General features: G+C 71.3%; 69 protein-coding genes. 37 read left to right on the top strand and 32 right to left on the bottom strand.

Translation table 11 applies throughout. The features are described from left to right. Positions 1-287 precede the first annotated feature (287 nt). Positions 288-1,289 (bottom strand): AraC family transcriptional regulator, encoded by a 1,002-nt coding sequence (locus AB0K18_RS45860; RefSeq protein ID WP_364928107.1) that lies wholly within the window; start codon positions 1,287-1,289, stop codon positions 288-290. A 137-nt stretch (positions 1,290-1,426) separates the two neighbouring features. On the opposite strand from AB0K18_RS45860, the gene AB0K18_RS45855 reads away from it, so the two are divergent. From AB0K18_RS45855 to AB0K18_RS45815, 9 genes are all read left to right on the top strand, one after another. Then, entirely contained in the window at positions 1,427-1,933 is a 507-nt protein-coding gene (locus AB0K18_RS45855; protein WP_364928104.1) for a hypothetical protein, read from the top strand. After that, a complete protein-coding gene (locus AB0K18_RS45850; RefSeq protein ID WP_364928101.1) occupies positions 1,930-2,337 on the top strand; it encodes a DUF4345 domain-containing protein in 408 nt (135 codons plus the stop codon). Before AB0K18_RS45855 ends, AB0K18_RS45850 begins: the two co-directional genes overlap by 4 nt. A gap of 94 nt (positions 2,338-2,431) precedes the next feature. Then, a complete protein-coding gene (locus AB0K18_RS45845; RefSeq protein WP_364928099.1) occupies positions 2,432-3,385 on the top strand; it encodes a helix-turn-helix transcriptional regulator in 954 nt (317 codons plus the stop codon). Continuing rightward, positions 3,369-4,121, top strand: coding sequence for an SDR family NAD(P)-dependent oxidoreductase (locus AB0K18_RS45840; protein ID WP_364928096.1), 753 nt, complete (start codon positions 3,369-3,371; stop codon positions 4,119-4,121). Before AB0K18_RS45845 ends, AB0K18_RS45840 begins: the two co-directional genes overlap by 17 nt. A gap of 290 nt (positions 4,122-4,411) precedes the next feature. After that, the gene (locus AB0K18_RS45835) at positions 4,412-4,948 is read left to right on the top strand and encodes a hypothetical protein (RefSeq protein ID WP_364928093.1); all 537 of its coding nucleotides are present in this window, start codon (positions 4,412-4,414) and stop codon (positions 4,946-4,948) included. A gap of 76 nt (positions 4,949-5,024) precedes the next feature. Further along, complete coding sequence (locus tag AB0K18_RS45830; protein WP_364928090.1) at positions 5,025-6,167, top strand: serine hydrolase domain-containing protein; 1,143 nt, start codon at positions 5,025-5,027, stop codon at positions 6,165-6,167. Positions 6,168-6,665: 498 nt separating this feature from the next. Next, positions 6,666-8,168, top strand: a complete 1,503-nt coding sequence (locus tag AB0K18_RS45825; protein ID WP_364928087.1) for an alpha/beta fold hydrolase — start codon at positions 6,666-6,668, stop codon at positions 8,166-8,168. Between the two features lie 200 nt (positions 8,169-8,368). Further along, the gene (locus AB0K18_RS45820; protein WP_364928084.1) at positions 8,369-8,839 is read left to right on the top strand and encodes a phospholipase; all 471 of its coding nucleotides are present in this window, start codon (positions 8,369-8,371) and stop codon (positions 8,837-8,839) included. 556 nt (positions 8,840-9,395) lie between these two features. Next, positions 9,396-10,778, top strand: coding sequence for an alpha/beta fold hydrolase (locus AB0K18_RS45815; protein ID WP_364928081.1), 1,383 nt, complete (start codon positions 9,396-9,398; stop codon positions 10,776-10,778). A gap of 319 nt (positions 10,779-11,097) precedes the next feature. Here the strand turns inward: AB0K18_RS45815 and AB0K18_RS45810 are convergent, their stop codons facing one another. Beyond that, entirely contained in the window at positions 11,098-11,451 is a 354-nt protein-coding gene (locus AB0K18_RS45810) for a DUF4288 domain-containing protein (protein WP_364928078.1), read from the bottom strand. Positions 11,452-11,665: 214 nt separating this feature from the next. Beyond that, positions 11,666-12,835, bottom strand: coding sequence for an FAD-dependent monooxygenase (locus AB0K18_RS45805; RefSeq protein ID WP_364928076.1), 1,170 nt, complete (start codon positions 12,833-12,835; stop codon positions 11,666-11,668). 59 nt (positions 12,836-12,894) lie between these two features. Here AB0K18_RS45805 and AB0K18_RS45800 point away from each other — a divergent pair, with 59 nt between their 5' ends. Beyond that, positions 12,895-13,437: a TetR/AcrR family transcriptional regulator gene (locus AB0K18_RS45800; protein WP_364928073.1), complete on the top strand. Its 543-nt coding sequence runs from the start codon at positions 12,895-12,897 to the stop codon at positions 13,435-13,437. A gap of 661 nt (positions 13,438-14,098) precedes the next feature. On the opposite strand, the gene AB0K18_RS45795 is transcribed toward AB0K18_RS45800, so the two are convergent. The 3 genes from AB0K18_RS45795 to AB0K18_RS45785 form a co-directional block, all read right to left on the bottom strand. Further along, on the bottom strand, positions 14,099-14,395 hold the full coding sequence (locus AB0K18_RS45795; protein ID WP_364928070.1) for a hypothetical protein: 297 nt from the start codon (positions 14,393-14,395) through the stop codon (positions 14,099-14,101). 14 nt (positions 14,396-14,409) lie between these two features. Then, positions 14,410-15,510, bottom strand: coding sequence for a hypothetical protein (locus AB0K18_RS45790; RefSeq protein WP_364928068.1), 1,101 nt, complete (start codon positions 15,508-15,510; stop codon positions 14,410-14,412). A gap of 385 nt (positions 15,511-15,895) precedes the next feature. Continuing rightward, on the bottom strand, positions 15,896-17,128 hold the full coding sequence (locus AB0K18_RS45785) for a LuxR C-terminal-related transcriptional regulator (protein ID WP_364928065.1): 1,233 nt from the start codon (positions 17,126-17,128) through the stop codon (positions 15,896-15,898). Positions 17,129-17,261: 133 nt separating this feature from the next. Between AB0K18_RS45785 and AB0K18_RS45780 the strand changes: the two genes are divergently transcribed. Further along, positions 17,262-17,858 (top strand): flavodoxin family protein, encoded by a 597-nt coding sequence (locus tag AB0K18_RS45780; protein ID WP_364928062.1) that lies wholly within the window; start codon positions 17,262-17,264, stop codon positions 17,856-17,858. Between the two features lie 273 nt (positions 17,859-18,131). Continuing rightward, positions 18,132-19,112 carry a hypothetical protein gene (locus AB0K18_RS45775; protein WP_364928059.1) on the top strand — a complete coding sequence of 327 codons (981 nt, stop codon included), beginning with the start codon at positions 18,132-18,134 and terminating at the stop codon, positions 19,110-19,112. 53 nt (positions 19,113-19,165) lie between these two features. Here the strand turns inward: AB0K18_RS45775 and AB0K18_RS45770 are convergent, their stop codons facing one another. From AB0K18_RS45770 to AB0K18_RS45730, 9 genes are all read right to left on the bottom strand, one after another. Then, a complete protein-coding gene (locus tag AB0K18_RS45770; protein WP_364928057.1) occupies positions 19,166-20,044 on the bottom strand; it encodes a 2-hydroxy-3-oxopropionate reductase in 879 nt (292 codons plus the stop codon). Between the two features lie 115 nt (positions 20,045-20,159). Further along, positions 20,160-20,969: a TIM barrel protein gene (locus AB0K18_RS45765; protein WP_364928054.1), complete on the bottom strand. Its 810-nt coding sequence runs from the start codon at positions 20,967-20,969 to the stop codon at positions 20,160-20,162. After that, positions 20,966-21,688: a GntR family transcriptional regulator gene (locus AB0K18_RS45760; RefSeq protein ID WP_364928052.1), complete on the bottom strand. Its 723-nt coding sequence runs from the start codon at positions 21,686-21,688 to the stop codon at positions 20,966-20,968. The genes AB0K18_RS45765 and AB0K18_RS45760 overlap by 4 nt, the downstream gene beginning before the upstream one ends. A gap of 50 nt (positions 21,689-21,738) precedes the next feature. Next, the gene (locus AB0K18_RS45755) at positions 21,739-22,665 is read right to left on the bottom strand and encodes a D-2-hydroxyacid dehydrogenase (protein ID WP_364928049.1); all 927 of its coding nucleotides are present in this window, start codon (positions 22,663-22,665) and stop codon (positions 21,739-21,741) included. Next, complete coding sequence (locus AB0K18_RS45750; RefSeq protein WP_364928046.1) at positions 22,662-23,549, bottom strand: carbohydrate ABC transporter permease; 888 nt, start codon at positions 23,547-23,549, stop codon at positions 22,662-22,664. Before AB0K18_RS45750 ends, AB0K18_RS45755 begins: the two co-directional genes overlap by 4 nt. Next, positions 23,549-24,433 (bottom strand): sugar ABC transporter permease, encoded by an 885-nt coding sequence (locus AB0K18_RS45745; RefSeq protein WP_364928044.1) that lies wholly within the window; start codon positions 24,431-24,433, stop codon positions 23,549-23,551. Before AB0K18_RS45745 ends, AB0K18_RS45750 begins: the two co-directional genes overlap by 1 nt. An 8-nt stretch (positions 24,434-24,441) precedes the next feature. Beyond that, the gene (locus AB0K18_RS45740; protein ID WP_364928041.1) at positions 24,442-25,731 is read right to left on the bottom strand and encodes an ABC transporter substrate-binding protein; all 1,290 of its coding nucleotides are present in this window, start codon (positions 25,729-25,731) and stop codon (positions 24,442-24,444) included. 86 nt (positions 25,732-25,817) lie between these two features. Next, entirely contained in the window at positions 25,818-27,701 is a 1,884-nt protein-coding gene (locus tag AB0K18_RS45735) for an alpha-amylase family protein (protein ID WP_364928039.1), read from the bottom strand. After that, positions 27,698-29,776: an alpha-amylase family protein gene (locus AB0K18_RS45730; RefSeq protein ID WP_364928037.1), complete on the bottom strand. Its 2,079-nt coding sequence runs from the start codon at positions 29,774-29,776 to the stop codon at positions 27,698-27,700. The genes AB0K18_RS45735 and AB0K18_RS45730 overlap by 4 nt, the downstream gene beginning before the upstream one ends. A 247-nt stretch (positions 29,777-30,023) precedes the next feature. Here AB0K18_RS45730 and AB0K18_RS45725 point away from each other — a divergent pair, with 247 nt between their 5' ends. Beyond that, complete coding sequence (locus tag AB0K18_RS45725) at positions 30,024-30,224, top strand: hypothetical protein (protein ID WP_364928034.1); 201 nt, start codon at positions 30,024-30,026, stop codon at positions 30,222-30,224. A gap of 15 nt (positions 30,225-30,239) precedes the next feature. Here AB0K18_RS45725 and AB0K18_RS45720 read toward each other — a convergent pair whose 3' ends face one another. Beyond that, a complete protein-coding gene (locus AB0K18_RS45720) occupies positions 30,240-31,139 on the bottom strand; it encodes a helix-turn-helix transcriptional regulator (protein WP_364928031.1) in 900 nt (299 codons plus the stop codon). A gap of 245 nt (positions 31,140-31,384) precedes the next feature. On the opposite strand from AB0K18_RS45720, the gene AB0K18_RS45715 reads away from it, so the two are divergent. Continuing rightward, positions 31,385-31,636, top strand: a complete 252-nt coding sequence (locus AB0K18_RS45715; protein ID WP_364928028.1) for a hypothetical protein — start codon at positions 31,385-31,387, stop codon at positions 31,634-31,636. Here the strand turns inward: AB0K18_RS45715 and AB0K18_RS45710 are convergent. Then, the gene (locus AB0K18_RS45710) at positions 31,618-31,869 is read right to left on the bottom strand and encodes a hypothetical protein (protein ID WP_364928025.1); all 252 of its coding nucleotides are present in this window, start codon (positions 31,867-31,869) and stop codon (positions 31,618-31,620) included. The two genes, AB0K18_RS45715 and AB0K18_RS45710, sit on opposite strands and share 19 nt — an antisense overlap. On the opposite strand from AB0K18_RS45710, the gene AB0K18_RS45705 reads away from it, so the two are divergent. The 6 genes from AB0K18_RS45705 to AB0K18_RS45680 all read left to right on the top strand — a co-directional run bounded on the left by AB0K18_RS45705 (position 31,868) and on the right by AB0K18_RS45680 (position 38,242). Further along, the gene (locus tag AB0K18_RS45705; RefSeq protein WP_364928022.1) at positions 31,868-32,239 is read left to right on the top strand and encodes a beta/gamma crystallin domain-containing protein; all 372 of its coding nucleotides are present in this window, start codon (positions 31,868-31,870) and stop codon (positions 32,237-32,239) included. The two genes, AB0K18_RS45710 and AB0K18_RS45705, sit on opposite strands and share 2 nt — an antisense overlap. 579 nt (positions 32,240-32,818) lie before the next feature. Further along, on the top strand, positions 32,819-33,916 hold the full coding sequence (locus AB0K18_RS45700; RefSeq protein WP_364928018.1) for an FAD-dependent oxidoreductase: 1,098 nt from the start codon (positions 32,819-32,821) through the stop codon (positions 33,914-33,916). A 39-nt stretch (positions 33,917-33,955) separates the two neighbouring features. Continuing rightward, positions 33,956-35,572 carry a thiamine pyrophosphate-dependent enzyme gene (locus AB0K18_RS45695; protein WP_364928014.1) on the top strand — a complete coding sequence of 539 codons (1,617 nt, stop codon included), beginning with the start codon at positions 33,956-33,958 and terminating at the stop codon, positions 35,570-35,572. Between the two features lie 490 nt (positions 35,573-36,062). Next, entirely contained in the window at positions 36,063-36,266 is a 204-nt protein-coding gene (locus AB0K18_RS45690) for a glycine betaine ABC transporter substrate-binding protein (protein ID WP_364928110.1), read from the top strand. 31 nt (positions 36,267-36,297) lie between these two features. Beyond that, positions 36,298-37,086: a potassium channel family protein gene (locus AB0K18_RS45685; protein WP_364928012.1), complete on the top strand. Its 789-nt coding sequence runs from the start codon at positions 36,298-36,300 to the stop codon at positions 37,084-37,086. A gap of 115 nt (positions 37,087-37,201) precedes the next feature. Beyond that, positions 37,202-38,242, top strand: coding sequence for a PP2C family protein-serine/threonine phosphatase (locus tag AB0K18_RS45680; RefSeq protein WP_364928010.1), 1,041 nt, complete (start codon positions 37,202-37,204; stop codon positions 38,240-38,242). 206 nt (positions 38,243-38,448) lie between these two features. Here AB0K18_RS45680 and AB0K18_RS45675 read toward each other — a convergent pair whose 3' ends face one another. Beyond that, a complete protein-coding gene (locus AB0K18_RS45675; protein WP_364928007.1) occupies positions 38,449-39,030 on the bottom strand; it encodes a TetR/AcrR family transcriptional regulator in 582 nt (193 codons plus the stop codon). A 137-nt stretch (positions 39,031-39,167) separates the two neighbouring features. Between AB0K18_RS45675 and AB0K18_RS45670 the strand changes: the two genes are divergently transcribed. Together AB0K18_RS45670 and AB0K18_RS45665 are read left to right on the top strand one after the other, a co-directional pair. After that, positions 39,168-39,419 (top strand): hypothetical protein, encoded by a 252-nt coding sequence (locus AB0K18_RS45670; protein ID WP_364928004.1) that lies wholly within the window; start codon positions 39,168-39,170, stop codon positions 39,417-39,419. 52 nt (positions 39,420-39,471) lie between these two features. Further along, on the top strand, positions 39,472-40,038 hold the full coding sequence (locus AB0K18_RS45665) for a DoxX family protein (RefSeq protein ID WP_364928001.1): 567 nt from the start codon (positions 39,472-39,474) through the stop codon (positions 40,036-40,038). Between the two features lie 222 nt (positions 40,039-40,260). Here AB0K18_RS45665 and AB0K18_RS45660 read toward each other — a convergent pair whose 3' ends face one another. From AB0K18_RS45660 to AB0K18_RS45635, 6 genes are all read right to left on the bottom strand, one after another. Next, positions 40,261-40,749, bottom strand: coding sequence for a MarR family transcriptional regulator (locus tag AB0K18_RS45660; protein ID WP_364927999.1), 489 nt, complete (start codon positions 40,747-40,749; stop codon positions 40,261-40,263). A 101-nt stretch (positions 40,750-40,850) separates the two neighbouring features. After that, complete coding sequence (locus AB0K18_RS45655) at positions 40,851-40,976, bottom strand: hypothetical protein (protein WP_364927996.1); 126 nt, start codon at positions 40,974-40,976, stop codon at positions 40,851-40,853. Positions 40,977-41,045: 69 nt separating this feature from the next. Next, a complete protein-coding gene (locus AB0K18_RS45650; protein ID WP_364927993.1) occupies positions 41,046-41,651 on the bottom strand; it encodes a response regulator transcription factor in 606 nt (201 codons plus the stop codon). Continuing rightward, the gene (locus tag AB0K18_RS45645; protein WP_364927990.1) at positions 41,648-42,793 is read right to left on the bottom strand and encodes a histidine kinase; all 1,146 of its coding nucleotides are present in this window, start codon (positions 42,791-42,793) and stop codon (positions 41,648-41,650) included. The genes AB0K18_RS45650 and AB0K18_RS45645 overlap by 4 nt, the downstream gene beginning before the upstream one ends. Next, positions 42,790-43,809 carry a hypothetical protein gene (locus tag AB0K18_RS45640; protein ID WP_364927982.1) on the bottom strand — a complete coding sequence of 340 codons (1,020 nt, stop codon included), beginning with the start codon at positions 43,807-43,809 and terminating at the stop codon, positions 42,790-42,792. Before AB0K18_RS45640 ends, AB0K18_RS45645 begins: the two co-directional genes overlap by 4 nt. A 143-nt stretch (positions 43,810-43,952) precedes the next feature. Next, positions 43,953-44,438: an SRPBCC domain-containing protein gene (locus AB0K18_RS45635; protein ID WP_364927974.1), complete on the bottom strand. Its 486-nt coding sequence runs from the start codon at positions 44,436-44,438 to the stop codon at positions 43,953-43,955. A 388-nt stretch (positions 44,439-44,826) separates the two neighbouring features. Here AB0K18_RS45635 and AB0K18_RS45630 point away from each other — a divergent pair, with 388 nt between their 5' ends. Genes AB0K18_RS45630 through AB0K18_RS45610 form a run of 5 tightly spaced genes read left to right on the top strand, consistent with a single transcriptional unit; the run spans position 44,827 to position 49,826 of the window. Continuing rightward, a complete protein-coding gene (locus AB0K18_RS45630) occupies positions 44,827-45,483 on the top strand; it encodes a TetR family transcriptional regulator (protein WP_364927971.1) in 657 nt (218 codons plus the stop codon). Between the two features lie 9 nt (positions 45,484-45,492). Further along, the gene (locus AB0K18_RS45625) at positions 45,493-46,701 is read left to right on the top strand and encodes a cytochrome P450 (RefSeq protein ID WP_364927968.1); all 1,209 of its coding nucleotides are present in this window, start codon (positions 45,493-45,495) and stop codon (positions 46,699-46,701) included. Positions 46,702-46,709: 8 nt separating this feature from the next. Next, the gene (locus tag AB0K18_RS45620) at positions 46,710-47,600 is read left to right on the top strand and encodes an ABC transporter ATP-binding protein (RefSeq protein WP_364927966.1); all 891 of its coding nucleotides are present in this window, start codon (positions 46,710-46,712) and stop codon (positions 47,598-47,600) included. Further along, on the top strand, positions 47,597-49,213 hold the full coding sequence (locus AB0K18_RS45615) for an ABC transporter permease (protein WP_364927962.1): 1,617 nt from the start codon (positions 47,597-47,599) through the stop codon (positions 49,211-49,213). The genes AB0K18_RS45620 and AB0K18_RS45615 overlap by 4 nt, the downstream gene beginning before the upstream one ends. 31 nt (positions 49,214-49,244) lie before the next feature. Further along, positions 49,245-49,826 carry a hypothetical protein gene (locus tag AB0K18_RS45610; protein WP_364927959.1) on the top strand — a complete coding sequence of 194 codons (582 nt, stop codon included), beginning with the start codon at positions 49,245-49,247 and terminating at the stop codon, positions 49,824-49,826. 186 nt (positions 49,827-50,012) lie between these two features. Here AB0K18_RS45610 and AB0K18_RS45605 read toward each other — a convergent pair whose 3' ends face one another. From AB0K18_RS45605 to AB0K18_RS45590, 4 genes are all read right to left on the bottom strand, one after another. Beyond that, entirely contained in the window at positions 50,013-51,212 is a 1,200-nt protein-coding gene (locus tag AB0K18_RS45605) for an FAD-dependent monooxygenase (protein ID WP_364927956.1), read from the bottom strand. A 466-nt stretch (positions 51,213-51,678) separates the two neighbouring features. Then, entirely contained in the window at positions 51,679-53,184 is a 1,506-nt protein-coding gene (locus AB0K18_RS45600) for a multicopper oxidase domain-containing protein (protein WP_364927953.1), read from the bottom strand. Further along, a complete protein-coding gene (locus AB0K18_RS45595; RefSeq protein ID WP_364927949.1) occupies positions 53,181-53,813 on the bottom strand; it encodes a hypothetical protein in 633 nt (210 codons plus the stop codon). The genes AB0K18_RS45600 and AB0K18_RS45595 overlap by 4 nt, the downstream gene beginning before the upstream one ends. A 45-nt stretch (positions 53,814-53,858) precedes the next feature. Next, a complete protein-coding gene (locus AB0K18_RS45590; protein ID WP_364927946.1) occupies positions 53,859-55,292 on the bottom strand; it encodes an MFS transporter in 1,434 nt (477 codons plus the stop codon). A gap of 134 nt (positions 55,293-55,426) precedes the next feature. Between AB0K18_RS45590 and AB0K18_RS45585 the strand changes: the two genes are divergently transcribed. Both AB0K18_RS45585 and AB0K18_RS45580 read left to right on the top strand, forming a co-directional pair. Further along, complete coding sequence (locus tag AB0K18_RS45585) at positions 55,427-58,351, top strand: AAA family ATPase (protein ID WP_364927943.1); 2,925 nt, start codon at positions 55,427-55,429, stop codon at positions 58,349-58,351. Between the two features lie 229 nt (positions 58,352-58,580). Next, a complete protein-coding gene (locus tag AB0K18_RS45580; protein ID WP_364927940.1) occupies positions 58,581-60,086 on the top strand; it encodes an FAD-dependent oxidoreductase in 1,506 nt (501 codons plus the stop codon). A 183-nt stretch (positions 60,087-60,269) separates the two neighbouring features. Here the strand turns inward: AB0K18_RS45580 and AB0K18_RS45575 are convergent, their stop codons facing one another. Further along, a complete protein-coding gene (locus tag AB0K18_RS45575; protein WP_364927939.1) occupies positions 60,270-60,785 on the bottom strand; it encodes a DUF2867 domain-containing protein in 516 nt (171 codons plus the stop codon). Positions 60,786-60,852: 67 nt separating this feature from the next. Between AB0K18_RS45575 and AB0K18_RS45570 the strand changes: the two genes are divergently transcribed. Further along, positions 60,853-61,461: a TetR/AcrR family transcriptional regulator gene (locus AB0K18_RS45570; RefSeq protein ID WP_364927936.1), complete on the top strand. Its 609-nt coding sequence runs from the start codon at positions 60,853-60,855 to the stop codon at positions 61,459-61,461. A gap of 105 nt (positions 61,462-61,566) precedes the next feature. Here the strand turns inward: AB0K18_RS45570 and AB0K18_RS45565 are convergent, their stop codons facing one another. Further along, entirely contained in the window at positions 61,567-62,049 is a 483-nt protein-coding gene (locus AB0K18_RS45565) for a MarR family transcriptional regulator (RefSeq protein WP_364927933.1), read from the bottom strand. Between the two features lie 122 nt (positions 62,050-62,171). Here AB0K18_RS45565 and AB0K18_RS45560 point away from each other — a divergent pair, with 122 nt between their 5' ends. Further along, entirely contained in the window at positions 62,172-62,645 is a 474-nt protein-coding gene (locus AB0K18_RS45560) for a DUF6653 family protein (protein WP_364927930.1), read from the top strand. 786 nt (positions 62,646-63,431) lie between these two features. On the opposite strand, the gene AB0K18_RS45555 is transcribed toward AB0K18_RS45560, so the two are convergent. Together AB0K18_RS45555 and AB0K18_RS45550 are read right to left on the bottom strand one after the other, a co-directional pair. Further along, positions 63,432-63,800: a hypothetical protein gene (locus AB0K18_RS45555; protein WP_364927927.1), complete on the bottom strand. Its 369-nt coding sequence runs from the start codon at positions 63,798-63,800 to the stop codon at positions 63,432-63,434. Between the two features lie 157 nt (positions 63,801-63,957). After that, a complete protein-coding gene (locus AB0K18_RS45550) occupies positions 63,958-64,257 on the bottom strand; it encodes a hypothetical protein (protein WP_364927924.1) in 300 nt (99 codons plus the stop codon). A gap of 370 nt (positions 64,258-64,627) precedes the next feature. Between AB0K18_RS45550 and AB0K18_RS45545 the strand changes: the two genes are divergently transcribed. The 6 genes from AB0K18_RS45545 to AB0K18_RS45520 are packed head-to-tail and all read left to right on the top strand — an operon-like array spanning position 64,628 to position 82,471. Further along, entirely contained in the window at positions 64,628-68,491 is a 3,864-nt protein-coding gene (locus AB0K18_RS45545) for an amino acid adenylation domain-containing protein (protein ID WP_364927921.1), read from the top strand. Next, positions 68,488-75,015, top strand: a complete 6,528-nt coding sequence (locus tag AB0K18_RS45540; RefSeq protein ID WP_364927918.1) for an SDR family NAD(P)-dependent oxidoreductase — start codon at positions 68,488-68,490, stop codon at positions 75,013-75,015. Before AB0K18_RS45545 ends, AB0K18_RS45540 begins: the two co-directional genes overlap by 4 nt. Before the next feature lie 30 nt (positions 75,016-75,045). After that, on the top strand, positions 75,046-76,572 hold the full coding sequence (locus tag AB0K18_RS45535; protein WP_364927916.1) for an ABC transporter substrate-binding protein: 1,527 nt from the start codon (positions 75,046-75,048) through the stop codon (positions 76,570-76,572). Beyond that, complete coding sequence (locus AB0K18_RS45530) at positions 76,572-77,525, top strand: ABC transporter permease (protein WP_364927913.1); 954 nt, start codon at positions 76,572-76,574, stop codon at positions 77,523-77,525. The genes AB0K18_RS45535 and AB0K18_RS45530 overlap by 1 nt, the downstream gene beginning before the upstream one ends. Then, a complete protein-coding gene (locus AB0K18_RS45525) occupies positions 77,512-79,974 on the top strand; it encodes an ATP-binding cassette domain-containing protein (RefSeq protein WP_364927910.1) in 2,463 nt (820 codons plus the stop codon). The genes AB0K18_RS45530 and AB0K18_RS45525 overlap by 14 nt, the downstream gene beginning before the upstream one ends. Next, complete coding sequence (locus tag AB0K18_RS45520; RefSeq protein ID WP_364927907.1) at positions 79,964-82,471, top strand: methyltransferase; 2,508 nt, start codon at positions 79,964-79,966, stop codon at positions 82,469-82,471. The genes AB0K18_RS45525 and AB0K18_RS45520 overlap by 11 nt, the downstream gene beginning before the upstream one ends. Positions 82,472-82,563: the final 92 nt, after the last annotated feature.

Here is an 82,563-nt window from a genome sequence, read left to right as displayed (position 1 = left end):
CGTCGTCATCTGGCACAACTGGAACATCGGCGCACCCGTGAAACGATCCCTGATCGCCTACGATCACTAACCCGAATTTCACATCAACGATCTAGTACCAAGGGTCTGCACGGTCACTGGGGTAACTCCTGATCAAGGAGAATGCACCTGATGAGTACTGTGATCCAGGCATCGACGGAGATCGAGCTGGAGGACGCCGGCGTGGCGCGCAAGCAGCCCAAGGAGGGTAAGGCCAAGGATTCGGATCGGGTTTGAGGAGCTGAGACGAGACGGGGATCCGGAACCGTTCAATCCAGCAGGGCGGGTCCGGGCAGCAGCGAGGCCGCCGCACGCGGCCGGACGCTTCCCGGTGACACGCCGAAGGCGCGTTTGAACGCCCGGCAGAACGCCGTCTCCGACCGGTACCCGAAACGATGAGCGACCGCCGAGAGCGGCTCCGGCGTCCGCCGCAGGTGGGTGCGGGCCAGCTGCAGCCGCCATTGGGCCAGGTATCGCATGGGTGGTTCCCCGACGAGCTCGGTGAAGCGCGCCGAGAAGGCCGACCGCGACATGCCGGCCTCCCTGGCGAGGGAGGCGACGTTCCAGTCCTGCTCGGGTGCCCGGTGGATCGCGGTGAGCGCGCGTCCGATCTGTTGGTCGCGCAGGGCGGCCAGCCAGCCCTGCCGCGCTTCCGGCGCGGCGTCGAGCCAGGATCGGATCGCCTGGATGACCAGGATGTCGGCGAGCCGGGTGAGAACGGTCTCCCCGCCCGGACGCAGCGCCTGCGCCTCCCTCGACACGAGCCGCAGCGTGCTGTGCAGCCAGCCGGCATCGTCGTCGTCCCAGCCGTCGAGGTGGACGATCGGGGGGAGCTGGGCGACGAGCCTGCTCCCCGCGGCATGGTCGAAGCGGACCACGCCGTAGGTGACGTGGGTGCGCTCACCGCCGCCGCCGTGGCGCAGGATCTCGTACCGCTCGCTGATCTGCTCGACCGGGAGGTCGAAGAGATCGTCGGTGGTGGCCCCGGGATCGCTGCGGAACCGGTGCGCGACGCCGTGAGGGAGCAGGGTGAGGCTGCCCGGCTGCAGGAGGCGGGGGCCGGCGCCGTCGATGTCGGCGTCGACGTCCAGCCAGCAGTGCCCGGCGGTGACCACCACCAGCGCCATCAGCTCCGGCAGCGGTGGCACGGCTATGCCCCAGGGCGCGGTCAGCTCGGCCCGGCAGTAGAGCGTGCCGGTCAGCCGCAGCAGGTGCAGCGCCTCGCCGAGGAGGTCGCCGGCAGCGGGAGGGGTACGGACGCGATCGTGCACGCCCGCCACTCTGCCGCATGTCCCCCACGTCCGCCAGTCTGGATGAACGGCTAAGAATCACGGACTTCCTGTGATTGTCCGTCCAAGACGATGCGGCCGAGACTGGGTCTGTCACCACCCCAAGGAGCGCAGGAGCCATGCCATCACGTCCCATCCTCGTCATCGGTTCGACCGGCAAGACCGGCCGGCGCATCGTCAGCCGGCTCTCCGCCGGCGGCCACCGGGTCCATCCGGCCGGGCGGCGCACCGACCCGCCGTTCTCGTGGCAACAGCCGTCGAGCCGGCCCGCAGTGCTCCACGGCGCGGGCTCCGCCTACATCGCCTACGCTCCCGACCTCGCCGTCCCGAGCGCACCCGCCGCGATCGAGGAGCTCGTCTCGTACGCGATCGAGGCCGGTCTCGAACACCTGGTGCTGCTGTCCGGCCGTGGCGAGCACCACGCACAGAGCTGCGAGAAGATCGTCCAGGGCTCCGGGCTGAGCCACACCCTCATCAGGGCCGGCTGGTTCGCCCAGAACTTCAGCGAAGGCGACCTGCTGGAGCAGGTACGGCGCGGCATGATCACCCTGCCCGCCGGCCAGGTGGCCGAACCCTTCGCCGGCTTCTGCCGGTCCGCCGCCGCGTCGGGCGTGTGGCAGCGATGAGCAGGCGCGTGGACCCGCACTCCGTCCTTCTCTTCGTGGCCGGTCTGGTGCTCATCGTCATCGGCGCGGCCACCCTGTTCGCGCCCGTGGCCTTCCACCAGGCCAACGGCATCATGGTCGTCGCCGACGCGGGCCTGTTGAGCGAGACGCGCGCGGCGGGCGGCGTCCTGCTCACAGCCGGGGTGTTCATCATGGTCGGCGCGTTCTCCACCCGGTTCGCGGTGGCCGCCGCGGCCGTCGGCGCCACGGGGTACCTCGCCTACGCGCTGTCGCGCCTTCTCGGCATCGCGCTCGACGGCGTACCGGCCGGCGGGCTGGTGCTCGCCGCGGTGGTGGAACTGGTGCTCGGGCTGGCCTGCGCGTACTCGCTCCTGCGGCGTTCCCGCGAGGGCGCACGAGTCTAGAGCGACGTCACGTGGCCCCTGTCCGGCGGAATGGCGCGATCGTTCACGACATCGTTCCACGCGGGACCTTACGCTCGGCGCGGAGGTGGTCGGGATGGACGAGGGACACTCCTCGGCGGCGATGGTGGCACTGGTCATCGCGTCCCTGCGCCGTCGTGGCCTTCCGGTGCCGGACGGGGCGAGGTGCGAGGGGCCGCGCGTGACGTTGAGCGACAAGCGGCGACTGCTCGCCGCCGTCGCCGCCGCGTACGGCGAGAGCGCGTTGATCCTCGCGGGGCAGGCTGTGGCGGGCGGCCCGTTCGACCCCCTGGGGCACGCGCTGACGTCCGCGCCCACTCCCGTCGAGTGCCTGGCCCGGTGGGGACGGCTTGAGCGCTACGTGCACTCACGGCACCGGACGATCATCACCGCCGAGGGCTCCCGCGGCGTCCACGTGCGGCACTCGGCGCCGGCCGGTGCACCGCCCGTACGGCATGAGAGCCTGCTCGTGGCGGGAGTGCTGGCGGGCCTGCTCTCGGCCCAAGGGTGCGCGAGCGTCCGGCTGAGCCTGACCGACGGGACGGCGCTGCTCGACCACGGTCAGCTGACCACCGGCCACGTACCGCCGGGGCCGGTCGACCGCTTCCGCCTGGCCTGGATTCCCGGAACCGCCCATCCGCCCGGAGAACCGCGGCATCCGGCTCCCCCACCCGAGACCGGACGGGGACCGGTCACCGACGCCGCCCTGCGCCGGGTCCTCACCGACACGACCAGGCGGTGGACGGTCCGCGAGCTCGCGACGGCCGGCGGCATGTCCGCCCGTACGCTGCAACGGCGCCTCCACGAGGAAGGGAACTCGTTCTCCTCGGTGGTCGCCACCGCCCGCGTCATCCACGCGTCGACGCTGCTCGCAAACCCCGACGTGCCGTTGTCAACCGTCGGGTTCCTGGCCGGGTACGCCGACGGCCCCCACTTCGCCCGCGAGTTCGCCCGGCGAACCGGCGCCAGCCCGGGCCGCTACCGGACCGTCATCATCCCTACGGAGACCGATCATGAGCCTTCCCTATGACCGCGCCCTCATCACGGGCGGCAGCACCGGCGTGGGACTCGCCCTCGCCGCCGAACTGCTGCGGCGCGGCTGTGAGCGGGTCGCGCTGTGCGGCCGCGACCCGCACCGGCTGGCCGGTGCCCGGTACGCCCTGGGCGCGGACGTGCTCACGGTGCCCTGCGACCTCACCGAACCGGACGACCGCTCCCGCCTGCTGACCGTGGTCGAGAAGGAATGGGGAGGGCTCGACCTCCTGGTCAACAACGCGGCCGTGCAGATCGAGACCGATCATCTCGCCGGTGCCACACCGGCGGCCCTTCGGTCGGTGTCCGACGAGATCGAGACCAACCTCACCGCTCCGGTGCTGCTCACCTTGCGGGCGCTGCCCGCGCTGCGGGCCTCCGGTCACGCCGCGGTGGTCAACATCGGTTCCGGCCTGGCGCTGGCGCCCAAGCGGGCCGCTCCGGTGTACTGCGCCACCAAATCGGCCCTGTCCACGTACACGCGGGCGCTGCGGTACCAGCTGCAGGACTCCGGCGCCCGGATCCAGGCCGTCGAAGTCGTGCTGCCCCTCGTCGACACCGACATGACGCGGGGACGCGGCAGCGGGAAGATCAGCCCCCAGCGTGCCGCGGAGGCGATCGTCCATGGTCTCGCCGAGAACCGCTCAGAGATCTATGTCGGAAAGGCTCGGCTGTTGCCGTTCCTGATGCGGTTGGCCCCCTCGATACCGCGCCGCATGCTCCGCGCCGGCTGAGCTCGCCGGGTCGGGTGGTTCCGCCCAACCGGCGAGGCGTTCCTCCGAGAGGCGCTCGGTGCACGACGAGCTGGCCGGTCAGGTCCAGCTCCTCGAACAGCGCGTCAGGGGCACCGACCTCGCTCCGGCACACATCGACGCGACGGGGAGATCTGGGCTGAGCTGACGGTCGGATGCGACGGCAGGCACTCCATCCTGCGCCGCGAGGCGGGTCTGGCGCCCATGAAGTTCGGTGTGCCGTTCGACGTCTGGTGGTTCCGCCTGCCGGCCTCGGCCCGAGACGGGCGCACATGACGCCGGCGTGGCGCCGATCGTCCGGGGCCGCGAGGCGCTGGCCCGCGACGACGATCATCAACGTCTACCTCACCGTCAAGGGCTCCGACGCGCGGCTACGGGCCGAGGGGGTTGAGCGCTTCGGGAAGCGCGTCGCTCGTTCGCGCCCCGGCTACGCCGACCGGGTGAGCCGGCTGGAGAGCATGGACGAGGTCCACTTGCTTCACGTCCGGTTCGACCGGCTCAAGCGCTGGCGCCTCGATGGGCTGCTGCTCATCGGCGACGCCGCGCACGCCATCACCCGCGCCGACCTGGCGACCGTACAGCGGCGCAGGCAACGCCCCACCTTGATCATGAAACCGCGCAGCGGGTATGCAACGGCTCCTGTTCGGAGCCCGGTTCTCCGGCAGGCGTCCCGGCCGTGCGACGTTCCTGCTCTTCCTCCGCCACGCGTTTCCCCGGCTGCGGGTGATGCACGCTCTCAGACGTCGCGGGCTGCGCGAGATTTGCAGGCGGCGTCGGCGGAAACGGCCAGGAAACTTCGCCAGGACTAGACACGGAAGCCACCACGCGTCGAGACCGATATGACCACTCCATACCGGCGCGTCTCAACAGAAGGGAACGCTAATCGTGAAGCGTGCGAAAGCGGCCGGCCTGGCCGGTGTGGCATGCGCGATGCTGACGCTCGGCACCACAGCACCCGCCACCGCCGCCACCGGCACGGATCGTCCCGAGTTCGGCGAGGTACAGAAAGCGCTCACCGAGCTGGCCGCCAGCTCCAAGATCGTGGGCGCGATCGGCGCCGTCTACGTCGACGGCAAGCGGGTCGCCCAGGGTACGGGCGGCACCCGCCTGCTGGACGACAAGGGCGGCAAGATCCCGCCCAGTGCCCGCTACCGGATCGGCTCCCAGACCAAGCTCATGACCGGTACCGTGATCCTCCAGCTGGTCAAGGAGAAGAAGCTCGCCCTGGACGACAAGCTGAGCGACCTGCTGCCCATCGTCGTCGAACAGGACCTGGTGAAGCTGGCCGACCAGATCACCCTCCAGCAGCTGCTGCAGCACACCTCCGGCATTCCCAACCTGCCGGCCGCGGACGTCTTCGACATGACCTACCACACGCCGCTGGAGATGGTGAAACAGACCAGCGACCTGAAGCGTACGGGAGAGCCCGGCTCCCAGTTCACCTACTCCAACACCAACTACTTCCTCCTCGGCCTGATCCTCGAGAGGTACACCAAGCACACCGTGTCGGCGGAGTTCGAACGGCGCCTGTTCGACAAGCTCGACATGGACAGGACCTACCTGCCCACCGAACCGCCCGGCGGTATCAAGGGCCCGCACGGCCATGGCTACTACCCTGACAAGGACGGCAAGCTGCGCGACGTCGACCGCCAGAACATGAGCCACGGCTACGCCGCCGCAGGAGTCATCTCCACCACCGAGGACCTCAGCGCCTTCCACCGCGCCCTGGTCAAGAACGAGTTGCTGCCCAAGGAGCTGACCCAGGTACTGCTGGGCCGCCTGCTCCCCAAGGAGCAAGCGGCCAAGAGCGCAGCGAAGCCGGCGGCCAACGGCCGGATCTGCGACGGCCAGGGCGGCTACTTCAGCGTCACGGGCGGTGGACCCGGGGGCAAGTCCATCACCTACAACACCGCGGACGGACGCGTGCAGTTCGCCCTCTCCACCACCCTGGGCGCTTCCAACCTCGATCCCGATCTGGACCCCCTCATGGAGAAGGCCGCCGAGGCCGTCCTCTGCCCCTCGAAGTAGCGCTCTCCTCGCGGCAGGCAGCTCGCTTGCCGCGAAGGAGGAGCGCTCCGCCCACACCTCGCCCCGCTCGTCGGCACTCGGCCCACGGGCTGGGTGGCCGGCGACGGGATCACGTATCCACTGAACGACGGCAGCGTGCTGCAACTGCCGTCCCTCCACCACTTCGGCCCTCATCGGGAACTGATCGACACCATCGGCGTCCCCGCCTACCAGACCCCGACGACCCCGGCGATCTGGCCGCAGGCCGGGATCCGGCCCTGGCCGAAGCGCTCACTCTGCTGCCACAAGTCCACCCCGGATGAGAGGGCGAAAGCCTTCCTTCACGGAAACAGCCACGAAACAACCTCTGGTGGATAAAGAAGTTGATCGCCGGCGACCGACACCGTGGTGGGCGATCTTCTTGTCCGGCCAGGTCGTTCTCTCCGAGGAAAGGCTCGATCAGTGAATGGTGCGACAGCCGTCCGCGCGAGTGGTTGCTTGATCTCGGGAGCTTTGCTGATGAGTTCCCTTACGGTCGGCACCCCCGCCGCCGCAGCCGACTTCCGGGCCAGAACTCCTGCCATCGTGTGGCGGAAATGCCCGGAATTCTCCAACGATGACTTGCGCAAGATGGGTTACAAGGAGGATCAGTTCGCCGCGGTCAGGAAATTGCACGGCCGTATGGACTGCGGGACGATCAGCGTACCCCAGGACTATGAAGACCCAGGCGGAGAGCAGATCATCGTAGCCCTGACCAGATTGAAGGCCGCCGACCAGAAGAACCGCCTGGGCAGCTTGGCGCTCAACCCGGGCGGGCCTGGCGGCTCCGGCTACCTGATGCCTCTCAACCTCGTCATGAGGGGCGCGGCGGGACTCGACGAACGTTACGACCTGATCGGGATCGACCCGCGCGGCGTCGGCCGCAGCACCAAGGTCACCTGCCCCGATGACCCGCGGGGCAAGCCCTCGCCAGGGCCGATCACCGAGGAACAGGCCAAGAAAACCTACGCCGACATGGTCGCGTGGAGCAAGCAGTGCACTCAGCAGGACCTCGCATTCATGGGGCAGCTCACCACCCCGAACGTGGCCCGTGACATCGACCGGATCCGCGCCGCGCTGGGCGATCGGAAAATCAGCTTCTTCGGCGTCTCCTGGGGCACGTGGCTCGGCGCGGTCCTGCGCACCATGTTTCCCGGCGATGTCGACCGGATGTGGCTGGACAGCTCCACCCCGCCCGATATCTGGAAGGGTTTATGGACGGCAACCCACACAGACGCCGTCGACCGCAACTTCCAGCGGATGGCCGCATGGATGGCCGAGCGCGACGACACCTACGGGCTGGGCACGTCGAAGCGGCAGGTGGTCTCGGCGCTGGAGGACATGGTCGCCTCGTACGACGCCGAACCGCTGACCTTCACGGACGTCGGCCTCACCGTGGACGGGGCGCTCATCGCCCAGGCCGCAGGTCGTCCCAGCACTCAATGGCCCATGATGGCCCAAGTACTCAAAGAACTCACCGACGCCAAGGGCCCGGTCGCGCCACCGACGGTCAAGAAGGCGTTCGGCGACCCGCCCGCCGGGGACGAAACGCAGACCGACAAGACAGCGGGCCGCGCGTTCCACTGCAACGAGGATTCCAGCCCGAGCACGTTCGCGTCGAACTGGAAGGACTACCAGCAGCGTCTCAAGGACTATCCGGTGACCGGCCGGACGAGCCCCTTCGTGCACATGTGCGCAGGATGGCTGCTGCCGGCGAAGCCGCCGACGGTGCGGCCCGTCAGCGGCTCGCTGGTGTTGTCCGGCCATCGCTACGAGACCCAGACACCGTACGAATGGACGCCTGCCATGCGCGCGGTCATCGGTGGAACCCTGGTGACCGTCAACGACGACGTCCACGGCTCCGCGGCCCAGGTACCCGGTTGCGCCGCGAAGATCATCGACTACTTCGAGACCGGCAAGCGCACCACCACCTGCCCAGGAAAACCGGTGCCGGCCTCGGCCCAGACTCCCCAACGCGGTTGACATCGCACCGCCCCGCGACCGGGAAGAGCTGCGCGAACCGCTCCGGAGCGACGGCACACAGCGATCTCCGGCGGCACCGGCGAACTGCGTCGGCGCCAATACTCCCGGCATCCCGAGACGGCAGTGCCGCTCATCGAAATGAAGGAAGAGGTGGATTCGACGGCATGTTGAGAGGTTCACTGGCGACCATCGTCGTAACGGTGGTCACCGTCACAGGTGTCGGGACGGCGGCCCCGACGTCCGCCGCCGCAATACAGGCGCCGGACCAGCAGTCGAGCGCGTCACTCAAACTGACGGCGAAGCAGAAGCGGAAGTTCACCGACATGTGGCTCTACGAGATCTCGATGTCGGCATTCCAGAAGCTCCGCGTTGAGCGGCCGTACGCCGGCCAGGGCATCGACTGGAGCAGTGACGCCTGCTCCAAGTCGCCCGACAGGCCCAGCGGGTTCAACTTCAAGCCTTCGTGCCAGCGGCACGACTTCGGCTACCGCAACTACAAGAAGCAGAACCGCTTCACCGAAGACAACCGCCACAGGATCGACAAGAAGTTCAGGCGCGATATGTACGACGTCTGCGACAAGTTCGACGGATGGCAGTCCGCAGCCGGTGTTTTATGCCGGCGTGAAGCAGACGCTTACTACAACATCGTTCGAGCCACCGGGAATCTGTGACGAACAGATCTCGGAGAAATAATTCGGATGATTGGGGATTTCTGACGTCCGCAGTCACGTACCGGAATTTCGGAAGAAGTCGCCGAAGGCCGGAGACAGGCGTGGAGCCTCCGGTAGATGAGCTCCCACCACAGGATCCTCATCAGCCGAAAGGCTCCACGTAATTGCTCATCGAGCCATGCTCGACGTCTCCCGCGCGCTGGTTCACCACGTTGCCCGATCGCTGCGGGACGAACGGCACCGACTCGGCACTCCCAAGGGCAGTCGCGCTCCGACTCCGTCCTGGCAGGGGGTGCTGGTGCTGCGGTGGTTCCGGGGCGAACGCGCGACGTCCCCAAGCGAGCAGCACGAAGCCGGCTCGGCACTCGCATGCTGGGCGACATCGATGAGACACGCGTCTACCAGCGACCGCTGAGCGCACAGGATGTCGCTGATCTGCACGCGTCAGCCGACGCCATCATGTCCGAGATGCCGGCCCCCGGAACAGACCGGCACAACCGAAAGAACCAAAGCAGGCAGCGAAGTTCCCCAACCAGCCGCTGGGCACGAAGGCCACGTGGTGGAGTACCGGAGGGTGCACACCTACTGCACCAGCCGGCACCACCATTGGCAGATCTACTCCGGCAGTAGGAAGACAAAGGTCGGTGCCGTCATCATCTCCGCGACCGCGGTGATGCTGCTGCTCGGGCTGGGACTGACCGCCCCGGTGGCGGTACTCGGGTACGGCTTCGACGACCTGCAGGCCGCCGGCCGCGCGGTCGGCAGGATCGAAGAATTGCTCGCGGTCCGGCCACTGCCCGAGCCCGCCCACCCGAATCCGCCGCGGGAACATCGGGTGGAGCTGCGTGACTTCTGCTTCGCGTACGACGCCGTCCATGAAAGACGGCGGCTCGCGATCGTCGGACCGTCCGGCGCAGGCAAGAGCACTCTGCTGCAGTTGCCGGCGCGCTTCTACGACGTGGACGCCGGCGCGGCGCGCGTGGGAGGCGTGGACCCATGTTCCGGCTTTGGGAGGTACGGCCGTTATGGTGACGGCCGCCGGTCTTCGACCGCTCGGGAACATTCGTCCAAGACCCGCGGCCGGCCGCGCGTGCATGGTCTCCGCATGGATGAAGACGACATCGAACGTTCGCATGGGATGCACGTGGTCCATGACGGCCCGCGGCAGGCGCCGCCGTCGGTGCTCATCCACGGGTCGGGGGCCTCGAGCGGTTTCTGGGGTCCGGTGGTCCCGGCGCTGGCCGGTCACCATCACGTCATCCGGGTCGACCTCCCGGGCTGCGGCCAGTCCCCGCCCGCGCCGTCGTATGAGGTGCCCGCGCAGGCGGGTCAGGTGGCGGCGCTGCTGGACGACCTCGGGCTTCGTCACGTCGCCGTGGCCGGGCACTCCAGCGGCGGCTACGTCGCCACCGCGCTGGCCGAGCGACGTCCCGACCTCGTGGGTGCGCTTGCGTTGATCAGTAGTGGCCCGAGTCCGGATGCGCTGCTCCGGCAGCCGTTCATCCTTCGAGTACTGCTGGCCCCGCCCCTGGGCCCGCTGATATGGCCGAGGCGTTCGGATGCGATGATCCGCAAGGGTATCAGCGCGACGGCCGTTCGCCCCGTGGACCTCTCGGATGACGTGGTCGCCGATGTACGGGGCATCACCTACCGCGCGATGAGGACGGTGCTGCGTCGGAACACCGCCTACATCGCCGAATGCAGCGTGCCCGAGCGGCTCGCCGCCGTCGGGGTCCCCGTGCAGGTGATCTTCGGTGCTGCCGACCCTCGTTGGGAGCCGTCGGCGCACCGATACGAGGCGGTGCCGAACGCCCGGGTCGAGCTACTGCCCGGCGTCGGGCACCTGCCCATGCTGGAAGCGCCCGAGGCGATCGGCGAACTGCTGCTGGGCTTCACGGCGGCGGAGCCGAACCGACGACCCGTGATCCCTGATGCCTGAACCGGCCATGTGCCGCCTGCCGAAATGCCATCTGACCAAGCGTGAGTGGACGTCGCAGCCCTACGCCCGTCGGTTCGGCTGCCGGGGTCGGCATGGCTGGATTCTGCCATCATGCCGCGGCCGATCGCCTACCCGTCCGTCACCCTGCTCGTCGATCTGGGTCGGCCTCGGGGACAGGGACCACTTGATCGACGCGGAATCGGCCGATGTGGCCCTCGACGCCGCCCTTGTCATGCGCGCCGGTCAGGCCGGGCCGAACCGCCTCCTGCCCGCCGGTGACGGACAACCGATGGACCGCCTCGCCCCGTGGAAGGGACCCTTACAGAGGGTTCTGAGGATCTTCCGGCAGGTCATCGACCTCGAAGAGGTCCCGGTAGCGGTCCAGGCTGTCGAATGATCGTGACAGCAGCGTGGCTCCTGCTTCAGGCTCGTCGATCTGGAGCAGTTGCAGCGAGGCTATTCCGAGAAACCGCCACGTCACCTCTTCGTCGAAGGTGTTGCCGTACCTGACCTCGTCCTCCCGTCCCAGAACCATGGCCACGTCCTGGGCGGCGTCCTCCGAATCGGCTCGTACCACCCTCACATCCTCACTGAAACGTGGAGGTGCGTAACCGCCGCTTATGTCCGTCCGGTAGATCAGCACCACGCTCCAAAGGAACTGCGTCTCGCCCATCGGCCCTCCCTCTGACCGGAGGTACGCCTACGGGGCGCCCGCCGCGAATCGTACGGCCGCAGCCTAGCGACCGGCCGGGCTCGCGCCCGAGCCTTCGCGAGCGTGGCCTCTCCCCTGCGGAGGCGGTCGAGCGGGCGGAAGTACGCGAAGCGCTGGATCCCTGGGGCGACGACGATGAGGAGGGCGGCGGTGTGGTCGTACGAGCGGCGGGGTGTCACCAGGCGGGCAGGTCGATGGCGGTGGCGGCGCGGTGGATGGGCTCGACGACCTTGGCCATGATGCGGTCCTTGCCGGGCAGCAGGTCGGCCAGCCGCAGCATCAGCATCGACATGCGCACCTGGGACCGGCTCGACAGCACCATGCGCTTGATGTTGGCGGGGCCGAGCGCCTGGTTGGTCTCGGCGAAGGGGCGCATGCGGGCCTCGTAGGCGGGAAAGGCGATCGTGTGGTCGCCGCCGGCCTGCTTGAGCTCGCCGGCCAGCACGTACGCGCCGACCAGCGCCAGGCTGGTGCCCTGGCCGGAGGCGGGAGAGGCGCAGTGGGCGGCGTCGCCGATCAGCGCGACCGGGCCGGCGTGCCAGCGGTCCATGTGCACCTGGCTCATGGAGTCGTAGTAGAAGTCGGGCGCGCCGGTCATGGCCTCCAGCAGGCGCGGCACCTCCCAGCCCGATCCGCGGTAGGCGTCGGCGAGGGCGCGTTGCTGCGCGTCGCGACCGGTGGCCTTGTCCGCGGACCGCCACAGGAACATGGCCTTCATGCCGGTGTCCTGCCGGGTGCTGTAGACCAGCGCGGTGCGGCCGGGGCCGACGTAGGTGAGCTCCTCGCGGTCGAGGCCGAGGTGGTTGGGGACGCTGAAGACCGAGACGTTGTAGCCCATGTCGTGGACGAAGCGCTCCTCGGGGCCGAAGGCCAGCGCGCGGGTGGCGGAGTGCAGCCCGTCGGCGCCGACGATCAGGTCGAAGTGGCGTACGAGCCCGCTGGCGAAGGTCACGCGGGTGCCGTCGACGGCGGCGATGGAGTCGCCGAAGAGGTGTTCGACGCCGTCGGTCGCCTGGTGCAGGAGCCGGGCGAGGTCGCCGCGGTGCAGTTCGGCGTCCTGGTGGACGCGCCCGCCGAAGCTGTCGCCGTCCATGCTCGCGACCTGCCGTCCGGCGCCGTCGACGACGCTTCCGGTGCGTACGTCGGTGCGGAGCGCGCGGATGTCGTCGAGCAGTCCCATCCTCTCGACGACGTCCAGGGCGGCGCCCCGGATGTCGACCTTGTAGCCACCGTCGCGTACGCCGGTGGCGCGCTCGACGACGGTGGGAGCGAAGCCGTGCCGGCGCAGCCAGTAGGCGAGGGCGGTGCCAGCGATGCCCGCGCCGGAGATGAGGATGTTTGTCATGCCCCGGATAGTACGCATGTCTAAGACAGTTGTGCAATACGTATGTGTAACATACGGACATGGGAAACCGAGAGGATCTTCTGGAAGGCGCGAAGCGCTGCCTCTACGACAAGGGCTACTTCCGCACCACCGCACGTGACATCGCCACCGAGGCCGGCGTGAGCCTGGCCGCGATCGGCTACCACTACGGCACCAAGGACGCGCTGCTGAACGAGGCCGTGGTGGTGGCGATGCAGGAGTGGGCCGAAGATCTGCGCCGCGTGCTGGCCGAGCCAGGAGACTTCGCGACGACCTGGGGCAAGGTCATCGACTCCTTCGCCACGGCCAGGCCGCTCTGGGTGATCCAGTTCGAGCTGGTCGCGCACATGGCCCGCACTCCCGAGATGCGCGAGGCGTTCGCGAAGGCGGGAGAGCAGGCCAGGCTCGGACTGGCGGAGCTGTTCGGCTCCGACTCCGAGAGAGTGGGGGCGGTGGTCCAGACGCTGGTGGCCGGCCTGGCGTCGCAGTGGCTGGTGGACCCGGACGCCGCGCCGTCCTCGGAGGACCTGCTGGAGGGCCTGCGCTTCCTGACCGGGCCCGCGTCCGAGACGCCAGGGGCGTAGCCCACGTTCTCCGGAGCATGCCGGAGCCCGCCGGCATCGCGGCGGGCTCCGGGATGAATCTGTAGGCGGGCGGTGCAGCCTGAAGGAGGATCTCCTGCAGTGGAAACAGCCGTGCCTTTGGAGTGCCGCTCATCCCGCGAAGGGATCGAGGAATAAGCGGCTTCCAGCGAGCAGAAAGGCGCTTTCTGACGCGTTCAGCGCTTTCAGGTTCGTCAGCCTGATCACTCAGCCTGAAGATTGAGCCCAGGATCAGCGCTCCGGGTCGCGTTGGCGCAGAGGGGATCGGTGGACCGCAAGGCCCTCACGTCGTAACTACCCGATCCGAACCAGACGTGCCTGTTCCCTGTGAGGACGACGGGATCCGTCAGACCCTCCGGAGGCGGGGGGTTTTGCTCAGTCCCCCAGAGCCAGCCGCGGATTCTTACGCAGTACCCCGGCCCGACCCAGATGCCCGCAGTGCTTGGGTAGCCCGAAAAGCGCCCTCCTGGGATCAGGGCATCGTATCTATCGTCAACTGCGTAATCACCGTCCCTGTACCGGACGGCGCCGATGTCGACCGTGCCGGTATTGCGAATCTCTGTTGCATCGGCGTGCGCCGCGTACGGGGCCAGGGTCAGGAGCCCGGCGGTCAGGGCGATCGCGGATGCCCAGGTCGTTTTCTTCATTGTCCCTCTCTCGCGATTTCCCACTGGTCTACGACTTTTCTTCTGTCGAGCAGCGGCTGTTGCGAGAAAGGTAACCTCGTCGCTCCTGCGGCAGCCAGGGCAATAACCGGACGTTTTGAGGACCTTCCGCCCATTGGGATCGGACGAGGAACAGTCACACAAAGCGGGTGGGCGGTCGCTGCGTGTGCGGCCATCATGGCAAGCACCACCTGGATCGGCACCTTGGCCGAAGCACGACGGTCGGGCATCTCAGTACGGCGCATGAAGGCGGCGAAACCGAGCTCTGACTCCACGGCTGCAAGATCCCTTACTGAACCAGCTCGTATATCAGCGAGGTCTTCTCGTGGCCGGGCTGGTCGCCGATGAGATCGTGGCGCTCGATGTGGACCCAGAGCCGAGCCGTGCCCGGCGCCGGAGCGATGCCGATGATGCGGTCGGCCGGACCGCCCCCGGGCAAGGTTGATCTGGTCCATCTGCCGTTGCGAAGGTTGAGCACATAGGGGGCGCCAGAGGCAGGGTTGGCGGCGATCCACAGACCACTCGCCGGGTCGGTGCGCACCGCGGTCAAAGCCGTCTGCACCACGTTCAGACTCACCTGCTTCCATTGGGTGCGGTCCCAGCGCAGCACGACCGGGCTGCCACCGTCCGCCCATGCGGGGCCGACCGCCCACGCACGGCCATCTGGCTGTGCGGCCAGGCTCATCTGCCCGAGGTAACGCCGCCCGCGACACAGCGACCGAGCCGACCCCGCTTCGCACGGGTGATCGACCTTCTTCCAATCTGTGCCGTTCCAGTGCAGCGTGATGGCCACCTCGTTGCTCATCTGCTGGTCGGTCACCACCCAGACATCGTCAGGGCGAGCCGCGGCGACCCCGGCCAGGGAACGCACCGGGGGCGTGTCGTCCCGCCATGTCTTCCCCCTGCGATGCAGAACCTTCGAGGAGTCGCCGTCGGGATCCATGCCGGTGACGAGCCACGCGTTGTCTTGGGAGTCCACGGCCATGCCGACGACCTGGTTCCACTCCGCGCTTCGGGAAAGGTGTCGCGTCCAGCGCCCCTCGGACCATCGCCAAAGATGCTCTGTCACGCTGTCGTACGCGCCGTAGACAGCCGCAACCGCCCAGATCGTCTTCCCAGATGCGGAACCGGCCACATCAAGGCGCCCGGCCTTGCCAAACTGTTCGGGCAGCCTGGCACGCTTCCAGGAGCCTCCGTCCCAGCGCAGCATCGACCAGCCACGCCGCCGACCCTCCGCGGCGAACAGCAATGCCCCGCCGTCCGCCGTCGCTACCATCTGCACCCCGCCTTGGGCGGTATATCTCACCGCCCAGCGCGACGCCGACTCGACGGCGTCGTCGACCGTCCGCCCGGAACCGCTCAGGGCCGTGTCAGCGGCCAGCACATACATACCGGCAAGGACCAGGACAGCGAGCGCACTCGGAGCCTTTCGCATCCGGCTAAGGATCACACAACGTGCGCAACACGGCGAGCAGCATGACGCCGGCAGCGGGACGAGCCGTAGCGGCGTTCCCAGCGGCGTCCCCGGCGGCGCCCTCAACTGCCGGAGCCCGTGCGTGTCCCGTCAGACGAGAACGCCTGGCCCTCCTGCTGAGATGCTGGGCAGGCAGGCCGGTATGACTCGCCAGGGATGTATCGCCGCCATTCCTGTGGGGTGAATCCCTCAGGTTCAGGGGGTCGTCGCAACACTGCTGGTCAGCGACCAGTTGAGATGATGACCAGCGGCACCTGATCGACCTGCTCACGCGCCTCATCGATCGTCACAGCTGAGGGAGTCAGGCCCCGCGCGCGCCCGTCAGGCCGTGGGCCAGCGCGGCGGCCTCCCCTCGCGAGCTCACGCCGAGCTTGCCGAGGATGTTGGCGACGTGGAACTTGACCGTGTTCTCACTGATGTTCAGCCGGGCGGCGATCGCGCGGTTGCGGTGGCCGAGCGCCAGGTGTCCGAGGACGTCGCGCTCGCGGGGATTGAGCGCGCCCAGCGGGCCATGGGGGCGGGGGCGTACCGGGCCGAACGGCAGGTCGGCGGTGATGGTCGTGCCCCAGCCCTGGACCGCGTCCACGCCGAGCGTGCCGCCCAGCGCCGCCACCCGGTCACGCAGCCGGTGCACCGCCAGGGCGTCGGCCGCGAGCGAACCGGCTCCGTCGTCGCGCACGCTCACCCGCAGCAGCGAGTCCTCCACCTCCCAGGCGAGCCTGACCCTGCTCAGCCCGCCCTGCTGGAGCATCGCCAGCACCGCGCCCCGAACCACGGCCCTGGCCGCCCTGGCCACCTCGTGGGGCAGCGGCCTGTCGCGCCGGTCCGGGCCGGCCAGTTCGAGGGTGAGATCGTGGTAGCGGGTGAGCAGGGAGAGCTTCTCCGCGAGCGCGTCGAACGCCTGGCCCGCCTCCTCCTGTCCCAGGTCACGCTCGCCGCCCGCCCTGGTCTCGAGCAGCGCGGGCACGGCCAGTTCGATCGCCACGCGCCGGGCGGCGGCGTCGTCGAGCCGCCGTGATCGCAGGACGCCGAGCAGCGAGGTCAGCGTGGTGGCGTAGGCGTCGGCGAGGTCCTCCACGGCCGTGACGGGCGGATCCGCCAGGGCGTGCGGCTCGGTGCGCGCCACCCGGTGGGCCAGGTGCACGACCGTCAGCTCGGCGAGCCCGGCGATGATCTGCCGGGTCTCCGGGGCGGGCGGCCGGGTCATCGCGACGGCCAGGATGCCGCCCGGACTCCTCTGCGGCTTGACGGCCACGGCCAGCACCTGCCGTTCGGCCCCCGCCAGCGTGAACGGGCCGAACCAGGGACGGTCGACGGCCACCAGCGGGAGCAGCCGGTTCACCTCGTCGGCGCTCACCTCCATCCCGTGGGTGAGCAGCGGGGACATCAGCAGGCAGTCCCCGGTGAACAGCACCAGCCCGTCATGGGGCACCAGATCGGACAGCACGGCCGACAACGCCGGCAGGACGCCGTCGAGCGGCGCGTGCATCACCCTCAGCGCCGCCGTCAGGGCGGCCGACCACGACTCAGCCATGGCCTCGATGGTAGTGAGCCCCCTCACCCGCTCCGCCCGCTCGTCCGGGTGGGCGGGCCCACCCGGACGGGTGGTCAGCGGACGGCGCGTGGCGGCCACCCTGGAGGCGTACCTCCTGAAGAAGGGAATCGTGATGAGGGACGAATCGACGCTGGTGGTGGTCTACCACAGCGGGTACGGGCACACGGCGCGGTTGGCCGAGTCGGTCCGCACCGGGGCGGCGTCCGTGGACGGCGTCAAGGTGGAGCTGGTCTCGGTGGACGGCATCACCGAGCAGGAGTGGTCGCTGCTGGACGCGGCCGACGCCATCGTGTTCGGGTCGCCGACGTACATGGGATCGGCCAGCCCCGAGTTCCACACCTTCGCCAGAAACTCGGTCGAGCGCTGGACGGAGCAGGCTTGGACGGGCAAGCTGGCCGCCGGGTTCACGAACTCGGGGTCCAAGAGCGGCGACAAGCTGCACACGCTGCAGTACATGGCGCTGCTGGCGGCCCAGCACGGCATGCTCTGGGTCAGCCTGGGGCTGCTGTCCGGCTGGAACTCCAGCACCTCCGGCCAGAACGCGCTCAACCGGCTGGGCGTCTGGCTGGGGGCGGCAGCCGCCTCGAACATCGACGAGGGCCCCGACCTGATGCACGGCTCCGACCTGCGCACGGCCGAGCACCTGGGCCGCCGGGTCGCCGAGCAGGCCCGCCGCCTCCATCAGGCCACGACGCGCCCCGTGGGGTAGCAAGCCCGGCAAACGCAGCCGACGCATCGCGCGGACTCGCCACCATCGCCGACCCGCGCGATCGTGAACTGACCGCCGAACAGCCTCGGCGTCAGCACGGAACCGTCTCTCAGATTCGGCAGTCATGATCAAAAGAGACGGCCTCTCAACGGCCCTGCCACGGGCCGTCCCCATATCAATTCGAGGTCCCCTTGATGGGCGGCTGGGAGGCTGCGCTCGATCCGGCAGCTCGTCCTGAAAGCCGGTGATCGACCCGCGAGGAGTTCCATGCGTATGCACGTGCGCACAATCCTGGCGAGCGCGTTGGCCGCCGCCGGGCTCATGGTGCCGGCGAGCCCCGCGTCCGCCGCCACGGCCTGCACCTACCTGGGCAACCTCCCGGACCAGAACGGCGACAACTACGCCTCGATCGCGGGCGCGAGCGCCAGCGGCGAGTACGCGGTAGGCGCCAGCGAGGACAACGGCCGCTTCTTATGGCGCAACGGCCAGACCGTGGCGAAGTGGCCCACCATGGACGGCAAGAAACGCGACACCCCGCAGGACGTCAACAGCAGTGGCACGGTGATCGGCAGCCTCACCCCGTGGGGAGGGCCGTCGGAGCCGTACGTCTGGCGGCCCGGCTCGGGGTCCAAGGTGAAGCTGGCCGAGGTGTCCGGCTCCACCTACACCGAAGAGGTCGCGATCAACGACAAGGGGGACGTCGTCGGCCTGGCCGGCGTCGGCTCCGGGAACTCGGTGGTGGTGTGGCCGGCGTCCAACTACTCGACGTACCGCGTCGTCGGGCAGGGCCGCCCGGTGAGCATCGACAAGGACGGCCGCATCCTGCTCACGTCCAAGAAAATGTTGTACCCGGACGGCACCCTGCACGACCTGCAGACGCCGGCCGGAGTGAGCAGCTTCTCCATCACGGAGAGCGACAACAGCGGCCGGCCGGTGGGCTACGGCACGGCCACGTCGGGCGGCGAGGTCGCCATCGTGTGGAACAGCGACGGCTCGGTGCTGCACACCCGCGCGGGCGCCCGCCCGGTGGCGGCGAACACCGCCGGCGACACCGTCGGCCTGGTCGAACGCACGACCACGACCGGGTACGACGCGGGGTTCTGGGGAGCCACCGGGGCGCCGGTCATCTTCCCGTATCCGGACCCGCTCGCCTGGCCGGGCGACATCTACCTGGGCGACAACGACATCGTCCACGCACTGTGGGTCACGGACGACTACCGGAACACGTACTGGGCTCGGTGGAGCTGCAGCTGACCCCGGACGCCCGGCGGTGACGTCCATGGAGCTCCCCATACCGGGAGCTCCAGCTACGCGGTGCCGGAGAGGCGCTCCACGCCGCGCAGCAGCGCCGAGTGGTCGAGCCCGCCGTCGCCGCTCGCGTTCGCGGAGGCCACGAGCTGGGCCACGAGCGCCCCGAGCGGCAGCACCACGCCGGCCTCGCGGGCCGCAGAGGTGACGATGCCCATGTCCTTGTGGTGCAGCGCGATGCGGAAACCGGGTTCGAAGGAGTGCCCGGTCATGTTGGCCCGCTTCTGCGTCAGTACGGCGGAGCCGGCCAGGCCGCCGCCGAGCACGTCCATCGCGGCCTCCAGGTCCACCCCGTACGCCCGCAGGAACACCACGGCCTCGGCCAGCGCCTCGATGTTGGCCGCCACGATGAGCTGGTTGGCGGCCTTGACCGTCTGGCCGGAGCCGCTCGGCCCGACGTGGACGACGGTCTTGCCGACCGCCTCGAAGATCGGCCGCGCGGCCTCGAAGTCGCCGGCCGCGCCGCCGACCATGATCGACAGGGCGGCGTTCCTGGCGCCGGCCTCGCCGCCGGAGACAGGGGCGTCGAGGTAGCGCAGGCCCCTGCGGTCCGCCTCCTCGGCCAGCTCGCGGGTGACGTCGGGGCGGATGGAGGAGAAGTCGATGATCAGCGTGCCGGGGGCGGCGTGCGCGAACACGCCGTCGTCGCCGGTCAGCACGTCCTGGACGTCGGGCGAGTCGGGCACCATGAGCGCGACGACCTCGGCGCCCGTCACGGCGTCGGCGACCGACCCGGCCACCCGCCCGCCGGCCTCCGCCAGCGGCTTCGCCTTGTCCGGCGACCGGTTGTACCCGGCCACGGCATGTCCGGCCTTGACCAGGTGGACGGCCATGGGCGAGCCCATGATGCCGAGGCCGATGAAGGCGATGGCGCTCACGTGAAAGATCCTTCCGTGTCAGGTACGGCGTCGCGGGTCGCGTTCGGGGCGGCGTCGCGGGCCGTGTGCAGGGTCGCGTTCGGGGCGGCGTCGCGGGCCGTGTGCGGGGTCGCGTTCATGGCCGCGTGCCGGGGGCCGGGTCGGCGGCGCGTTGCTCGCGGGGCAGCCAGGCGAAGGCGCCGGGCCCTTCCGCGCGGTATTCCAGGCCGATATATCCGTCATATCCGGCGGCGTACACGTCGTCGATCCACTGCCGCAGCGGCAACTCACCCGAGCCGGGCGCACCTCGGCCGGGGGCGTCGGCGATCTGCACGTGGGCGATGCGCGCGGCGTGCCGGTCGATGGCGGCGGCCACGTCGTCGCCGTTGACGGCCAGGTGGTAGAAGTCGGCGAGCAGCCCGAGGTTGGGCACGTCGGCCAGCCGGTCGAGCACGGCCACGGCGTCGGCGGCCGTCAGCAGCGGGTAGCGCGGCGCGCCGCTGACCGGCTCAAGCAGCACCGTGCCCGAGACGCCCTTGGCGCAGGCGGTCAGCAGCTCGGCGGCCAGCTCGTCCTGCTCGGCGGCGCCGGCGCCGCCGATCCGGTTGCCGTAGAGGGCGTTGAACGCGCGGCAGCCGAGCCGCTCGCCGATCGCGGCGACTACGGGGATGTTGTCGAGCAGCTCGCGCGAGCGGCCCGGCCACGACACGACGCCGCGGTCACCGCCCGGCATGTCGCCAGCGAAGAAGTTGAGCCCGGTGAGCCGCACGCCCGCGTTCTCGACCGCGGCGACGAACGCGTCCACCTCACGGTCGTCCGGCACCGCCACCGGCCACGGCCACCAGAACTCGACGGCGGTGAACCCGTCGGCCGCCGCCGCGGCGGGCCGCTCCAGCAGCGGCAGATCCGTGTAGAGGAGGGAACAGTTGACGCTCCACCTGGTCACGTGTGGGCCTCTTCCGATCGTTCGCGGCGCAGCTGGCCGAGCAGCCGCCCCTGGGCCTGGTCGAGATGGTGGGCCAGGCACTGCTGCGCCCGCTCGGGGTCGCCGTCGCCGATGGCCTTGAGGATGTCGTCGTGCTCGTGCGCCACGTTCATCGGGTCCGTGGTGCGGTGAGCCTGGAACTGGCCCATGGTCAGGTGCACCTCGCCGAGGATGACCTCGTGCATCCGCGCCAGGCGGCGGCTGCCGACAGCGGCCACCAGCGCGGAGTGGAAGGCGATGTCGGCCTCGACCTGAGTGGCGAACGCCCCGGCATGGGATCCCTGGTCGGAGCCGTGCTGGGCCGCGTCGCCGGCCGCCGCCCTCATCGCCGCCTGGGCGCGCACCGCCTCGGGCGGCACCGTGCCGGCGCGGGCCAGCGCCACGACCGCCGCCCGTTCGACGGTCTCGCGGCTGAAGTAGAGGTCGCGGATCTCCGCCTCGTCCAGCTTGGGGACGACGGCGGTCTTGTGCGTGGTACGGCGCAGCAGCCCGAGCGCGGTCAGCCGTTCGAGGCAGGCCTTTGCGGTGGGGCGTGCGACGCTGTACTCGTTGGCGATCCGGATCTCGGTGAGCTTCTCCCCCGGGGCGATGTCGCCGTTGACGATGCGCTTGCGGACCGACTCGTAGAGCGCTTCCGTCAGTGATGACGGTCCGAGAGGAAAGCTGGGCTTACCGTCCATGGAACTCCTCCCAGAAAAGGCAAAATCGTCAGACAAGTATACTCGGAACCTCAGTAGCCGGCGGCCTTGTCGACGACGTTGCGCAGCGGCTCGCCCCTGACGAAACGGCCCAGGTTGTCCAGCAGGATGTCCAGGCCGCGGCCCGCGGTCTCGCGGGTGGTGGCGCCGTTGTGCGGGGTGACGATGACGTTCGGCAGCGACCAGAACGGGCTGGCCGGCGGCAGCGGCTCCACGCCGTGGGCGTCCAGGCCCGCGCCGGCGATCTGACCCCGGCGCAGCGCGTCCAGCAGGGCGTCGTCGTCGGCGATGCCGCCGCGTGAGACGCAGACGAAGCAGGCCGTGGGCTTCATCGCGGCGAACTCCGCCCGGCCGAACCGTCCCGCGGTGACGGGGGTGAGCGGCGCGGTGACCACCACGTAGTCCGACTCGGCCAGCAAGCGCGGGAACTCGTCCTGGCCGAGCAGCTTGTCCACGCCGGGCGCGGGGGCGTCCTTCCTGCGCACGCCCAGCACCCGCATGTGGAACGCCTTCGCCTTGGCGGCCAGGTCGAGCCCCGCGTGGCCCAGCCCGTACAGGCCGATGGTCTTGCCGGCCAGCTCGCCGTGCGTGTAGCGCTCCCAGCGGCGCTCGGACTGGGCGCGCAGCCAGCGCGGCACGTCCCTGTCGAGCATGAGGAGCAGCAGCATCGCGTGCTCGGCCAGCGGGATCGCGCCGTTGCCGGTGGCGGAGGTGAGCGTGACGTCGCTCGCCAGCAGCCCCTCGGACAGGACGCCGTCCACGCCCGCCGCCGGGCTGTGCACCCAGCGCAGCCGGCCCGCCTTGGCCAGCAGCGGCTCGGGCACCTTCCCGACGACGGCGTCGGCCAGCTCGATGCCGTCGCCCGGGTCGGCGGCGAACTCGACGTGCGCGGCACCGGCCGCCCTGCGGATGCGGCGGCGGGCGAGCTCGTCGTGGTCGCCGGTGATGATGATTCTCATTTGAGCCCCGTGGTGGCGATGCCGCGGATGAGCTGTTTCTGGGCGATGGCGAAGAAGATGAGCACCGGCAGCAGCGACACCAGCGACATCGCGAACAACATGCCCACGCCGCCCTGCGTCTCGGAGTCGACCATGGAGTTCAGCGCCACCGGCACCGTGAACATCTTCGGCGAGGTGAGATAGATCAGCGGGACGAAGAAGTCGTTCCAGGTCCAGATGAAGGTGAAGATCGTGGTGGTGACCAGGGCGGGCCGCATCAGCGGGAGGACCACGTACCAGAAGGTGCGGAACGGGCCCGAGCCGTCGATCCAGGCCGCGCGGTCCAGGTCACGCGGGATCGTCCTGATGAACTGGACCATCAGGTAGATGAAGAACGCGTCGGTGGCCAGGAACTTCGGGATGAGCAGCGGATAGTAGGTGTTCACCAGGTCGAGCTGCGAGAAGAAGATGTACTGCGGGATCACCAGCACGTGCATCGGCAGCATCACCGACAGCAGCGTGATGGCCAGATAGACCCCGCGCATCCTGAACTCCAGCCGGGCCAGCGCGTACGCGGTCAGGGAGCAGGAGAACAGGTTGCCGATGATCGAGCCGACGGTGACCAGCAGCGAGTTGAGGAAGAAGACGGTGAACGGCCGGTTGAGCGCGTTCCAGCCCGCGACGAAGTTGTCGAAGGTGACCTCGCTGGGGATGAGCCCCGGCTCGGTCAGGATGAGGTGGTCGGGCTTGAGCGAGCTGACGATCATCCAGATCAGCGGATAGAGCATCAGCAGCACGAAGACGCCCAGGCCGAGGTGCTTGAGCAGGTCCCGGCGCCCGCGCCGGCGCAGGACCGCCGTGGTGCGGGCGCGCGAGGAGTCGAGCGAGGTCGTCGCGGTCGTCATCAGTCGTCTCCGTAGAAGACCCAGTACCTCGACAGGACGAAGTGCACGGCGGTCACCAGGCCGATGGCCGCCATCAGCACCCAGGCCAGCGCGGAGGCGTAGCCCATGTCGAAGTTCGTGAATCCCTGCTGGTAGATGTAGAGCGTGTAGAACAGCGTCGAGTTGGCGGGGCCTCCGGTGCCGCCGCTGACGACGTGGGCCTGGGTGAAGGTCTGGAACGCGCCGATCGTCTGCAGGATCAGGTTGAAGAAGATGATCGGGGTGAGCAGGGGGATCGTGACCGCGGTGAACTGGCGCACGATTCCGGCGCCGTCCACCTTGACGGCCTCGTACAGCTCCTCGGGGATCTGGCGCAGTCCGGCCAGGAAGATCACCATGGGTGAGCCGAAGGTCCAGACGTTCAGCACGATCAGGGTGGACAGCGACAGGCTGGGGTTCTGCAGCCAGCTCCCGAGTTCGAGGCCGAAGAGTGACAGCGCCCGGTCGACCAGGCCGTTGTCGCCGAAGATCTGCCGCCACAGGATGGCCACGGCGACGCTGGTGCCGAGCAGCGAGGGCAGGTAGAAGGCGCTGCGGTAGAAGGCCAGGCCGCGCAGTCCGCGGTCGAGGATCAGGGCGAGCAGCAGCGCGAAGCCGAGTTGCAGCGGGATGGAGACGACGACGTAGACCGCGGTCACGCGGACGGCGGCCCAGAAGTAGTCGTCCTGGAACATGCGCTGGAAGTTCTCCAGGCCGTTGAACTTCGGCGAGCTGAGGATGTTGTAGTCGGTGAAGGCCAGGTAGAGGGAGGCGATCAGAGGTACGGCCGTGACCAGGACGAGGCCCAGCCACCAGGGGATCAGGAAGACGTGTGCGGCGCCGCCCTGACGATGGAGCTTCGACATGGGGGTTCCTACTTGGCGCGGGCGATGCCGGCCGAGATCTCGTCGAGCAGTCGTTTGGCGCCGTCGGCGGTGCTCAGGCGGCCGAGTGAGATCTCCTCGGCGACCCTGGCCATGGCGGTGCGCCAGGTGCTGGTGCCGGGGGGCGCCTCGAAGCGGGGGCGGCGCTCGGCCTTGCGGCTGACCTGTACGGCGTCGAGCGACTCCTTGTCGTCGCCCTGCGCAGCGGCCAGCGTCTGCTCGAAGACCTTGGAGTTGACCGGCGCGCCCATGGTGAGGCCGACGGTCTTGATCATCGCTGGGTCGTTGGTGTTGTAACTGATGAGCTTGCCCGCGGCCTCCAGCTTGCCGTCGTCGATGCCCTGGTAGATGGCCATCCGGGGGTAGTACAGGAACGGGTGCCCGGCCTGCGCGTCCTTGGCCACGGGAACGCTGCGCAGCTTGAAGGAGTAGTCGGGGAACATCTTGGCGTCGTCGATGATGTGGTTGGAGTTGCCGACCTTGGCCAGCACCTTCTTGCCGACCAGAGCCCAGTCGGGGCCCATGCCCTCCTGCTCGCTCAGCGTCAGCACCGCGCCGGCCTTCTGCATCTTGTCCCACCAGTCGAACCAGGCCCGGACGCTGTCGGCGGTGAAGCCGGGCCTGCCGTCCTCGCTCCAGAGCAGTTCGCCGCGCTGGCGCAGCCAGGCCTCGAACACCATGTCGGCGTCGGCCTCGTACGGCATGCCCTTGCGCTGCTTCGGGTTGTCCTTGGAGTAGTCGATGAGGAACTCCGACCAGGCGTCCCAGTCGGCGTCGGCCGGCGGCAGCTTGACGCCGTCCTCCTCGGCGAACGTCTCGTTGTAGCGGAAGACGGGGACGAAGATGCCGAACGGCATGGTGTTGAGCTGCCCGCCCAGCTTGAACGACTCCAGTTCCTCCTTGGAGTAGTCGGCCAGGTCGACGCTGGGCACCTCGTCGAGGCGCCGGTAGATGTTGCTCTTGTGGTACGTCATGACCTGCGCCGAGGCGACCCAGAAGATGTCGGCCACGTCGCGGGCGGCCATCTGGGTGGTCATGCGCTCCTGGAAGGCGGTGTAGTCGGCGAACTCCGGTTCGACCTGGATGCCCGGGTTCTTGGCCATGAACTCCTTGAGTGCCTTCGTGTAGTTCTGCTGCCGGACGTTGTTGCCCCACCACGCGTACCGCAGCGTGGTGCCGTCACCGCCGCCCGAGCCGCCGGCGCCGCACGCCGTCAGGCCGGCCCCCAGTGCCCCGGCCGCAGCCAGCTTCAGAAACCCCCGCCGATCCAGTCCGCTCATCACGTTGTTCTCCCGTCGTTCTCACAGGGGACCGGCTACCCCGGTGATGGTCCAGTGTTCATTTGTCTTACGAGACCGTCAATAGGTCATGAATACTTGTTTGACAATTTCACGACTTCGAAGAGGCCGATCTCCGGCAGCCGCACCCGGCCGCCGTCCACCTCCAGGGGGCGGTCCGCGCGCAGCGCGTGCGCCTCCCACTCGCCCGGCCAGGGCAGGTCGAGCCACGATTCCGCGATCGGCAGCGGGCGGCGGAAGCGCTGGTCGGCGTCGCCCGAGCGGTTCAGCAGATGGATCACCCGGAGGTCCCCGGCGCGGGCGGGCACGATCTCCGCCTGCTCGGGCAGCCCCGTCCCGACGGCGAGGCCGGCGGGCAGGCGGTCGGCGAACAGGTCGCGATGGGCGCTCAGCCCGGTCTCCCGGTAACCGCGCCCGACCGTCCACGGCATCAGCACGCCCCTCCCCCGGCCGTAGGGGGCGCTCAGCCAGCCGGGATGGCCGGTCTCCAGATGACCGTGACACTTCTCCGGCGGGCCGTACCTGGCCCTGGAGAGCGCGGGCAGGCCCGTCTCCGCTCCCGGCGCGGGCTCGACCACGTGGAAGGCGCCGATCACCGGCACCATCCCGCGGTCACCGCGCAGGTGCAGCGAGCGGACGGACTCCTCCGTCGTGTACGCGGCCAGCCGGCGGGCGACGGGCAGGCAGGCGAGCCCGGGGTCGCTCGACCCGGTCGCCAGCACGGTGCCGCCCGCCTCGGCGTAGGCGTCCAGCACGCCGGGACGGCTCAGCGCGCCGGCGTCGGGCAGCACGACCAGCTCGTACCTGGACAGGTCGCTCGCCGCCAGCTTCTCCTCGGGCAGCACGTCGAAGGGCACGTGCCGCTCCAGCAGCGCCAGGTAGAGCCCCTGGAACTCGGCCCGCTCCCCTTCGGGGCGGACCAGCAGCGTGCGCGCCTCGGAGACCAGGTCCCGGTAGACCTCTGCGTGGTCGCGGTGGAACCGGGTCAGCTCGCCGGCGATCTCCAGGCACTCGTACGGGCTGTCGTCCGGCGTCCCCATGATGTACGTGGACGGGATCGCCCCCCGCGAGATCGCCTGCAGCAGATACTGGGCGAAATGGTGAGGCTCCTCCCCCGCCATCCGGTACGGCATGTCCACGAACCCCACCGAGTTGACCAGCACCGGCACCTCGGGCCGATACGCCTTGGCGGCGCTGACGTGCTCGCTGGTCCTGTGGTGCCAGAGGGGCCGGCCGACGGCGTTGTTCGCCTCGTGGAAGACGATGTCGGCGTGCTCGCCCAGGATGAGCGCCGCCTCGGGCCTGCGCCGGGCGATCTCGGCCCGGATCCTGGCGTGCAGGTCGTCCAGCGTCGCACGCGTGAACGCGCGCCACCGGGAGTCCGCCCGTTCCGGCAGCTCACCGTCGTAGCGGCGGGCGCAGGCCAGGCAGTGGCAGACGCCCCAGTATCTGCGGCTGTAGTCCACTTCGTTGAACGACATCCAGTTGAGGAAGAAGCCGTCGATCTCGTAGCGGTCGAGCACCTCCCCGATCACCTCGAACAGCTTGACCTGGTAGTAGTCGCCGCTCGGGCACACGCTGGTGAGGCCGTTGTAGACCTGCCGCTCGCCGGCGGGCGAGACGAAGCACCACTCGGGATGCCGCTCGGCCCGCCGGTGGTCGATCTTGGAGAAGTCCATCCTGGCCAGCACGCGCACGCCCCTGCGCCGGGCCGCCGCCACCGCGTCGCCGATCAGGTCGCCGGACGGGCGCTCGGCCAGGTGCGGGTTGCGCGTCTGGAAGTCCAGGCCGGTCGGATAGTTCGACAGGATGCCGCCGACGCTGATCAGCCAGGCGTTCGCGCCGAACTCCTCCAGCCGGTCCAGCACCCGCTCGACGTCCAGCCCGGCGTCCACCTCGCGGAGGTTGGTCTGGAACATCCGGAACGGCTCGCGCCACCAGACCCGGCTCACCTCGGCTCCCAGGTCAGGTGCACGACCTCGATGAGCCCGGCACCGGTCAGCTCCACCTCGGCCCGGCCGTCGCGGACGGCGACGGGGACCTCGCTCCCGTCCACCAGCAGCCGGGCCGTGGCCCCCGCCGCGTCCGGCGGCAGCGCGACGGAGACCGTCTGCGGCGGCAGCGGGATGGTCTCCCTGATGGCGCCGCGCATCGCCATGGGGTTGGTCAGGTTGACCACGGTGACCGCGAGGCCGTGCTCGTCGCGGCGCACGGCCAGGTCGACCAGCCCAGGCCCGCGTACGGTGGCCTCGGGCTCGCCGCCGAGCGCCCAGCGCACCGCGTTGGCGATCAGCCGGCCGTGATCGGCCTGGAGCGTCTCCCAGAAGATCGCCCCGAGGTCGAACGGGATGTAGACCACCCGGCCCGGCCCCTCCCTGGTGATCACGGCCGGGGCGTCGGGGTCCTTCCTGGCGTACAGCTCCTCCATCGGCAGATCGGGAAAGTCCGGCACGAACCGGAACGGCACCTGCGTGCCCGGCCTGGCCTCGACGCCGAGCAGCCGGGTGCCGCCGATGATCCGCCGGGCCGGGCCGAAGCCGCCGCTGACCGGGTGCTCGCCGGTCAGGGCGATGTAGTTGTTCTTGATCGGGCCTCTGAGCGGGCTGACCAGGTCCGCGCCGAAGACGTCGGCCAGGCCGAAGTTGGCCCGGGGCTCGCCGTGCTCGTCGTACAGGGAGGACTGGTGCGCGGCGACCAGGCCGCCGCCGGCGGCCACGTAGTCGCGGACGGCCGCGCACTGCTCGTCACTGAGCTGCTCGGCGTTGGCCAGCACCAGCACCTTGTACGGCCGCAGCCGCTCGGCCGACAGCACCTGGTCGGCCAGCAGGTCGAACGGGATCCGCGCCTCGACCAAGGCCTGGTAGAAGCCGTCCTCGTCGGGGAAGGAGTGCGCCGCCCCGCTCCTGATCCGGCCCGCCCTGCTCGGGTCGACCAGCGCCACCTCGGCCGTGACCGGCATCGGCGCCAGCACCGGCTCCAGCTTCGCGTGCAGCCCGAACGCGTCCACCACGGCCGGCACCCAGCGCGGGTCGGAGACGGTGGCGTTGAACTTGGTGAACCAGGGGAACGCGCCTTGCGCGAACCCGTCCACGATCCACGTCCGGACCTCCTCCGGCGGGGCCACCGAGTCCTTCCACCGGTGCTGGTGGTACTCGGGCCCGACCGAGGTGATGAGCCCGACCGGCCGGTCGGGGAACAGGCCTCTGCTGCGCTTGGCCACCCGGCCGGCCGCCCACGGCGCCTCGATGCCCGAGCGTCCCTGCTTGTCCACCACGAACAGCGGGTAGACCCGCTTGACCAGCTCGGGCTCCAGGTCGCGGGCGGCGAAGGCGCCCAGGTTGGGGATGAAGCGGGCGTGCGGCCGCAGGTCCTTGACCGCCGCGTCCCAGATCGAGACCAGCTCGCTGAGCCGGCGCCGTCGCCAGGCCACGTACGCGGTCCAGGCCGGGTCGGTCGTGTCGTGCTCGCGCTTCGGCAGCTCGAACCCCGTGTCGTCGCGGAACGAGCGCCGCGCGGCCTCGCTGTAGGAGATGCCGTAGTAGCCCTCCCACCGGTTGGCGAAGATCGCGTCCACGTCGTACTCGCGCACGATCTCCCTGGCCACCTCGGTGACGAACTCGCGGTGGTAGCCGGTGAAGGCGCAGGTCAGCCAGATGCCGGGATGTGACCAGTGCTCGATCGGCGCCCCCTCCTGGTCGCACGCCAGCCACTCGGGATGGGCCGTGGCCGCGTCGGCGTGCACGGCGTGGGGGTCCACCCTGGCCATGACGTGCATGCCGAGCCCTCTGGCCGCCTCCACGAGCGCGCCGAACGGGTCGGTGTCGCCCATGAAGGTGCTGCGGTGGTGGTACGGGATGCGGGTCGGGTAGTAGGCGATGTAGCCGCCCGCGCTGACGCAGACCGCGTTCGACCTGCTGTCCCGCATGACCGAGGTCCAGAAGTCGACGTCGAGGTGCGCCGGGTCGTCCTCGGCCAGCGTCAGTTGCGTCCAGCGGGTCGCCGTCAGGGGCCAGTCGGGTGTTCGCATGCGGCAGCGCACCTCTCGTCAAGCTCACTTGTTAGACGCGGAATATTGTCATACAAGAATGCAAGACGTACAAGGGGGAGACGTGTCGCGGGGGCAACATGTACCGGCCGCTGTCCGGACGACCAGGTGTCGACGGACCCGCCATCGCCGGCGAACTCGTTGACCTCGCTCAGCTCAGCCCCGAGGGCATGTGCTTGCTGTACGCAGAGCCCGACGACGATCCCGCCCACATGTTCCCCGACGACCCGTGCGCAAGAGCTTGCCCAGCGAGAAGCAGGCACGGGAGTTCGCCGCCCGGCTCGAACGCGAGCTGGTCGACGCCGCAGGGAACCGGCTGGACTTCAACGCCCCGGACTTTCTCACCCGGGCCGAGACCTTCCGCACGCGCGGCGGCTGCCTGCTTGCAGATGGCCCGTGGGTCCTGGGGCGCCCGAGTTGCAGGCCGTGAGCAAGTCGGCGCGCTTCAACGCGGTTGGCTGGTGGGGTGTGCCGGCTGGGTGGCTGCCAGGCTGGTCAGGAGCTTGAGCCGCTCTTCGGAGGTGCTGCCCGGCTCCGCGGTGTAGATGGTGAGGTCGTACACTGTCCGGCTGGAGATGGGCAGGTCAAGGGACTGGTAGGTCAGCTCCAGGTCGCCGACCTGCGGGTGCCACAGCCGCTTGCCGCCGGCGTGGCGGATGCGCACGTCGTGGGCGGCCCACCGGCCGCGAAACGCGGTGCTGAGCGTGGACAGCTCGCCGACGAGGTCGCGTAGCGCCCGGTCGTGGGGCTCGCGTCCGGCCTCGGCGCGCAGCAGCGCGGCGCTGACGGCGGTGGCCGCGTCCCAGTTGACGAAGAACCGCTGGGAACCCGGGTCGAGGAAGATGTAGCGGGCGAGGTTGGCGCGGCCGTGACGTGTGGTGGCAGGGCTGTCGAAGACCGGCGCGAGCAGGGCGCGAGCCAGCGCATTGTGGGCGACGATGTCCTGGCGGCCGTTGCGTACGAACGCCGCCGATATCGTCATGGAGTCCAGCAGCCACTGGACGCGCGGCGGGACCTGGACGTCCTTGCGGCGCGAAGGCGCGCGGCGGGCGGGCCGGGCGGCCTGAGCCAGGTCGAACAAGTAGGTGCGTTCGTCCTGGTCCAGGCGAAGGGCCTGGGCGACCGCGTCGAGTACCTCTTCCGATACGCCGCTGATGTGGCCCTTCTCCAGCCGGGTGTACCACTCGGTGCTCACCCCGGCCAGCACCGCGACCTCCTCGCGGCGCAGCCCGGGGACCCGGCGCCGGCCGCCGGTGGGCAGCCCGACCTGCTCCGGAGTGAGCTTCGCGCGCCGGATGGTGAGGAAGTCCCGGATCTGGTCGCGGTTGTCGGACCGGTCGTCCATGCTCCCACGGTAACCGCAGGGTTCGCGCAGGCGCCGACGATAAGGGGGTTGAGCTTATCCCCCCATAAATGCGCTCTGTCTCGCTCCCGGCCAGGCGGGTTTCCTGGGTTCAGCGAATCGAACGCGACCTGCGACACGGAGATGGACCCTGTCCGACCAGCTTTTGTAGTGGTGATCGGGCCGCCCATCACCGTCGACGCCCTCCTGTGACGCACCACCAGGACCTCCAGCACCCGGGAGTGACCATGACGGGCAAGACCGTACTGATCACCGGCGCGACCAGCGGCATCGGCGCCCACACCGCACGGCTGCTCCTCGACCGCGGCCACCGCGTGCCGTCACCGGCCGCGACGAGACCGAACTCAAGTCCTTCCTCGACGAGACCGGCCAACGCCGCCCTGCCTCACCTCGAGACCACGGGCGGACGGCTGGTGCTCATCGGCAGCGTCACCGGCCTGAAGAACAGCCCCGCCAACCTCTACTCCGCCACCAAGTGAGCCGTCACCGGCATTGCCGAGAACCTGCGGATGTAGGCCACCAGCCGCGGCGTCGGCGTCACGCTCGTCAACCCCGGCATGACCGACACCGCCTTCTGGCCGGCCGGCGTCCCACCCTTCGCCCTGTCCCCCGAGCCCGTCGCCAAGGCCATCTGCTTCGCCCTCGGCCAAGTCTGCGGATAGTCCGGCTCCATTTCCACCGCATGAATCTCACCCGCAAAGGAGAAGTCCATGAAACGCATCACCTCACGCGCGGCCCTGGCCACTCTGGCGTCCGTCGCGGTGACGGCCTCACTTGCCGTCGCCTTCCCGACGGCGGCGTACGCGATCAATGAGGTCCCGTGCGGCGACCGGACCGACCTCGTACGCGTCACCATCCACACAAGCATCAGCTCGTCGCGCGACTACTGTTACGCCAACGCCGGAGAGGACAGGTACGACCTGAACGTCTGGTGGGTCACCCGGATCTCCACCGGTAACAACCGCGTCCAGTGGTACGGGGACGGAAGATGGCAGCCGGCTCAGCCGATCCCGAAGTGGACCGTGTTCACCTGGCCGAACCATCCCGGTGGGGTCCGCATCCAGGGGATCAGGATCCTCTGAACTGCCGGCGATATCGGGGCGGCGGTCCTGCCCGATCGCCGCTCCGGCCGGCAAGGCCCCGGAGCGCAGCCCCGGGAAAGCCACATTGAGCCGTCGGCCGCGGCAGTCGCGGCTACGACGCGGGCAAGAAGGTCAACGGCCGCAAGCGGTTCATCATCACCGACACCACCGGCCCGAGCTCGACAGCGACCCGAAGCTCAGCCGTCGCGAATCGCGGCTCCACGTTCGCCGCCGAGTACGCGAAACTCGTCCGCGCGGAGGAGGGCCGGTCACTCACCGCCCAGCAGGCCCGGCCGCATCTGAACAGGGAGATCAAGACCGCGCTCGACGACCTGGAGTGCGGCAGGGGCTTCTACCCGGAGTTCGAGCCACGGAAGCAGAGATCATCCAGCTGGTGGCGCAGAAGTTCGGCAGAAGCGACCTCTGGGGTCCGGGCCCGCTTCGCGGGTGGCCGCAGAAAACAACGTCCCTGGGCCGGGTCAAACCTTGGCTGCGGTGGGCTGGTGGTCTCCGACTCCGGGTACGAGAGCCGGCAGGCCCCCGATCGCATGTGGACACGATCTCTCAGGGGCTGGCGCGATGGACGTGCGGGAGCTCACCAACCTGCCGACACCGGACTTCACCTACGATCCCAGCGTGCCCGGGGCGTGCGTCACCGGGGTGCGGCCGTATCGTGAGGGAACCTTCCGGCTGAACTCCGAGCAGACGTCCGGCCGGTTCGTCGTGCACAACTACGGCCACGGCGGCGCCGGCATCTCGTTGAGCTGGGGTTGCGCGGCCAAAGTGAAGGCCATGGTCAGCCAGTTCCTTGCCGGCTCGCCTCAGACGGAGGTCGCGGTGCTCGGCGCGGGCGTCATGGGCCTGACCGCCGCCACGATGCTGCTCGACCTGGGGCTCAAGGTCACGATCTACGCGGATCGCAAGCCGGTGCACACCACGTCGTTCAAGGCAGGCGGCCAGTGGGCCGTCTCCGTCGTCGAGACCGCCATGAACCAGCAGGACCTGAAGGCGATCATCAAGACGTCCTACACGACCTTCAAGGACAGCATCGGCAAGGGGTTCGGCGTCTCCGAGCGGCCCAACTACTGTCCCAAGCCGGTTGAGGGCCTGGACATGGTGCTGGAACTCCTGCCCGGCCTGCTGCCGGCCCGGCAGAGACTGAGCCGCCTGCCGTTCCAGAACCACACCCAGCCGGGTTTCCTGTATCAGACGCTGCTGGTCGAGCCGCCCATCTTCCTCCCGCGGCTGGAGCGCGACCTGCGGGCGCGCGACGTCACGTTCGTGGACAAGAATTTCACCAGCAAGGCCGACGTCTTCGCGACGGCGCCGCAGAAGATCATCATCAACTGCACCGGGATGGGCGCGAAGAAGCTGTGGAACGACACGAAGATGGTCGGGGTCAGAGGCTACCTCGCGATGTTGCCGGCGCAGCCGGACCTGGAATACCTCTACAGCCGTAACGGCTACATGTTCCCGCGCTCCGACCACGTCGTCATGGGCACCACGCCCGACTGGGACAAGGAGGACGAGGACCTCAACCCGGCCGAGTGCAAGAAGCTGGTGAACATCATCGCCGCCGCATTCGGTCGAGCGGCGCCCGTGCCGATGCCCATGAACCACATCGACCATCCCTGCAACAGGCGGCTGGTCGACCCCAGGCTCTCTGTCTCCGACTGACCGATCCCCGCCCCGGCGGGCCTGCACTGGAGCGCCATCGTGGCTTTCACCGTCGCCGACTACGTGCTCAAGAGGCTGACCCAGCAGCGCGTCGACACGCTGTTCGGCGTGCCCGCCGCCTACGGCGCGGGCCTGTTCGACGCGGCCGGCCGCAACGGCGTCACGTCGATCGTCACCGCGAGCGACCTCGAGGCCGGGTACGCGGCCGACGGCTACGCCCGGGCCAAGGGGCTGGGCGTGGTCGCGGTCGCCAACGGCGTCGGCACGCTCAGCATGGTCAACGCCATCGCCGGCGCCTTCGTCGAGCGCAGCCCGGTCGTCGTCGTCAACGGCGGCCCCAACGCGGCCAACCTCGCCAACCTCAAGGACTTCGACGTCCTGTTCTCGCACTCGACCGGGCAGCCCGACCACGACCTGAGCACGTACCGGCTGGTCACCGCGAGCGCGGCGCGCGCCGGGACGGCCGCCGCGGTGCCGGGCGTGGTCGACGCCGCGATCGCCACCGCCGTCAAGCGCAAGCGGCCGGTCTACATCGAGATCAACAGGGACATCTGGACGGCGTCCTGCCCGGCCCCGTCCGGATCCCTGCCGGTCACCGAGCCGCCGGCGGGCACCGAGGAGCAACTCGCCGGCACGATCGCCGGTATGGTGCGCGCCGCGACGAAGCCGCTGGTCCTGGTCGGCATCGAGGTCCAGCGGTACGGGCTCGCCGACAAGGTCGCCGACCTGATCGCCAAGCTCGGTGTGCGCTGGTCGGTGCAGTTGCCGGCCAAGGGGGTGCTGCCCGAGCAGGGCGCCGGCTGGGTCGGCGTCTACGCCCCGCCGCACTCGCAGCCCGCCGTGAACGCCGTCGCGCAGGCCGACCTGCTCGTGATGCTCGGCTGCGTGTTCCCGAGCAGCTACGCCACGCTCCTCCGTACCGGCACGAACCGCGTCATCACCGCCTACGACGGCAAGGTGAAGATCAAGAACGGCGCCAAGCAGAACGCCCAGCTCGGCGCCCTGATCACCGCACTCGCCGCCGAGGCCGCGACGGAGGCGCCGCGACCGGTGCCGCCCGGCGTCGACCCGGTCACGTCCACGGCCGCGAGCCCGCTGACCTATCGCCGCGTGTTCGAGCGCATCGGCGCCGCGCTGGACCCGTCCTGGCTGGTGATCCCCGACACCTTCCTCGGCATCCACTCGGCCGCCCACCTGCCCATCAAGGGCCGGGACGGCTTCCTGTCCGGGGCCGTGTGGGCCTCGATCGGGCACTCGGTGGCCGCGGCGGTCGGGGCGTCGTTCGGCTCGGCCCGCCGCCCGCTGGTCATCTGCGGCGACGGCGGCTTCCACATGACCGCCCAGGCGCTGTCCACCATGGTCCGTTACGAACGCAACCCGGTCGTGGTCGTGATCGACAACGGCATCTACGCCTTCGAGCAGTTCCTGCTCGACGCCGACTACTTCAGCGACCCCGCCACCCGGCCGAAGCCGTACGTCGTCCTCAACCGCTGGGACTTCGTCGAGTTCGCCAACGGCCTCGGCGTCCAGACCGCCCAGTCCGTCACCACGGCGGCGGCTCTCGACCAGGCGCTCGCCACGGCGAAGGCGTCCAACGCGCCCGCCCTGATCGTCGCGAAGATCGACTCACGCGACCTGCCCGCGGAACTCGACTGACCCGCACATCCCGTCAGCTCAACACGACGGGAAGAGCCGCCGGGCCCGAGGTCGAACGTGACCGGTCGGCCGGACAGCCCGGCCGAGCCGCCCTCGACCTCGACATCGGAGATCGCGTACCCGGCCAGTCGTCGTACTTCGAGGATCTCCATGTCCCGGCGGAGCCCCGCCGACGGCACCGGCGCCTCCTCGCTCGTCCCTGTCCGTCCATAACGAAAGCGTTGCACTCATGTTGCGCTAGCTGCACTCAGTTTTGCGCTGATCGCAACAGGTCGCGTACGTTTGCGGATCGATGTAAACGTAAGCGAAGGTGGTCACTTCATGAGCTTCGGCGAGTACGTGGTCTCAGGCTGGGACACTCTCTCGCCGGCCGCCGCCGAACACGCGCTGGTCGTCGCGATCGCCCTGGCCATCGCCACGGCGATCGGCGTCGGGCTCCTCTCCTGCACTTCGCCGAGAGCACGCGGCAGCTCGACGGAAGTTCTTCCCGATCTACAGCGCCGCGGTGACCGTGCGGCAGGAGACGTTCGAGAAGTACCCGGCGCTGGAGAAGGTGCTCCAGCCGGTCATCGACAAGCTCGACGACGCCACCATGCAGCAGCTCAACGCGCAGGTGGACGTCGAGGGCAAGGAGCCGGACAAGGTCAGCGAGGAGTGGCTGAGCAAGGAGGGCTTCCTGGGCTCGCCCGCCTGACCGTCTGCCTGCCCGCACCCTGAGGACGAGAATGGAACAGCCCCGCACAGCACCAGCACCCCCGCCATCACGGCGCCTGCACGCCTGGGAACGCCGGACCGATCCCGTGCTGCTCGGCGTCGGCCTGCTGTTCCTGGCCGGCTGGGCACTTCCCATCGTGCTGCCCCAGCTGCCGGAGAACGCCGACCGATGGCTGGAACGCGCCCAGCAGACGGCCTGGGCGCTGTTCGCCGCCGACTACGCCATCAGGGTGTGGCTGTCCGACCGGCGCGGGCACTTCATCGCCACCCACATCCCCGCGTTGCTGGTCGTCCTGCTGCCGCTGCTACGGCCGCTGGCCGTGCTGCGCTCGCTGCTGCTGCTCACCGCGCTGATGCGCCGGGTCACGCTGCCGCTACGCATGCGGGTGACCGTGTACGTCAGCGGCTGGGCCTGCTTCCTGGCCCTGGTCGGCGCCATCGCGGTGCTGGACGCCGAACGCCGCTCCGCCGAGCCGACGATCGTCACCCTGTCCGACGCCCTGTGGTGGTCACTGACGACGATGACGACGGTGGGCTACGGAGATCTGTATCCGACGACGCTGGAGGGCCGGCTGATCGCGGCGACGTTGATGCTTTCCGGCATCGCGCTGCTCGGCGTCGTCACCGCCTCGATCGCCGCCTGGTTCGTCGAACGCTTCCAGCAGACCTCGGCCGCTGAGACGCGCAACGAGGCCGACCTCCGGCTCGTCCTGGCCGAGCTGCGGGAAGTGCGCGACCGGCTGGACGAGATCACCCGACGGCAGGACGACGTGAGCGGCGCCACGGCCCCGGACCGGTGAGCCGGGGCGAGGCAGCCGATGGTCTGCGCCGCGACCTCCCACAGTCTGTTGCACTATGCAAGGATGAGAGGCGGCGGCCTACCACGGGAGGGCAGATGGGGTTCGAGGGCGCTGTATGAGATCACAGTGGACGCTGCGCTGGCTGCCGTTCATGGTGATGGCGCCGGTGGCGCTCATCGACCTCATGGCCGGGCCGGCACTTGGCTTTCTTCCCCTGCTCACCCTGGGGCCGAGCTTCGGGTCGGTCTACGGTAGCGTGCGGCGCACCGCCCTGATCGGTGCGGTCGCCCTCGCCATCTGCATACCCCTGGCCTATTACAACGGCTCCCTGCTGAAGTGGCAGAACAACCTCACCATCGCCACCATCGTCAGCGCCACCGGAGCGAGCATGCTCGTCAGCCACCTGAGGCTCAAGCGGGAACGCGAACTCGCCAGCGTCCGCCTCGTCGCCGAGACCGCGCAACGCGTCCTGCTCCGGCCGGTCCCCCGCAAAGCCGCCGACCTGCAGGTGGCCCTGTCCTACACCTCCGCGGCGGCCGAGGCGAGGATCGGCGGCGACCTGTACGAGGTCGTCATCACGCCCCACGGGGTGCGGCTGCTCGTCGGGGACGTCCAGGGCAAGGGGCTCGACGCGGTCGAGACCGCCGCCTGGGTGCTCGGCGCCTTCCGTGAGGCCGCCTACGACGAACCCGCGCTCGACGACGTGAGCGAGCGACTGGAGTCGAGCCTGTCCCGGCACCTGAGCGGCGAGAAGTTCGTGACCGCGATCATCGCCGAAGTGAGACCCGGCGAGATCGTCTTGCTCAACCACGGCCATCCCGCTCCGCTCCTCCTCACCGCCGAAGGGAAGGCCTGCACCGTCGAGCCCCCGGCGGAAGCTCTCCCGTTGGGGCTCGGCCCGCTCGGCACCGACCGGCCCAAGGCGCACCGTGTGCCTTTCCTGGAGGGTGACCGAATCCTCCTGTTCACCGACGGCGTGGTGGAGGCACGGGATGACAGCGGAACCTTCTACCCCCTGAACGATCGCCTTCACCTGTTGCGGTCGGGCGACCCGCAAGAGGCGCTCGACGCGCTCCGTGCCGACCTGGTGGCCCACACCGGCGGGCCGCTTCCCGATGACGCGGCGATGTTGTTGCTGCGCAGGCACGCCCGTTGACGTATGACCGAACCCGGCGCCGCTTCGCGCTGGTAGTGGGCGCAGATCACGGTCAGCGTCCCTTCGCCGCTCGTGCTGATCGCTATGTGCGACTGCTCTCGGGTTGTTGGTGCGGCGTGTGGAGCGCCGCAGGGAAACCCCTTCGCAGGTGCGGCCGGATGTGACCGGAGGCTCGGCGGCGGCCCCCCGGGGAGTGCCGGAAGGCCTCAATGCCTCGGGCTCATGCCGGCGAAGAGGGCATCGAGGACGCGGTCGACGTAGTCATGGGTCATGGGCTCCTGAGTGATCAGAAATCTGTAGTACAGAGGTCCGGACACTACTGCCATCACCAGGTCGAGATCGAAACCGGGCGCGACCTGCCCCGCGTCCTGGGCCGCCTTGAGCCGGGCGATGGTCTTGTCCGTCTGCGGGCGGATGAAGCGTTCGTTGAGGTCCGCGGCCACCGCGGGGTCGTGCTGTGCCTCACCGATCAACGCCCGGTAGAGCGGGCCGTACGGTGGAGTGGCCAGCAGGTCCACAGCCGCATAGATCTGCTGGCGCAGGTCGGCCAGGACATCACCGGTGTCGGGATAGTCGAGGACGGGCTCGTCCAGCGACAGCAGCGAGTCAAGGAACAGCAGTCCCTTCGAGGGCCATCGGCGGTAGATCGTGTGCTTACCGACACCGGCGCGCGCCGCAACCGCTTCGATGCTCAGCTTGGCGTAGCCGATCTCCTGAGCCAGGGCGAGCGTGGCTTGCATGATCACTGTGGTACGGGCGGCGGCGCGCTCCGGGCGGTTACTGGTCATGCCAGCACTTTAACGGTACGGCACGTGCCGTGTTGACAAGTAGGGCGAGGCACCTCCAGACTGACCACGTCCTGAGCGGCACGGCACGTGCCGTTTTAACGAGGTTCCACCATCGAGATTCCAAGGAGGAATCAGCCATGAGCAACCCAGAAAGCAGCACATACGAGGGGTTCACGGCCGAGGAAGGGGCTGCGATGAAGGAGCACGGCCAGGATCAGAAGAAGGCGGCGCGTCGCAGCTCACACGCGGACAAGGCGGCGCGTCGCAGCTCACACGCGGACAAGGCGGCGCAGGGCCTGCGTCACGCCACGCTCGGGTTCAGCGGCCGGCTGACCCGCGCTCGTCCAGACGGCAGGAGCCGCCAGAGAGGGGCCGCCCCGTACCCGTAGGTCCACCAAGCTCTTCCCCCGGCCAACCCGACCAGAAAGGAAACGACAGGACATGAACCAGCATGGCAGCGAGAACCTGCTCAGCGACACGGACATGGAGCAGCGACGCGGACCGAGGCTCACGCTGAACGGCGCACTCTGGGCACTCCAACTGCTGTTCGGCTTCTTCTTCGCCGGCAGCGGTTTCGGCAAGGTGCTGATGTACGACGCGGCTCTGTATGCGGCAGCGCCCCAGGCCGTGGCCTGGTACGCGGCGGTGCCGCAGCCCCTGATCGTCTTCATCGGGGTCTGCGAGGTGCTGGGCGGCGTCGGCCTGATCCTACCGGCGATGACGAGAGTCCAACCGGTGCTGACGCCGCTCGCCGCCGTTGGCCTGACACTGACGATGATCCTCGCTGCCGGTTTTCACATCATGCGCGGCGAATACGAACTGGTGCCTGCGAATCTCTTGTTGGGAGGCGCCGCGGCGTACATCGCGGTCGGACGATGGAGGCTCAGGCCCATCGCACCCGCGATCATCACCACCTCACGCGTACTCAGGTCGTTGGCGGTCCTCGTGGTGTTGGCCCTGGTGGCTTTCGCTCCGACGTGGTACACGATGACCAACGCCCGGTTCTGATCACTTCCAGGGCAGCCTGGCCGGCCGCTGCCCACGACCGGGTGACGCTTCCCCATATCCACATGCTGGTCGCGAGACCCTGATGCGTCTCACCCCCGAAAGCCGGCGTCTGGTGAACGATGTCACCGAGCGCCGGCCGGAGCAGTGACGGGGCCCGTCACGACTGACCACGCATTTCCGCTGCCCTGGGCTCCGTCATGCCGCGACGATGTACCGTCCGCCTCACAGGTCCGGGATGTCGGCGTGTCGCGTGACCTCGGTCTCGTCGGCGGCCCGCGCGAACGCCGACAGCGCCGCGACGACGGCGGCTCGCTGCTCCTGTCCTAACTGGGCGAGAATGCGGGTCAAATCGGACTTGCGCTTCTGCGTCACGCCATCGACCAGAGCCCGCCCCTCACCGGTCAACGCGATCCGCACCGTCCGTCTGTCGCTGGGCAGGCGACTGCGCCGTACCAGCCGCTTGGCCACCAGGCGATCGCACATGCGGGTGGCCGTCGACCTGTTCACATCCAGCGCCTCCGCCAAGTCGATCAGCCGTTGCGGGCCCCGCGCCGCCACGAGGACGAGCGCACGGTACTGCGGCAGCGTGACATCGCCGCCCGCCGCCGCAATGGAGCGAGCCGCGACCCCCACCAACGCCCTGCTGGCGGTCATGACCGCCTCCACCACCGGGTCGTCCTCGGCAAGCGCTCCAACCAGCCTGTCGTTCACGCTGCGCTCCTCCTCACCGCACACATGGTCATCCAGAGAACTTAGACGTGCGAAGCACCGTCCAGGATTCGCCATGGCGTCCGATGCCATGACCTGCACGATCAGGCGGAGGACCCGATCGGCGTCTCACCGAGGCCGAGGAGGACCTCGCAGCGGCCTGGGCGATCGCGGCGGCCGGCGAGATCGTTGGTGAGGTCGAACAGCCGCCGCCCGATCATCTTGCCCATGGCCTGCGGCTCCCCTCTCGATGGCTGCGTTCACCCGGGGCGTCGGGGCCGCCGCCGCGGTTTCGCCCGCTACAGCCAGCCCGCGTCGCGGCAGATGCGGATCGCGTCGATGCGGTTGCGCCCGCCGACCTTGCCGATGGCGTTGGACAGGTAGTTGCGCACGGTGGTCTGCGATAGCGAGAGCTGGGTGGCGATCTGGGCGACGCGGATACCGCTCGCCGCCGCGCGCAGTACCTCCGTCTCACGAGCGGTCAGCGGGCTGCTGCCCGTCTCGAGCGCGGCGGCGACCAGCTCGGGGTCGATCACCCGCTCCCCTGCCGCTATGCGCCTGATGCCGTCGGTGAGAGTCTGCGCCGGGGCGTCCTTCACGATGAAGCCCTTCACGTGCACCTTCAGCGCGCGCAGCAGGTTGCCCGGCTGGCTGAGCCCGGTGAGGACGAGCGTGCGGCAGCCGGGAAGCCGCGCGGACAGTTGCTCCGCTGCCGACAGCCCGTCCAGCCCCGGCATGTCGATGTCCAGCACCGCGACATCCGGCCGCACGCGCAGGGCGGTGGCCAGGACCTCGTCGCCGCGTTCGATCTCGGCGACGACCTCCATGTCGTCCTCCAGCGACAGCAGGGCGACCAGCGCTGAGCGGATCATGTGCATGTCCTCGGCGATCAGTACGCGGATCATGCGACCTCCTCGGGGACTTCGACCGACAGCAGGAACCGACCGTCGTGCGCGGTGGTGAGCCAGGTGCCGGAGGCGGCGCGGGCCCGCTCGGCCAGCCCGGAGAGCCCGGTGCCGGGCGAGGGCGTCGAGGGCGGCTGGGCGCCGTCGTTGACGATGTCGAGCCGTACCGCGCCCCGGTCGCGGGTCAGGGTGATCGTGCAGGTGCGGGCGTCGCTGTGCCGTAGCAGGTTGGTGGTGCCCTCACGGATCGCCCAGGCCAGCGCGTTCTGGGCGGGACCGGACAGCGGCGGCAGGTCGGCCACATCCAGGCGGGTGTCGACGCCGGCGGCTCCGAGCAGGGCGGCGGCGCCGTCGATCTCGGTGCGCAGCGACACCGAGTGCTCGTCGCGGGTGATCGCGCGTATGTCCCTGAGCGCGTCCCTGGCGACCTCGGTCAGGCTTTCGATCTCGGCACGGGTGGCGGCGGTGTCCTTCGCGAGCAGGCGCAGGGCCAGGTCGCCCTTGAGGGAGATGGCCGACAGGCTCTGGCCGAGCAGGTCGTGCAGGTCGCGGGAGACGCGGATGCGTTCCTCGCCGACGGCGGTGGCGGCCAGCTCGGTGCGGGTGGCCTCCAGCTCGGTCAGCAACCGGACCAGGCGGGCGCCGCCGACCAGCGTGCTGGCGTACAGGATGAGGCCGAACAGGGCGTACGCGCCCAGGAGGAGAGCCCGAGGGGTGGTGTAGGCGCTGTCACCCAGCATGGAGGTCACCTCCTTCACCGGGTTGAGCAGGAGCTGCGACGTGGCTGCGACCAGCATCAGCCGGCCACGCAGCAGCATCACGATGGAGGCGAGGGAGAAGGCGGTGACGGACTGCCAGTTTGAGCCGACCCACCACAGCGGGACGTCGGCCAGCACGACGAGCGCGGCCAGGGTCCAGGGCCAGCCCGCGGGGCGTTCGCCCCTGGCGGCGGCCAGGCTGTGTCGCAGGCTCAGGAAGAGCACCAGGGCCACGGCGACGGTGGCCGCGACGGGGTTCCCGGCCGGGCCGTCCATGCCGAGGGTCGTGTAGACGGGCACCTGTACGGCGAGCAGCACCTGCAGGGCGATCAGCGGCCAGAGGGGATGCCGCGCCACCCACCGCGGCACGATCGGCGGGATCATGGGCGTCCCTCGGTCTGCACGTCGATGGTCTCCGCGACGCCGTCGGCGCGCACCTCAAGGCGTACGCCGTCCGTCGAGACCGCGGCCGTGATCGTGCAGGCGCTCACTCCTTCGGAGCCGAGCAGGCGGGTGACCGTCGCGCGCAGCGCCGCCCGGGGCTCCGGCGCGATCGTGTCGGGGATGCCCGTGCGGGGCAGCCGCAGCCGGGTCTCGATCCCGGCGGCGGACAGCAGCGTGGCGGCCGTGTCGAGCTCGGCCCGCAGGGACGGCCTGCGGTACCCGCGCACCCGCTGCCTGGCCTCGGCGAGCGTGCGCCGCGAATCGTCGGCCAGCCCGGACAGCTCCGCCACCAGCTCGGCCCGCCTGCCGGGCGGGTTCTGCAGCAGGTCGGCGGCGCGGGCGCCGCGCGCCGCGAGGGACTCCAGAGCGGTGCCGAGCGTCCTGCGCAGGTCGTCGTCGATGCGGCGCCGTTCCTGCGCGACCGCCCGCTGGGCGAGCACCTGCCTGGCCGACTGCAGGCGGACGAGCGCGGCCGACAGCCAGACGAGCAGCAGTACGGCGCCGCTACCGGACAGCACCGACAGGGTGAGCCACGGCGCGGCGTTCCACGGCAGGCCGAGCAGGAGGGACGCGGGCGCGGCCGCGATCACCAGCGACAGATGGACCACGAATGACCACGGGCCGGGAAGGACCAGGACCGCCGAGGCGGCCAGGCCCGCGTAGGCGCGCGGCCACGTGTTCCCCGCGAGCGGGGTGGCGGCGAGGATGACGACGGCCATCGCCGCGAACGTCCACCCGCCCGCCGGCAGGCGTACGCCGCGGGCCGCGTACCAGACGTGACGCAGGTGCAGGGGCAGGTACACCACGGTCACCGCGAGGCTCCACAGCCCAGTGCGGACGTCGTTGTCCGGGTAGCTGAAGGCCAGCGTCACCTGCAGCAGGGGCAGCAGGCCCGCGCACGCGACCGCGCCGACCGGCGCGAGCCGGACGGCGCGGTCGGATCGCCACAGTGCCACCAGCCGGATCCCCCGTCCACGTTCCCTGGCCGACCAGGGTAGGCGACCCGGCCACGTGGCGACCACCAGCGGCGGCCGTGCCGGAGAGAGAGGCTCACGGCCGGTCAGCGCGGCCGTCGGGAGGCATGATGGCGCGGTCACTTCTACGAATCGGCGTCGATCACGCGCCCGAGGTTGTCGAGCTCGTTGGCGCGGCCCGCGGCCAGCCGCTGGGTCCACTCCTCGTCGTGCATCGCGTCCGCGGTCATCGTGACGCGGACGCCTTCCTCGACGGCTTCGAGCTCTACCACGGTGAGGAAGTCGTAGGGGTCCATGCCGGGGATGAAGTCGGCGAGCGAGGTGTAAGAGAGCCTGCCCGGCTCCGCCACCTCGACGAACCTCTTGAGGGATCGGGTACTCAGCGGCATCCCGTGACTCTCCATGAACGCGATCTGGTCCGGCGCGGTGGCGGTCATCGTGTAGATCAGCTCGCCACCCGGCCGCAGCTCGAGCTTGTCGACCTCGACGGTGAAACCGTCCGGCGACCACCACCGGGCGATCCCCTCGCCGGTGGTCCACAACTGCCAGACGCGCTCGGGGGTGGCCGGGTAGGTACGCGTGATCCGCACGCTCTTTTGGGCCAGTGTCATGAGGTGCTCCCTAACAAGCGGGGGTGATGAGCCCCAACCCTCCCTTCCCACGCCCGCCGCGAACAGATGCGGATGTCACACAGCCTTCCGTGAATTTCGCCCGGACCAGCGAGAACACCAGGTGATGTGGGCCGAGAGGGCGGCCAGGCGGTCTGAGGCGCTGAAGACCGCTCCCGCGGAGGCGACCCCGGTGGTTCCGGTCCTGCCGGTGAGGACATCGACCCTTGCCACGCCGGGACTTCCGCGGACAGCCCGGCGGATTGCCGCGGCGGGGTCGTCATGAGCGCACCGCAGTCGATGATCTCGGTGGACGAGCACTACACACGTGTGTAGGCTATAGCTCACATGAATAGCTTTGTGTACGTCTGAGTAGGCAGGAGTTCGGGTGATGGCCAGGATCGAGGCGGATCTGGAAGATCTGACTGCTCGCGCGCGCATCAGGGATGCAGCGATGCGGCGCTTCGGTGAGTGCGGGTTCGAGGGAGCGACGATCCGTGGCATCGCCGAGGCGGCGGGCGTCTCCTCAGGACTGGTGCGCCATCACTTCGGGTCCAAGCAGGCGCTGCGCGAGGCGTGCGACGCCTATCTCGTCAAGGAGATCCGCCGGATGAACGACGAGGCACGCGTCGATTCCACGCCTACCGTTGCGAACCCGGTCGGTACCGCGCTGGCCAAGCTGGGCCCGTATCAGCGGTATCTCGCGCGGGCTCTGGCCGAGGGATGGGCCGCGCCGTTGTTCGACGAAATGGTCAGGATGAGCGAGGAGTGGCTGGAGGAGGCCGACAAGGCCCGTCCGGATCCCCCTTTCGCCGGTCGCAAGGCCCGTGCGACGGTCGGCACCGCGATGGGCCTGGCCGTCCCGATCCTGCACCAGCACATCTCCCGCGGACTCGGCGTCGACCTGGCGACCCCGCAAGGCGCGCATCTGCTCGCGGTGACTCTCCTCGACATCTACTCCCACCCCATGCTCACCCCGGAGGCGGCCGCCTCGATGCGAGACGCCCTCGAGAAGCTCCGGGACAGCACGTCCCCATCGCCCTCCTAGGAGTGCCCCATGACACAGGACGGCATCGAGTTGCCCTGGACAGCACGTGTCGGCCGGCCCAACCCCTTCGACCCACCAGAGATCTTCACCAGGCTCAGGAACGAGCGCCCGCTCCGTCCCATGATCTTCGCCGACGGACATCCGGGCTGGCTGGCCACGGGCTACGACGTGGTCCGCGCCATCCTCGCCGGCAGCCGTTTCAGCATCCGGCGCGAGCTGGCCCATCCACCGGTCATGATGCCCAACTCAAACGCACAGGCGGTGTTCACCGCGCCCGCCCCGCCCGGCATGTTCGTCCGCATGGATCCTCCCGAGCACACCCGTTACCGCAAGCTCCTCGCAGGGGAGTTCACCGTGCGCAGGATGCGTGGGCTCGAAGAGAGAATCGCCGAGGCGACTCACGGCTGCCTTGACGACATGGAGGCGTCCGGGCCACCCGCCGACCTCGTCACCGCCCTGTGCGTCCCCGTCCCCGCCCTGCTCATCTGTGAACTGCTGGGCCTGCCCAGCCCCATCATTCCCACGTTCCGCCAGGCCGCGGAGACCGCGCTCGACGCGGACTCCACCCAGGAGCAGATCCAGCAGGCATACGCCACCATGCTGGGCCTCTTCCCGCCCCTTATCGCGAGCAAGCGCGAACATCCCACCGGCGACGTCTACAGCGGCGTGATCAACCGTGGCACCCTGTCGGATGAGGAGCTGGCCTCCATCGGGTTGCTGCTGTTCGCCGCCGGTTATGAGACGACCTCCAGCATGCTCGCGCTGGGCACGTTCGCCTTGCTGGAGCACCCCCATCAGCTTCAGGCGCTGCGCCGCGACCCCAGCCTCATCGACAACACCGTCGAAGAGCTGCTCCGCTACCTCACCGGGCCCAGCGGCATGCTCCGTACGGCGCTCGAGGACGTCGAGGTAGGCGGCGAACTGATCAAGAAGGGCCAGACCGTGGAACTGCTGGTCGGCGCGGCCAACCACGACCCGGCCCGCTTCCGGCGCCCGCAGGAGTTCGACATCACGAGACCGGCACGAGGTCATCTGGCCTTCGGGCACGGCATTCACCAGTGCCTCGGCCAGCAGCTCGCCCGTGTGGAGCTGCGCGTGGTCCTGCAAGCACTCTTCACCCGATTCCCCCGCCTGCGCCTCGCGGCGCCCGCACAGGAGATCCCCATGAAAGACGACTCCCCCTTCTTCGGCCCCAAGTGCCTCCCGGTGCAGTGGTGAGCCCTGCCATGACCGCCATCACCACCCGCGACCTCGTCAAGACGTTCGGGCCCACCCGTGCACTGGACGGGCTCGACCTGACCGTCGGCACAGGAGAGATCCACGGCTTTCTCGGCCCCAACGGGGCGGGCAAGTCCACCACCATCCGGATCCTGCTCGGCCTGGTGCGCGCCGACTCCGGCCGCGCCGAGTTGCTGGGCGGCGACCCGTGGGCGGACGCCACCGAGCTGCACCGGCGGCTGGCGTACGTGCCGGGCGACGTCGAGCTGTGGCCGAACCTCACCGGCGGGGAGGCCATCGACCTGCTCGGCCGCCTGCGCGGCGGCCTCGACGAGACCCGCCGCGCAGAGCTGATCGAGCGCTTCCAACTCGACCCCACCAAGAAGGGCCGCACCTACTCCAAGGGCAACCGGCAGAAGGTGGCGCTCGTGGCCGCCTTCGCCGCCGACGTGGAGCTGCTCATTCTGGACGAGCCGACGTCGGGTCTCGACCCGCTCATGGAGGCCATCTTCCAGGACATCGTCGCGGAGGCCCGCGCGGCCGGGCGTACCGTCCTGTTGTCGAGCCACATCCTTTCCCAGGTGGAGAAGCTGGCCGACCGGGTCAGCATCATCAGGCAGGGCAAGATCGTCCAGGCGGGCACGCTGGCCGAGCTACGCCACCTCACCCGCACCACGGTGGAAGCCGTGACCGCTGCCCCGGTCAGCGGCCTGGCCACGCTCCCGGGCGTCCACGACGCCGAGACCGAGCACGGGCAGGTGCGGTTCAGCGTGGACGCCGAGCACCTGGACGGCGCCATCAAGCATCTGGGCGCCTTCGGCATCCGGGCGCTGACCAGCCATCCCCCCACATTGGAGGAGCTCATGCTGCGCCACTACGGCAACGGAGCAGCCGCATGACCGCCACCACCGTCGGCCGCGTCACGGCCGCCGCTCCCGGCGGCGCCTTCAGAGGCACCGGGGCGATGCTGCGGCTGGCCCTGCGCCGGGACCGCGTCAAGCTGCCCGCGTGGACGCTGGGGATCACCTTGTTCCTCCCATACTTCGCCGGCGTGGCGAACGCGACGAACCCGACGGCCGAAACCCTGCGTGCCAGTGCGGCGATGATGGACGTCCCCATGCTGCGGCTGTTCTCCGGGCCGATGTTCGGCATGGAGAACCCCACGGTCCTGAAATATCTCGTCAACGCCTACTTCCCGGAGTTTCTGCTGGGCGCGGCGCTGATGAGCATGCTGCTGATCGCCCGGCACACCCGCGCCGAGGAGCAGAGCGGCCGGGCCGAGATGGTGCGCGCAGCGGTCGTCGGCCGGCAGGCCGCGCTCACGGCCGCGCTCCTCGTCGCCGTCCTCGCCAACGTGCTGCTGGCCCTGCTGCTGACCGCGGCGGGGGTGGGCGTCGGGATGACGCCAGGCGACGCGCTGCTGTTCGGCGCGGCCACGGCCGCGATGGGGCTCGTCTTCGCCGCCGTCACCTCGGTGAGCGTGCAGCTCACCGAGCACTCCAGAGCCGCGGTCGGAATCGCCGGCGCCGTGCTGGCCGTCGTGTGGCTGCTTCGCGCCGTGGGCGCCGTCCAAGACGTTGAAGGCGGCTGGCTGACGTGGCTCTCCCCGATGGGGTGGGCGCAGCTCACCCGAGTGGCGGATGACGGGCGCTGGTGGCCACTGGCTCTGGCGGTACTGCTCGGCACGGCTCTGGCAGCGGTCGCGTACGCGCTGTCGGCACGGCGGGACCTCGGTGCCGGGCTGATGGCCTCGCGCCCCGGCCGCGCGCGGGCGGCCCGCGGGCTGCGTTCACCCCTCACGCTGGCGTTCCGGCTCCAGCGCGCGTCCATCCTGTGGTGGGGCGGGTCCCTGATCGCGGCCGGCCTGGTGTTCGGCGGGCTCGCCGGGTCCATGCGCGAGGGGGTGGCCGAGGAGATCCTCGGCGGCGACCCGGACGTGGTAGGAGGCTACCTGAGCCTCATGGGAGTCGGGATGTCCTTCCTCGTCGGAATCTTCACAGTCCAGGCGACGACGCGGCTGCGGGCGGAGGAGAACCGTGGGCGGGTGACGCCATTGCTGGCCACCCCGACCGGCCGGTGGGCCTGGCTGGGCTCCTCACTCCTGGCCACCGGTCTCGCCGCAGTCGCGCTGCTGATGGTGTCCGGTCTTTCCATGGCCGCCGGCACCGCCCTGGCGTTCGGTGACGCCGCCCGCGCGGGGGCGGCGGCCGCCGCCGTGATCGCCCGCACCCCGGAGATCCTCTTCCTGCTGGGGGCCGCCGCCACACTGTTCGGGCTCGCGCCCAGGGCCGTCCCGCTGGCATGGGCGGTACTCGCTCTCGGCGTCGTCGTGCGCTTCTGGGGCGCGGACCTGCCGGACTGGGCTCGAGGGCTGTCCCCGTTCGACCACATTCCCCGGATGCCGGTCGAGGACTTCCGCCTCGCCCCGCTGGTGATGCTCACCGCGCTCGCGGCGGGCCTGCTTGTCCTCGGCATGTACGGCTTCCGCAACCGCGATCTGAATGGCACGTAGGCCCCGGCTGCGCCCTCTCCATGTTCGGAGCATGGACAAGGCGGAGCCCGTCTCCGGCACCTGGCGGCCTGGGCAGGCGGCGGTGATCGTGCCGACGGTCGTCACGGCCCTGGCGACCGTCTGGGCCACGAGCGTTCCCGGTGGGTACCTGGTGTGGCTGGCGTTGATCGCCAATGCCTGGATCTTCATCGGTCTCATATGGCTGCTCACGCTGGGCCGCATGCTGTTCAGGCGTGAACCTTCAGCGCGGTTGCGTCGCGAATGGCCGGTGTGGTCACTGCCGCCCCTGATCGTTCTGCTGGTTTGCGGCCTGGTATACGGGGGTGTGCCGTTGAAGGCGCGCTTCGCCCTGTCCCGGCCTGTCCTCGACGGCCGCGCCCAAGCCTTCTCACACGGCGCTCCGCTGCCCGCGGACGACGAATGGATAGGGCTGTTCCCAGTCGAACGGGCGGAGCGGATCCGCGGCGGAGTACGTTTCGCCATCGACGGCGCCGGGTTTCTCAGTACTGCCGGATTCGCCTGGAGCCCCGAGGGCGAGCCGCCCGAGCCTGAGGGCGAGGATCTCTACGAACACTGGCAGGGCCCGTGGTATCTCTGGAGCGAGTCCGACTAGGAGGTTTCCGGTCGCGGACTCGTGGGGTCACCGGCTCTCGTCGGCCGCCGCCTTCGCGCGCCGGTGCAGCTCGATTCGCCCGTCTGCACCGCCGAGCTGACCGCGGTGATCGGCGCCGCCCCGAACTCTTCTTGACCGGCCGCCGGACGTGCCGCACGCGATCCTGTACGGGAATCGGAGCGAGCGCTACGCGACCTCCGTTTCGACAGCGGAGCCGGATGCCTGGCGCATGACGTCGGCGAGCTTGGTTTCCTTGCCTGCGAGGATGGAGCTCAGGTAGCCGGTGACGAAGGGCACTCGGGTCAGGCTGAGCATGATGCGCCGGATGCGCAGGTCGGTCGGTGAGGACGGCAGGAACCAGCGGGCCATCGATCGCGCGTTGCGTTGTTTGTCCTCGACCACGGGACGCCACAGGCGCTCGAACTCGGCGGCGGCCCGCTCGATCGTCGGTGCCTGCGCGAGGCGATCGGCGAGCAGAAAGGCGCCGGCGATGCCGAGTGACGCGCCCTGCCCGGCGATCAGCGACACGGCGTAGGCGGCGTCTCCGAGCAGGATGACCCGGCCGGTGCTCCACTCCGGAAGCTCGATCTGCGCGACCTGGTCGTAGTAGATCTCCTCGGCCGGCGGGCACTGCTCCAGCGCGCGCGGCGTCACCCAGCCCAGACCGCTGTAGGCCCGCTGGACCGCCGCCCGGAGATCGTCCGGAATCGTGGGGTCGGCGCTGCGGTGCACCGCGAACGCGGCGACCCGGCCGTCGCGCAGCGCGTAGAACCCCATCTGCCGGTCGACGGAGTCGGTGAGGCAGAACGCGTGCTCGGCGGCGGCGTGCACGTCCGGCGCGTCGAAGGTGAACGCCGCCGTGTGCAGGCCCAGGTAGCGGAGGTAGCGGTCTTCGGGCCCGAACACCAGCCGGCGGGTGGTCGAATGGATCCCGTCGGCGCCCACGAGCAGATCGGCGTCCAGGACGGTGCCGTCCTCCAGCGTCACCGCCACGCCGTCGGGGCGGTTGGCCACGTCGGTCACCGCCGTGTCATAGCGCAGCTCGACCTCGGCCGGAAGGTTCTCGACCAGTACGGCCTCGATGTCGGGACGCAGGAGGTCCAGTAGCCGGCCGCGAGCGAAGCTCTTGGTCCGGAGCGTGGCGCGGCGGCGGCCGTTCTGGTCGACGAGGCGCCCCTCGTCATAGTGGTAGGCCGCTCGTTCGAACGGGGGCAGCAGCCCCATCGCCTCGACCGCCTCCAGCCCGGGGCCGAAAAAGTCGATCATGTAGCCCTGGGGGCGAGGACCGGGGGCCCGTTCGACCACCACGGCCTCACCGCCCTGGGCGGCGAGCCGATGGGCCAGGGCCAGGCCGCTGATGCCGGCTCCGCAGATCACTGTTCGCACTGTCGCTCCTCCTCGGGGATGGGGAAAGAAGCCTGCGTGGCACCGCCGAGGGATCCTTCCCCTTCAGGCCCAGGCCGCGGTGCGGCAGGAGGCCGTCCACGCAGGCCGCCAAGACAGGGGTCTCGAACGGGGCGGGCACCCCGCGCTGCTCCAGCCACTCGCCGTAGCGCGTGCCCGCGCTCGGCGGCTGGGCATGCCATGACTCGCTCCTGTCTAGGGCAGTCGCCCTGTACGAATGCCCTGATGTTATGGGTGAGCTCCTGCCGATCTCAAGTCGATCCCGGTTCGCGCAGGTCACGGGGTGCTGCTGGAGGTGGAGTCGGGTACGGGTGCAGCCGACGGGGTTCAGCGTCCGCTGCCGCCGGCGGAGGTTCATATACGGCGGCGTCCCGTCGTCGGCGTAGGGCTGTGCGATCCGGGCAACCGCTCCGCGCCACCCCAGCCGGCAGTTCCCGCAGTCCGGCCGTCAATGCTCGTGGTGGGTCGCCGGGGGCCGGTCGGCGGACCGGCCGGGTGCCGTGACGACGAACTGGCCCATGAGGCCCTGATCCTCGTGGTTGAGGATGTGGCAGTGGAACATGTAGGGCGTCGCCGGGTCCGGCTCTCCGCGGAACCGCAGGGCGATGCGTACGGGGACGCCGGGCGGCGTGTGGACGGTGTCCTTCCAGCCGCGCAGTTCCGGGGGCGGGAGCCGGCCGCCGACCGACACCACCTGGAACTGCGCGTCGTGGACGTGGAAGTTGTGCGGGGCGTCGTCGATGGCGGTGACCTCCCACACCTCGGTGCCGCCCTGGGGGACGGCGAAGTCGATGCGGTTCATGTCCATCGACCTGCCGTTGATCGTGAACCCGGAGAGCTCGAAGCGGCGGACCGGCGGCGTCGCGGGATCGGTCACGAGTGCGGGCGCCTCGGCCAGGCGGGGAGGGAGGGGCGATGACGGGGCGAGCCGCGGCGCGGCGCGCAGCTCCATGACGTCCAGGGTGTCGTCGCCGCCGGTCCAGCGCCGGTCCCAGAGGTTCAACCCCGTCTCGGGCGGGAGGCTCCGCAGCACGTCGCGTTCCCCCGGCCGCAGGGTCACCACGATCTCGGCCCGTTCTCCCGGGCTGAGCTGCACGTGTCCGGTCTCGTACGGCGCCGCCAGCAGCCCGCCGTCGGTGCCGACCAGGGCGAACGTCCGCCCGGAGTCGAGCCCGAAGCGGTAGATCCGCGCGTTCGACCCGTTGAGCAGCCGCAGCCGGACCCGCTGGGTGGTGACCGGGAGGTACGGCGCCAGGGTGCCGTTCACGGTGACGAGGTCGCCCACGATGCCGACGCCGCCCTGCTCCCGGTCCCGCTCGTCCAGCTCGTTGTGGCCGGTGAGGTTGAGGTCGCGGACGATGACGGGGATGTCGTCGATCCCGTACCGGTCGGGCAGGCCGTGCGGGTGCGGGTCGTCCAGGATGAACAGCCCCGCCAGCCCCCGGTAGACGTGGAGGGCGGTACGGCCGTGCGGGTGCGGGTGGTACCACAGCGTGGCGGCGGGCTGGTCGACGGTCCAGGTCGGTGACCAGGTGGCGCCCGGTCTTACCGGCTGGTGGGGTCCGCCGTCCATCCGGGCCGGTACGTGCATGCCGTGCCAGTGCAAGGTGGTGGACTCCGGGAGGTCGTTGCGGAAGCGGACCGTCACCGTCTCGCCGCGCGCCGCCCGCAGCGTGGGCGCCAGGTAGGGGCCGTTGATCCCCCAGGTGGGGGTCGGCCGGCCGGCTCGGAACCGGTGCTCGCCCGCGCTCGCCCGCAGGTCGAACACCCGGCCGCCGGCCCCGTCCCGCCGGGAGGGGGCCAGCGGCGGAATGGCCAGCCGGTTGACGAACCGGACCTTTCCTGCGGTGTTCAGCTCCGCTCCGGCCCACCACAACCCGGTACCGCCGATCGCTGCGGTGGCGGCGGCGGGGACGGCGATCAGCCCGGCCTTCAGAAGAGTGCGGCGCTTCACGCGGCGACCACCGTGACGGTGTCGGCGCCGCCGGCCACGACCATCTCGTACCCCGGCGCGTCGCCGCCGTGGGTGGCCTGCGTGAGACCTCCGCCGACGGCGCCGTACCACTGGTCGTCCAGGCTGAGCCTGGTGACGGCCCGCGCGAACTCCACCCGGACCGGCACCCCGGCGGGGCGTTCGACGCGCAGGTCCTCGACCGAGGCCAGCCGGATCACCCGGGTACCGGCGGGGCGGCCCAGCACGAGGCGTACGTGCGCGGCGCCCGAGTGGAACGTCACCGACCGCACGTCGAGGGCGGTGAGGTCGGCGTCCAGGTACGCGGCACCGCCGTGGACGTCCAGCGCCCACGGCACGGCGGGGTTGAGGACGAGGGCGGACGGGCGGGTGCGGCGCAGCAGCCGCGCCCCGGCCGGGTAGGCGATGTGCACGTTGGCGTCGGCGGCCCACACCAGCGGCAGCGGCGGGCCGAACCGCGCCTCCAGCAGGTCCGTGAGGCCGGGCCGCGGGCCCAGGCTGACCCGCTCCAACCCGTTGTCGAAGCTCAGCCGCGCGGCCGAGGGGGCGTCCGGCAGGGGGACGGCGACGTGCTCGTCCCGGACACCTTCGGCGGAGGCGAATGCGGTCATGACGGTTCCTTTCGGTACGGCGCTTTTCCTTACGAGGGATCGGATCTAGGGCGTGCGCGGCCGGGCGGGCAGCGCCCCGGTCAGGCACAGGCCGAGGCCGAAGGCCACGACCGCGTAGCCGAGCGACCACTGCGCGGCGGTGTCGATGTCCCAGCCGGCGGCCAGCGCCGTGGTGTAGAGCGCGCCGACCGCGGCGACGCCGGCGGCGCCGGCCACCTGGATGACGGTGTTGACGACGCCGGAGGCGGCGCCGGCGTCCTGGTGGGGCACGGCCGACAGCACGATGTCGACCAGGATCGGCGCGACCAGCCCGAAGCCGACGCCCCCGGCCAGCAGGCCCGGCACCAGGTGCCAGCCGGTCAGCGCGTCTCCTCCCGCCACGGCGATCCCGGCGATCAGCGCCACCATGGCGGCCGTCAGCACCGCCGCGCCGCAGGCCACCAGCCGGCGCCCGGCCGTCGCGGCGAGCCGTACCGCGAGGCCCGAGGTCACCGCCAGGCCCAGCGGCCAGGCCAGGAACGTCAGCCCGACCTGCAGCGCGGACAGGCCGTGGCCCTGCTGGAGCTGCAGGGTGAGCACCAGGAACAGCGCGGTGACCGAGGAGAACACGGCGAACGCCACGGCCAGCCCGGCCACGAAGGAGCGCTGCCGGAACAACGAGACCGGCACCAGCGGTTGCTCCCACCGGCGCTCCCGCCGCGCCTGAAGGCGGGCGAACACCGCGAGCACGGCGACGGCGGCGGCCACCATCGGCCAGGTCCAGCCCGGCCAGCCCGACTCCGGCCCCTGGATCAGCGGGTAGAGCACCAGCAGGAGCCCGGCCCCCACCAGGACGACCCCAGGCAGGTCGAGCCGGGGCGGCCGGGGCGAGCGGGACTCGCGCATCAGCACGGCGGCGCCGAGCAGCGCGGCCAGGCCGATGGGCACGTTCACCCAGAACACCGAGCGCCACGCGAGCCCGAACACGTCGTTGCCGACCAGCAGGCCGCCGGCGATGGGCGCGGCGGCGGCCGCCAGCCCGTTCACGGCGCCGTACAGGCCGAAGGCCTTCGGGCGTTCCGCGCTCGGGAACATGACCTGGATCGTGGCCAGCACCTGCGGCACCATCATGGCCGCCGCGGCCCCCTGAACCGCCCGTGCGGCGACCAGCATCCCGATGCTCTGCGCCAGCCCGCAGGCGGCGGAGGCGGCGGTGAAGCCGGCCACGCCCGCCAGGAACACGCGCTTGCGGCCGAAGATGTCGCCGAGCCGCCCACCGGTGATCAGCAGCAGGCCGAGCCCGAGGGCGTACGCGGCCATGATCCACTGCACGGCGGCGGTGGGCGCCCCCAGGTCGGCCTGGATGGCCGGGGCCGCGACGACGACGATGGTGATGTCCACCAGGTCCATGAACACGGCCAGTAACGTGACGGCCAGCGCGGCCCAGCGGCGCGAGTGCCCGGACCCGGCCGTCGTGGGCACGGTGGTCTGCTCGGTCATCAGGGGCTCCTCATTCGGCGGGAAACGATCGACGCCGAACGAGCCTCGCGCTGAGCCGGTACGTTCCGCTTCAGGGGAATGTCCTGTCCGATGCCTTAGATTCGGCTTTGAGGGGCCTTAGTAGACTGCGGCCGATGACAGCGTTCGTAGGGCGCCACGCGGCGCTGGAGTCCGTTGGGGAGGCCGCGCGGGACGCGCGGGCCGGCGAGCCGCGGGCGGTGGTGGTGAGCGGCCTGCCGGGAATGGGCAAGACACGGCTGCTGGAGCGGCTGGAGGCCGACCTCGGCCGGTCCGGGTTCCGGGTGCTGCGGGGCGCCTGCGTCGAGCTGGGCGTCGAGGGACTGCCGCTGGCGCCGATCACCGCCGTGCTCAGGCAACTGGTGGACGACCCCGGCCCGCGCGAGTTGCAGGCGCTGCTCCCGGGCGTGGACGGGCTGCTGCGGTTGCTGCCCGAGCTGAACCCCGGCGAGCGCCCGCCCGAGTCGCAGGCCCGGCTGTTCGACCTGTTCGCCGCGCTGCTGCGGCGGCTCGGCGGCGCCCGGCCGACGGCGCTGCTGATCGACGACCTGCAGTGGGCCGACCGGTCCACCCGCGACCTGCTGGAGGTCCTGGTCCGGCCCGCGCGCCCCGCTTCGACGCTGCTCGTGGTCACCAGCAGAACGGATCTGGACCGGCGGCACCCGGTGCGTCCGTTCCTGGCGCGATGGGCGAGGCTGGACCAGGTGCGCCACGCGCGCCTGGAGCCGCTGTCGCGGGCCGAGACCGCCGAGCTGGTCGCGGCGGCGCACCCGGCCTTCGCCGACCAGGTGCTCGCCGACCAGGTGTACCGGCGCTCGGGAGGCAACCCGCTTTACGCCGTCGAGCTTGCGGAGGCCGGCGGGCGGACCGTCACGTGGACCGGCGCTGGGACCGGCGCTGGGACCGGCGCTGGGACCGGCGCGGAGACCCTGCCGGAGTCGTTGCGCGATCTGCTCCTCGCCCGGGTGCGCGGGCTCCCGCCGCAGGTGCGGCAACTGGTGGAGGTCGCTGCGGCGGGCGGCCGCCGCGTGCCGCACGGCCTGCTCGCCGCCGCCTCAGGGCTGGACGCGGGCGCGCTGCTGGAGGCGTTGCGGGCGGCCACGGAGGCCCGGGTCCTGGCCGCCGACGGGGACGGCTACGCCTTTCAGCACGGGCTGGTCCTGGAGGCGGTCGTGGACGAGCTTCTTCCCGCCGAGCGGGTCGGCCTGCACCGCGCGTACGCCGAGGCGCTGCGCGCCGACCCCGGGCTCGTCCCGCCGGACCGGCACGCAGCCGAGCTCGCGTTCCACTGGAACGGCGCGGGCGCGCCCGCGGAGGCGCTGGCGGCCTCGCTGCGCGCGGCGGAGGTCGCCGAGCGGCTCTCCGCCCACGCCGAGCAGGCGCAGTTGCTGGAACGTGCCCTGGAGCTGTGGCACCGGGTGCCCGAGGCGGAGCGCCCGGCCGCCGGCCGGCTCTCCCTGTTCGAGACGGCCGCCACGGCCGCCGTATGGGCCGGCGAGCCGCTCCAGGCTCTCGACCTGATCGACCGGGCGCTCGCGGAGGCCGACCGGGTACGCGAGCCCGCGCGCGTGGCGTTGCTGCTGGCCCAGCGCGGCATGGTCATGCACGACCTGAACCGCGACGGCGCGCTGACCTCCGTGGACGAGGCGCACGCGCTGCTGCCGCAGCTGTCCGGCCTCGACCGGGCACGGGTCCGCAACCTGACCGCGGTCGTGCTCACCATGCGCGGAGCCACCGGGCAGGGCCAGGACGCCGCCGCCGAGGCCGCGCGGCTCGCCGCCGCCCACGGCGACGCCGCGCTGGAGGGCAACGCCCGTACCACCCTGGGCTGGGCGCTCAACGTCGCCGGCGACCACGAGGAGGCGCTGCGTGTCCTGGCGCAGGCCCGCGAGCTGGCCCTGGGCCAGGACGATCTCGTGGGCGTCGCCCGCGCCTGCCTCAACATCGCGGAGAGCCGCAACGCGGTCGGGCGCCACGCGGAGGCGTGCGAGGCCGCCCGCCAGGGGATGGCCGCCGCCCGCCAGGCAGGGCTCGAACGCTCGCTGGGCGCCCCGCTGGCGAGCAGCCTGGCCGCAGCGCTGGCCGCCACCGGCCGGTGGGACGAGGCGGAGGCGGCGGCACGATCGGCGCTGGAACGCGACCCTCAGGGGGCGCCCGGCGCCGGGCTGCACCTGCTCCTGGCGAGTACCGCCCTGTCCCGCGGCCAGTGGAGCACCGCCCGCGCCGAGTCCGCCGCGGCCGGCGCGCTGCTGGGCGGACCACCCGAGGCACCCTACGCCCAGGCCGTGGCGGTGGCGGCCACGCTGGCCGTACGCGACGACCGTCCGGACCACGCCTGCGAGCTGCTCGCCGGCGCCCTGGCCGCGGCCGGTACGCCCGCGGCCTGGCCCCTGCTGCTCACCGCCGCGAACGTCGCCGTCCTGCTGCGCCCGGTGGCCACGCCGTCCTGGCAGTCGCGCCTGACCGGCGAGCTACGCGCGGCGCGGACCCGCCTCCCCGCGGACACCCCGCTGCACGCGCAGTACGCGGCCCACGTGACCGCCGAACTCGTCCAGGCTCCGCCCTCGAAAGCCGCGGCCGTGGAGCAGTGGGCCGAGGTGGCGGCGGGATGGGAGCGCCTGGGGCGGCCCTTCGAGGCCGCCCGCGCCGGGCTGCGCGCCGGTGAGCGGCTGCTGGCCGCCGGAGACCGGGAGGGCGCGGCGGCCCGGCTGCGGGCGACCGCCGAGGTGGCCGAGCGGTTGGGGGCCGCGCCGCTGCTGGAAGAGGTACGGGTGCTGGCGCGCAACGCCCACCTGCCCCTCGGGCCGGACGATGCCGCCGGCGACGGCGCCCTCGAACGGCTGGGGCTGACCGACCGGGAGACGGAGGTGCTGCGGCTGGTCGCGGCCGGGCGTACCAACCGGCAGATCGGCGAGCAGCTCTTCATCAGCGCGAAGACGGTGAGCGTGCACGTGTCCAGCATCCTGATCAAGCTCGGCGTCGCCGGCCGGGGCGAGGCCGCCGCGACCGCGCATCGGCTCCGCCTGTTCGACGGCGGCTGAGTGCCCGCCTGCCGAGACTGAGGACTCGGATAAGGCATGTGCCGGATGTGGCCGGCCTGCGGCCCGGGACAGGCTACCGGCATGCGAATCGCCGCCGCGTTCCGCACCACCCCGCCCGGCTCGCCCGTACGTATGGCCGGGCGCGGCGAGCGGCCGCGCGGCGGATACGGCCCCGTTCCGCGACGGACCCACCGGCCCGTCACGGACGGCACGAAAGGATCTGATCATCATGAGCGAGCGGCACGTCCCCGTCCTGATCGTCGGCGGCGGCATCACCGGCCTCACCACCGCGCTGTTCCTGTCCTGGCACGGCGTCCGCTGCACGCTGGTCGAGCGCCACCCGGACCTGCTGACCCATCCCCGCGCCCGCGGCCTGACCCCGCGCACGATGGAGCTCTACCGGCAGGCCGGGCTGGAGCAGGCGATCCGGGACGCGGCCTACGTCGGCGGCGGGTTCACCTGGACCCCGGTCGTGGCCGACACCCTCGCCGGCGAGCACACCTCCCCCGAGGAACCGGACGAGGACGACGGGTCCGGGTCGAGCCCGTGCGGCTTCGGCCCTATCGACCAGGACCGGCTGGAGGTCATCGTCCGGGACCAGGCCCGCAAGCTGGGTGCCGAGCTGCGCTTCGGCACCGAGCTGGTCGCGTTCGAGCAGGACGGTGAAGGCGTGACGGCCACCCTCCTGGACCGGACGAGCGGGGTGCGCGAGAGCGTGCGGGCCGGCTACCTGGTGGCCGCCGACGGCTTCCACAGCCCCGTACGCCATCGGCTGGGCATCGAGGTGGACGGCCCCGGCCCGATGTTCACGACGCTGACGGCGACGATCGAGGCCGACCTGGCGGCGGCGCTGCGGGGGCGTACCGTCAGCATCGCCTACCTGGAGCGGCCCCGCCCGTACACGATGCTCATGGCCCACGACACCGAGGGCAGGCGCTGGGTCTTCGGCACCGGCCTGGAAGGCGCGGCCGAGGACTACGACGACGAGCGGGTGGCCGCCATGGTCCGCGAGGCCGCCGGGCTGCCGGACGCCGAGGTGCGGCTGCACCCCCAGATCCCCGGCACCGACCTGAAGGTGCTCGCCTTCCCCATCGGCGCCCACCTGGCCAGGAGCTATCGGCGCGGCCGGGTCTTCCTGGCCGGGGACGCGGCGCACGTGTGGCCGCCCACGGGCGGGCTCGGCGCCAACGCCGGCATCCAGGACGCCCACAACCTCGCCTGGAAGCTCGCCTGGGTGATCACCGGCCGGGCCGGGGCAGGGCTGCTTGACACCTACCAGGCCGAGCGGCGGCCGGTCGGGGAGCTGACCATGGGGCAGGCGCTGGCCAGGTTCGGCGCCCGCATGGGGCCGGGCCACGGGCCCCAGGTCATCGACTACGGAGCGGTCTCCATGGGATATCGCTACCCCGTGGACGGGGAGCGGCCCGGCGAGCCCGTGCTGCCGCGGCTGCTCGACGGCACGCCCGGCACCCGTGCGCCGCACGTGCCGCTCGCCGGCGGCCGCTCCACCCTCGACCTGTACGGCTCCGCCTTCGTCCTGCTCACCGCCTCCCCCGCGTGGCGGAGCCCGGACACCGACGTGCAGGTGGTGGAGGAGGAGGTGGCCCGCGCCCACGGCATCGGCCTTGAGGGTGCCGCGCTGGTCAGGCCGGACGGCTTCGTGGCCTGGCGCAGCGATGCCCACGATGAGGAAGAGCTGGCCCGTGCGCTCGACGAGGTCCTCGACCGGCCCTGATCCGCCGTGCGGAGATCTGCTCGGCTGCTCTCGCCGCAGCTCCGCAACGCGGTCTCCCCCGAACCCGGCGCGCGAGGACCTGGGCGATCCGCCGTATCCGATTGATCATCCCTGTTCGGAGCGGCGCGAGCGAGCCGTCATGTCTGCCGTTTCCCTCTTGATGGGGCCGCCAGGGGGCCAGGTCTACACCACCGGCCCATCCTGGCCGGCCCCGCCCTCCTTCTCGACGAGAACAGTTCGGCCAGGGCAGGGACGGCAGCGTCCGGCTGCGGCCCGCGTGAGGAGATAAGGGATCATCCGCCTGTGCACCGGTGCGACGAGCGCCCAGATCAGCCACCCTGCCCTGTCCAGGTAGGCGATGTCGGTGGTCAGCGTGAGGGCATCATCCGACACTCGAAACAGCAGCTGCGCGTTCATCAGCGGTGAGCTGAGCGCGAGGCGGATCGTGGCGCCGTCAGAGGCTGCGACCTGCCACCCCAGAATGTGATGGGCAGACGACAGGGGGCGGCGGAGACGTAGGCCGAGAAGAGCGCGCCAGCCGAGAAGCAGAAACCAGCGCACCGGCGGTGGCGCGTCCTGGAAGACCGCCCTGGCCCACTGCTCGGGTGATCGTCTCTCGCTGATGGTGACTTCGAAAACGTCCTGATAATCGGCTGTCCCTGTCGCGGTGATCCGCCGCACTCGATGTCGCTTTCGCACGCCCCTCCTTGGTGAACACGTGTACATTAGAAACACTATTGAACACGTGTCAAGTAAGCTGGTGGCCATGAGCGAGGGAAGACGACGACGGCTGACCCCGCACGAGCGGCGCAGCCAACTACTCGACATCGGAGCCGAGATGTTCGCTCACCACTCCTACGAGGAAGTGCACATGGAGAGCATCGCGGCACGTGGCGGCGTATCCCGCGGACTCCTGTACCGCTACTTCCCCACCAAGCGCGACCTGTTCGCAGCGATCTTCGAGCGGGACAGCAAGCGGCTGCTGGCCTCCAGCCCGATCGATCCCACGTTGCCGATGGCCGAGCAGGTGAAGGCGGGGCTCGACGCCCACTTGGACTACTTCGCCACACACCGCAACAACATCCTCACAGCCAACCGAGGCGCACTGGCCGGTGATCCGACCGTCCAGCAGATCATCTCCGACGAGCTCGCCACTCTCCGTACCCGCCTTCTCGACGCGCTGGGCGGTCATGGCCGCAACCGGCACGTGACCTCGGTCGCGCTGCATGGCTGGCTGGCGTTCGTCCGAGCCGTATGCGTCGAGTGGCTTGAGGGCTCGCCACTGTCGCGGGACGAGATACGCGAGCTGTGCATCCGTAACCTCGCCAGCCTCTTCCCCGAGCACCTCGATCCGGCAGTGGCTCAATCCGGATGAACATGCAGCGGATGCGGCACCCAATGCCGCGATACGCGGGCCACGCTCATCGACGACCGAACATGTCATGAGCCCAAACGGGCGTCGTCAGGCCGCTGACAGCCGCTACCGGGAAGCATCGGTGCGCTGGGCGGCATAGCGTTCGCGCCAGCTGTCGATGAGCGGGATCAGCTCCTCGGTCATGTAGGCGTAGAAGTCCTTCATCTCGTGCAGGCGCCGGCCGGTGATGCCGTCGTCGCCCGCCGCGTCCAGGCCCTCCTGGGCGGCATCCCTCATGGTGGCCAGCATCGCGTTCTGCTGTGACATCAAGCTGGCCCAAGCCCCCTGGCGGAAACGATAGTGATCGCGGCGGCTGCCGGGGGCCGGCACCCGTTCGATCAGGCCGAGCGGGATCAGTTGCTTGACCGCGGTGGACACCGCACCCGAGCTGATGGACAGCTGCTCGCACAAGTCGGCGGCGGTCATCGACTCTTGCCGGGTGTAGAGCAGGGCGGTCATCACCCGCGCGGTGGTCTTCTGCATGCCGCCCTGCGCCAGGGTCAGCGCCAGCTTCTCGGCGGCCTCGCGCAGCCGCTGGTCGGTGTCCATCCCTGAATTCTAACCATCACTTGGAGTTCTCAGAGAATTTACAAATTTATGAAAGTTCTATACCTTCTGAGGTCCGGAGATCGCGCCATGGCGACCTCCCTGACGCCGAAGGAGAGCCAGCAGTGAAGCCCAGGAACGTGGTCGCAGGCGCGCACGGCATGACCGACCAGGCATGGAAGAAGCACGCCAATCCATGGAGCGTCTGGACCCGGTTCGCCGCCATTCCCGCCTTCGAACTGGCCGTTTGGAGCCGCGAGTGGATCGGCTGGTGGTCACTGGCCGGTGTTGCCCTCGTCGTCATCTGGCTCTGGCTGAACGTCCATCTATTTGCGGCGGTCGAGCCCACCAGCTGGGCGGCGCGCGGCATCTACGGCGAGCGACTCCACGTCGACGGCAAGGCTCCGGCGGCACATCGCGTGGTGCTACGGCTGCTCATCGTGGCCGGACTGATCGGCTTCGCCTTCATCGCCTGGGGACTGATCGCCCTGCAGATCTGGCCGCTCGCGCTGGGCACCGTGCTGCTCGTACTCGCCCAGCTCTGGCGGATCGACCGCTACGGGCTGCTCTACGAACAACACCAGAGCGAAAGCCGGTGACCCGGTACGGCCGGCGCATCACGGCACGGGCTGTACCGGCACCAACCCTCGGCCCGCTCCCTACGTGTGGAGAGCCTCATGCACGTCCCCGGCACCGCGCACCCGCGCCGCTGGCGGACCCTCGCAGCGCTCTGCTTGAGCCTGCTCGTCCTGGTCATCGACAACACCATCCTCAACCTGGCCATCCCCGCGCTGAATCGCCGCTCGCGCGCTGATGGGCGTCGGCGGCTGCCTGGTCATGCCCAGCACCATGTCCCTGCTGATCACCGTGTTCGACGAGAGCGAGCGCCGTACGACGCGTGTTCGGTGACCGCAACTTCTCCGGCGGCACCTTCTCGGTCGTGCTGCCGGCCTTGGCCGCGGCCGGCCTGATGCTGGCGCTCACCCAATACATCCAGCTCGTCCCCGGCCACGGCGTCTTGCAGCCCGGCATGGCACTGCTGCCGTTCGCCGCCTCCTCCGCGCTCGACGACACGAAGACCTGGACGACTCCACTGGAAACCGTCCGGACCAAAGTGTCGTGCCAGAGGTCAGCGCAGGCCCTGCCGGCCGTCCTCATTCGGAAGGGACACTCATCGTCATCTCACGGAGCCATGCCTATGACGAGGCCGAACTCGTACACCACTCCGTGGCACGTGACCGCGCGAAGGACGGGAACGCTTCTTCTCCGACCGGCAGGACTGGCGCAGCGATGCCTGCACGGCGGTGCCGGGGCCGAAGATCCTCCTGGAGATCTTCGACGCCGAGCACGGGCTCGGCGGCATCTCCACCTTCGACGCCGCCGGATCAAAGCGTTTGATATCCGATCGAGATCGGCCACGAAGTGCTGCTGCATTTAGCGTTTGATTCGACGGAATTGGCGACCCATGGGCCGTACAGCGTGGTGTAGCCACCGCTGCTGTTCTGGCAGAAGAGCACGACCCGGGTCTGCGTCACTCCAGTGCCGCTGCACAGCGCCCAGCCGGTGCCGCCGGGAGTGCCGATCTGCGCGTCTGTGCTGCAGGTCGCCGCCTGAGCGGGGGAAACCGGCGAAAGGAGAGTCGTCGCGACGGCGATCCCGGCCGCGGCCGCCGCCGCAACGGCGAATTTCTTGAAGTGACCCGTCGACCACCTCCTGCGGTGCCGATCATCACCGCTTGATGAGAGCCACAGCATTGACGGATGGCCAGAGGGAATGGCATCGGGTTTCTGCGGGCATTTTCACGGGCCGGCCGCAGGGGGATAGGTTCATGGTCCGGAAAAGAAATGGTCCGTCAGCGACGGCGTTCTTGATCCCCGGCGGGCCTCCGGTCGGGAGGCCCGCCGGGCCGGCTCACCTCCGGATGTAGAGGCGGTGGAGCGGCCCCACCAGGATCTTGTTGCACTTGTAGTCCTTCGCGTAGCCGACGGCCTTGTAGTAGCGCCCCGCGACCTGGCACGCCTGCTTGACGGCGAACACTCCCATGAAGTGCCACTTCGCCGCTGCGGTCGAAGCAGCGGTGAGGGAGGCGGAGACGCTGCTCGTGACGGCAGGGCTTGCCTGAGCGGAGGCCGCCGAGACGCCCGCCACGCCCGGCGCCAGCGAGACCGCCGCGGCTGCGGCGAGTGCGGCCATGGTCATACGAACCCGCATGATGATCGCTTCCTCTCCTGAGATGGATGAACACCTTGTCTGACCTTGCGGAACCGACGGTAAGGCGGGGCATGTGGAGGACTTGTTGAGTATGTGTTGACTCGAGGTACGGCGATCCCAGCCGCGCTCGCGCCCTCGGCGACCAGGAGGTGCGAGGCGCTCACCTGCGCGAGGCCGCGACGGCGCTCCGGTCGAGGAGGTGCCGCTCACGCTGCGCAGCGGCCCCCGAAGCCGACATTTCTCCTCCAAACAGGCCGATAGCGAGCGCAGGCCCTAGAGGCGGACAAAAGAACATGATAATGATTATCACTGCACACCTGAGTGAGACTGTGCTGCTCTTGGCCGTCGTGCGTATATCTGGAGGAGACCCATGCCGGAAGCGCCCCCCTCCCCCGTATCCGTTGAGGACGTCACGGATCTCGTCGCAGAGGTCCTTGGGCTCCCTGCCGCGGAAGTGGCCGCCGACATCGCGCTGACCACGTTGGGATTGGAGTCGTTCACAGCCGTCCGGCTGCGTCGACGGCTCCGCGATCTCGGCCTCGACCTGCCGATGACGGCCTTTCTCGGCGCCGCGACGGTCCGCACCGTCGCGGCCGGCATGGCCGACCCGGAAGGAACGACCGGAGAGGAGGGCTTCCCCCTCACCCCCTTGCAGACCGCCTACTGGATCGGCAGGGATCCGGCCTTCCCGCTGGGTGGCGTCGCCACGTACTACTACCGGGAGTACGACCGCGAGACAGGCCATCCCGAGGCCGATCTGGCGAACCTGACGCGGGCATGGAACCGGCTGGTGCGACGCCATCCCATGTTGCGGATGATCGTCGACCGGCAGGGCCGCCAGCACATCCTGCCGGACGCCGGCCCGTACGAGATCGCCGTCGAGGACCTGCGCGGGGCAGGGCCGGACGAGGTGCGCGAGCGCGTGCGCCGGCTGCGCCACGAATGTTCCCACCAGCTGCGTCCCGCCGACCGGTGGCCTCTGTTCGACGTCCGGGCGGCCTTCCTGCCCGGCGGCCGCACCCGGATCTTCTTCGGTACCGACATCCTCGCCTTGGACATGAGCGGGTGGATGCAGATCATGTCCGAATGGGGACGGCTCGTCGCCGATCCCGACACCGAACTGCCCCCCATACCGACGACCTTCGCCGAGGTCGTCCGCCGCCGGCAGACCGATCCCGGTGAGGCGCGACGACGGGAACGCGACCTGGAGTATTGGAGGGACCGGGCCGCGTCGCTGCCGCCCGGCCCGCGCCTGCCGTGGGCGAAGGACCTGGCGCACGTGCACGCTCACCGGTTCCATCGCACGTACGCGGAGCTGGACAGCGGTGAATGGCAGGCGCTGAAGGAGCAGGCGGCACGGCGCGGGCTGAGCCCCACCGGGGTGCTGCTCGCCGCGTTCGGGCTGGTGCTGGCCCGTTGGGGCGCCGACGAGGCATTCTGCCTGAACACCACGCTGTTCGACCGCCCCGACGACCCCGAACTGGCACACGTCGTCGGCGACTTCACCACCACGGTCCTCGTCGAGCTCCCGCGGGCGGACCTGCGGCGCTGGAAGGGGTTCGAGGACTTCGCGGCTCAGGTCAACCGGCGTTTCTGGACCGACCTGGAGCACCGTGCCGTCTCGGCCGTCGAGGTGATGCGTGCGGCCGCGACGCCGGCCCGGCTCACCCCCGACCATCCAGTGGTCTTCACCAGCGGCATCGGCCTGGCGCCGGAGGACTCGCCGGCGAGCTGGCTGGGAGAGGAGGTCTTCGGTGTCTCCCAGACTCCTCAGGTGGCTCTGGACCACATCGTCCACGACGAGGACGGAAGGCTGCGCATCTGCTGGGACGCGGTCGAGGGGCTGTTCGCCGACGGGTTCGTCGAAGGCATGCGCGACGCGCACCACCGGCTGCTGCGCCGGCTGGCCGCCGAGCCCGGCGCCTGGCACGACCCCGCCCTCGGCTGGGACCCGTCGTTCCTGACCGACGAGCCGCTGAACGGCCGCTCGGACGTGGGTCCCCTCCTGACCGATCCCCTGCGCGCCGTGGCCGGCGCCATGCCCGACCGGCACGCGCTGCTCGCCGCGGACGGCGGCCTCACCCATGGGGAGTTGGCCGGGCGGGCGGAACGCATCGGCGCCGTCCTTGCCTCCCTGGGCGTCGGCCCCGGCGATCTCGTCGCGGTCGCCTTCCCCCAGAGCCTCGACCAGGTGACCGCCCTGCTCGGTGTCTGCGCGAGCGGCGCGGGATACGTGCCGGTCGAACCGGCCTGGCCGCGGGAGCGGATCGCCTCCGTCTGCGAGCAGGCCGGCATCCGCCACGCGCTGGTGCCCCCGGATGGCGGGCCTGCCGCCTGGCCCGGCACGGTGAGCGTGCACCGGCTGCCCGACCTGGAGAAGGAGGAGGCGCCGGCATCGGTCCGCCGGCCGAGCCCGGACGACCTCGCTTACGTGATCTTCACATCCGGTTCGACCGGGCGGCCCAAGGGCGTGGGCATCCAGCACAGGGCCGCGCGCACGACGATCGACGCGATGAGCGAGAGGTTCCCCGTCGGCCCCGAGGATCGCGTGCTGGCGCTGTCGGCCTTCAGCTTCGACCTGTCCGTCCACGATTTCTTCGGGATGATGGGCGCGGGCGCCGCGCTCGTCCTGCCGGACGCCGCCCGCGGGCGCGACCCCGGCCACTGGCTCGACCTCATGGAACGCCATCGGGTGACGGTGTGGAACACCGCCCCGGCGCTGATGGAGATGCTGGTCGAGTACGCCGAGATCGACCCGGACCGGGCCCGGCGGGCGCTCGCGTCGCTCCGGCTGGTCCTGCTGTCGGGTGACTGGATCCCGGTCACGCTGCCCGACCGCATCCGTGCCCTGGCGCCGGACGCCCAGGTGATCAGCCTGGGCGGTGCCACGGAGGCGTCGATCTGGTCGATCTGCCACCCCATCGGCGAGGTGTCTCCGTCCTGGGCGAGCATCCCGTACGGCCGCGCGCTGCCCGGCCAGAGTTTCCACATCCTGGACGACCAAGGGCGCCCGTGCCCGGTGGGACGAGCCGGTGAGCTGCACATCGGCGGGGACGGGCTGGCGCGCGGCTACGTCGGTGACCCGCGGCAGACCGACGAGCGCTTCATCACCGACGCGGCCCTGCGCCGGCGCCTGTACCGCACGGGTGACCTGGGACGCTGGCGCTCCGACGGCACCATCGAGTTCCTGGGCCGGATGGACCGGCAGGTCAAGATCCGCGGGCATCGGATCGAGCTGGGCGAGGTGGAGTCGGTGCTGCGCCGCGTCCAGGGCGTTCAGCACGCGGTGGCGCTGTCGGTGCGCGGCCCGGACGACCGGCCACGGCTGGTGGCGTACGTGGCCGCGGCCGATCCCGCACGGCCGCCCGCCGACGAGGAGATCGCCGCCCGCCTGCGCGAGCGCCTGCCCGACTACATGGTGCCCAGCCGGTTCGTGCTGGTGGACGAGTTCCCCCTCACCGACAACGGCAAGATCGACTACACGGCGCTGCCGAACCCTTACCGGCGCCAGGCGGCCGCTCCGCCCGCGCCCGCGCCGGCGGCTCCTGAGCCGGATTTCGTCGCGCTGATCCGGGAGGCGGTCGAGGACGGCTTGGAGATCACCGTGCGGATCGCCGCCGGAACGCTGTCCCCGGCGCGCGCCATGGCCGCGGCCGGAGGCTGGGCGGAACGCCTGCGCACGGCGGCGTCCGGCGGCCTGACGCTCGGCGAGCGGCTGGCCGCCGGCGGCGCGCTGATCGAGCTGCCGGTCCTGCCCGGCACGCCGGACACGGAGGGCCCCGGCACGCCGCCCGGCCGATCCCATCCGGCAGGACCGCAGGCCGGGGCCGCGCCACCGTCCGGCACGCCGGTGCCGGACGCCGGAGCCGGGCTCGCGGCGCCGCCCGGCAGGCCGGCGGCGGTGCGGCCGGACGCCGAGGTGGAGCGGGTGGTGAGCCGGGTGCTGAGCGAGCTGCTCGACGGCGCGGACGTCGATCCGGGCGTGCCCTTCTTCCGGCTCGGGGCCACGTCGCTGACGCTGGTCCGCGCCCACGTGCGGCTGACCGAGCTGCTCGACCCGCGCCTGACCGTCGTGGACCTGTTCGACCACCCCACGGTCCGGGCGCTCGCGCTGCACATCACCGAACGCCGCGCGGCGGTCCCGCCTCCGTCGCCGGCCGGGAACGGCGACGTCACGCGGCGGGCCCAGGCCAGGCGACTGGCCCGGCTCAAGGCCGAGGAGGGCACCCGATGAACGCCCATGACGACCTGGTCGCCGTGACCGGCCTGGCCTGTCGTTTCCCCGGCGCGCCCGACGCGGACGCACTGTGGCGGCTGCTGGCCGAAGAGCGTGAAGGTCTGACGTGGCTCACCGACGACGAGCTGGCCGCGCGCGGGGTGCCCGGCAGGCTGCGCCGCGACCCCGCGTACGTGCCGGTGGCCGGGCTGATCGAGGGCCAGGACCTGTTCGATCCCGAGCCGTTCGGTCTCACCGACGGCGAGGCCGCGCTGATGGACCCGCAGCAGCGGCTGTTCCTGGAGATCTGCTGGCGGGCGCTCGAGCAGGCCGGGCACGGAGGCGGCCGCGGCGCCGGAGCGGTCGGGGTCTTCGCCGGGGCGGCGCAGAGCGCTTACCTGGCGGCCAACCTGTCCGGACGCTGGGACCCCACCGGCGGCGGCGAGGATCCGGGCGGCAGCCTGCAGACGGCCATCTCCACGCAGACCGACTACCTGCCCGCGCAGGTCGCCTACCGGCTGGACCTGACCGGCCCGGCGGTCTCGGTCAACACCGCCTGCTCCACGTCGCTGGTCGCGGTGCACTTCGCCGTGCAGTCCCTGCTGTCGGGTGAGTGTGACACGGCGCTGGCGGGCGGCGTCTCCCTGATCGTCCCGCAGGGCCGGGGATACCTGGCCACTCCCGACGGCATCTACTCCGAGGACGGCAAGGTGCGCCCGTTCTCCGCTGAGGGCACCGGCATCGTCTACAGCCAGGGCGTGGGCGCGGTCGTGCTGCGGCGGCTGCGTGACGCGCTGGACGACGGCGACCCGGTGCTCGCGGTGGTGCACGGATCGGCCGTCAACAACGACGGAGCGGACAAGACGGGGCTGACCGCCCCCTCGGTACGTGGCCAGGCCCGCGCCGTCGCCGAGGCCCTGGGGGTCGCCCGCGTCGACCCCCGTCAGATCGGCTACGTCGAGGCACACGGCACCGGCACCCGGCTGGGCGATCCGATCGAGGTCGCCGCGCTGCGCCAGGTGTTCGGCGACGCCGGCCCCGCCTGGTGCGGGCTGGGCTCGGTCAAGAGCAATCTCGGGCACGCCAACTCCGCGGCCGGGATCGCGTCGTTCATCAAGACGGTGCTGGCGATCCGGCATGGCGTGCTGCCCGCCTCGCTGCATGCGGAGCCCGTCAACGAGCTGCTCGGACTGGCGGGGTCGCCGTTCGAGGTGGTGAGCCGTACGCGCCGGTGGGACGGTCCCGAGCTGGCCGGGGTCAGCTCGTTCGGCATCGGCGGCACCAACGCCCACGTCGTCGTCGGGCCCGCGCCCGAGCGGCCCCAGCCGCCCGCCGACCACCGGCCGCACCCCGTGGTGCTGTCGGCGCACACCCCCGAGGCCCTGGAGCAGACGGTCGCCGATCTGGCCGCCTGGGCGCAGAGCACGCCCGCCCTGCCGCCGGCGGACCTGGCGTACACGCTGCAGCAGGGCCGTCGCCACCAGCGTCATCGGGTCAGCGTGGTCGCCGAGGACGGGAGCCTCGTGGCCGCGCTGCGCGATGCGGCGCCGGTCGCCGTGCCCGACGTGCCGCCGCGGCTCGTGTTCGCCTTCCCCGGTGGCGGCAGCGCCCGTGCCGGCATGGGCGCCACCCTGTACGACGCCGAGCCGGCGTTCGCCGCGTGCGTGGACGAGTGCGCCGAGCTGTTCTCCGCCCACCTGGGCCGTGACATCCGCGGGGTCATCCGCGGCGCGGAGGACGACGTACGCGGGCCGGTGCCGGGGTTGCCGGCTCTGTTCGCGGTCAGCCTGGCGACGGCCCGGCTGCTGGAGACCTGGGAGGTACGCCCCGACGTGGTCCTCGGGCACAGCCTCGGCGAGTACACCGCGGCCGTGGTCGCCGGAGCGCTGCCGTTGCCGGACGCGGTACGGCTCGTCGCCGTCCGTTCCCTGGCCATGGCCGAAGCCGCCGGCGACGGCGCCATGCTCTCCGTGCCGCTCGGTGAGGACGAGGCCCGCGACCTGCTGCGCCGCCATCCGGACATCGACCTGGCGGCGCTGAACGCCCCCGACGCGTGCGTGGTCTCCGGCCCGGAGCCGGCTGTGGCGGCGCTGGAGAAGACGCTGAGGGACGCCGGACACGAGCCGGCTCGGCTACGGTTCGACGGGGCGGCGCACTCGCGGCTCGTCGAACCGGCCCTGCCCCGGCTGGAGGCGGCCGCGACGGGGCTGGCCGCCGCCACACCGGCGGTGCCGATGGTCAGCACGCTGACAGGGGAAGCGGTGTCCACGGAGCTGTGCACGGCGGGCCACTGGGTGCGGCAGCTCCGTGAGCCGGTGCGGTTCTCCCAGGCGCTGCGCACGGCCGTGGACCCGGCCGCAGGGCCGCCGGTCGTGCTCCTTCACGTCGGGCCCGGCGGGGCGCTGGCGGCCCTGACCCGGGCCCACCGCCTGCCGCGGCTGCGGGCGGCGCTGACCACGCTGGCGACCGACCGGGACGACAGCGATCTGGCGGCCCTTCGCGAAACGGCCGGCCGGCTGTGGACGCACGGCGTGGAGCCCGACTTCGCGGCGATGCACCACCGGCGCCGGCGGGTCGCGCTGCCGGGGCAGGCGTTCCTGCGGCGGCGGCTGTGGATCGATCCACCCGAGCAGCCCGCCCGATCCGTCACCGCGGCGCAGGAGCCGGACGAGGACGAGCCGCTGCAGATCCCCGTCTGGACGCAGGTCGCCCCCCTCGATCCGGCGGCCGCGCCGGACGGCCGGTGGGCGGTGGCCGGCGACGACGAAGCCGAGGTCACCGCCGTAGTCGAGTCGCTGTCCGCGGCCGGTGCCCAGGCGATCCCCGCGGCACGCGCGGACGAGTGTCCCGGCACCGAGTGGACGGGCGTGGTGGTGCTCGCCGGCCGGTGGACCACGCACCGCGCCGATCCCGAGGCGGTGACCGACGGTGTGCTGACGCATGCCCGGCTGGCCGAGAGGTTCTTCACCGGAGAGCGGTCAGCCCAGGTGCTCCTGCAGGTCACCCGGGGAGCGCAGCGGGTCACCGGCGCCGACCGGCCCGATCCCGCCACCGCGGCGCTGCACGCCCTGCCCAGGGTCATCGCCCAGGAGCAGCCGGGTGTGCGCTGGCGCGTGCTGGACGTGGACGAGCACACCGACCTGGCCGAGGCGGTGCCCGCCGAACTCGCCGACCTCCTCGTCACCGAGCACTCGGGAGCCGAGCCGGCCTTACGCGGCGGCGCACGCTGGCTGCGGGCGATCAGCCCGTGGCGGCCCGCACCGGCCCCGGACGCCTCCGCGGGCGGCACGGCGCTGATCATCGGAGGGCTCGGCGACGTCGGACTCACCGCCGCCGCTCATCTGGCCCGTAAGGGGATGCGCGTGGTGGTGACCTCCCGGAGCGGGCGGCCCTCCCCCGGCGACGCCGATCCCGCCGCCCGAAGCCGCGCTTCGTCCCTGCGCGCGCTGGCCGAGGAAGGACTGCCCGTCGACGTCCGGCGGCTGGACGCCGCCGACACCGAGGGCACGGCCGCGCTGATCGCGGAGCTGTCGGCCGAAGGGCCGATCGACCTGGTCGTGCACGCGGCCGGCGTGGTGGCGACCGCCGATCTGCGCCTGCTGCGCGCGGCCGGCCCCGGCCAGGTCACGGAGCACGTGCACGCCAAGATCGCCGGAGCGCTCGCGCTGCGCGAGGCGGTCGAGCGGATCGCGGCCGAGCGCAGGCCCCGCGACGTGGTGCTGATGTCCTCGGCGGGCACCCTCGTCGGCGGCATCGGCATGGGACCGTACTGCGCGGCCAACCGCTACCTGGACGCCCTGGCCGAAGCCGAGACCGGCACCGGTGCGAGCCGATGGGTCAGCGTGGTGTGGGACGCCTGGAAGGTCGGCCCCGCCGGGACGGAGCGGACGGTGCGGCTGGCGTTCGCGCTCGGGGCCCGGACCGGGATGGCGGCGCTGGACCGGATCGTGACCCGCCGCCGCACCCGCCCGCCCGTGGTCGCGGTCTCCACCACCGACCTGCGCGAACGCGCCGCCCAGGCCGCCTACACCCCGCCACCGCGGCAGGGCGCCGGCCCCGGGCAGGAGAGCGCGCTCACCCCCGCCGAGCGGACGGTGGCCGAGCTGTGGACGGAGCTGCTGGGCGTGCCGGTGACCTCCGCCGACGCCGACTTCTTCGCCCTCGGCGGGCACTCCCTGCTGGCCACCCGGATTCTCGCCCTGCTGCGGGAATCGCACGGGGTGCGGCTGCGGCTGCGGGACCTGATCGCCAACCCCACGGTCGGCGCGCTCGCCAGGCTGCTGACCGTCCGCGAGCCGGTCCGGCCTGCCGAGCCCGAGGTCACAACGGCACGCGAGGAGGACACGGACGGCACCTTCCCCATGACCCGCGTCCAGCACGCCTACTGGGTGGGCCGCGAGGGCGGCTACGCGCTGGGCGACATAGCCTGCCAGTTCTACCTGGAGTACGAGTGTCCGGACCTGGACCTTGCCCGGTACGAGCGCGCCTGGCGGGAGGTGATCGCCAGGCACGCGATGCTGCGCGCGATCGTCATCCGCCAGGGGCGGCTGAAGGTCCTCGACCACGTGCCTCCGTACCGGATCCGGGTGCACGACCTGAGGGAAGCCGGCGCGACGGCCGCGGCCGAGCGGTTGGCGCGGCTGCGTGAGCGGATCTCCCGTGATCCGGGGCCGGCCGATCGCTGGCCGCTGGTGCAGATCCAGGCCGCCCTGCTGCCGGAGGGACGGGTACGGCTGTTCATCGGCGTGGACGTGCTGGTCTGCGACGCCGGCAGCTATTGGATCATCGATCGGGAGGTTCGCCACTTCTACGAGCGCCCGGGCACCCCGCTGCCCGAGCCGGGCATCGACTTCGCCGCCTGCGTGCGCGCCCTGGAACGGGCCCGCGCGGGCGACGACTGGCGGCGCGCCGCCGGTTACTGGCGGGCCCGGCTGGACACGCTGCCCGGCCCCGCACCGCTGCCCGTCACCGTGCCCGACGGTGCTCCGCGGTTCGTCCGCCGCACCGCGCGGCTGACGGCCGGGCAGTGGACGGAGTTCACGCGGGAGGCGGCCCGGCGCAGGCTGACCCCCGCCGCCGTCCTGCTGACCGCTTACGCCGAGACGCTGGCGACGTGGTCGGGGAGCGAGCACTTCGCCCTCACGCTCACGCTGTTCGACCGCCCGCCGATTCACCCCGACGTCGAGAGGGTCGTCGGCGACTTCACCTCGCTGCTGCTGCACGAAGTGGACCGGCGGACGGCCGGGACGTTCGCCGAGCAGGCGGAGCGGACCCAGCACCGGCTCTTCTCCGACCTCGACCACCGCGCCTACTCGGCGCTGGACTTCCTCGCCGAACGCGCCTCCGGGCAGGGCCGCGCCGGTTCCGTGCCCGTGGTGTTCACCAGCGCCCTGGGCCTGGAGGACCTCGTCGGCGGCCGGCCCGACCTGCAGTGGGTGGGCGAGCAGGTGCACGCCCTCAGCCAGACCCCGCAGACGTGGCTGGACCACCAGGTGCTGGTGCAGCGCGAGGAGTTGCTGCTGCAGTGGGATGCCGTCGCCGGGCTGCTGCCGGACGCGGAGGTGGACGAGATGTTCGCCCGGTACGCGGCCCGGGTGCGCCGCCTGGCCATCGAGCCCTCGGCGTGGGACGAGAGCGTCGTTCCTCCGGCGCGGGGCGAGCCGGCCGCCGTGTCCGGTGACCACGACGACCTCGTGGTGCCGATGCGGGAGGGCACGGGCGACCGGACCCTGTTCCTCCTCCACCCGTCCGGCGGCGACGTGCTGTGCTACGCCGAGCTGTCGCGGCTGCTCGACGAGCGGTTCGCGATCGTCGCGCTCACCGACCCCGCGCTGGCCGGGGCACCCGCCCCGGACGACCTGCCCGGACTGGCCCGCCGCTACCGGGAGGCGATCCGGCGGCACCGCCCGCACGGGCCCTATCTGCTCGGCGGGTGGTCGATGGGCGGCAGCCTCGGCCAGGAGGTGGCCTGTCAGCTGCACGAGGACGGCGCCGCCGTCGGGCTGCTGCTGATGGTCGACTCCAACGACCCGACCTACATCACGCCGCTGCCCGGCGACGAGATGGCCGAGGCGGCCGCACGGCAGCTCGGCGCGTTCGAGGCGTACCTCGGGCTCGACCTGGGCGTCGGCACGCCGGAGGAGCGTGCGGCGCTGCTCGCGACACCTGCCGATGAGCGGTGGGAGACGGTCGCGGCGCGGCTGCGGGCGCACCGGCTCCTGGGCCGCGGCGAGGATCCCCGGGAACGGGTCGCCGTCTTCGCCCGCCACCTGCGCGGCCTGGGCGCCCACACGCCCCGGTGGCTGGCCGACCCGGCCGCGACCACCCTGCTGGTCCGGGCGGAGCGGCGGGCGTCGCGCAACTCCGGCATCGGCATGGGCGTGGACGACACCCCGCCGGACCTGCCCGACCTCGGCTGGGGCCGCCACCTGGCCGGCCCGCTGGAGATCCACGGGCTGGACACCGACCACTACGGCGTGCTGCGCCCGCCCGCCGTCACCCGGCTCGCTGAGCTGATCAACCGGGTGCTCGCCCGGCACTGACCGAACCGCACGAGAAACGGAAACCCTTTGATGATCTCCCTGCCCGCACGCCTCGGCGCTCTCGCGCTCGGTCTGGCCATGGTGACGGCCGGATGCGGCGGCGATGCCGGCGGCTCCGCCGCCCCGGCGGGTCAGACCGTCCAGACGCTGCGGTACGTCGCGGTCGGCGCCCCCGCCACCGCGATCTACGATCCGCACGGCGGAGTCGGCAACCAGTCCGACCTGACCCGCTTCGCCTTGATGTACGACGTCCTGGCGACCCTCCAGCCGGACGGCACCCTGGAGCCGCGGCTGGCCACCTCCTTCGAGGCCGACGACAAGCTCACGACGTGGACGATCCGGCTGCGCCAAGGCGTGGCCTTCACCGACGGCCGGCCCGTGCGGGCGGCGGACGTGCTGTTCTCGCTGCGCCGCATCGCGGACAAGGCCGCCGAGAACTTCGGCCGGATGGCGATGTTCGACATGGACGCCTCCCGGGTCGTGGACGAGCACACCCTCGAACTCGTCACCGTCAAGCCGTACGCCGAGGTGCCGCGGGCGCTGGCGTCGTTCACGTTCGTGGTCCCCGAGGGCACCACCGCCTTCGACCGCCCCGTGACCGGCTCCGGACCGTACCGGATGACCGGCGGGAACGCGCAGCGGGCCGTGCTCGAACGCAACGACCGGTGGTGGGGCGACCCGCCGCCGACGCCGCGGATCGAGCTCATGGCCGTACCGGACCCGCAGGCCCGCGCCCAGGCGGTGATCTCCGGTCAGGCGGATGTGGCGAGCAGCGTCAGCCCCGCCGCCGTCCGCCAGGTTTCGGGGAACCCGAACCTGAAGGTCGTGCACCGCCCGGCCGTCACCATGTACCCGTTCGTGATGCGGCTGGATCGCAAGCCGTTCGACGATCCCCGCGTGCGGGAGGCGATCAAACTCGCGACCGATCGCCGGGAACTGCTGGACAAGGTCTTCCTGGGGTACGGGAAGCTCGGCAACGACCTGCTGACCCCGGCCGATCCCTCCAGCCCGACCGGCGTGCCGCAGCGGGCGAGGGACGTCGCCCGCGCCAAGGAACTGCTCAAGGAGGCCGGGCACGCCGACGGCCTGGTCCTGGAGCTGGCCACCACCACCTCCTACCCGGGGATGGACACCGCCGCCACGCTGTTCGCCGGTCAGCTCGGCGAGGCAGGCATCACCGTGCGGGTGACCACCGAGCCGCCGGACACCTACTGGACGAAGGTGTTCGCCCAGAGCGACTTCTACACCGGCTTCTTCGGCGGCATCCCGTTCACCGACGTCGCCCGCGTCTCCCTGCTCAGCGGCTCCCCCACCAACGAGACCGCCTGGCACCGCCCCGAGTGGGACGCCGCCTACGACGAGGCGATGGCGATCGAGGACGAGACGCGCCGGCGGAAGGCGCTCGGAAAGCTCCAGAGCGAACTGCGTGAGGAGGGCGGATACGTGGTGTGGGGTCTCGGCGACGGCCTCGACCTGACCTCGTCGCGCGTCTCCGGCCTGCCTGACGGACCCGGGTTCGACCTGGCCTTCATCGAGCAGGTCCGGCTGGACGGGTGATGACACGTGTCGCCGGTGTGGCGCTGGCACGGGCGCTGGTCCTGCTCGTCGCGGTGTCGGTGCTGGTGTTCTGCGCGGCGGAGCTGCTGCCCTCGGACGCGGCGCGGAGCCGTACCGGGGGCCGGGCCGGCGCCGAGCAGCTCGAACGGCTGCGGGCCGAGCTCGGGCTGGACGTTCCCGCCTGGCAGCGCTATCTGTCCTGGCTGGCGGGGCTGTGCCGGGGCGAGGCGGGCACCTCGCTCGTCACCGACCGGCCGGTCGCCCAGATCGTCGCCGAGCGGCTGCCCGCCACGCTCACCCTGGCGGGCTGTGCGCTGGCGGTGGCCGTTCCGCTGACGCTGCTGCTGGCCTGGCTGGTCGGCACGGCGGCGCCGCGATGGCGCGAGCCGCTGTCGACCGTGGTGACGGCGGTGGCGGCGGTCCCGCAGGTGGTGTTCGCGACCGGCCTGATCGTCGTGTTCGCCGTGGTGCTGGGCTGGTTGCCGCCGGTGTCGCTGCTGCCCGCCGCGGACGCGCCGGTGTTCGACGTGGAGCGGCTGACGCTCCCGGCGCTCTCGCTCGCGGTGCCGGCCGCCGCGTTCGGCGCGGGACTGCTCGGCGGCGCGGTGGCCGACACGGTGCGGCGCCCGCACGTACGGGACGCGGTGGCGCGCGGCCTGCCGCGCCACCGGGTGGCGCTGCGGCACGTGGCGCCCTTCCTGCTGGCTCCGGCCGTGCGGGTGCTGGCCATGACAGGGGGCGCGCTGGTCGCGGCGACCGCGGTGATCGAGATGATGTTCGGCTACGCCGGCCTGGGAGAGCTGCTGGTCAGCTCGATCGGCACCCGTGACACCCCCGTGGTGCAGGCCGTGGCGATGCTCGCCGCCGTGGTGGTGCTGACCGGGTCGGCGGTCGCGGACGTGCTCGGCGCGTGGTCGGATCAGGAACGGGGAGGTGTCCGTGCGCCGGCGTGACGGGGCGGCCACGGGGCTGGCGGCGGGGCTGGCGGCGGTGACCGTGCTGGCGGCTGTGTGCGGCGGTGCTTTCGCGCCGCACGATCCGGCCGCGTCGATCGGCATGCCGTGGGCGCCGCCCGGCGCCGCCCGGCCGCTCGGCACCGATGCGGCCGGGCGTGACGTGCTGTCGCGCGTGCTGGCGGGGGGCCGCGACCTCACGCTGACGGCGCTGGTCGCGGCCATGACGGCCGCTCTCGCGGGCGTCGCGGGCGGGCTGGTCGCCGGCTGGGCGGGCGGGCGGACCGGGCGGTGGCTGACGGCGCTGGCCGACCTGTTGCTGGCCGCGCCGTTCATGCTGACGGCGCTGGTGCTCGCCGTCGCCCTGCCGGCGCCGGCCGCCGTGGTCGCCGGCACGGTGTGCGGCGGCGCACCGCTGGGCCTGCGGATGGTGCGCGACCTGGTACGGCAGACCCGCCACACCGGCTACGTGGAGGCGGCCCGCTGCCGGGGTGAGACGGCCGTCTCGATCGTCGTGCGGGAGATCCTGCCGTCGGTGGCGGGGCTGGCCTCGGCGGACGTGGTGCTCCGCTTCGTCATGGCGGTGCAGCTGGCCGCCGCCTTCGGCATGCTCGGCCTGGGGCCGCAGCCGCCGGCGCCCGACTGGGGATCGATGCTGCGGGAGAACCTGCCGGGCGCGACGCTCAATCCGGCGGCCCTGGTGGCCCCGGCCGCCGCGCTCACCGTGCTCGCCCTGGCGTCCCTGCTGCTGTCGGCCGCGCTCGGCGCCTCGCCCGGCCCGCGCACCGTGCCCCGGGCCAGGCGCGACAACCCCTTAGTGCCCGGCAGGCACGACCTCTCCGTGCCCGCCGGGCGCGACAACCCCTCCGCGGCCCGGGCCGGGCGGACGGCCGGGGGCGCCGTGCTGGAGGTCGCGGGGCTCACCGTCGCCGACGGCCGCGGGCGGCCGATCGTCACGCGAGGCGCCCTGCACGCCGGTCCCGGAGAGGTCGTCGCCATCACGGGCCCGTCCGGCGGCGGGAAGACCACGCTCGTCCGGGCCGCGCTCGACATCCTCGGTCCCGGGTTGCGCAGGACGGACGGCGTCGTCACCTGGCGCGGGAGCCCGGTACGCCCTGGGCGGGCCGCGCGACGGTGGCGCAGGGCGCACGCCGGCCTGCTCGACCAGGACCCGGCCGGCTCCCTGAATCCGCTGCTCGGCGTGGGCGCCCTGGCCGGTGAGGACCGTTCTCGCCGGCCGGCCGACGTGCGGGCCATGCTGACGGCGCTCGGCCTGGACGCCGACCGGCTGTGGCACCGCCGGCCCCACCAGCTGTCCGGCGGCCAGGCTCAGCGGGTGGCGCTCGCCCGCGCCCTGCTCGGCGAACCCGGCCTGCTGGTGCTGGACGAGCCCACCAGCGGGCTCGACCCCGCCGCCCTCGACCTGGTCGTCCAGGCCATCGGACGGCGCCGCGGCGACGGCCGGTCGGTGACCCTCGTGATCTCCCACGACGCGGAGTTCGTGTCCCGCGTCGCCGACCGCGTCCTGACCATCGGCGCACCGCCCACGAGCCCCCCGCCGACCACGGGCTCTGCCCCGGCTTCCGCACCCGTAGGCGTGCGGCACGCCACGGGCCTCGACCCGGATCCCTCGATCGCCGGAGCTCCGGACACCACGGAGCGCGCCCCCGCTCTCTCGTCCATCGCCCTGCCTGACATCGCGGCCCCCGGCTCCGCTCTCCTGGCCGCGCGACCCGCTCGCGGCGAGCAGCCGGTGCTCCAGATGCAGGGGGTGCGGCTGGCGCGAGGCGGCGAGACGCTGCTGGCCGGCGCCGGGCTGACCCTGTGGCCGGGCGAGCTGGTCGCGATCCTCGGGCCGTCCGGCGCCGGGAAGAGCACCCTGCTGCGCGCGCTGGCCGGCCTGCTGCCTCCCGAGGCGGGCGGCCTGTGGTCCGGCGGGCTTCCCCTCGTCTGGCCGCTGGACCGGCGGCCCCGTACGGCGCTGCGGGCCGTGCAGCTCGTCGGCCAGGACCCGGCCGGGGCGCTCAATCCCGCCCACCGCGTGGCGACGGCGCTCGCCCGGCCCGCGCGCGTCCTTCGCCGGCTCCCCCGCGCCCACGCCTACGCCGAAGTGCCGCGGCTGCTCCGGCAGGTCGGGCTCGACCCGGCCGTGGCCGTCCGCAGACCGGGGGAACTGTCCGGCGGGCAGCGGCAGCGCGTCGCGCTCGCCCGCGCGCTCGCCGCCGGCCCCACCGTGCTGCTCGCCGACGAGATCACCTCAGCGCTGGACGGCGTGACCGCCGCCAGGCTGCTGGGCCTGCTGGAACGCCTGCGCGCCGGCGGTCTGGCCGTGTTGCTGGTCACGCATGACCGCGAGGTCGCGGCCCGCGCCGACCGCGTGCTGTACCTGGCGGGCCACCGGCTGTCCCTTGAAGCCATCGGAACGGAGACCCACACCCGTGCACCCTGATCCGCAATCCCCGCTCGCCGAAGCGGCCTTGACCCTGCTCGCCCACCCTTGGATCGGCGAAGCCCGGCCGGGCGCCGACGGTCGCCTGCACGTCCGCCCCGACCACTCCGCCCTGACCATCCGGCCCGTCGGCGGCCTGGTCACCGAGTACCTGGAACACTGGGGCGAGGTCTACGACTGGACCTACACGCACGACGACGCCCGGCACGCCCCCGACCTGGACCTGTCCGGCTGGCGCGCATCCGACACGGGCCGCCCGCTGCCCGTCGCCCACATGCGCGAGTGGATCGATCACACCGTCGACCTGGTGCTCGGCACCGGTCCGCGCTGGATCCTGGAACTCGGCAGCGGCACGGGGCTGCTGATGCACCGCCTGCTCGATCACGTCGAGGGCTACGTGGGCACCGATGTCTCTGCCGCCGCCGTCGCCGCCCTCCGTGCCCGCCGCCTTCCCCGGACCGCGATCGTGCGGGCGGCGGCCCACGAGGCGAACACCCCCGCGGTCCGCGCCGCGCTCGAGGAGATCGGCGCACCCGGAGGCCGTCCCGACTGCGTGGTGCTGAACTCCGTCACCCAGTGCTTCCCCGGCGTGGGCTACCTGCGGGTGGTGCTGGGCGACGTGATGGGACTGGTCGCGCCGGGCGGCTCGGTGATCGTCGGTGACGTCCGCGACTCCCGGCTGCTGCACGCCTACGCCCGCTGGGTGGAGGAAGCCACCACCCCGTCCACCGCCGCCGGCGAGATCACGCGGCGGGCCGCGGACCGCGCCGCCCGCGACGAGGAATTGCTGTTCGACCCGCCGCTACTGGCGCGGCTGGCCGCGGACCTGGCCCGGGACAGCGGGCGGACCGCCCGGTTGCGGGTCCATCCCAAGACCATGACCGACGACACGGAGCTGACCCGTTACCGCTTCGACGCGGTGCTGCGGGTGGACGCCGGCCCGCCTCCCGTGCCGAAGGAGGTGGACTGGACGTCGCTGCCCGGCGACGACCGTCTCGGCGCGCTGACGGCCCTGCTGTCGGGTGAGCCGGTGCACGTGCGCGGCATCCCCAACGCCGTGCTCGGGCCCGATCGGCCGGGAGCGGTGGCGCCGTCCCGGCTGCGGGCCGCGGCCGGTCCCGGCGCCGCGGTGGTGGCCGATCCCGGCGACCCGGCGACGCTGGGCGTGGCCGGCCCGGCCGACGCGGCGGCCCGGCCGGTGCACGAGCTCGTGGGCGGGACGGCGCACGACCCGTTCATCGCGTTCACCCACCGCCGGCTCCAGGAGATCTCGCGTTCCGTCCTGCGCCGGTCGGTGCCCTCCCACCGCGACATCGCCGTCGTGGTCGAGCCACCCGCCACCGAGACCGGCGAGGATCAGGACGGGAACGCGGACATACGGCGACGCGCCGCCGCGCGGGCCGCCGAGGCGGTCGCGAACGTGGACGCCGCGCGGCTGCCGGGCTTCCTGCACCGGCTGGACGAGGCGGCGTTGCTGGCGATGGCGTGCACCCTGCGTCCGGCCGGGTTGATCAGGGACGGCGCCACGGCCGGCGAGATCATGGACGCGCTGAAGGTGGCTGAGCGGCACGGGTGGGTCCTGCGCCGCTGGCTGGAGGCGCTCACGCGCGAAGGGCTGCTGCGTCGCGACGCGCAGGGCCGCTTCCACGGATTGCGCAAGGTGCGCAGGGACGAGGTCGTCGCGGCGGGCCGGGGCTTGGAGGCCGACGGCGCCTCGATCGGCTATCCGGCGGAAACGACCCGGTTCCTGCTGGCCGCCATGAACCGGCTGCCCGAACTGCTGCGCGACGAGGTGCCGGTACAGGCGCTGCTGTTCGCCGGCGACGACATGAGCACAGCCGATGGCGCGTACCGGGAGAACACCGTCAACCGCTACCTCAACGCCGCCGCCGGAGAGACGTTGCGCTGGGCGGCCGGACGACGGGCGGAGCCGCTGCGGGTGCTGGAGCTGGGCGCGGGGGTCGGTGGCACGACGGTGGACGCGCTGCGGGCGCTGACCGGCCAGGACATCGACTACCTGTTCACCGACGTGTCGCGCTATTTCCTGTCACTGGGGCAGGAACGTTTCGGTGACCGGCCCGGGGTGCGGTTCGCGTTCTTCGACATCAACGCCGGCCCGGCCGGCCAGGGCGTGCCGCCGGGCTCTCAGGACGTGCTGCTGTCGGCGAACGTGCTCCACAACGCCCGCCACGCACCGGACGCGGTCGCCGCACTCGGCCGGTTGCTGGCGCCGGGCGGTCTGTTCGTCTTCGTGGAGACCTGCCGGGAGATGCCCGCCATCCTGACCTCGATGCAGTTCCTGATGTCGCCGCGAACCGGCGGGCCGCGGCTCGATCCCGGCGATCCGCGCGACGCCGGGGACCGGGTGTTCCTCACCCGCGAGGAGTGGCTCAAGGTGCTGAGCGAGGCGGGCCTGGACCCGATGTTCACGCTGCCGGGCGATGATCACCCGCTCGCCGCCACCGGGTTGCACCTGTTCGTGGCCCGCCGGGGGTGAGCCGGTGTGGTGGGGGGGGGCGGGGGCGCCCGGCCCCCCCCCCCCCGCCCGAGGGGGGGGGGGCGGGGGCGGGACCGAGACCGTGGCCCGCC

This window comes from Nonomuraea sp. NPDC049421, assembly GCF_040677005.1.
Classification (GTDB): Bacteria; Actinomycetota; Actinomycetes; order Streptosporangiales; family Streptosporangiaceae; genus Nonomuraea; species Nonomuraea salmonea.
The sequence above is the reverse complement of the archived record's forward strand: the minus strand, read 5'-3'. Positions and strand labels throughout refer to the sequence as shown.

What these genes read in the sequence shown, in the direction of transcription:
- AB0K18_RS45740 (WP_364928041.1), bottom strand. Translation starts at nt 25,731, where the DNA reads ATGAGCGGACTGGATCGGCGGGGGTTTCTGAAGCTGGCTGCGGCCGGG.
- AB0K18_RS45590 (WP_364927946.1), bottom strand. Translation starts at nt 55,292, where the DNA reads ATGACCGAGCAGACCACCGTGCCCACGACGGCCGGGTCCGGGCACTCG.
- AB0K18_RS45585 (WP_364927943.1), top strand. Translation starts at nt 55,427, where the DNA reads ATGACAGCGTTCGTAGGGCGCCACGCGGCGCTGGAGTCCGTTGGGGAG.
- AB0K18_RS45840 (WP_364928096.1), top strand. Translation starts at nt 3,369, where the DNA reads ATGAGCCTTCCCTATGACCGCGCCCTCATCACGGGCGGCAGCACCGGC.
- AB0K18_RS45610 (WP_364927959.1), top strand. Translation starts at nt 49,245, where the DNA reads ATGGACAAGGCGGAGCCCGTCTCCGGCACCTGGCGGCCTGGGCAGGCG.
- AB0K18_RS45855 (WP_364928104.1), top strand. Translation starts at nt 1,427, where the DNA reads ATGCCATCACGTCCCATCCTCGTCATCGGTTCGACCGGCAAGACCGGC.
- AB0K18_RS45650 (WP_364927993.1), bottom strand. Translation starts at nt 41,651, where the DNA reads ATGATCCGCGTACTGATCGCCGAGGACATGCACATGATCCGCTCAGCG.
- AB0K18_RS45555 (WP_364927927.1), bottom strand. Translation starts at nt 63,800, where the DNA reads ATGCTGTGGCTCTCATCAAGCGGTGATGATCGGCACCGCAGGAGGTGG.
- AB0K18_RS45760 (WP_364928052.1), bottom strand. Translation starts at nt 21,688, where the DNA reads ATGGACGGTAAGCCCAGCTTTCCTCTCGGACCGTCATCACTGACGGAA.
- AB0K18_RS45540 (WP_364927918.1), top strand. Translation starts at nt 68,488, where the DNA reads ATGAACGCCCATGACGACCTGGTCGCCGTGACCGGCCTGGCCTGTCGT.
- AB0K18_RS45805 (WP_364928076.1), bottom strand. Translation starts at nt 12,835, where the DNA reads ATGACAAACATCCTCATCTCCGGCGCGGGCATCGCTGGCACCGCCCTC.
- AB0K18_RS45825 (WP_364928087.1), top strand. Translation starts at nt 6,666, where the DNA reads ATGAGTTCCCTTACGGTCGGCACCCCCGCCGCCGCAGCCGACTTCCGG.
- AB0K18_RS45705 (WP_364928022.1), top strand. Translation starts at nt 31,868, where the DNA reads ATGAAACGCATCACCTCACGCGCGGCCCTGGCCACTCTGGCGTCCGTC.
- AB0K18_RS45675 (WP_364928007.1), bottom strand. Translation starts at nt 39,030, where the DNA reads ATGACCAGTAACCGCCCGGAGCGCGCCGCCGCCCGTACCACAGTGATC.
- AB0K18_RS45615 (WP_364927962.1), top strand. Translation starts at nt 47,597, where the DNA reads ATGACCGCCACCACCGTCGGCCGCGTCACGGCCGCCGCTCCCGGCGGC.
- AB0K18_RS45700 (WP_364928018.1), top strand. Translation starts at nt 32,819, where the DNA reads ATGGACGTGCGGGAGCTCACCAACCTGCCGACACCGGACTTCACCTAC.
- AB0K18_RS45845 (WP_364928099.1), top strand. Translation starts at nt 2,432, where the DNA reads ATGGACGAGGGACACTCCTCGGCGGCGATGGTGGCACTGGTCATCGCG.
- AB0K18_RS45835 (WP_364928093.1), top strand. Translation starts at nt 4,412, where the DNA reads ATGACGCCGGCGTGGCGCCGATCGTCCGGGGCCGCGAGGCGCTGGCCC.
- AB0K18_RS45535 (WP_364927916.1), top strand. Translation starts at nt 75,046, where the DNA reads ATGATCTCCCTGCCCGCACGCCTCGGCGCTCTCGCGCTCGGTCTGGCC.
- AB0K18_RS45570 (WP_364927936.1), top strand. Translation starts at nt 60,853, where the DNA reads ATGAGCGAGGGAAGACGACGACGGCTGACCCCGCACGAGCGGCGCAGC.
- AB0K18_RS45655 (WP_364927996.1), bottom strand. Translation starts at nt 40,976, where the DNA reads ATGGGCAAGATGATCGGGCGGCGGCTGTTCGACCTCACCAACGATCTC.
- AB0K18_RS45545 (WP_364927921.1), top strand. Translation starts at nt 64,628, where the DNA reads ATGCCGGAAGCGCCCCCCTCCCCCGTATCCGTTGAGGACGTCACGGAT.
- AB0K18_RS45785 (WP_364928065.1), bottom strand. Translation starts at nt 17,128, where the DNA reads ATGGCTGAGTCGTGGTCGGCCGCCCTGACGGCGGCGCTGAGGGTGATG.
- AB0K18_RS45580 (WP_364927940.1), top strand. Translation starts at nt 58,581, where the DNA reads ATGAGCGAGCGGCACGTCCCCGTCCTGATCGTCGGCGGCGGCATCACC.
- AB0K18_RS45710 (WP_364928025.1), bottom strand. Translation starts at nt 31,869, where the DNA reads ATGGACTTCTCCTTTGCGGGTGAGATTCATGCGGTGGAAATGGAGCCG.
- AB0K18_RS45665 (WP_364928001.1), top strand. Translation starts at nt 39,472, where the DNA reads ATGAACCAGCATGGCAGCGAGAACCTGCTCAGCGACACGGACATGGAG.
- AB0K18_RS45670 (WP_364928004.1), top strand. Translation starts at nt 39,168, where the DNA reads ATGAGCAACCCAGAAAGCAGCACATACGAGGGGTTCACGGCCGAGGAA.
- AB0K18_RS45720 (WP_364928031.1), bottom strand. Translation starts at nt 31,139, where the DNA reads ATGGACGACCGGTCCGACAACCGCGACCAGATCCGGGACTTCCTCACC.
- AB0K18_RS45630 (WP_364927971.1), top strand. Translation starts at nt 44,827, where the DNA reads ATGGCCAGGATCGAGGCGGATCTGGAAGATCTGACTGCTCGCGCGCGC.
- AB0K18_RS45775 (WP_364928059.1), top strand. Translation starts at nt 18,132, where the DNA reads ATGCACGTGCGCACAATCCTGGCGAGCGCGTTGGCCGCCGCCGGGCTC.
- AB0K18_RS45755 (WP_364928049.1), bottom strand. Translation starts at nt 22,665, where the DNA reads ATGAGAATCATCATCACCGGCGACCACGACGAGCTCGCCCGCCGCCGC.
- AB0K18_RS45625 (WP_364927968.1), top strand. Translation starts at nt 45,493, where the DNA reads ATGACACAGGACGGCATCGAGTTGCCCTGGACAGCACGTGTCGGCCGG.
- AB0K18_RS45810 (WP_364928078.1), bottom strand. Translation starts at nt 11,451, where the DNA reads ATGGGCGAGACGCAGTTCCTTTGGAGCGTGGTGCTGATCTACCGGACG.
- AB0K18_RS45750 (WP_364928046.1), bottom strand. Translation starts at nt 23,549, where the DNA reads ATGACGACCGCGACGACCTCGCTCGACTCCTCGCGCGCCCGCACCACG.
- AB0K18_RS45685 (WP_364928012.1), top strand. Translation starts at nt 36,298, where the DNA reads ATGGAACAGCCCCGCACAGCACCAGCACCCCCGCCATCACGGCGCCTG.
- AB0K18_RS45595 (WP_364927949.1), bottom strand. Translation starts at nt 53,813, where the DNA reads ATGACCGCATTCGCCTCCGCCGAAGGTGTCCGGGACGAGCACGTCGCC.
- AB0K18_RS45730 (WP_364928037.1), bottom strand. Translation starts at nt 29,776, where the DNA reads ATGCGAACACCCGACTGGCCCCTGACGGCGACCCGCTGGACGCAACTG.
- AB0K18_RS45550 (WP_364927924.1), bottom strand. Translation starts at nt 64,257, where the DNA reads ATGCGGGTTCGTATGACCATGGCCGCACTCGCCGCAGCCGCGGCGGTC.
- AB0K18_RS45850 (WP_364928101.1), top strand. Translation starts at nt 1,930, where the DNA reads ATGAGCAGGCGCGTGGACCCGCACTCCGTCCTTCTCTTCGTGGCCGGT.
- AB0K18_RS45790 (WP_364928068.1), bottom strand. Translation starts at nt 15,510, where the DNA reads ATGTATGTGCTGGCCGCTGACACGGCCCTGAGCGGTTCCGGGCGGACG.
- AB0K18_RS45800 (WP_364928073.1), top strand. Translation starts at nt 12,895, where the DNA reads ATGGGAAACCGAGAGGATCTTCTGGAAGGCGCGAAGCGCTGCCTCTAC.
- AB0K18_RS45620 (WP_364927966.1), top strand. Translation starts at nt 46,710, where the DNA reads ATGACCGCCATCACCACCCGCGACCTCGTCAAGACGTTCGGGCCCACC.
- AB0K18_RS45645 (WP_364927990.1), bottom strand. Translation starts at nt 42,793, where the DNA reads ATGATCCCGCCGATCGTGCCGCGGTGGGTGGCGCGGCATCCCCTCTGG.
- AB0K18_RS45680 (WP_364928010.1), top strand. Translation starts at nt 37,202, where the DNA reads ATGAGATCACAGTGGACGCTGCGCTGGCTGCCGTTCATGGTGATGGCG.
- AB0K18_RS45565 (WP_364927933.1), bottom strand. Translation starts at nt 62,049, where the DNA reads ATGGACACCGACCAGCGGCTGCGCGAGGCCGCCGAGAAGCTGGCGCTG.
- AB0K18_RS45745 (WP_364928044.1), bottom strand. Translation starts at nt 24,433, where the DNA reads ATGTCGAAGCTCCATCGTCAGGGCGGCGCCGCACACGTCTTCCTGATC.
- AB0K18_RS45715 (WP_364928028.1), top strand. Translation starts at nt 31,385, where the DNA reads ATGACGGGCAAGACCGTACTGATCACCGGCGCGACCAGCGGCATCGGC.
- AB0K18_RS45780 (WP_364928062.1), top strand. Translation starts at nt 17,262, where the DNA reads ATGAGGGACGAATCGACGCTGGTGGTGGTCTACCACAGCGGGTACGGG.
- AB0K18_RS45530 (WP_364927913.1), top strand. Translation starts at nt 76,572, where the DNA reads ATGACACGTGTCGCCGGTGTGGCGCTGGCACGGGCGCTGGTCCTGCTC.
- AB0K18_RS45635 (WP_364927974.1), bottom strand. Translation starts at nt 44,438, where the DNA reads ATGACACTGGCCCAAAAGAGCGTGCGGATCACGCGTACCTACCCGGCC.